108 protein-coding genes, 1 tRNA gene, 3 rRNA genes, 1 other RNA gene and 1 other annotated feature (2 of these 114 running past the window's edge) are annotated in these 113,659 nt (G+C 57.3%); of the genes, 59 read left to right on the plus strand and 54 right to left on the minus strand.

All coding sequences use genetic code 11. The features are described 5' to 3' along the window. The 4 genes from nrdE to DR88_RS07460 form a co-directional block, all read right to left on the minus strand. On the minus strand, positions 1-632 hold the beginning of the coding sequence (gene nrdE / locus DR88_RS07475) for a class 1b ribonucleoside-diphosphate reductase subunit alpha (RefSeq protein WP_025862143.1). The gene continues 1,510 nt to the left of window position 1, outside the view; the window shows 632 of its 2,142 coding nt (coding positions 1-632); it begins with the start codon at positions 630-632; its stop codon lies off the left edge, out of view. Next, positions 605-1,015, minus strand: coding sequence for a class Ib ribonucleoside-diphosphate reductase assembly flavoprotein NrdI (gene nrdI / locus DR88_RS07470; RefSeq protein WP_002914321.1), 411 nt, complete (start codon positions 1,013-1,015; stop codon positions 605-607). The genes nrdE and nrdI overlap by 28 nt, the downstream gene beginning before the upstream one ends. Next, a complete protein-coding gene (gene nrdH / locus DR88_RS07465; RefSeq protein ID WP_002914320.1) occupies positions 1,012-1,257 on the minus strand; it encodes a glutaredoxin-like protein NrdH in 246 nt (81 codons plus the stop codon). Before nrdH ends, nrdI begins: the two co-directional genes overlap by 4 nt. A gap of 183 nt (positions 1,258-1,440) precedes the next feature. Further along, positions 1,441-1,872: a carboxymuconolactone decarboxylase family protein gene (locus DR88_RS07460; RefSeq protein WP_021312379.1), complete on the minus strand. Its 432-nt coding sequence runs from the start codon at positions 1,870-1,872 to the stop codon at positions 1,441-1,443. Between the two features lie 88 nt (positions 1,873-1,960). Here DR88_RS07460 and pdxR point away from each other — a divergent pair, with 88 nt between their 5' ends. Beyond that, positions 1,961-3,313 carry a MocR-like pyridoxine biosynthesis transcription factor PdxR gene (gene pdxR / locus DR88_RS07455; protein ID WP_004149442.1) on the plus strand — a complete coding sequence of 451 codons (1,353 nt, stop codon included), beginning with the start codon at positions 1,961-1,963 and terminating at the stop codon, positions 3,311-3,313. A gap of 143 nt (positions 3,314-3,456) precedes the next feature. Here the strand turns inward: pdxR and DR88_RS07450 are convergent, their stop codons facing one another. Further along, positions 3,457-3,804: an ElaB/YgaM/YqjD family protein gene (locus tag DR88_RS07450; protein ID WP_002914293.1), complete on the minus strand. Its 348-nt coding sequence runs from the start codon at positions 3,802-3,804 to the stop codon at positions 3,457-3,459. Between the two features lie 149 nt (positions 3,805-3,953). Between DR88_RS07450 and DR88_RS07445 the strand changes: the two genes are divergently transcribed. Continuing rightward, positions 3,954-4,316 (plus strand): DUF2002 family protein, encoded by a 363-nt coding sequence (locus tag DR88_RS07445; RefSeq protein WP_002914291.1) that lies wholly within the window; start codon positions 3,954-3,956, stop codon positions 4,314-4,316. Positions 4,317-4,401: 85 nt separating this feature from the next. Here the strand turns inward: DR88_RS07445 and alaE are convergent, their stop codons facing one another. Then, positions 4,402-4,851: an L-alanine exporter AlaE gene (gene alaE / locus DR88_RS07440; RefSeq protein ID WP_002914289.1), complete on the minus strand. Its 450-nt coding sequence runs from the start codon at positions 4,849-4,851 to the stop codon at positions 4,402-4,404. A gap of 728 nt (positions 4,852-5,579) precedes the next feature. Between alaE and stpA the strand changes: the two genes are divergently transcribed. Then, the gene (gene stpA, locus DR88_RS07435) at positions 5,580-5,981 is read left to right on the plus strand and encodes a DNA-binding protein StpA (RefSeq protein WP_002914287.1); all 402 of its coding nucleotides are present in this window, start codon (positions 5,580-5,582) and stop codon (positions 5,979-5,981) included. Between the two features lie 72 nt (positions 5,982-6,053). On the opposite strand, the gene DR88_RS07430 is transcribed toward stpA, so the two are convergent. After that, entirely contained in the window at positions 6,054-6,233 is a 180-nt protein-coding gene (locus tag DR88_RS07430) for a GDFGVC terminal motif YodC-like protein (RefSeq protein ID WP_002914284.1), read from the minus strand. A 205-nt stretch (positions 6,234-6,438) separates the two neighbouring features. Here DR88_RS07430 and lpxO point away from each other — a divergent pair, with 205 nt between their 5' ends. Then, entirely contained in the window at positions 6,439-7,341 is a 903-nt protein-coding gene (lpxO, locus tag DR88_RS07425) for a lipid A hydroxylase LpxO (RefSeq protein ID WP_025862112.1), read from the plus strand. On the opposite strand, the gene DR88_RS07420 is transcribed toward lpxO, so the two are convergent. From DR88_RS07420 to DR88_RS07410, 3 genes are all read right to left on the minus strand, one after another. Further along, positions 7,322-7,867, minus strand: a complete 546-nt coding sequence (locus DR88_RS07420) for a rhodanese family protein (RefSeq protein WP_025367949.1) — start codon at positions 7,865-7,867, stop codon at positions 7,322-7,324. The two genes, lpxO and DR88_RS07420, sit on opposite strands and share 20 nt — an antisense overlap. Before the next feature lie 7 nt (positions 7,868-7,874). Continuing rightward, complete coding sequence (locus DR88_RS07415; protein WP_002914277.1) at positions 7,875-8,174, minus strand: ArsR/SmtB family transcription factor; 300 nt, start codon at positions 8,172-8,174, stop codon at positions 7,875-7,877. 75 nt (positions 8,175-8,249) lie between these two features. Next, a complete protein-coding gene (locus tag DR88_RS07410; protein ID WP_025862111.1) occupies positions 8,250-8,855 on the minus strand; it encodes an FMN-dependent NADH-azoreductase in 606 nt (201 codons plus the stop codon). A 103-nt stretch (positions 8,856-8,958) separates the two neighbouring features. On the opposite strand from DR88_RS07410, the gene DR88_RS07405 reads away from it, so the two are divergent. Continuing rightward, a complete protein-coding gene (locus tag DR88_RS07405) occupies positions 8,959-9,867 on the plus strand; it encodes a LysR family transcriptional regulator (RefSeq protein ID WP_004149434.1) in 909 nt (302 codons plus the stop codon). A gap of 82 nt (positions 9,868-9,949) precedes the next feature. Here the strand turns inward: DR88_RS07405 and DR88_RS07400 are convergent, their stop codons facing one another. Continuing rightward, positions 9,950-11,737: a sigma-54-dependent Fis family transcriptional regulator gene (locus DR88_RS07400; RefSeq protein WP_032443962.1), complete on the minus strand. Its 1,788-nt coding sequence runs from the start codon at positions 11,735-11,737 to the stop codon at positions 9,950-9,952. A 263-nt stretch (positions 11,738-12,000) separates the two neighbouring features. On the opposite strand from DR88_RS07400, the gene exaC reads away from it, so the two are divergent. From exaC to DR88_RS07375, 5 genes are all read left to right on the plus strand, one after another. After that, positions 12,001-13,521 (plus strand): acetaldehyde dehydrogenase ExaC, encoded by a 1,521-nt coding sequence (exaC, locus tag DR88_RS07395; RefSeq protein WP_025862110.1) that lies wholly within the window; start codon positions 12,001-12,003, stop codon positions 13,519-13,521. 701 nt (positions 13,522-14,222) lie between these two features. Next, on the plus strand, positions 14,223-14,804 hold the full coding sequence (locus DR88_RS07390) for a fimbrial protein (protein WP_004145710.1): 582 nt from the start codon (positions 14,223-14,225) through the stop codon (positions 14,802-14,804). Positions 14,805-14,998: 194 nt separating this feature from the next. Then, positions 14,999-15,661, plus strand: coding sequence for a fimbrial biogenesis chaperone (locus DR88_RS07385; RefSeq protein WP_004185341.1), 663 nt, complete (start codon positions 14,999-15,001; stop codon positions 15,659-15,661). Between the two features lie 36 nt (positions 15,662-15,697). Beyond that, on the plus strand, positions 15,698-18,253 hold the full coding sequence (locus DR88_RS07380; protein ID WP_050511152.1) for a fimbria/pilus outer membrane usher protein: 2,556 nt from the start codon (positions 15,698-15,700) through the stop codon (positions 18,251-18,253). Between the two features lie 7 nt (positions 18,254-18,260). Continuing rightward, positions 18,261-19,355 carry a fimbrial protein gene (locus DR88_RS07375; RefSeq protein ID WP_004149425.1) on the plus strand — a complete coding sequence of 365 codons (1,095 nt, stop codon included), beginning with the start codon at positions 18,261-18,263 and terminating at the stop codon, positions 19,353-19,355. Positions 19,356-19,367: 12 nt separating this feature from the next. Here DR88_RS07375 and DR88_RS07370 read toward each other — a convergent pair whose 3' ends face one another. The 5 genes from DR88_RS07370 to DR88_RS07350 all read right to left on the minus strand — a co-directional run bounded on the left by DR88_RS07370 (position 19,368) and on the right by DR88_RS07350 (position 24,945). Then, complete coding sequence (locus tag DR88_RS07370; RefSeq protein ID WP_002914263.1) at positions 19,368-20,396, minus strand: fimbrial protein; 1,029 nt, start codon at positions 20,394-20,396, stop codon at positions 19,368-19,370. 2 nt (positions 20,397-20,398) lie between these two features. Further along, positions 20,399-22,936, minus strand: coding sequence for a fimbria/pilus outer membrane usher protein (locus tag DR88_RS07365; RefSeq protein WP_004149424.1), 2,538 nt, complete (start codon positions 22,934-22,936; stop codon positions 20,399-20,401). Positions 22,937-22,965: 29 nt separating this feature from the next. Further along, a complete protein-coding gene (locus tag DR88_RS07360; protein WP_004174756.1) occupies positions 22,966-23,634 on the minus strand; it encodes a fimbrial biogenesis chaperone in 669 nt (222 codons plus the stop codon). 41 nt (positions 23,635-23,675) lie between these two features. Then, the gene (locus DR88_RS07355) at positions 23,676-24,224 is read right to left on the minus strand and encodes a fimbrial protein (RefSeq protein ID WP_025862109.1); all 549 of its coding nucleotides are present in this window, start codon (positions 24,222-24,224) and stop codon (positions 23,676-23,678) included. A gap of 103 nt (positions 24,225-24,327) precedes the next feature. Then, entirely contained in the window at positions 24,328-24,945 is a 618-nt protein-coding gene (locus tag DR88_RS07350; RefSeq protein ID WP_004218900.1) for a LuxR C-terminal-related transcriptional regulator, read from the minus strand. Between the two features lie 353 nt (positions 24,946-25,298). On the opposite strand from DR88_RS07350, the gene DR88_RS07345 reads away from it, so the two are divergent. Further along, entirely contained in the window at positions 25,299-26,147 is an 849-nt protein-coding gene (locus DR88_RS07345) for a transporter substrate-binding domain-containing protein (protein ID WP_004149417.1), read from the plus strand. 55 nt (positions 26,148-26,202) lie between these two features. Here DR88_RS07345 and DR88_RS07340 read toward each other — a convergent pair whose 3' ends face one another. The 9 genes from DR88_RS07340 to speB form a co-directional block, all read right to left on the minus strand. Further along, positions 26,203-26,823: a hypothetical protein gene (locus tag DR88_RS07340; protein WP_004145700.1), complete on the minus strand. Its 621-nt coding sequence runs from the start codon at positions 26,821-26,823 to the stop codon at positions 26,203-26,205. Between the two features lie 155 nt (positions 26,824-26,978). Beyond that, positions 26,979-27,773, minus strand: coding sequence for an SDR family NAD(P)-dependent oxidoreductase (locus DR88_RS07335; RefSeq protein ID WP_032443963.1), 795 nt, complete (start codon positions 27,771-27,773; stop codon positions 26,979-26,981). 60 nt (positions 27,774-27,833) lie between these two features. Next, positions 27,834-28,766, minus strand: coding sequence for a 2-hydroxyacid dehydrogenase (locus DR88_RS07330; RefSeq protein WP_004149414.1), 933 nt, complete (start codon positions 28,764-28,766; stop codon positions 27,834-27,836). A gap of 5 nt (positions 28,767-28,771) precedes the next feature. Then, a complete protein-coding gene (locus DR88_RS07325; protein ID WP_004180964.1) occupies positions 28,772-29,500 on the minus strand; it encodes a class II aldolase/adducin family protein in 729 nt (242 codons plus the stop codon). Continuing rightward, a complete protein-coding gene (locus tag DR88_RS07320; RefSeq protein WP_025861939.1) occupies positions 29,501-31,021 on the minus strand; it encodes an amino acid ABC transporter permease/ATP-binding protein in 1,521 nt (506 codons plus the stop codon). It lies immediately after the preceding gene. Between the two features lie 30 nt (positions 31,022-31,051). Further along, positions 31,052-31,855: an ABC transporter substrate-binding protein gene (locus DR88_RS07315; protein WP_004151025.1), complete on the minus strand. Its 804-nt coding sequence runs from the start codon at positions 31,853-31,855 to the stop codon at positions 31,052-31,054. A 19-nt stretch (positions 31,856-31,874) separates the two neighbouring features. Beyond that, complete coding sequence (locus DR88_RS07310) at positions 31,875-32,942, minus strand: isopenicillin N synthase family dioxygenase (RefSeq protein WP_004145695.1); 1,068 nt, start codon at positions 32,940-32,942, stop codon at positions 31,875-31,877. Beyond that, the gene (locus DR88_RS07305; protein ID WP_004174773.1) at positions 32,939-33,802 is read right to left on the minus strand and encodes a sugar phosphate isomerase/epimerase family protein; all 864 of its coding nucleotides are present in this window, start codon (positions 33,800-33,802) and stop codon (positions 32,939-32,941) included. Before DR88_RS07305 ends, DR88_RS07310 begins: the two co-directional genes overlap by 4 nt. Before the next feature lie 10 nt (positions 33,803-33,812). Next, a complete protein-coding gene (gene speB, locus DR88_RS07300) occupies positions 33,813-34,763 on the minus strand; it encodes an agmatinase (protein ID WP_004145693.1) in 951 nt (316 codons plus the stop codon). A gap of 115 nt (positions 34,764-34,878) precedes the next feature. Here speB and DR88_RS07295 point away from each other — a divergent pair, with 115 nt between their 5' ends. Then, positions 34,879-35,790 (plus strand): LysR family transcriptional regulator, encoded by a 912-nt coding sequence (locus DR88_RS07295; protein WP_002914199.1) that lies wholly within the window; start codon positions 34,879-34,881, stop codon positions 35,788-35,790. Between the two features lie 413 nt (positions 35,791-36,203). Next, entirely contained in the window at positions 36,204-36,683 is a 480-nt protein-coding gene (oqxR, locus tag DR88_RS07290) for an efflux pump transcriptional repressor OqxR (RefSeq protein ID WP_000888203.1), read from the plus strand. 69 nt (positions 36,684-36,752) lie between these two features. On the opposite strand, the gene DR88_RS07285 is transcribed toward oqxR, so the two are convergent. Both DR88_RS07285 and DR88_RS07280 read right to left on the minus strand, forming a co-directional pair. Further along, the gene (locus DR88_RS07285) at positions 36,753-39,905 is read right to left on the minus strand and encodes a multidrug efflux RND transporter permease subunit OqxB19 (RefSeq protein WP_004149399.1); all 3,153 of its coding nucleotides are present in this window, start codon (positions 39,903-39,905) and stop codon (positions 36,753-36,755) included. A 23-nt stretch (positions 39,906-39,928) separates the two neighbouring features. Continuing rightward, entirely contained in the window at positions 39,929-41,104 is a 1,176-nt protein-coding gene (locus DR88_RS07280) for a multidrug efflux RND transporter periplasmic adaptor subunit OqxA10 (RefSeq protein ID WP_004149398.1), read from the minus strand. Between the two features lie 333 nt (positions 41,105-41,437). Here DR88_RS07280 and rarA point away from each other — a divergent pair, with 333 nt between their 5' ends. Continuing rightward, complete coding sequence (gene rarA, locus DR88_RS07275; protein ID WP_024264608.1) at positions 41,438-41,800, plus strand: efflux pump transcriptional regulator RarA; 363 nt, start codon at positions 41,438-41,440, stop codon at positions 41,798-41,800. A gap of 10 nt (positions 41,801-41,810) precedes the next feature. Here rarA and DR88_RS07270 read toward each other — a convergent pair whose 3' ends face one another. Continuing rightward, on the minus strand, positions 41,811-42,383 hold the full coding sequence (locus DR88_RS07270; protein ID WP_025861941.1) for a flavin reductase family protein: 573 nt from the start codon (positions 42,381-42,383) through the stop codon (positions 41,811-41,813). A gap of 211 nt (positions 42,384-42,594) precedes the next feature. On the opposite strand from DR88_RS07270, the gene DR88_RS07265 reads away from it, so the two are divergent. Further along, the gene (locus DR88_RS07265) at positions 42,595-43,479 is read left to right on the plus strand and encodes a LysR family transcriptional regulator (RefSeq protein WP_004185288.1); all 885 of its coding nucleotides are present in this window, start codon (positions 42,595-42,597) and stop codon (positions 43,477-43,479) included. Between the two features lie 124 nt (positions 43,480-43,603). Then, positions 43,604-44,404, plus strand: a complete 801-nt coding sequence (locus tag DR88_RS07260; RefSeq protein WP_025861942.1) for a hypothetical protein — start codon at positions 43,604-43,606, stop codon at positions 44,402-44,404. Between the two features lie 270 nt (positions 44,405-44,674). Here the strand turns inward: DR88_RS07260 and ssrA are convergent. Together ssrA and smpB are read right to left on the minus strand one after the other, a co-directional pair. Further along, positions 44,675-45,037: a transfer-messenger RNA gene (ssrA, locus tag DR88_RS27425) on the minus strand. Between the two features lie 144 nt (positions 45,038-45,181). Further along, complete coding sequence (gene smpB, locus DR88_RS07255; protein ID WP_002914164.1) at positions 45,182-45,664, minus strand: SsrA-binding protein SmpB; 483 nt, start codon at positions 45,662-45,664, stop codon at positions 45,182-45,184. A gap of 149 nt (positions 45,665-45,813) precedes the next feature. Between smpB and DR88_RS07250 the strand changes: the two genes are divergently transcribed. Both DR88_RS07250 and DR88_RS07245 read left to right on the plus strand, forming a co-directional pair. Further along, positions 45,814-46,251, plus strand: coding sequence for a type II toxin-antitoxin system RatA family toxin (locus DR88_RS07250; RefSeq protein ID WP_004174798.1), 438 nt, complete (start codon positions 45,814-45,816; stop codon positions 46,249-46,251). Continuing rightward, positions 46,241-46,531, plus strand: coding sequence for an RnfH family protein (locus tag DR88_RS07245; RefSeq protein WP_004145682.1), 291 nt, complete (start codon positions 46,241-46,243; stop codon positions 46,529-46,531). The genes DR88_RS07250 and DR88_RS07245 overlap by 11 nt, the downstream gene beginning before the upstream one ends. Positions 46,532-46,597: 66 nt before the next feature. Here the strand turns inward: DR88_RS07245 and bamE are convergent, their stop codons facing one another. The 3 genes from bamE to nadK form a co-directional block, all read right to left on the minus strand. After that, positions 46,598-46,939 carry an outer membrane protein assembly factor BamE gene (gene bamE / locus DR88_RS07240; RefSeq protein ID WP_002914160.1) on the minus strand — a complete coding sequence of 114 codons (342 nt, stop codon included), beginning with the start codon at positions 46,937-46,939 and terminating at the stop codon, positions 46,598-46,600. Between the two features lie 147 nt (positions 46,940-47,086). Next, the gene (recN, locus tag DR88_RS07235) at positions 47,087-48,748 is read right to left on the minus strand and encodes a DNA repair protein RecN (protein ID WP_004149394.1); all 1,662 of its coding nucleotides are present in this window, start codon (positions 48,746-48,748) and stop codon (positions 47,087-47,089) included. A gap of 86 nt (positions 48,749-48,834) precedes the next feature. Beyond that, complete coding sequence (gene nadK, locus DR88_RS07230) at positions 48,835-49,713, minus strand: NAD(+) kinase (protein ID WP_025861943.1); 879 nt, start codon at positions 49,711-49,713, stop codon at positions 48,835-48,837. A gap of 124 nt (positions 49,714-49,837) precedes the next feature. Here nadK and grpE point away from each other — a divergent pair, with 124 nt between their 5' ends. Then, positions 49,838-50,428, plus strand: a complete 591-nt coding sequence (gene grpE, locus DR88_RS07225) for a nucleotide exchange factor GrpE (protein WP_004174800.1) — start codon at positions 49,838-49,840, stop codon at positions 50,426-50,428. A gap of 119 nt (positions 50,429-50,547) precedes the next feature. Here the strand turns inward: grpE and DR88_RS07220 are convergent, their stop codons facing one another. Together DR88_RS07220 and DR88_RS07215 are read right to left on the minus strand one after the other, a co-directional pair. Beyond that, on the minus strand, positions 50,548-51,834 hold the full coding sequence (locus tag DR88_RS07220) for an HlyC/CorC family transporter (RefSeq protein ID WP_004149392.1): 1,287 nt from the start codon (positions 51,832-51,834) through the stop codon (positions 50,548-50,550). 19 nt (positions 51,835-51,853) lie between these two features. Further along, positions 51,854-52,645 carry a cytochrome C assembly family protein gene (locus DR88_RS07215; RefSeq protein ID WP_002914153.1) on the minus strand — a complete coding sequence of 264 codons (792 nt, stop codon included), beginning with the start codon at positions 52,643-52,645 and terminating at the stop codon, positions 51,854-51,856. Between the two features lie 163 nt (positions 52,646-52,808). Here DR88_RS07215 and ffh point away from each other — a divergent pair, with 163 nt between their 5' ends. The 7 genes from ffh to DR88_RS07180 all read left to right on the plus strand — a co-directional run bounded on the left by ffh (position 52,809) and on the right by DR88_RS07180 (position 58,439). Further along, on the plus strand, positions 52,809-54,173 hold the full coding sequence (gene ffh / locus DR88_RS07210; protein WP_002914152.1) for a signal recognition particle protein: 1,365 nt from the start codon (positions 52,809-52,811) through the stop codon (positions 54,171-54,173). Between the two features lie 259 nt (positions 54,174-54,432). After that, entirely contained in the window at positions 54,433-54,681 is a 249-nt protein-coding gene (rpsP, locus tag DR88_RS07205; RefSeq protein ID WP_002914149.1) for a 30S ribosomal protein S16, read from the plus strand. 18 nt (positions 54,682-54,699) lie between these two features. Then, positions 54,700-55,248: a ribosome maturation factor RimM gene (gene rimM, locus DR88_RS07200; RefSeq protein ID WP_004150977.1), complete on the plus strand. Its 549-nt coding sequence runs from the start codon at positions 54,700-54,702 to the stop codon at positions 55,246-55,248. Positions 55,249-55,279: 31 nt separating this feature from the next. Next, positions 55,280-56,047 (plus strand): tRNA (guanosine(37)-N1)-methyltransferase TrmD, encoded by a 768-nt coding sequence (trmD, locus tag DR88_RS07195; protein WP_002914147.1) that lies wholly within the window; start codon positions 55,280-55,282, stop codon positions 56,045-56,047. A 39-nt stretch (positions 56,048-56,086) separates the two neighbouring features. Then, positions 56,087-56,434, plus strand: a complete 348-nt coding sequence (rplS, locus tag DR88_RS07190; protein ID WP_002914145.1) for a 50S ribosomal protein L19 — start codon at positions 56,087-56,089, stop codon at positions 56,432-56,434. Between the two features lie 119 nt (positions 56,435-56,553). Next, complete coding sequence (locus DR88_RS07185; protein ID WP_002914119.1) at positions 56,554-57,012, plus strand: DUF2946 domain-containing protein; 459 nt, start codon at positions 56,554-56,556, stop codon at positions 57,010-57,012. 56 nt (positions 57,013-57,068) lie between these two features. After that, a complete protein-coding gene (locus tag DR88_RS07180) occupies positions 57,069-58,439 on the plus strand; it encodes a PepSY-associated TM helix domain-containing protein (RefSeq protein ID WP_004149384.1) in 1,371 nt (456 codons plus the stop codon). Positions 58,440-58,447: 8 nt separating this feature from the next. On the opposite strand, the gene DR88_RS07175 is transcribed toward DR88_RS07180, so the two are convergent. The 3 genes from DR88_RS07175 to yfiR are packed head-to-tail and all read right to left on the minus strand — an operon-like array spanning position 58,448 to position 60,669. Continuing rightward, positions 58,448-58,930, minus strand: a complete 483-nt coding sequence (locus DR88_RS07175) for an OmpA family protein (RefSeq protein WP_004145671.1) — start codon at positions 58,928-58,930, stop codon at positions 58,448-58,450. A gap of 13 nt (positions 58,931-58,943) precedes the next feature. After that, positions 58,944-60,167, minus strand: a complete 1,224-nt coding sequence (gene dgcN, locus DR88_RS07170; RefSeq protein WP_002914116.1) for a diguanylate cyclase DgcN/YfiN — start codon at positions 60,165-60,167, stop codon at positions 58,944-58,946. After that, positions 60,160-60,669 (minus strand): regulatory sequestration protein YfiR, encoded by a 510-nt coding sequence (gene yfiR / locus DR88_RS07165; protein ID WP_004174804.1) that lies wholly within the window; start codon positions 60,667-60,669, stop codon positions 60,160-60,162. Before yfiR ends, dgcN begins: the two co-directional genes overlap by 8 nt. Before the next feature lie 342 nt (positions 60,670-61,011). Here yfiR and aroF point away from each other — a divergent pair, with 342 nt between their 5' ends. The 3 genes from aroF to DR88_RS07150 all read left to right on the plus strand — a co-directional run bounded on the left by aroF (position 61,012) and on the right by DR88_RS07150 (position 64,148). Then, complete coding sequence (gene aroF, locus DR88_RS07160) at positions 61,012-62,082, plus strand: 3-deoxy-7-phosphoheptulonate synthase AroF (protein WP_002914114.1); 1,071 nt, start codon at positions 61,012-61,014, stop codon at positions 62,080-62,082. Positions 62,083-62,091: 9 nt separating this feature from the next. Beyond that, positions 62,092-63,213, plus strand: coding sequence for a bifunctional chorismate mutase/prephenate dehydrogenase (tyrA, locus tag DR88_RS07155; protein ID WP_002914113.1), 1,122 nt, complete (start codon positions 62,092-62,094; stop codon positions 63,211-63,213). Positions 63,214-63,275: 62 nt separating this feature from the next. Beyond that, positions 63,276-64,148: an SMP-30/gluconolactonase/LRE family protein gene (locus DR88_RS07150; RefSeq protein WP_004174805.1), complete on the plus strand. Its 873-nt coding sequence runs from the start codon at positions 63,276-63,278 to the stop codon at positions 64,146-64,148. Here DR88_RS07150 and pheA read toward each other — a convergent pair. The 4 genes from pheA to bamD all read right to left on the minus strand — a co-directional run bounded on the left by pheA (position 64,145) and on the right by bamD (position 66,903). Next, positions 64,145-65,305, minus strand: a complete 1,161-nt coding sequence (gene pheA / locus DR88_RS07145) for a bifunctional chorismate mutase/prephenate dehydratase (protein WP_004150975.1) — start codon at positions 65,303-65,305, stop codon at positions 64,145-64,147. The two genes, DR88_RS07150 and pheA, sit on opposite strands and share 4 nt — an antisense overlap. A gap of 24 nt (positions 65,306-65,329) precedes the next feature. Next, positions 65,330-65,454 (minus strand) — a sequence feature (Phe leader region). Then, entirely contained in the window at positions 65,406-65,453 is a 48-nt protein-coding gene (pheL, locus tag DR88_RS29935; protein WP_100250063.1) for a pheA operon leader peptide PheL, read from the minus strand. Its footprint overlaps the feature before it by 48 nt. Positions 65,455-65,559: 105 nt before the next feature. After that, entirely contained in the window at positions 65,560-65,895 is a 336-nt protein-coding gene (gene raiA / locus DR88_RS07140) for a ribosome-associated translation inhibitor RaiA (RefSeq protein ID WP_002914111.1), read from the minus strand. Between the two features lie 270 nt (positions 65,896-66,165). Beyond that, positions 66,166-66,903, minus strand: a complete 738-nt coding sequence (bamD, locus tag DR88_RS07135) for an outer membrane protein assembly factor BamD (protein WP_004145664.1) — start codon at positions 66,901-66,903, stop codon at positions 66,166-66,168. Positions 66,904-67,034: 131 nt separating this feature from the next. Here bamD and rluD point away from each other — a divergent pair, with 131 nt between their 5' ends. The 8 genes from rluD (at position 67,035) to DR88_RS07095 (ending at position 78,749) form a co-directional block, all read left to right on the plus strand. After that, positions 67,035-68,015, plus strand: coding sequence for a 23S rRNA pseudouridine(1911/1915/1917) synthase RluD (gene rluD / locus DR88_RS07130; RefSeq protein WP_002914110.1), 981 nt, complete (start codon positions 67,035-67,037; stop codon positions 68,013-68,015). Further along, positions 68,012-68,743: a purine nucleoside phosphorylase YfiH gene (yfiH, locus tag DR88_RS07125; RefSeq protein WP_025861944.1), complete on the plus strand. Its 732-nt coding sequence runs from the start codon at positions 68,012-68,014 to the stop codon at positions 68,741-68,743. Before rluD ends, yfiH begins: the two co-directional genes overlap by 4 nt. A gap of 129 nt (positions 68,744-68,872) precedes the next feature. Then, positions 68,873-71,446 carry an ATP-dependent chaperone ClpB gene (gene clpB, locus DR88_RS07120; RefSeq protein ID WP_004150973.1) on the plus strand — a complete coding sequence of 858 codons (2,574 nt, stop codon included), beginning with the start codon at positions 68,873-68,875 and terminating at the stop codon, positions 71,444-71,446. Between the two features lie 465 nt (positions 71,447-71,911). Next, positions 71,912-73,450, plus strand: a 16S ribosomal RNA gene (locus DR88_RS07115). An 85-nt stretch (positions 73,451-73,535) separates the two neighbouring features. Further along, positions 73,536-73,611, plus strand: a tRNA-Glu gene (locus tag DR88_RS07110). Positions 73,612-73,793: 182 nt separating this feature from the next. After that, positions 73,794-76,695 (plus strand): 23S ribosomal RNA (locus DR88_RS07105). Positions 76,696-76,891: 196 nt separating this feature from the next. Next, positions 76,892-77,007, plus strand: a 5S ribosomal RNA gene (gene rrf, locus DR88_RS07100). The 16S, 23S and 5S rRNA genes sit together here with 1 tRNA gene alongside, the layout of an rRNA operon. A 443-nt stretch (positions 77,008-77,450) precedes the next feature. Continuing rightward, positions 77,451-78,749: an MFS transporter gene (locus DR88_RS07095; protein ID WP_004144368.1), complete on the plus strand. Its 1,299-nt coding sequence runs from the start codon at positions 77,451-77,453 to the stop codon at positions 78,747-78,749. 3 nt (positions 78,750-78,752) lie between these two features. On the opposite strand, the gene DR88_RS07090 is transcribed toward DR88_RS07095, so the two are convergent. The 5 genes from DR88_RS07090 to trxC all read right to left on the minus strand — a co-directional run bounded on the left by DR88_RS07090 (position 78,753) and on the right by trxC (position 84,473). After that, positions 78,753-79,076, minus strand: a complete 324-nt coding sequence (locus tag DR88_RS07090; RefSeq protein WP_002914095.1) for a YfiM family lipoprotein — start codon at positions 79,074-79,076, stop codon at positions 78,753-78,755. Positions 79,077-79,117: 41 nt separating this feature from the next. Continuing rightward, entirely contained in the window at positions 79,118-80,473 is a 1,356-nt protein-coding gene (pssA, locus tag DR88_RS07085; RefSeq protein WP_002914094.1) for a CDP-diacylglycerol--serine O-phosphatidyltransferase, read from the minus strand. A gap of 120 nt (positions 80,474-80,593) precedes the next feature. Next, entirely contained in the window at positions 80,594-83,245 is a 2,652-nt protein-coding gene (locus DR88_RS07080; protein WP_004149373.1) for a bifunctional acetate--CoA ligase family protein/GNAT family N-acetyltransferase, read from the minus strand. A gap of 34 nt (positions 83,246-83,279) precedes the next feature. After that, positions 83,280-83,978 carry a tRNA-uridine aminocarboxypropyltransferase gene (tapT, locus tag DR88_RS07075; protein WP_004899905.1) on the minus strand — a complete coding sequence of 233 codons (699 nt, stop codon included), beginning with the start codon at positions 83,976-83,978 and terminating at the stop codon, positions 83,280-83,282. Positions 83,979-84,047: 69 nt separating this feature from the next. After that, positions 84,048-84,473 carry a thioredoxin TrxC gene (gene trxC / locus DR88_RS07070; protein ID WP_002914091.1) on the minus strand — a complete coding sequence of 142 codons (426 nt, stop codon included), beginning with the start codon at positions 84,471-84,473 and terminating at the stop codon, positions 84,048-84,050. Between the two features lie 203 nt (positions 84,474-84,676). On the opposite strand from trxC, the gene DR88_RS07065 reads away from it, so the two are divergent. After that, a complete protein-coding gene (locus tag DR88_RS07065) occupies positions 84,677-85,762 on the plus strand; it encodes a tRNA/rRNA methyltransferase (RefSeq protein ID WP_002914089.1) in 1,086 nt (361 codons plus the stop codon). Positions 85,763-85,819: 57 nt separating this feature from the next. Here DR88_RS07065 and ung read toward each other — a convergent pair whose 3' ends face one another. Then, positions 85,820-86,509 carry a uracil-DNA glycosylase gene (ung, locus tag DR88_RS07060; RefSeq protein WP_002914088.1) on the minus strand — a complete coding sequence of 230 codons (690 nt, stop codon included), beginning with the start codon at positions 86,507-86,509 and terminating at the stop codon, positions 85,820-85,822. A 312-nt stretch (positions 86,510-86,821) separates the two neighbouring features. On the opposite strand from ung, the gene grcA reads away from it, so the two are divergent. Next, on the plus strand, positions 86,822-87,205 hold the full coding sequence (gene grcA, locus DR88_RS07055) for an autonomous glycyl radical cofactor GrcA (RefSeq protein WP_002914084.1): 384 nt from the start codon (positions 86,822-86,824) through the stop codon (positions 87,203-87,205). Positions 87,206-87,250: 45 nt separating this feature from the next. Here the strand turns inward: grcA and srmB are convergent, their stop codons facing one another. Then, positions 87,251-88,582 carry an ATP-dependent RNA helicase SrmB gene (srmB, locus tag DR88_RS07050; protein ID WP_002914082.1) on the minus strand — a complete coding sequence of 444 codons (1,332 nt, stop codon included), beginning with the start codon at positions 88,580-88,582 and terminating at the stop codon, positions 87,251-87,253. Between the two features lie 131 nt (positions 88,583-88,713). On the opposite strand from srmB, the gene trmN reads away from it, so the two are divergent. Then, positions 88,714-89,451: a tRNA(1)(Val) (adenine(37)-N(6))-methyltransferase TrmN gene (gene trmN / locus DR88_RS07045; RefSeq protein ID WP_002914079.1), complete on the plus strand. Its 738-nt coding sequence runs from the start codon at positions 88,714-88,716 to the stop codon at positions 89,449-89,451. Here trmN and nadB read toward each other — a convergent pair. Beyond that, positions 89,436-91,055, minus strand: a complete 1,620-nt coding sequence (nadB, locus tag DR88_RS07040; protein WP_004144357.1) for an L-aspartate oxidase — start codon at positions 91,053-91,055, stop codon at positions 89,436-89,438. The genes trmN and nadB overlap by 16 nt on opposite strands. A 328-nt stretch (positions 91,056-91,383) precedes the next feature. On the opposite strand from nadB, the gene rseD reads away from it, so the two are divergent. The 12 genes from rseD to acpS all read left to right on the plus strand — a co-directional run bounded on the left by rseD (position 91,384) and on the right by acpS (position 100,845). Continuing rightward, on the plus strand, positions 91,384-91,479 hold the full coding sequence (gene rseD, locus DR88_RS31760; protein WP_121980491.1) for a rpoE leader peptide RseD: 96 nt from the start codon (positions 91,384-91,386) through the stop codon (positions 91,477-91,479). Continuing rightward, positions 91,476-92,051 (plus strand): RNA polymerase sigma factor RpoE, encoded by a 576-nt coding sequence (rpoE, locus tag DR88_RS07035; protein ID WP_002914074.1) that lies wholly within the window; start codon positions 91,476-91,478, stop codon positions 92,049-92,051. The genes rseD and rpoE overlap by 4 nt, the downstream gene beginning before the upstream one ends. A gap of 32 nt (positions 92,052-92,083) precedes the next feature. After that, positions 92,084-92,734 (plus strand): anti-sigma-E factor RseA, encoded by a 651-nt coding sequence (gene rseA / locus DR88_RS07030; RefSeq protein ID WP_002914072.1) that lies wholly within the window; start codon positions 92,084-92,086, stop codon positions 92,732-92,734. After that, positions 92,734-93,690, plus strand: coding sequence for a sigma-E factor regulatory protein RseB (rseB, locus tag DR88_RS07025; protein WP_004149365.1), 957 nt, complete (start codon positions 92,734-92,736; stop codon positions 93,688-93,690). The genes rseA and rseB overlap by 1 nt, the downstream gene beginning before the upstream one ends. After that, positions 93,687-94,166, plus strand: coding sequence for a SoxR-reducing system protein RseC (gene rseC, locus DR88_RS07020; protein ID WP_004144354.1), 480 nt, complete (start codon positions 93,687-93,689; stop codon positions 94,164-94,166). The genes rseB and rseC overlap by 4 nt, the downstream gene beginning before the upstream one ends. 185 nt (positions 94,167-94,351) lie before the next feature. Continuing rightward, on the plus strand, positions 94,352-96,151 hold the full coding sequence (gene lepA, locus DR88_RS07015; protein ID WP_002914069.1) for a translation elongation factor 4: 1,800 nt from the start codon (positions 94,352-94,354) through the stop codon (positions 96,149-96,151). A gap of 15 nt (positions 96,152-96,166) precedes the next feature. Beyond that, entirely contained in the window at positions 96,167-97,141 is a 975-nt protein-coding gene (gene lepB, locus DR88_RS07010) for a signal peptidase I (RefSeq protein WP_002914067.1), read from the plus strand. Positions 97,142-97,390: 249 nt separating this feature from the next. Then, entirely contained in the window at positions 97,391-98,071 is a 681-nt protein-coding gene (gene rnc, locus DR88_RS07005) for a ribonuclease III (RefSeq protein WP_002914065.1), read from the plus strand. Then, entirely contained in the window at positions 98,068-98,973 is a 906-nt protein-coding gene (gene era, locus DR88_RS07000) for a GTPase Era (protein WP_002914063.1), read from the plus strand. The genes rnc and era overlap by 4 nt, the downstream gene beginning before the upstream one ends. Before the next feature lie 11 nt (positions 98,974-98,984). Continuing rightward, positions 98,985-99,722, plus strand: a complete 738-nt coding sequence (gene recO / locus DR88_RS06995) for a DNA repair protein RecO (RefSeq protein ID WP_002914062.1) — start codon at positions 98,985-98,987, stop codon at positions 99,720-99,722. Between the two features lie 11 nt (positions 99,723-99,733). After that, positions 99,734-100,465 carry a pyridoxine 5'-phosphate synthase gene (pdxJ, locus tag DR88_RS06990; RefSeq protein WP_004144352.1) on the plus strand — a complete coding sequence of 244 codons (732 nt, stop codon included), beginning with the start codon at positions 99,734-99,736 and terminating at the stop codon, positions 100,463-100,465. Then, positions 100,465-100,845 carry a holo-ACP synthase gene (gene acpS / locus DR88_RS06985; protein ID WP_004144351.1) on the plus strand — a complete coding sequence of 127 codons (381 nt, stop codon included), beginning with the start codon at positions 100,465-100,467 and terminating at the stop codon, positions 100,843-100,845. Before pdxJ ends, acpS begins: the two co-directional genes overlap by 1 nt. A gap of 12 nt (positions 100,846-100,857) precedes the next feature. Here acpS and DR88_RS06980 read toward each other — a convergent pair whose 3' ends face one another. Continuing rightward, on the minus strand, positions 100,858-101,118 hold the full coding sequence (locus DR88_RS06980) for a YfhL family 4Fe-4S dicluster ferredoxin (RefSeq protein ID WP_004888420.1): 261 nt from the start codon (positions 101,116-101,118) through the stop codon (positions 100,858-100,860). A 56-nt stretch (positions 101,119-101,174) separates the two neighbouring features. Beyond that, positions 101,175-102,023, minus strand: a complete 849-nt coding sequence (locus DR88_RS06975) for a MurR/RpiR family transcriptional regulator (protein WP_004144349.1) — start codon at positions 102,021-102,023, stop codon at positions 101,175-101,177. Between the two features lie 213 nt (positions 102,024-102,236). Between DR88_RS06975 and yfhb the strand changes: the two genes are divergently transcribed. Beyond that, complete coding sequence (gene yfhb / locus DR88_RS06970; RefSeq protein WP_002914050.1) at positions 102,237-102,872, plus strand: phosphatidylglycerophosphatase C; 636 nt, start codon at positions 102,237-102,239, stop codon at positions 102,870-102,872. Positions 102,873-102,934: 62 nt separating this feature from the next. Further along, entirely contained in the window at positions 102,935-103,444 is a 510-nt protein-coding gene (tadA, locus tag DR88_RS06965; RefSeq protein WP_004180920.1) for a tRNA adenosine(34) deaminase TadA, read from the plus strand. Here tadA and mltF read toward each other — a convergent pair. After that, positions 103,441-105,057, minus strand: a complete 1,617-nt coding sequence (mltF, locus tag DR88_RS06960; protein WP_025860523.1) for a membrane-bound lytic murein transglycosylase MltF — start codon at positions 105,055-105,057, stop codon at positions 103,441-103,443. The two genes, tadA and mltF, sit on opposite strands and share 4 nt — an antisense overlap. 175 nt (positions 105,058-105,232) lie before the next feature. Between mltF and purL the strand changes: the two genes are divergently transcribed. The 5 genes from purL (at position 105,233) to glnB (ending at position 113,576) form a co-directional block, all read left to right on the plus strand. Next, positions 105,233-109,120, plus strand: a complete 3,888-nt coding sequence (gene purL, locus DR88_RS06955) for a phosphoribosylformylglycinamidine synthase (protein WP_004149360.1) — start codon at positions 105,233-105,235, stop codon at positions 109,118-109,120. Positions 109,121-109,710: 590 nt separating this feature from the next. Beyond that, entirely contained in the window at positions 109,711-111,132 is a 1,422-nt protein-coding gene (locus tag DR88_RS06950) for a sensor histidine kinase (RefSeq protein ID WP_025860528.1), read from the plus strand. 29 nt (positions 111,133-111,161) lie between these two features. Beyond that, the gene (gene qseG, locus DR88_RS06945; RefSeq protein ID WP_002914033.1) at positions 111,162-111,848 is read left to right on the plus strand and encodes a two-component system QseEF-associated lipoprotein QseG; all 687 of its coding nucleotides are present in this window, start codon (positions 111,162-111,164) and stop codon (positions 111,846-111,848) included. Continuing rightward, positions 111,835-113,172 carry a two-component system response regulator GlrR gene (glrR, locus tag DR88_RS06940; RefSeq protein WP_004149357.1) on the plus strand — a complete coding sequence of 446 codons (1,338 nt, stop codon included), beginning with the start codon at positions 111,835-111,837 and terminating at the stop codon, positions 113,170-113,172. Before qseG ends, glrR begins: the two co-directional genes overlap by 14 nt. A gap of 65 nt (positions 113,173-113,237) precedes the next feature. Continuing rightward, positions 113,238-113,576: a nitrogen regulatory protein P-II gene (gene glnB / locus DR88_RS06935; protein ID WP_002914032.1), complete on the plus strand. Its 339-nt coding sequence runs from the start codon at positions 113,238-113,240 to the stop codon at positions 113,574-113,576. A gap of 74 nt (positions 113,577-113,650) precedes the next feature. Here glnB and hmpA read toward each other — a convergent pair whose 3' ends face one another. Then, positions 113,651-113,659 carry the final stretch of an NO-inducible flavohemoprotein gene (hmpA, locus tag DR88_RS06930; RefSeq protein ID WP_002914028.1) on the minus strand. The gene runs 1,182 nt beyond the window's last position, so only the last 9 of its 1,191 coding nucleotides appear in the window; its start codon lies beyond the right edge, outside the window; its stop codon occupies positions 113,651-113,653.

The raw sequence follows: 113,659 nt of genomic DNA on the forward strand, positions 1-113,659 counted from the left end.
GAGAGTAAAAAGGCCACCCCGCCGCCGCGCTTCGACAGCTGTAGCGCCGAGTTCACCGCCCGGCCGATGGACTCCATATTATCCTCAATACGCAGCAGGAAGCAGGAGATCAGCTCCCCGCGCTGCTGTTTGCCAGCGTTAAGGAAGGTCGGTGTGGCGGGCTGAAAGCGGCCGCTGAGTATCTCCTCCGTCAGCTGCCGCGCCTGCTGTTCATCGCCCCGGGCCAGCGTCAGGGCCACCATCACGCTGCGTTCGGCGAAATCCTCGAGGTAGTGCTTGCCGTCAAAGGTCTTCAGCGCATAGCTGGTATAGAACTTCCAGGCGCCGAGGAAGGTCTGAAAGCGAAACGGAGCGCGCCGGGCATGGGCGAACAACGCCAGCACAAACCCGCGGTCATAGCCGGCCAGCACCTGCGGATCGTAATAGCCCTCGCTGACGAGCCAGCTGAGCTTATCCTCCGGGCTGGGGAAGGTGAGGGCGTTGGGCTGAACCTGGGTCGCCATAAAGGCCTCAACCGCCTGGCGATCTTTCTCAAACGGGATGCGGCCCTCGCTGTCGTACAAATTCAGCATCGCGTTGAGGGCGTGAAAATCCACGGCGGCGGTTATACGTTCTGCGGTTGTCGTTGCCAAAATTCGCTGACTCCTTTACGCACGGTGTTGATATCGTCGGGGGTTCCCATCAGCTCGAAGCGGTAGAGATAGGGCACGGCGCATTTTTGCGCGATGACATCTCCGGCACGCCCCCAGCCGTCGCCAAAGTTGCGATTGCCGGCGGCAATCACTCCGCGGATCAGCTGGCGGTTATGCACGTCGTTTAAAAAGCGGATCGCCTGACGCGGTACCGCGCCGGCGGTGCCGCCGCCGCCATAGCTGGGAACGATGAGAATATAGGGCTCGTCTACCCGCAGATGTTCACGCTCGTTCAGCGGGATGCGCACCGCCGGCAGCCCCAGGCGCTGCACAAAGCGATGGGTATTCTCCGAACGGCTGGAGAAGTAGACGATGAGGCTCATGCGCTGGCCGCCGTAAAGGAGGGGCGCAGGCGATTGATCATATCCGGGCGGAAGCCGCTCCAGCGCAGCTCACCGGCGATCACCACCGGCAGCTGGCGAAATCCCTGCTCGCGCAGGGTGTCGGCGGCATCCGGCTGCTGGTCGACGTTGACCATTTCAAAGGCCAGTCCCCGGCTCTCCATGGCTCGCCGGGTGGCATGGCACTGCACGCAGTCATTTCGAGTGTAAATAATAATGCGCATGATTCGTATTTCCATTTAAGATAACAGCACGGCGCTAAACATAGCGTCGAACGTAGTGGGCCATTCGATAAGGAAATACTAGATGTAGTTATTTAAAACTTCAACCACTCAATATATAGCGTTTTTGGCAAGCGAGTCCCCCGCCGGGATAGATCGACGGAGGAGGTGGGAGGCTGTGCGGAACTACAGGCGCATGGCCACGGCGAGGCGGTTAAAGGCGTTCATCAGACTGACGGCGAAGGTCAGATCGCTTATCTGACGCGGGGTAAAATGTTCGCGCAGCGGCAGGTAAACCTCATCTTCCGCATGGCTGGCGGCAATGTCGGTGACCGACTCGGCCCATGCCAGCGCCGCGCGTTCGGCCGGAGTAAAGTGGGCGCTTACCCGCCAGCCCGCAAGGGCATCCAGTTTGCTTTGCGCCATGCCGCCTTTGCGCAGCGCCTGGCTATGTTTCTCAAGACAGAAGGCGCAGCCGTTGATCTGCGAGACGCGTAAATAAACCAGCTCTACCAGGGCGTTGCCCAGCTCGCTTTTCTCCAGCGCGATGCTGGCCTGTACCAGCCCTTTATAGACTTCCGGGCTCAGTTCACTGAATGGCTGACGTAATTGGTTCATGGTGTTCTCCTCTCTAAGACGGTAGCCAAAATAGCACTATAATGGACTGCAAAAGATAGCCATATTCTGATGAAAAAAGCAGACCATAATGGAAGCGATTAACCTCCCGCTTTATCAGCGTATCGCCCGCCAGTTGAAATCGGCGATTGAACGTGGCGAACTGACCCCGGGCAGCCGTTTGCCCGCCAGCCGGGTGTACGCTCAGGAGCAGGGCGTCTCCCGGGCGACCATCGAAAACGCCTGGGGAGAGCTGGTCGCCCAGGGATGGCTCGAGCGGCGTGGGCAGGCGGGGACCTTTGTCAGCGAGCGGCTCAGCCCGCGCCAGCTGGCGCCGGTACCGCCAGTGCAACCGGCCGCGCCGACGGAGCCGCTGCCGTTTCAGATGGGGCTGCCGGCGCTGGATCTCTTTCCGCGCGGGCAGTGGGCGCGGGTGATGGGGCGTCGGCTGCGGACGCAGTCGCGGTTCGATCTTGCACCCGGCGATCCCGGCGGCGATCCGCTTCTGCGCCAGGCTATCGTCGATTATCTACGCCTGTCGCGCAGTATCGACTGTCAGCCGGATCAGGTGTTGATCACCGGCAGCTATGCCGCCTCCATGAATCTTATCCTGCGTACCCTGGCGCAGCCGGGACAGCATATGTGGATGGAAGATCCGGGGTATCCCTTTATCCGGCCGGTCGTCGAGGCTGGGCAGCTGGCGGTGGATGCGATTCCCGTGGACGACGAAGGGATGGACGTCGGCTGGGGCCAGCGTCATCACCCGCAGGCGCGATTTGCCCTGCTCACACCAGCCCATCAGAGTCCGCTGGGGGTCGCGCTGTCGCTTCCCCGACGCCGCCAGCTGCTGGCGTGGGCCGCGGAGCGCGACGCGTGGATCATTGAGGACGATTACGATAGCGAGTTTCGCTATCACGGCAAACCGCTGCCGCCGCTGAAAAGCCTTGATGCGCCGCAGAGGGTCATCTACGCGGGCACCTTCAGTAAGTCGATGTTCCCGGCGCTGCGCACCGCCTGGCTGGTGGTGCCGACCCCGCTGGTGGCGCGTTTTCACCAGACCGCGGAGCGCCAATCCTGCACCGTTCCCACCCTGTGGCAGCAGACGCTGGCGGATTTTATCCAGCAGGGACATTTTTGGCGTCATTTGAAGAAAATGCGTGCCAGCTATAGCCAGCGTAGACAGTGGCTGGAGTCGGCTCTGCAGGCGCAGGGCTTTCAGGTCACGCCGCAGCTGGGGGGAATACAACTGGTTATGTCGGTCAGCGGCGACGATCGGCTGCTCGCGCGGCGGGCGGTTGTGGCCGGGCTGGCGGTGCAGGCGCTGAGCGACTGGCGGATTCGCCACGCGGGCGAGGGGGGATTATTGATGAGTTTTACCAATATACGTTCGCCGGCGATGGCTGACGGACTTGCCCGACGGCTGAGAGAGGCGATTGCGATTTGATGGCGCTTAAGTCGGGGAAGCAGAAAAACCCCTGCGGCCAGAGGCGCGCAGGGGCTGACGCGTATTTGTTATCTTCATTGCCTTCCGTAAAGCTCGCGGGCTACCGCGCGCCAATCGCGCGGCGGCAGCCGACGCTTAAGCTATTATCGACGTAAATTGAGCAATACGCCAATAAATACCCCGACGGCGGCGGCGGCGCCCACACTGTGCCACGGTTTATTGCGCACGTAGGTATCGGCACAGCCCAGCGCATCGCACGCTGCCTGGCGCGCATCCAGCGCCGCCTGCTGCACCCGGTTGTGGCCATTAAGGCGGGCACGAGTCTCTTTTAACAGCGACTGCGCTTTGACACGCGCCGCTTCCGCTTCCTCTTTGGCGTCACTGCCCCATGATTTCAGCACCTCTTCCAGCGTATCCGCTAATTGGCTGACATCGTTATGAATATCTTCGGCGTTCTCGTCAAAATTGTTGCGGTTCACATGGTTAGCCATCGTTATCTCCCTTAATTCCATCGAGTGAGTAAGTGTAGGACAAGATTTTGAATTATGCTTACTGTTGTGGTTTCTGGAATTTTCCGAAAGCACTGTCCTTAATGAATAAGGTAAGGTCAATGTGCGGTAAAAGATAACGAGGAATCAGTATGTATTTAAGACCCGATGAGGTGGCGCGTGTTCTTGAAAAAGCCGGCTTCACCATGGATGTTGTGACGCAAAAAGCGTACGGCTATCGCCGCGGCGATAATTATGTTTATGTGAACCGCGAAGCGCGCATGGGGCGAACAGCGTTAGTTATTCATCCGGCGTTAAAAGAGCGCAGCAATATGCTGGCCGAACCGGCTTCAGATATCAAAACCTGTGATCATTATGAACAGTTTCCGCTGTATTTAGCCGGGGATGCGCAACAACATTATGGTATTCCGCATGGATTTAGCTCACGCATGGCGCTTGAGCGTTTTCTGAATGGGCTATTTGGCGAAGCCCAGCCGGCAATGTCGACGAATTAATACGGCGATAGGCATTTAAGGATCCAGGCGAGGCGGGCTGGCGGGAAGAGGCGACTGGCAGAGCCAGTCGCTGCTAACGCGTTGGTCAGGCCTTCGCCTGCTGATAGGGCGCCACGCGGAACAGGCGGCGGCAATAGTCGAGGAAGTAGCCGTAGGCGGCGCCCATCATCATTGATACCGCCAGGTTCGAGCTCACCGCGGCGACAATCTGGTGCCAGTCAGCACCCACGCTCCACAGAATAGCGACATACACCGGCGACTGAAAGGTGACGTAGGCCAGCACGTCGGCCATATTTTTCATCCACCTGGCTGGGCTGATGCGCCGGGCCTGACGCATGGCGAAATCGCGATAAATCCCATAGGGTACGGCAATAATAATGTTGACCGGGATCGCCACCAGACGCGACGATAACGACTGCTCAAACGTCATACCAGAGAGAAAAATTTCGATCATCATGTTGACGACGGTGCAGTAAACCACCATCGCAAAGGTGTCTGCAACCGCATGCCGCAAGCGGGAGTGCGCAGAGAACATCGGAGTGCTCCTCGAAAATGAAGTCATTAACGCCGAAAAATGCGCGTTGGTATAGCGTTTTTGGGCTGCCTGTTTTGATGTGCGTAGAGTATATCTCTGCATTAAAAGTGGCAACTAGCTATAAATTTTTATTTATCGCCTTTTTGTCGATAAAATACTCTGCGCTGGTTTGTTTTTTGTTCGTTACGCTACTTTTATTCCTGTTTTTGAAAATATCAATATTTATCAATGAGTTAATCTTGATTGCGAAATCGAGACTGGCCGAGGGAACGGCGCCTGATAGCCAACCATGGCGCAACATCACGCGAGTGTGTGATTCCGCTCTCTTTTAGGATTTTTTATGCCGTAAGTCGCGTTTTTATGGTGAAAAATTCTGAATTGCGAATTGTTGTTTTATTCCCAATGTCTGATTAACTATTCACTGCGGCCAAAGGTATGTATCAGAGCGGCCACGTATGAACAGCAGGTAACCCGCTGACCATAAAGCTAATATTCCTGTCGAGAACGGTGGTTTTTCCCGTCATTCTGCCTTTTTTATTTATTCACTCTCTTTTTTGCCTGTGCTTATGAAAAAGGCTCGGGTATTTGCCAATATAGCTTCAGGGGATAACCGCTAATATCCACCTTATATATTTATCTGGACAACCGAAGGCTGGAAATAAATAAACGTTTCTATTACACTTGCCGCGTTGTATCTTTTAATTTGCTATTTGGAATTTTTTAATTTTATGTCTTCAATGTTACACAAACTGAATAATATCCGTTCACTGCGTGCCCTGTCCCGTGAATTCTCCATTGACGTGCTTGAAGAGATGCTGGAAAAGCTCAGGATCGTCACTGAAGAAAAACGTACGCAACAGCAGCAGGCAGCTCAGCAGCAGGCTGAATATCAGGAGAAAGTGAATACCTGGCTTGAACTGATGCGCGCCGACGGTATTTCTCCTGACGAGCTGGTGGCCGATATTCAGCCGCCAAAGGCGGGAGGCAAAAAGCGTCAACCGCGCCCGGCGAAATATCGTTATACCGATCATACTGGCGCAGAGAAAACCTGGACCGGACAGGGAAGAATGCCGAAGCCGATTGCCGAGGCTGTCGCCCAGGGTAAATCGCTGGATAGCTTTTTAATTTAACGCCTTCGGGCCAGCGCCAGCCCGGTGGTGAGAGACCCACCGGCCTGGCCTTACGACTTTAAGCGAGGGGCTTTAACAGACGCCGAAGTCTCCCTCTTCCTGATACGGCGTGACCTCGTCCGACTTCAGCGAATAGCGCTCTCCCTGCTCCTGTGCGGCCTGAACCACCACCAGTTGCTCCCCTTGCACTTCCACCACTTTCAGTTTTGGTCCGCCCGCTCGGGGTTGTACCAGATCGCCGACAGCAAACATAATTCACTCCTCACTGTTAACACCATGGATAAACCTAAACCATAGCTCAACGCCCGCTCACTGAACACCGGGCGTGCTGTTTTTTGTTAAAACAATTTGGAGTTATATGTATTAACATTGTTAATGTTTTGCTGGCGCCATACCGCTGCTGAGAAAGGGGGACGGCGAGGGTAGGGTTACCACCAATCAGGTCAGGAAAGACACCATGAAGTATATCATTCTGTTGATCATTGTTATTGCTGTACTGTATGTCCATTACCGCGGACGGGTGCGCTATCGTTTCTGGCGGCAGCTCTCCGACCATTCCACATTTACCGCGTCGCTGAATGGATTTATGTATTTATTTTCCCGCGTGCCGAATACGCCTTATCTGCGGCCGGAGATGTTTCCCGAGCTGGCGATATTGCAGCAAAACTGGCAGGTTATTCGCGACGAAGGTCTCCACCTTCAGCAGCTGGAGCAGATTAAAGCGGCCGATAAATATAACGATGCCGGGTTTAACTCATTTTTCAAAACCGGCTGGAAACGCTTTTATCTGAAATGGTATGAGGATGCCCATCCTTCCGCCAGCCAGCTCTGTCCGCAAACTACCGCGCTGCTGCGCGATATCCCGTCGGTGAAAGCGGCCATGTTTGCCACTCTGCCGGACGGTAGCCGTCTGCCGCGCCATCGCGACCCCTACGCCGGCTCGCTACGCTTTCATCTGGGCCTGGCAACGCCGAACGATGACCGCTGCTTTATCGAGGTGGATGGCCAGCGTTACAGCTGGCGCGATGGAGAAGGCGTGCTGTTTGATGAGACCTATATCCACTATGCGGAAAATACCAGTGGTGAGAATCGCCTGATTCTGTTCTGCGATATTGAACGGCCGATGCGCTACCGCTGGGCGCAGAAAGTTAACCACTGGCTGGGACGCCATCTGATGAGCGCCGCTTCGGCGCCCAACGATATCGGCGATCGCACCGGCGGGATTAACCGGGCGTTTCGCTATATTTACCAGATCCGTATTGTTGGTAAGCGGTTGAAAAAATGGAATAAGACGGTCTATTACATCGTCAAATGGCTGCTCTTCGGCGGCATTGCCTGGCTTATCTGGAGCGCGTTTTAACCCCCTGGCGCCGGTTCCACGGCATGGTCGCCAGCAGACGCGCCATGCCGCAAAAGCCGGTTACGCCGGCGAAGGTGAGCCCGGCGCCGACCGCGCCGCTGAGCAGGAAAAAGCCGCCGTTAACGGTATAGCCCAGCAGCACCCCCAGTAAAATCAGGACGCCAGCGGCAATTTGCACCTGGCGCATCAGCGGCAGCGGCTGCGATGAATCTTCCACTACCAGCAACCCCGCGGCTTTCCACGCCTGAATTCCTCCTGCCAGCAGGCAGGCCTGCGCCGGCGCGGCGGCCGCGGCCAGACGAATCGCATTATTCTGCGTCCGGGAACCCGTCTGGCAGTGAAAGATGACCGTCTCTCCGGCCCGGGCATTGAGGGGCGCACCGCTGGTCAGAGTGGCGAGCGGCACCAGCTCGGCATCGGGGATATGTTCGCGCGCATATTCATCCGCATCGCGGATATCAATCAGTCTGGCGCCCTGGGCAATTTGCGCCTGGGCCTCGGCGGGAGTTAAGGTGGCGATGGTCATAGGATCCTCACGGGCAATAGAGCGTTTTCAGCGTATTGATCACCTGCTGTACCGCAGGGTGGGTGATGAAATAGTGGATACGCTGGGCGTCGCGCTCGCTGTCGATCAGCCCCTCGTCACGCATCCGCGCGAGGTGTTGCGAGGTGGCGGAGGGGCTCAGCCCTGTAGCCCGGGCGAGTTCGCCGGCGCTGGCCCTGGGCGCATCGCACAGCATGCACAGGATCAGCAATCGGTGAGGATTGCTCATCGCTTTCATCAGCGCGGCGGCTTCTCCGGCGCGGGCCTGCAGGTCTTCAGGTGTGGTCATTTATTTTAGCTTTGTCTAAATTTAGATAACTCTAAAATAAAAAGGCCGCCAGCGCCAGCACAATTTCTCCACGACTCAGGCCGGAACGGCGAGCCGGGCAATCTGTGCCCGGGCGCTGGCGATCCCGGCGTCGCGACCATGCGGGCGATTGTCCAGCCCTTCGGCATAGATAAATTCCACCTCCTCGATCCCCATCAGCCCCAGTACCGCGCGCAGATAGGGCGTGACGGCATCGGTAGTTTCTCCCTGGTGAATACCGCCGCGGCTGCTGACGACCACCGCCCGGACGCCCTCCACCAGCCCCTGCGGCCAGCTCTCGGTGTAGCGAAAGGTTTCCCGTGCCCGTGCCACGAGGTCGAACCATTTTTTTAGATCGGTCGGGACGTTGAGGTTATACATCGGCGCGCCGATCACCAGCAGGTCGCTGGCCTTTAACTCGGCGATAAGCTGGTCGGAGAGGGCGACCGCCTTGCGGATAGCAGGCTGCGGATCCACTGCCCCGCGCAGGGCGGCGAACAGGGGGCGATCCAGCGTTGGCAGCGCCATGGCGCTGAGATCGTGTTCGATGAGCCGATCGCCGTGTCCCGCCGCCTGGCGCGCCGCGAGAAATTCGTTAATCAACTGATTGGTCAGGGATGTTTCGCCATTAATGCTGGATTTTAAAACCAGAACGTTAGCCATGATGAGTGCCTCAAATGAAAGATAGAAGCAAAGACTAACACTGTCTTTTTTGTCTCAGGAGTGACATTATTTTTCCCTATTGTATCCCATAAGGAACCAATCTGTGCGCGACGATCTGAATGCGATCCCGGTATTTGTCACCGTGGTCGAGAGCGGCAACTTTGCCAGCGCGGCGGCGATCCTCCATGTGACGCGTTCGGCGGTGGGAAAAACCATTGCCCGGCTGGAAGCGCGTCTCGGCGTGGCGTTATTCCAGCGTACCACCCGACGGCAACTGCTGACGGAAGAGGGGGAGCAATTCTATCTCCAGTGCCGGGAAGCGCTGGAGCGCATCCGCGAGGCCGAAGAGACGCTGCAGCGCGGCAAAGATGAGGTGCAGGGGCGGCTGCGGGTGTCGCTGCCGGTGCTGTTTGGCCAGCGCTGCGTGGCACCGCTGCTGTTCCGCCTCAGCCAGCGCTATCCGTTACTGAAGCTCGAGCTCCACTACAGCGACCGGCAGGTCAATCTGCTGGAGGAGGGGTTTGATCTTGCGGTGCGTATCGGGAGCCTGGCCGATACCGGGTCGCTGCGGGCCCGTGCGCTGGGAGAGCACGGCATGGTGCTGTGCGCGGCGGCGGAGTACCTGCGCCAGCAGCCAGCGCCGCAGACTATTGCCGGGTTGAACGAGCACCGTACCCTCGGCTATCTGCACAACGGCCAGCTGCAAAAATGGCAACTGTATGACCCGCAGCAGGGCGACGTGCGCTTCAGTCCGCAGACGTGGCTGATACAGGATGATTTTGCCGCCATCGCGGCGGCAGTGCAGCAGGGGATGGGCATCGCCTGGCTGCCGGACTGGCTGGTGGCGCAGGCGCTTGCCGATGGGACATTGCAGCAGGTGTTGGCGCCCAGCGCTCAGGTGCGTTTCGCCATCCACGCGGTATGGCCGGAGGGGCCGTGGCTGCCGCAAAAAACGCGGGCGGCGATCGATGCCCTGCGGGAAGGGCTACCTCTTACCGCAACACCTGGTTAGCGCAGAGAGATATAACCGCCATCTATGGCGGCGGAGGTTTTCCGACAGCGTGCAAGCTACCGGCGCGCTTTACGCCATAGCCTCAGCGACGAGGCCGTCCGGCACGGGCGGCACGGCGGTACAACGTGCTGCGGGCGATACCCAGTATCTGCGCCGCCCGGCTGACGTTGCCGTTGACCCTGGCCAGGGTATCGACAATCAACTGCTCATCATGGGCCTGCAATCCCCCGCGCGGCAACGGCGCAGGCGTGGCGCGATACGCCTCCGGCAGCGCGTCGGGCGTCAGCGTGTCGCCCTCATCGGCGAGAGCCAGCATTACCTTCAGGACGCTCTGCAGCTGGCGTACGTTTCCCGGCCACGGCAGCTGGCTGAGGTGAACCAGCAGCGCGTTTGAAAGCGTCACCCGGCGTGAAGCACCGCCCAGGTCGTGCCACAGGGTGGCGATAAAGGTTTCCAGCGCCGGCCACTCGCGCAGCGGAGGCAGCGCCAGGGCGTATTCCCGCAGGCGCCACAGCAGATCTTCACGGAATTCTCCGGCGCTGACCCGCTGGGTCAGGTTGCGGTGGGTGGCGCAGATCAAGGCGAAATTCACCGGCACGCTGCGACTGGCGCCCAGCGGAGCGACCTCTTTCTCCTGCAGGACGCGCAGGAGGCGGGTCTGCAGCGCCAGCGGCATATCGCCGATCTCATCAAGAAACAGCACCCCGCCGTCAGCCTCGCGGATTTTACCGATATAGCCATTTTTGCTGGCGCCGGTAAACGCCCCCGGCTGGTAGCCGAAGAGCTCGGATTCGATCAGCGATTCCGGAATGGCGGCGCAGTTAATGGCGACAAATTTACCGCTGCGCCAGCGGCTGTGCCGGTGCAACGTGCGGCTGACATACTCTTTGCCGCTGCCGGTTTCTCCTTCAATGCACAGGGCGATGCCGGCGTTGAGCAGCCGCAGCAGCTTTTCGCCTTCGCGCGGACTGGTAAAGGGGAGATGCATGGCCGGCGGGGCGCTTACCGCCACCCGGCGGCGGGTGGGCGCCCGCAGGCGATAGTGGTAGCGGTCCTGCGGCGTGGTCAGCGGCAGCGGGACGCTGACCGCCGTTTGCGTCAGCGTCGGAAAAAGCGAGGCAAAGGTGAGCTGGCCAAACTGCGCTGCGCTCAGGCCGAACTCGCGCATCGCCAGCCGGTTGCCGGCGGTGAGGACGTTGTCGGAAAAGACCAGCAGCAGCTCCTCGACGCTGTCGAGTTTGTCCACCTGCCGGTGCAGGCTCATCAGCCACTGCTCAGGATGCAGACTCTGTTTCACCCACAGATATTCAATTTGCTTTGCCGCCGCTTTTACCCAGCCAAAGGTGTGCTGGTGGGGAAAATTCGCCGGGCCGGAGATATCCAGCACCCCGGCGATGCTTCCGTCCGGTCGCTGGAGCGGCATCGCCGCGCAGTACAGATTCTGGTTGCGGGTAAGAAAGTGCTGGCGGCCATCGATCTCGCAGCCATCGTCAATCGCCAGCGCGGTGCCGATGGCGTTGGTCCCGCGCCCGCTTTCACTCCACAGATTGCCGGGAGCCAGCGCCACGCGCTGGGCCTTTTGCAGCGCCTGGGTATCGCCGAGAGTATGCAGCACCAGGCCGTCGGGGTCGGAAAGGATCACCACCGACTGCAGGTCTGCGACCTGGCGCGACAGGGCTTCCACCACCGGCTGCGCCAGCTGCTGCAGGCCGCGGTGGCTGGCGAGCCGGTCCGCCAGCTCGCCGGCGCCGAGGCGGGGAAAATCCTCGGTGGCGGGATCCAACCCGTAGCGCTGGCAGCGAGACCACGAATCGCTCAGCAGGGGATTCGCATTAACCTCTGGTGCGAGAAGAAAGGGATTGCCTGCCACAGGGCACCTCTGGGTCGATGTTGCTGTGTTGCAATATTGTAGCTATTTGGTGTATTTGGTGTTGCGATTTGCAACACATAAGTGGAAACCCGTGCGACAGTGGCTGACCATCTGCTCGGTTAGTGAAGGCAACGTATTAATAAATAAAAATATTTAAAGAAAATAAAAAACTGGCATAACCCTTGCAAAGTGAGAAGCGTTCGGCGGCAAACTTAAAAAATCAATATGCCGCTGCGTCTCAACCCTACAGAAGGAGATTTGCGATGCGTTATGCACATCCTGGCCAGCCCGGCGCCGTGGTTTCATTTAAATCGGCTTACGGCAACTTTATTGACGGTAGATTTGTCGAGCCGCTGAGCGGTGAATTCTTTATGAATACTTCGCCGGTCGACGGCAGCAACATTGCGCAGTTTCCCCGCTCGGATGCCAGAGACATTGACTTCACCCTCGACGCCGCCCATCGCGCGGCGCCGGCGTGGGGTAAAACCTCAGTGCAACAGCGCTCCAGGCTGCTGCTACAGGTCGCCGATCGTATTGAACAGCATCTGGAATATCTGGCGGTGGCGGAGAGCTGGGACAATGGGAAACCGATCCGCGAAACCCTGAATGCTGACCTGCCGCTGGCGGTGGATCATTTTCGCTACTTCGCCGGCTGCCTGCGCGCTCAGGAGGGAAGCACCGCCGAAATTGACGAAACCACGGTGGCCTATCATTTCCATGAACCGCTGGGGGTGGTCGGGCAGATTATCCCGTGGAACTTCCCGCTGCTGATGGCCGCGTGGAAGCTGGCCCCAGCCCTGGCGGCGGGGAACTGCGTGGTGCTCAAACCGGCGGAACAGACGCCGCTAAGCATTACCCTGCTGCTGGAGCTGATCGGCGATCTGTTCCCGGCCGGGGTGCTTAACGTGGTGCAGGGTTTCGGCAAAGAGGCGGGCGAGGCGCTGGCCACCAGCAAGCGTATCGCCAAGCTGGCGTTTACCGGCTCCACGCCGGTCGGGCGGCATATTCTCGCCTGCGCGGCGGAAAATATTATCCCCTGCACCGTCGAGCTGGGGGGGAAATCGCCCAACATCTACTTCGCCGACGTGATGGACGGAGAAGAGGAATTTATTGAGAAGGCGGTGGAGGGGCTGGTGCTCGGCTTCTTCAACCAGGGTGAGGTCTGTACCTGCCCGTCGCGGGCGCTGATCCATGAATCCATCTATGAGCCCTTTATGGCACGGGTCATGGAGAAGGTGGCGCAGATCCGCCGCGGCGATCCGTTAGATACCGACACCATGATCGGCGCTCAGGCTTCCCGCCAGCAGTTCGACAAGATCCTCTCCTATATTCAGATTGCCCGGGAAGAGGGTGGGCAAATTCTGACCGGCGGCGAGCGGGCGGCTATCGCACCGGCGCTGGATAATGGCTTTTATATTCAGCCTACGCTGATTAAAGGTCGCAACGATATGCGCTCCTTCCAGGAGGAGATCTTTGGGCCGGTGATCGGGGTGACCACCTTTAAGGACGAAGCGGAAGCGCTGGCTATTGCCAATGAGACCCAGTTTGGTCTCGGCGCCGGGGTGTGGACGCGGGATACCAACCTCGCCTATCGCATGGGTCGCGGCATTAAAGCCGGTCGCGTGTGGACCAACTGCTATCATGTCTACCCGGCGCATGCGGCGTTCGGCGGCTATAAACAGTCCGGCGTCGGGCGGGAAACGCACAAGATGGCGCTGGATGCCTATCAGCAAACCAAAAACCTGCTGGTGAGCTACGGCACCGCGCCGCTGGGCCTGTTCTGAAGTCCATCTCATTTCTGACCGATCCTCAGTCCGCAATCCATTCGGGTTGCGGATTTTTTTTAACTTCAAAATAACCATTCGAAGAGGGTGGTTATTTTGCCGGCGGCAGCGCCCATGTATTTATGTCACTTATGTATTGGCTTTCACTTGAAAATAAAAACACTTCCATAATAAGGGATTAGCGGGTGGAGGTGGCGCACCCTGGCGCCGTTTGTGTAGAAATTATGAATATTAATACCAGGAAAATTCCTAATTTTCGTGTACGCTCTGACGAGCGCACAATAAAACAAGACGAATTTTTGAACAATTGTCTTTAAATTTGTTAATTGAATTGCTCTGTTGTTGTTTAAAGGTATTTGAATTTCTTTTGTATAGATATGTAAATTAACATTGAAAAGCCATTTCAAAAATTAAATATATGGCGAGCATAGCTATTAACTTATAGTTAACATCTTCCCGGGTTGCCTTTTGATACTTCTGGTAATATATTTATTTCGCACATCAAAATAACTCTTTTTTCTTCTTTTTGTTATTCATGGCCATCTATTGGCGAAATAAGGCAGAGTAGAGGGGGATGTGCCTAATATCCTGCGGAAGGAACGCAACGTACATTTACAGGGAGGAGCTGACGAGCCGTTTCGTGATAGCTTTAGGGCTATTGTCGATGATGGAAAATATGTTCGTTAACGATGAGATAAATAATGAAAAAACAACCTCGCTTTATAACCATCCTCATAGGAGCGCTGCTTTCTGGCGTAGCCTTGCAGGCTACCGCGGCCAACACTATCAATCCTGACTCGGGCACCAGTTCGGAAGGCGCCGGCGGGCAGGTCATCTTCAATGGGTCAATCACCGACAGCTCTTGCAACGTCGATAGTAGTTCTAATGGCCAGAAGGTTGATCTGGGCAAATGGGCCAGCAACTATTTTACCGGCACTGGTTTTGAAACCACCAAAACCCCCTTCCATATCAAAGTGAAAGATTGCCCGGCCAGCGTGACTACGGTCGCCGTGCTGTTTGACGGCGCGCGCGATCAGTCTGATAACTCCCTGCTGGCCATCAACGGCGGCGCCAGCGGCGTAGCGATTAAGCTGTATGAGCACGATCGGTCGACGGCTGTCAGCCTCGGTAAAACGTCAGCCAAACAGACGGTCACTCCGGGTACCAGCGGCGGCACCGGCTCTGCCGACCTCGAGTTTTACGCCGACTATATCTCCACCGCGGCGACCGTGACGGCAGGTAAAGCCGACGGTACAGCTAATTTCAATATGATTTATAACTGATCTAATTGCGCGTTATTCAGAGTCAGCCCACTGCGTCTTGATTAATTACAGATAGCTAAAGTGTTAATTGTCATGAAGTCACGAAATATATTCGTGACGGTATAGTTGTTTTTGCTAATTATCCCGTCGAGTACTGGCTCTGTTATTCACTGCTTTATTTTGTTGTCTGTTCAACTTTTACCTGATGGTAAGTCATGATGAAGAAAATAATTGCCGTTGCGGCTTTTCTGCTGTGCACCACGGCAGCGCAGGCCGGTATTGTCATGGGTGGAACCCGTGTGATTTATCAGGAAGGGAAGCGTGAAGCCGCTATTTCAGTCACCAATGCCGATACCCATACGCCCTATCTGGTGCAGTCGTGGGTGGAAAATTACGCGGAAAACGATAAGGCCAGGGTGCCCTTCATTGTAACGCCGCCCTTGTTCCGTCTCGATCCGGAGCAAAATAACGTTCTGCGGATTAACTTTATTGGCGCCTCGCTGCCCCGCGACCGTGAATCGGTCTTCTGGCTGAACGTCAAAAGTATCGCCCCGACGCCTCAGGGCGAGGTGAATAAGCTGCAGGTGAATATTAAATCGAAATTCAAAATCTTCTATCGCCCCAACGACCTGGCGGGCGACCCGGCAAAGGCCTGGCAGCAGCTGAAGTTTAGCCAGTCCGGCGGTCGGCTGACGGTGATAAATCCCACTCCCTACTTCGTCTCTTTTTACGCCGTCGAAGTGGGCGGGCAAAGCATCGACGATCCCGGCATGGTGGCTCCCTTCGGCGAGAAAACGTGGCCGGTGAGCGGGCACGGCACCGTCAAATGGCGGGCGATTAACGACTACGGCGGCGTCAGCGATTTCGCCCAGCAGTAATTCCCCTTTTTGATGAGCTTACCGGACGGCGCCAGCATGAAAAGAATAACAACAGCCAGGGTGCGGGAGTATGCCTTGTTGCCCGTTACCGCCGGGCGGGCGGTGGCGCTGGCGACGGTGCCGACGATGATGTTTTGTCTCAGTCCGTTGAGCCGGGCGATGGCCGACGACTATTTTGACCCGGCGGCGCTGGAGTTTGCTGACCCGCAGCAGCAAACCTCCGATCTGCACTACTTCGCCAAACCCGGCGGCCAGCAGCCGGGGACTTACTCTGTCACCATGGTGGTTAATGACCAGGAGCTGGGTCAGGCTGATATCACGTTTGTTGACGATGGCGGGCAGCTGCGCCCGGTGCTGACGCCCGGTCAGCTGGCGGAGTATGGCGTCAACGTCAGCGCGTTTCCCGCCTTTCAAGCGCTGCATGAAGGCGAAACCTTCACCCGGATCGAGAAGTTTATTCCCGACGCCAGCAGTCGGTTCAGCTTCGCTAACCAGCGCCTGACGCTGAGTATTCCCCAGGCGGCGATGAACGTGCAAAGCCGCGGCTATGTCGATCCGTCGCGCTGGGACGATGGCGTGCCGGCCGCGTTTGTCGATTACTATTTTTCCGGCGCGCAAATAAAGAACGCCGACGAAGGGGAGAGCAGCCGCTCAAACTATCTCAATTTACGCAGCGGCCTCAACCTGGGCGCCTGGCGACTGCGCAACATCTCCTCAATGCAGTATGACCAGCAGCGCCGGCACTGGGATACCCAGAGCACCTGGCTGCAGCGCGATGTCCGCTCGCTGAAGAGCTTGCTGCGGATCGGCGATACCTACACCACCGGCGATGTGTTTGACAGCATACAGTTTCGCGGCGTCCAGCTGATGTCTGACGATGAAATGCTCCCGGACAGCCAGCGCGGCTTTGCCCCCACCATTCGTGGCGTGGCGCACAGCAATGCCAAAGTGACCGTCTCTCAGCACGGGTATGTGATCTACGAGACCTTTGTGTCGCCGGGGGCGTTCGCCATCAGCGATCTCTACCCCACCTCGCAGAGCGGCGATCTGGAGGTGAAGGTGACCGAGAGCAATGGCGCGGTGCGTACCTTTACCCAGCCCTATTCCGCGGTGCCATATATGCTGCGCGAAGGGCGCGGCAAATTCAGTCTCAGCGCCGGCCGCTACCACTCCGGGGGGGAGTCGGTGCGCTCGCCGGAATTTCTGCAGGGCACTTTGTTCTACGGTTTGACGGCGGGATTCACCCTCTACGGTGGTACGCAGCTGGCCCGGGACTATCAGGCGTGGGCGCTGGGCCTGGGCCGCGGTTTTGGCGAGTTCGGATCGCTGGGAGGGGATGTCACCCAGGCCGTCACCCGTACGCCGTCGGGCAAGCGCTATACGGGCCATTCGCTGCGCGCTCAGTATCAGAAAAATTTTGTCAGCTCGGGCACTGCGTTCAGCCTCGCCAGCTATCGCTACTCGTCAAGCGGCTATTACGATTTTGCCGAAGCCAGCGCCCTCGAAAGCGCCCAGGGGCAAGTAGACAACCGGCGTCGCCGGGAAGAGCTGTCGGTGTCGCAAAGCCTTGGTGGCCTGGGCAGTCTGGCGGTTTCCGCCTGGTCGCAGGAGTACTGGCATCGGCAGAGTCGGGATGAGACGGTGCACCTTGGGTTCTACAGCGCCTGGAAAGGGATCTCCTGGGGCGTGGGCTATTACTACACCCGCGCCAGCGGCCAGCAAAAAAATGACCGCTCCTGGTCATTCAATATCAATATTCCGCTGGGTGGTCCGCTGTCCGACAGCGCGGTGAGCTACAACACCACCTCGGACAGCAATGGCTATACCTCGCAGCAGATGTCGCTGTATGGCGCGGTGCCGACGCGGCCAAATCTGTTCTACTCGGTTCAGCAAGGTTATGGCAACCAGGGACGAGGCAGCAACAGCAGCGCCTCCCTGGACTACCACGGCGGCTTCGGCAACGCCCAGATCGGCTATCGCCATGACGCCGCCAGCAACCAGTTGACCTGGGGAGGCGCCGGCTCGGTGGTCGCGCATCCGCACGGCGTCACCTTCGGCCAGACGGTGGGTGAGAGCTTCGCCATCGTCCGGGCGCCGGGGGCCGCCGGCGTGGCGGTGCAAAACGGCAACAATGTGCACACCGACTGGCGCGGCTATGCCGTGGTGCCCTCCCTGACCGCCTACCGGAAAAATGTCATTACCCTCGATACGGAGTCGATGGCCGACGACACCGACGTCGACCAGCAGGGGCAGACCGTGATCCCCGGCGGCGGCGCGGTGGTGATGGCCAACTACCAGACCCACATTGGCAACCGGGTGCTGTTTACCCTGCGCAATGCCCAGGGGCCGCTACCGTTTGGCGCCAGTGCGCGGCTGGTCGAGGAGGAGGAGAGCGGCAATCCGCCGGGCGGCATGGTGGCCGACGGCGGCCAGGTGTATCTCAGCGGTGTGCCGCAGGAGGGAACCCTGGCGGTGAGTTGGATCGTCAACAACCAGTCGCAGAGCTGCACGCTGCATTTTCATCTTCCGGATAACCCACAGCAGAGTCTGAATACGGTGAAAACCGTCTCCGGACTGTGCCAGACACGCTGAGGCGGCTATGAAATCTGTTTTTCGTCAACTTCCTTTCCTCTTTCTGCTGGGGCTGAGCGCCTATCTTCCCGGCGTGCGGGCTGAAACCTGCCGCGCAAATATCGGCCAGACCACGGTCAATATTCCTAATATCAAGTATTTACCCACGCTGCCGGCCAATACCCAGATGACCAGCGCGATGGCGGATAACGGCAGCGGGATCCCTTTTTCCTGCGACCTGCAGCTGCCGACGGCGAGCGCCAAACGCATCGTCTATAAGCAGCTGAAAACCGGCGGCTCGCCGATGGTGATTAACGGACAGCATGTCTACCCCAGCGCTATCGACGGCATTGGTTACGCCCTCAGCTTCCAGTGCGCCGGCGGCCCGATGCGTGCCATCGATGGCAGCCACTCCGCCGGCGGCGAGTCGGTGGTGGTATGCGACAGTGCGACGCTCCCGGCGCTGATGACGCAGCAGCAAACCACGGTGAGGATTGCGGTAACCTTCTATAAAACCGGAACGGTGCAACTGGCGGACGGGACGCATACCAACTCGCCGCCGCTGCCGCAGGTGGGGGAGATGACCATTGAACAGCAGACCAGCGCAAGCGCCAGCTTTGTCGCCAGCGCGCCGGTCAGCATCGATATCGCCGCCCTGAATGTGGACATTGGCAGCAGCGGCAGCTGCCAGGTAGCGACATCGACGATCCAGGTCAGTCTGGGTACGGTTAACCGGGGGGAGTTTCATGGCAAAGGGACTACCGGCGGCCAGGCGAAGCGCTTTTCGATTCCGGTCTTCTGTCCGACGCCGACCGACGTGCGCATCGGCTTTTTCGGCGTCAGCGTGGAGAGCGATACCCTGGCCCTGAGCCAGGCCAGCAACAGCGCCAGCGGCGTCGGCGTGAAGCTGACCTACGGCAATAACCCCGGTGCGGCAGTGCCCGACGGCACCAGCGTTAAGATCAACGAGGCCAGCAACTTGCCGATCCTGAAAAGGGTGACCGGCGCCAGCGCCGGTACCGCCGAGGCGATCAATTTCAACGCCCAGTATGTGCAGACTGACGCCACGGTGGGAGCCGGTACGGCCAACAGCATGGTGACTTTCGCCCTGGAGTATAACTAGCCTGGGGCGGCGTTATTCAAAGGTCACGGTGATTTTGGCGGTCGCGGAAAAAGGCCCCAGCTTCGGCGTTCTCGACAACCAGAGCAGCCCCGCCGTATAGGTGCTCGCGAGGGTCGCGCCCGTTGCCAGCGTAAAGTGAATCGGAGCATTCATCTCAATAAGGGGATGCATGCTGGCGTTTGGCGAGATGGCAATGCCGAAGCCGCTGTCCGGCTGCGGCAAAATAATGGCGCTCTCCTGTATCGTATTAGTGGTGCTAAACGTAGCAAGCATAGGTTCGGTCCCGCAATCACTGCCGTTACCCTGCTTGACCAGACCATAGGTGACGGTAAAGGGGCGTGTTTTTTCATAGTAGCCCGGTCGGGCGTTACCGGCAGGAATATCGCCAAAGTTAATTTCGCTTGGCGAAATAGATACCGTGGGGACGCAGGCCATTGTTCTGATACGGTTCAGGCCGGTAATGAAAAGATTATAGTTGGCGCCAGCGGTGCCGTTGCGTAGACCGCCTTGGCCATCTACCTGAAAAAGCGACAATTTTAGGTTATCGTCTATTTTACCTTCCCCGGTCACTCTGCGGCCCGTCGAGATGATATAGACCTGGTAAACCAGGCTGAATGTCTGCCCAATGGCCGGGGACTTACAGGTATTCCCGCTTTTATCACACAGCGTCGCCGGGCCAATCTCCACCGATTTTTTATTTTGTAGCAGATAGTCGATGCCGTTGTAAGTAATGCCTACCTGGATAAAGTCGGGCAAGCTGCTGGCTTTATTTTCCGGATCCAGCCAGAAATAGGCGCTTTCACCGTTCGGAAAATTATCGGTATCTTCGCAACTGAAGGTGGCGGTAATAGGGCTGGAGACCCATATCTTTTTATTGGCAATAAGCTCGCTGCTGGAGACTTTAATGATGCTCTCGATATTCACGACTTCGCTGATCGTGGACGAGGTGGTCTTGCAGGTCAGCGCCTGCGCCGGGAAGGCGCTCAGCATGAACAGAACTGAAAGCCATGTCAGAAATAACGTATCGCTAAGTCGGCGCATAATTACCTCGAGGGGGTTACTGTGCAGATTAAGGATAATTCACGCCAGGCCGTCGCCTGCTGAGGCTCCTGGCGCAGTTCGGGCAGGGTGATTTCGCAGCTTTGCTGGTGCGTTTCGCCCCATTTCATCTGCAGCTTTTCGCCTGAATCGACTCCGCTGACGTAAACTTCTCCTCCCGGGCCGACCAGACCATTGCTGATCCCACTGGCGCGATAGAGCTCGGCGCCCAATGGTGGATAGCTGCCGTCGGCGAGGGTGGTGTGGATCAGCACGCTATATCCCCGGAACGTATCAAAGCGCACCCGGGTGATTGCCCCGCGGGTAGGCACGGTATCCGCCACTGCGTTAGGGACATCAAGAAAGGCATCGAAGTCCTGAGGGTTGAGCGCGACAGAATTGACCCGATAGGGAACGCTTTGTGGTACGACAGCGTAGCCGAAGGGATCGATGCGCACGCCGGTCTGATTCTCTATCCCTACCCCCTGAGCGTCTTTGGCCTCCACCAGCGCAAAGGTTGAGCCCAGCGGTTGCGAGAGGGTAACGCCGCCGCGGTGTGCCACCACGCCGCCGCTCAGATTCAGACTCGCCTGACGATGGCTTTTGCTGTAGGCGTAGCCGGTATACAGATTACCGTACTGGCCGAGATAACCCAGGCTGGCGCTGTTGGTGCTATGGCTGGTGTCATCATAGGCGCTGGTGACGGCCCAGCTCAGGCGATCATCATCGAGCAGCGTGCCGTTTACCCCAGCCTGCCCGGACGTGCCAGACGATTTACTGTGGGCGAGGGTAAATGCGGTATTGATCCGGCGGTTTTCTTGCAGAGTAAAAGGGATGGAAACGCGCAGTGTGATGCTATTGTCGTCATGGGTGAAGTGGCTACGCGTATTCTGATAGTACAGACCATAGTTCACGTTATGGATAGTGCTGTTAAAGCCCGCCTGCAGCGAGATATCGCTTCCTGAGCTATTCCAGTAATTTTGCTGGCTGAAGTTAAGGAAGAAAGCGCTGTTCTTACCGAGAGTTTGCCGGGCAGAAATATCAAAGCGATGCTTTTTATTATAAAACCAGGACGTGTAATAGTGTTGGGGAGCGCTTGCCTGCCAGCTTTCGTCTTCGTCAGAGGGCCAGTAATCATTTTCGTACAGGCCATTGTGCCAGCGTCGACGCTCGTTAACCGCATCGCTGAGGCTATAATAACCTGCCGTTGAGTAACGGTAACCCGCGATTTGAAAGTCGGTCTTGCTCGATAAAAAGGATTTAGCATACAGAAAACGCACGCTCCCTCCCTGCTTGCGCTGGCCACTCGCTAGCGTCGTTCCCGCCAGCGTATAGTCGGCTGAGAGGGCGCCAATCTCCCCCAGATTGCTACCGACGCCAAAGGCGCCGGCGCGATAGTTCTCCGCGGCAAGGGCGCCACCGTATAGTGTGAAGGTATTATTCAGGCCATAAGAGAGCGAGCTTTGCATCAGGGCGGGGGCATAGCCGTCAGCGCCGTCATGATACTTACCCGCCGACAGCTGATAATTCCATTGGCCTGCCCGCACCAGCTGTGGCAGGGTGGTGTAGGCGACAGTAAAGGTCGTCTGGCTACCGTCGGCTTCAATGACGGTTACGTAGAAATCACCGCTGCGGTTAACGGCGCTGATATCATTTAGCTCAAAGGGACCGGCTGGGACGTTCTCGCTGTAAATCAGATAGTTGTTCTGCCGAACTTCCACCCGGGCATTGCTGTTGGCCACACCGCGAATGACCGGCGCGAAGCCGGTCTGGCTGCTGGGGCGCATTTCGGCATCGGTGCCAAGCTGTACGCCGCGAAACTGGACGCTATCGAAGACGCTGTTGTCGGTACTGGTCTGGCCGACGACAAGCCGGCTGCGCCAGGGAATAATGTTCGTTTCCGCCCAACTGGCGATGCTTTGCCACTTATCCGCCTGGCCGCTGAACTTATTCCAGTAGGCATTATTGCGCAATCGCCACGATGCAATATTGATCCCGCTGTTTAGCGAAAGATATTGATACTGGTGGCTGCCCCCGTCGCCATTATTGGCATCGGTAGAATAGCTGTAGTTGACGAAAGCAGCGTTAATACCTTCATCAAAGCGCATGGGGGAAACATAGTCGCGAGGATAGTGCTCAATATATTGCTGAGGGATATGAATGATCAGCCGATGATTAGCGATATCCAGTTGTTGCTCTGCCTGGCGGATCGTCTGCGACAGCGCGAAACAGGGCTGGTGGTCATCGTCAATCTTTACTCCATAGCGGATATATTCCGCCGCGCTCAGGCAGGGGGCCAACCCGCCGTGTGCGCTATCCTCTGAGAAGCGAACGGGGCGACTGTCCACCAGCAGATCGTTAATGTAAATATTAACGTCATAGGTGCCCGGCATGACGTCGCCATCGCTGGCGACAAACTGATTAAAAGCCAGCGGGTCGATACCGTTCACAAACTGGGCATTATAGCGTTCCGCACTGTCTGCCGGTAACGTGATGGAGATTAACCATGCGCTGGCAAAATAGCGTAATTTACTATCGTCCATCACTCTATCTCCCTAAAGAGGTGCGACGTTTATTTTTTTATTGGAATATCAACAACGGCGCCGTAATCATTAATATATTTCATTTTATGCAAGCGCTGCATGCTGGCGATATTGACAGCGTGGTGACTGTACGGCAGCAACATAAAGTTTTTCAGAGGATAGATTTTGCCTTTGTTGTCGATCGCCTCGGCATTAATAACCGTAATATGCAGTGGACTGTTGTTAGTAAAAGATAACGTGTTAGCGCTTTGCTGCCACTGCAGATTTTCAACGGCTTTGGGCAGCGATGTGGCAATCCCCTGCGGGCGATAAAATAGTTTTAATCGGGTGCGAATCGCGAACTGCAGGATATTATTTCCCTCAGGCGCAGGAGGGACCTCCTGAATATTCACCCAAAACAGACTTTCCCTGTCGGCAGGAAGACCGGTTCCTGAGTAAATAAAGCGCAGTTGTGCCGATTGCTCGGGGCGTAATTTGACCAGGGGCGGCGTGGCCACAATGGGTAAGCCGCTGCTGGGGGTCTCCGGACCCGTATCAAGCCAGGTCTGGACGATATAGTTTTTGCTGCTTCGGTTGTTAATTTTCAGACTGGCCGATTTATCTTTGCCCGAATAAATAACCCGTGAGGCATCGATGGTAATGGCCGCCTGGGTCTGAAAAGCCAAAGCGCCTATGATCACTGCCAGCAGCGTTTTCATATGTTACCCCTTATCCGCGTCGTGCCGTCCCTGGCCAGGTGTTATTCCTGCATAATGGTAAACCTGGCGGTCGCATTGCCGTCGCCAGCTTCGGCGTTGTCTTTATCCCAGGTATAGTAGTAGGCTTTCAGGTTGAAGGTACCGGTGCCATCGGCATTGACCGTAATACGCGGGTCGACGTTGGGATCGAAAGGTTTATCGAGCGTGACCGGGGTATTATTGCGGTCGGTTAGCTTAATGCCGACTTTTTTAGCTGTAGGATTACCCGCATCGAGAGCCAGTACGTTAGTGATAGGCGCCTCGTTGGCTGAAGCACCGTCGAGCACAATATAGTACGTGCCCTCGTCACAATCTTTGACGCTAATATTGACCCCAACTTCTGGCCCGGTGCCATTGGTATCATTTTTTAATTTAGACAGCGGAACAGCGCCCATCTTAACTTCAATGAGACCCTTCTCATTGCCGCTTGCCAGTTTGCAACTTGAGTTGACAATTGTACCTGAAAAATACAGCGTACCGTCCGCCGCGGCGGCATAGTGTGAGGTCAAGCCGACGAGTGCCATTGCCAGGCAAAGTGATTTCATTTTCATAGCCAATTCCTTCTGTTGTGACCCAGGGAAGCTAATAGCCAGGCATACTCATTGACGCTGCATAAGCCGTTAGCTCTGTTGTTGTGATAGCCATAAAGCGAACTTATCCCCCCTCCAGGGAGTGCAGGAAATGATACAGGCCTGCAATATTGCGTACATTGAGTTTCTGGTAGATGTTTCTCCGATAGTGACTGATCATCATATTGCTAAGGTCGGTGGCCTGAGCAATTTTCTTATTATTTAAACCTGAGATGATATAGGGGAGAAGAGAGTCCTCCTGTTTCGTAAGTTTAATATTGACACAACTGTCCAGCGAGCTAATTGATTTTCTGAACACTTTAATACAGCGGTGATCAGACGCATTCTGTAAGTATTTCTGCAGCCGTTGGGTAACATCTATATAATCAAGCACGATCGTCGAAATAGAGTTTATAATAATGTTTTCGACTGGATCGGCAAGAATCTCACTTTTAACGACAAAAACGATATCGCCATGAATGATCTTTTTTTTACGATAGAGCAGTGCGGCTAGTTGTTGAATGTCCGGGTGGCTATAGTCCACGATAATGGTTCTGGCTATGGTTAGACTTTTATCATTCACGTCAGAAATATTATCCAGAAACAATGTTTGACTATACCGACGTTGAGCACTCATGGTCATGTTAACCAGAGACCGGATGCCGTTAATAAAAAATTTATTGGCGGAAATGATAATAATCATAATGTATTTCCTTATACACTGCTTCTGTAACCAAGTATTACTGCTGGAGAGGAGGGGAGTAAATAAGATGATAAGCAGGATCATTAGAAAAATCCTAACGAAAGTTGTTGCATGAAGTGTTTTTACTTATTAATCAGGAGGTTATAATTTAATATTCAACTATTAACGCATAAGAGGAAGGTAAAAAAAAAGATAATAAATAATATATTAAACGTATGGCCAGGAATAAAATATGAATGCGCTGCGGGGCATTTTACTGAAAGTCAAAACAACCAGCAAGCTCACAGCGAGAAAGAGGATTAATTAACGTTTTGCCCCACGTCGGGTTGTATGTCCCGGTGTTTAAAAATAGGATGAATGCCCTGGCTCGCGCGGCGGATACTGTGACTGATGCGGCCGGTCACTCTGGCATGAAAAACGATAACTTTAAGGATGGCGAAATGAGACTGACGGTGGGGCTGGCGCTGACGCTGGCGATAATGACCTGCGGCGCCCAGGCGCGCGATATGCAATCCATCGAGCACAGCGGTGAACTGAAGGTGGGCGTGCCGGGCGATTACGCGCCGCTGGCGTTTCGCAATGCCGCCGGCGAACTGCAGGGCTATGACGTGGACATGGCCCGCGATCTCGGGCGCACGCTCGGACTCAAGGTGAGCTTCGTCTACACCAGCTGGCCCGCGCTCGCCGCCGATCTGCAGGCGGACAAGTTTGATATTGCGATGGGTGGGGTTACCGAGACCCCGGCGCGGGCGCAAGCCTTCGCCCTCAGCCATCCGGTGGTGGCGAACGGAAAAATCGCCTTAGCCAACTGCCAGGCCGCCCCGCGGCTCGGTTCGCTGGAAAAAATTGACCGTCCGGACGTGAAAGTGATCGTCAACCCTGGCGGCACAAACCAGAGTTTTGTCGATGAACACATCAAGCAGGCGCAAATTATTCGCGTGCAGAACAATGTCGATAACCTGCAGGCGCTGCGGCAGAAAACGGCCGATATGATGGTGACCGATCTGATTGAAGGCGACTATTACCAGAGCAAAGAGCCCGGCGTGTTCTGCGTTGCCAACGAAACGCCATTCGCCGGCACCGCCAGCAACAAGGTGTATATGATGAGTAAAGATAACCCGGCGCTGCTGAAGAAAGTGAATCAGTGGCTGGATAGCCAGGACAAAGAGGTTCTCAAACGGAAGTGGAAAATTCGCGGTTAACCGTGGACGATAGCCACCGCCGGCAGATATGTCCGGCGGTGGCTATCGTCCACGGTTAGCGCTGCGGCGACAGCGCCTGTCGCGCCAGACCGCGAAAGTAGCAGGCGTAGCCCAGGGTGGCGGTCAGACACAGCATATAGCCAAACGACTCGCTGCCTTCCTCGACCGTATTTTTTACCACCCGGGCGTAGTTCTCTTCCAGCACGGCGTACCACAGGCCGTGCATGCCAAACAGCCGCGAGAAGACCAGAATCGCCAGCAGGCCGCTAATCATCATCCCGTAATACGGGGTGCGGGTATACTCCGCCAGCTGCGACAGGGTCTGACGCAGATGGCGCAACGGCAACAGCAGCGACCCCGCGGTGGCCAGCAGGGCAAACCACACCCAGCTGCCGTGGGAGAGTAAATCAAACAGGCCATCCAGTTCGCGGATCAGCATGGCGAGAAAGAAGCCGCCGATGAGGATATTGCTATAGCGCAAGTGGGCATATTTCCGCGCCAGCAGCAGATGAACCAGCACGATAACGGCCAGCACGCTCTCCTGGACCACTTCGGTGAGCGACACCTCCGGGATGTCGTTGCCAAACACCCGAATATCTACCCACAGGCAGAGTACCGCGAGGGCGGCCGCGACCGCCGCGCCGAAAAAGAAAAGCAAGCTTCGTAACAGAGACATTAACACCACAACTTATGCTTAAAACAAATATCATAAGTTCTGGGAATACATGTTCCTGTTCACTTTGTGCGACTTTGCGGCTGTTTTTTAACATTTTGCGCTTTTTAGCGCCCGGGAAGGCGGCAGGGGAGGGGGCTCCCCTGCATAAAGGGGATTCAGAGAATATCATCCACCACGCCGCCATCGACGCGCAGCGCGGCGCCGGAGGTGGCTGACGCCTGCGGCGAGCAGACGTAGACCACCATATTGGCGACCTCTGCCACCGAGGCCGCCCGCTGGATCACCGAGCTCGGACGATGGGTCATAACAAACGCTTTCGCCAGTTCCTCCAGCGACTGGCCGGTTTTCGCCACGTCGTCTTTCAGCATCTCGGCAAAGCCGTCGGAAATCGTCGGCCCCGGCAGTACGCTGTTAACGGTCACTCCGCTGCCGGCGACATATTTCGCCAGGCCGCGGGCCAGCGACAGCTGCGCGGTCTTGGTGACGCCATAATGGATCATGTCCGCCGGGATATTGCGCGCCGATTCTGAGGAGATAAACACCACCCGCCCCCAGCCTTTACTGACCATCGCCGGGAGCAGCCCCCGTGACAGGCGTACGCCGGACATGACGTTGGTCTGCCAGTAGTTGTCCCATGTCGCGTCGTCGGTGGCGTAGAAATCCTGCGGGCCATAGATCCCGGCGTTATTGACCAGAATATCGACGCCGTTCACCGCCCGCAGCAGCTGCGCTGCGCCGTCGGCGTCGCTGAGGTCGGCGATGGCGGGTCGCGCCTTCGCGCCCGACACCTCATTTTGCAGACGAGCGATGGCGGCGTTCACGCTCTGCTCACTGCGCCCGTTAAGGATGATCTCTGCGCCGCTCTCCGCCAGGCCTTTGGCGATGGCGAAGCCAATACCCGCCGTGGAGGCGGTGACCAGCGCGACTTTTCCCGCTAAATCAATTTTCATGTTCCTGCCTTCTGGTTGTGGATCTCCTATTAAGCGTAGCAGCGGCGATATAGCCGGGGATCAGTAACCGGCGTGCTTATTGACCAGGTTCTTCAGCGGCAGCCCGCGGCGCTGGCGCTGAATGTTCTCCAGCAGCTGGCGGGCGATCACCTCGGCAGAGGCCGCAGAGGCCATATGTGGGGTGATGACCACCTGCGGATGGCGCCACAGCGGATCGTCCGCCGGCAATGGCTCCTGCGGGAAGACGTCGAGCACCGCCCCGGCGAGCTGGCCGCTCTCCAGCGCCGCCAGCACATCCTCATTGACCATATGCTCCCCGCGGCCGCAATTGATCAACACCGCCCCGGCGGGTAGCCGGCTGAACAGCGGCGCGGCGAGGATACCCCGGGTCTGCGCGGTGAGCGGCAGGAGGTTAATCAGCCCGTCAAGCGACCCAAGAAAGTGGTCGAGCGCCTCCTCGCCGCGATAGCAGGTGACGCCAGCCAGCTGCTTTTCACTGCGCGACCAGCCGGAGACCCGATAGCCGAGGCGGGCCAGCTGGTCGGCGATATAGCCGCCAATTTCGCCGAGCCCCATAATGCCGATATGGAAGTCGGCGGCGGCGCGCTGGGGATAGAGCTTCCAGGTTTGGGTTCGCTGGTGGGCCAGCGCCCGGTCGAAATGGCGCTGAAACCACAGGACGCTCCACAGGGCATATTCGAACATGCCGTGGCGAAAATCTTCATCGATCACCCGGCACAGCGGGATCTCGCTGGCGAACAGCGCGGGCGGCAGATGATCGACCCCGGCGGACGCGGCCTGGATCAGCTTCAGCCCCGGCGAACGGGTCAACAGCTGCGGGTCCGGGAACCAGCAGCTGGCGTACTGGGCGTCGCGCGCCGCCTGGTTATGGGGCAGAAGCGCCGTGACGTCGGGAAACTGCTGCAGGGCGGCGCAGATATCGCGGGCGAAATCCGCGTCGTTACAATCCACCACGATAGTGATATCAGACATAGGCGTTAGTCTTTGTAAGAGGTATCGAGACGGTCAAGACGGCGCAGCCACGCCTGCCAGACCTGTTGACGTTCATGCTCCACGCCCATCAGCTGCTCGCAGGCGTGCTGGCTGAGGTGCGGAGCGATGGTGTGGATCGGGCTGAGGGCCGCCAGCTGGGCGGCGGCCATCTGGATCTCGCAGGCGCGGTTCAGGTAGTACATGATGTAAAACGCGTCAGCCACGGTGCGGCCCACCGACAGCAGGCCGTGGCTCTGCAGGATCATGGCGATATTATTCCCCAGCGAGCGCTGGATGCGCGCCCGTTCGTCGAGGTCAAAGGCCACCCCTTCATAGGGATGGTAGCCGACGCGCTGGTAAAATTCGGTGCTGATCTGGTTGAGCTGCAGCAGGCCGTCCTCGCAGGCGGCCACCGCCATTCCCGGCAGCGTATGGGTGTGGATCACGCAGTGGGCGTCTTCCCGGGCCATATGCACCGCGCTATGGATGGTAAAGCCCGCCGAGTTAGCCGGCGCGTCGCCCGCTACGACCTTGCCCTGCATATCCACTACGATCAGGTTGCTGGCGGTGACTTCGTCAAACATCATGCCGAAGGGATTAATTAAAAAACGCGGCTCGCCGTCGCCGGGCAGGCGCACGGAGAAGTGAGTGTAGAGGGTATCCTCCCAGCCGAACAGCGCCGCCAGCCGGTAGGCGGCGGCCAGCTGCTGGCGCAGGTGTTGCTCAGTTGCCATTTAGCGTACTCCCATAAATTCACGGATTCGTTGCAGAGAAGGCGCCTCCAGCGGGCTGCGGATCACCTGCGGGGCGATATCGGCCTGCACCACGCCGTTCTCCATCAGCACCACGCGGTCGGAAATCGACAGGGCGAAGTCCATCTCGTGAGTGACAATCAGCATGGTCATACCTTCGCGGGCCAGCGACTGAATGACCTTCAGCACTTCGCCTACCAGCTCGGGATCCAGCGCCGAGGTCGGTTCGTCAAACAGCATGATGTCCGGCTTCAGCGCCAGCGCCCGGGCGATCGCCACGCGCTGCTGCTGGCCGCCGGAGAGCTGTCCGGGGTACTTGTGGGCATGGGCCAGCAGGCCGACGCGGTCGAGCAGCGCCAGGGCCTGCTCGCGGGCGACCGGCTGGTCCAGCAGCTGGTGATAGCGCGGGGCCAGCATCACGTTGTCGAGCACCGTGCGGTGGGGGAACAGGTTGAAGCTCTGGAAGACCATGCCGATGCGCCGTACCCCGGCGCGCATCTGGCGTTTGTCGACGATGGCTCCGCCCTTAAGATAGTCCTCGCCGTAGAGAATGATCTCCCCGCCATCAAGGCTTTCGAGGGCGTTGATGGTGCGGATCAGGGTGGTTTTGCCGGAGCCGGACGGGCCGATGATGCTGATCACCTCCCCGTTCTCCACCTGCAGATCGATGCCTTTCAGCACCTCATGCTGCCCCCAGGATTTGCGAATGCCCCGCAGATCGAGCGCCGGCGGCGCGCCGTTGACGGCCGGGGTGTTGCTCTCTTCGCTCAGCGCCGGCAGGCTCTGGCGCAGCGCCTGGCATTCCGCCTCGCTGAGGGTTTGCGGACGCTTACGCTGAATATCGAGACGATTTTCCAGCGCCCGGAACAGCCAGGTGAAGACGGTAACCACCATCACGTAGTACACCGCTACCGCCAGCAGGGTCTCCATCACAAGGAAATTCTGCGCATACAAGCGCTGGCCGGTGAGCAGCAGCTCGGGTAAGGAGACCACCGACAGAATCGAGCTCAGCTTAATGATGGTGATGTATTCATTGATCAGCGTCGGTAGCGAGATGCGAAACGCCTGAGGGATCACAATCAGCCGCTGGATGCCGATAAAGCTGAAGCTCAGCGCATGGCCTGCCTCGCTCTGCCCCTTGGCCACCGACAGCAGCCCGCCGCGGTGGATCTCCGCCATATAGGCCGCCTCGGTGACGGTCATCGACACCAGCCCGGCGATAAACGGCACCCCGAGCAGCGGCTGGGTCACCGGAAACAACTGCGGCAGGTTGTAGACAAACACCAGCAGCACCATCAGCGGCACGCTGCGAAAAAACCAGATATAGAGTTCGACGGGGATCTTGACCCAGCGCGGCGCCGAGAGCTTCCCGCAGGCTAACAGAAAACCGACCACCAGGCCGATCCCCCAGGACAAGGTGCTGATTACGATGACGGTCACGCACGCCTGCCAGAATGCCCCAATGCTAAACAATGAAAAAAAGTATCCCCAATCGAACGCCATACTGACTCCTGTTGCGCAGTGCTTATTGTCTTAATCGATGCTTTCTAAGTTGTATTTTTTGATCAACGCGGCATATTGGCCGTTGGCCTTCAGCGTGGCCAGGGTGGCCTTGATCGCCTCCGCCAGCTCGGTGTTGCCTTTGGCTACGTAGATCCCCAGCGGCAGCGGGTAGACCAGGCGCGTAGAGCTTATCGCCAGGCGGCCGCGGCTCTTGTCGACAATGATCTGCGCTGCCGGGGCAATCTCAAGCTGAGCGCCGATGTTCTTCGACAGCAGCGCCTGGGAGGCTTCCGGCGCCGTCGGGAACTCCTGAATGGTGATGGCCGGTTTGCCGTTTTTCAGGCACCACTCATCGGAGTGTTTTTTCAGGCTGGTCACCCAGGTGGTGCCCGCCTGCAGACCGACCTTCACACCGCACAGCTCATCTTCGGTTTTCGGCTGCACCGCGCCGCCCTTCAGGGCGATGATCGACGCGCCGGAGAGGGCGTAAGGGATGGCGTCGGCCTGTTTCTGGCGCTCCGGCGTCACGTACATCCCGGAGATCACCGCGTCATATTTCTTGCCGATGCCGAGGATCAGGCTGGTGAACTTGGTGTCGATCAGCTGCGGTTTGGCCTGCAGATGTTGGGCGATCAGCGCGGCAAACTCCGGGTCGAGACCGACGATATTGTTATTGCTGTCATAGGACTCAAACGGCGGGTAGGTGACCTCCATTCCCACCTTAAAGACGCCCTCGGTCAGCAGTTCCGCCGCCTGGGTGACAGGGGAGAAACAGGCGCTGACGGCAAGGGTAAGCGCGACATGGCGCGAGATTTTTTTCAGGGTGCTAGTCATCATGGATCCTCACGGGTGGTTAGGGGTTTTTTTGCTGAGCCTGTTTTTTCAAATGGCCAAACGTATTGGTGCCGCGCGCGCGCTCCGGTAGCTGAAGTTCACCGCGATTGACCTTTTCGCGCAGGTAGCGATAGGTTTGCAGGGCCTGGCTCCACATATGCTCCCCGATGCTGAGCTCCTGATATTCACCGGCTTCGCCGGCGGCGAGAAAGGTCGGCAGCGGGCGGATCAGCGTGTGGTAATCGCAGGCGAAAAACAGCGGGAAGGAGTACCGCTCCTGCGGCACTTTGCGCACCCGGTGGGCTGTAGCAACAAATGTGCCAGCGCTGAGCACTTCCAACATGTCGCCGATATTGATCACGAACGCCTCTTCTCCTGCGGCGTTTTTGACGGGAGGTGCATCGATCCACACGCTTTCTTCATTGAGAACTTCAAGGCCGGGCTGGTCAGCGAGCAGCAGGGTGAAGCACTCATAGTCGGTGTGTGCACCAATTCCGGGAACATCTTCGACGCTGGCGTCGAACGGGTAATGGATCAGCCGCAGCTTAGCCGGCGGGCAGGTCACCATCGGTTTGAAATACCCTTCCGGCAGGCCGAGCGCGAGGGCGAAAGCGTCGAACAGACGGTGGCCGAGGGCGAAAACCGCGTCGTAGTAGGCCAGCACCCGCGCGCGGAAATCCGGCAGATCGGGCCACTCGTTGGCGCCGATCAGCGGCGTACCGGCGAGCACCAGCGGATGGTCATCCGCTGCCTGGAAGCCGATATCGAAAGCCTCTTTATGGTCCGGCTTGCCGGAGCCGTAGATCTCTTCTCCTTCCGGAACGTAGCCCTTATGGCTTTTGGAGTGGCCGATGTAATAGTTCATCTTCTCCTCCATCGGCAGGGCGAAGATCTGCTTCGCCGCCTCGCGGACGCCGGCGATCAGCGCCGGGTCGATGCCGTGGCCGGTGATGTAGAAAAAGCCCACCTCGCGCGCCGCGCGGCCGATGGCGTCGGCCACCGCCTGACGCCTGGCGAGGTCATCGCCGGCCAGATCGCGGATATCGATGGTCGGGAGTTCAGTAAAAGCGTGCTTCACGGCGGTCATGGCTGCGGTTCCTGTTCAGTGAGCGATAAAAACTGCTGAAAGTGGGCCTGCTGGCGCGTAGCCATCCAGGCGTTGAGCGACCAGAGATCGGCCACCGGAACGTTGGTGAACGGCAGATGGTGCAGATAGCCGTCGGCGCCAAACTCCGGGGTCAGCGTGGTCTGCGGGTAGCCGCGCTGGCGCTGCGAACGCCAGATTTGTTGCCAGAAGCGCTCGGCAAAAGCCAGCGCCGGCTGATACTCAGGCGCCGCCGGGTGCGGCACCTGCGGCCCCTGGTCGTAGCCCACCCGAGCCTGCACGTGATGCACGCGGTCGATAAAGGCGCTGAAGTCATCGCTGGGGTCATCCAGCAGGCGCTCGCTGACCACCACCCAGTGGCTGATGTCGGCGGTAAAGCGCAGCTGGGGGAGCTGCTGAATGATCTCCAGGGTGAGCCACGGGCTGTACAGCGAGGTGGCGCGATGGGTTTCAAAGCTGCAGGTCAAACCAAACCCGGCGGCCAGCTCGTGCGCCTTGCCGAGAAAATCGACCTGCTGCGCCAGCGGCCAGCGATCGTTGCCCGCCAGCAGATTGACAAAGCGCGGGTTGAGGCCGCTGGCCTCGGCGAAGCGGGTCTGCAGGCGCGCCAGATGCTGCTCGGGCGTTTCATGCTGGGCGGGGAGCACCCCGCCGCCACTGAAAAGAATGGCGATATACTCCAGCCCCGACGCCTGCAGGCGGTCGGCGAGCTGCCGCCGCTCGGCCACCGTTAACGGCACGCGGGCTTCGATACCGCAGCAGCCGACGCGCTGCAGTTCATCCAGCGTTTGCGGCCAGGGGGTCGTCACTCCCCAGAGGGTGCGAAAGCATTTCAGCTCCATGGCGGCTTCCTCAGGCGTACTTCACGCCGGGCAGGACGCAGAGCATCTCGTACAGCAGGTTGGCCGCCAGCTGGGAGGTATTACCGCTCACGTCGTAGGGGGGCGAGACCTCGACCAGATCGGCGCCAATCAGGTTCAGGCCGCGGCAGCCGCGGACGATCTCCAGCGCCTGAATGGAGGTCAGACCGCCAACTTCCGGCGTCCCGGTTCCCGGAGCCCAAATGGGATCGAGGCTATCGATATCAAAGCTGAGATACACCGGCCCGTCGCCCATCTGCTGGCGGACTTCGGCCATCAGCGGCGCCAGCGAGGTATGCCAGCACTGCTCCGCCTGCACCAGGCGAAAGCCCTGGTCAACGCCCCACTGGAAGTCGCCGGCGGCATAGCCCTGGGCGCGCTGGCCAATCTGCACCACCCGTTTGAGGTCGAGCAGTCCCTCCTCTACGGCGCGGCGGAAGGTGGTGCCGTGGGCGATTTTCTCTCCGAACATCTCATCATTGGTGTCGGTATGGGCATCGACGTGGATGAGCCCCACCGGACCATGTTTTTTGGTCAGCGCCCGCAGGATCGGCAGGGTAATGGTGTGGTCCCCGCCGAGGGTCAGCGGGATCAGCGGATAACTATTCAAACCGGTGTAGTAATCTTCGATAATTTGCACCGATTTGAGCAGGCTGTAGGTATTGATCGGCACATCGCCGATGTCGGCCACCGACAGCGAGTCGAACGGCGCGGCGCCGGTCGCCATATTGTACGGACGGATCATCACCGATTCGGCGCGAATATAGCGTGGTCCGTAGCGCGTGCCCGAGCGCTGCGAGGTGCCGATATCCAGCGGAATGCCGACAAACGCCGCGTCAAGTCCCTGTAAATCTTCGATAAACGGCAGGCGCATCATTGTGGCACGGCCGGCGAAGCGTGGCATCTCATTGCCACCCTGCGGTTGGTGAAAGAGGTTATCCATGTCTGCTCCTGAATCTGACGGATGAAACGTAACAGGAGAGATAGTGCGCAACCCGCGCTGGACTTTACATCGTCTGGCGTAAATACTCAGTTCATTTATTGGTGAACTAAACACGATGCATCACGACGCCAGCCTCAATATTCGCCAGCTGCAGGTTTTCGAGGCGGTGGCCCGCCTGGAGAGCTATAGCCGGGCCCAGCAGGAGCTGGGCATTTCGGTCTCCGCCATCAGTAATGCGATGTCGCAGCTGGAGGGACAGCTCGGCTTCACCCTCTGCCAGCGTGGGCGCGGCGGCTTTTCTCTGACCGAGAAAGGCCAGCAGTTTTTACAGCAGGCGATCCGCGTGCTGAGCGAACTCAATGAGCTGGAGCGGCAGTCGGCGCTGCTCAAAGGGGAGCACAGCGGCACCCTGTGCATCTCGACGCTCGACTCCATCGAGACCGAAACGGCGCTCTCGCTGCCGGTGGTTCTGCGCAGCTTCAGCGACAAATTTCCCCATGTGCATATCAAACTGATTATCCGCACCCCGGCGGAGCAACTGAACGGCGTGCTGAACAACCATATCGACCTGGCCATCGGCAGCTACAACTCGCAGGTGCATAACATCATCAGCGAGCCGCTGTACCGTGAACAGCACTGGCTCTACTGCAGCGATCTGCACCCGATGTTCTTCAGCCGCCAGCTCGATAAAGAGCAGATCAGCCAGTGCCCGCTGGTGACCCGCAGCTACTGGAACACCAGCGATCTCCGCCGTCGGGGCTTCAGCAAAGGGAGCGCCACCGTCGAGACCGTCGACGCCCAGCTGCTGCTGATCCTCTCGGGGAAATATATTGGCTATCTGCCGGAGCATTACGCCTGGCCGTGGATCAAAGAGAACCGCCTGCGGGTGCTGCTGCCCAACGAGTTTGGCTTTCAGTCGCCGTTCTCGGCCATCTGTAAGCGCGGGCGCAGCAATGAGCCCTATCTGAAAGCGTTCCGCGACCTGCTGAAGAAAAATACGGTGGCGCGGCCGAAGTGGAATTATTAAGCGGGGTAGGGGCTTCCCTCCGCCGGGGTGGTGATTTTCGCGCTTAGCGCGCTGCCCGGCGGGGGCATGTCCCCTGTTCAAAAAACGAACGGCCGCCGGTAGCCCGCCCGGGCTGCGGCTGCCAGGCAACTGCCTCCAGGTTATCCACAGGGTTAGGCGCCGCTGGTGTGGACAGGTCGCGGGGCGACAGGGCGCGGCTAGCGGAACAAAGGATGCCGTTTGCGTTAAATAAAACGGTACGAAGGGGAATCTGTGTTTGCCCCGCCTTTGCCCGTGAAATCAGAAAATTTACTTCGCAGGCTAACCGCAGATTGCTTCAAAAAAATTCCCGTATTTGTTATATTGTTGTTCATTGATTATTCACCTCTGCGGTGCCAAAAAGAACAAGATTCACCGCAACCCAGGACACTGCCATGTTAGATTACCGCTTCCCGACAGCTTTGCAGATGGTTCTCAGCGTAGCAATGGCGGAGCAGATGGGTGAACGTTCGACGAGTGCGATTCTGGCCTACGGCCTGGAAGCGAACCCGAGCTTTATCCGTAAACTAATGGTTCCGCTAACTCGTGACGGCATTATCGTCTCCACGCTTGGCCGCAACGGCTCAATTCATCTTGGCCGTCCGGCGGACAAGATCACCCTGCGTGATATCTATCTTTCGGTTATCGAAGATAAAAAACTGTGGGCGTCGCGTCCTGACGTCCCGGCCCGCTGCGTGGTCAGCGCCAACGCCTGCTGGTACTTCAAATCGGTTGCCGATGAAGCAGAGCAGGCTTCGTTAAACGTCCTCGCTCGCCATACCGTGGCCAGCGCGCTGGAGGCGGTCAAAAACGCCGATACCAGCGGCTGCGACCCGGTGCCGGAAATGATCGCCCGCTTTAAAAAAGCGCATTAATCATTTTCTGGTGACGAAAAAAAACCGCCTTTAACTTGTGAAGGCGGTTTTTTTGTTAACTGCTGCAGGCTAGGCGGGCAGATCCTCCTGGACCGGCTTCCTGCGGGTCACCAGTTTCCGCAGCGTCACGTAAAACACCGGCGTCAGGAACAGACCGAAGAGCGTCACGCCCAGCATCCCGGAGAACACCGTGATCCCGGTGACGCCGCGGACTTCCGCCCCCGCGCCGTGGCCGAGGATCAGCGGAATGGTCCCGGCGATAAAGGCGATGGAGGTCATCACGATCGGGCGCAGACGCAGGCGGCACGCCTCCAGCGCGGCTTCCATGATGCCTTTCCCCTGGATCTCCAACTCGCGGGCAAACTCGACGATCAGAATGGCGTTTTTACAGGCCAGGCCCATCAGGACCACCAGACCCACCTGCACGAAGACGTTGTTATCGCCCCCGGTCAGCCAGACGCCAAACAGCGCGGAGAGCATCGTCATCGGTACGATAAGGATCACCGCCAGCGGCAGTGTCCAGCTTTCATACAGCGCGGCCAGCACGAGGAACGCCAGCAGCACCGCCACCGGGAAGACGATCAGCGCCGTGTTGCCCTGGGTGGCCTGCTGGAAGCTGAGATCCGTCCACTCAATATTCATCCCATTCGGCAGGATCTGCTTCGACAGCTCCTCCAGATGCGTCATCGCCTGCGAAGAAGAGAGGACCCGCGGATCGGCATCGCCAATCAGGTCCGCCGCCGGATAACCGTTGTAGCGGATCACCGGATCCGGCCCGTAGGTGGTACTGATATTCACCATACTGCCGATCGGTACCATTTCGCCCTGATTATTGCGGGTGCGCAGGTTGGCGATATCTTCCACGCTCTCGCGGTATGGTCCGTCAGCCTGGGCCATCACGCGCCAGGTACGCCCGAACTGGTTAAAGTCATTGACATAAGACGAGCCGAGATAGGTCTGCAGCGTACCGAATAGCTCGGTTAGCGATACCCCCTGCGCTTTCGCCTTATCGCGATCGACCTGCACGTCCAGCTGCGGCACGTTAGCCTGGTAAGTCGAGATCGGGAAGTGCATCCCCGGCGTCTGCATAATCGCCCCGGACATCGCATTCACCGCGCTTTGCAGCGCGCCATAGCCCAGCCCTCCGCGATCCTGGATGTACAGGGAGTAGCCGGAACCCTGACCCAGTCCTAAAATCGGCGGCGGCAGGATGGAGAAGCCAAAGCCCTGCTGGATTTGCGCGATTTTGGCGTTGATCTCCGCGTTAATTTCCGCCGCCGTGTGTTTGCGCTGGTCGAACGGTTTCAGGCCAAAAAAGACCGTCCCGGTATTCGGCGTGTTGGTGAACTGCAGCGCGTTAAGCCCCGGGAAAGCGACCGCATAGTCGACCCCTTCGGTATTCATCCCGATCTCGCTCATTTTGCGGATCACCGCGTCGGTGCGCGCCAGCGACGACCCTTCCGGCATCTTCACGCCGCCAATGAGATACAGCTTATCCTGGGTGGGAATAAACCCGCCGGGGACGACTTTAAACATCACCCCAGCGGCGCAGAGCAGCAGCAGATACACCGCAAACACCGCGCCACGGCGTCCGAGGGTTTTGCTCACCAGCCCCTGATAGCCGTTCGAGCTGCGCAGGAAAAAGCGGTTAAACGGACGGAAAATCCAGCCAAACAGACGATCGATCAGCCGGGTAGGGAGGTCTTTCTTCGCGCCGTGAGGCTTTAACAGCAGGGCCGCCAGCGCCGGGGAGAGCGTCAGCGAGTTGATGGCCGAGATCACCGTCGAGATGGCGATGGTCACCGCGAACTGTTTGTAGAACTGGCCGGTGACCCCGGAGAGAAACGCCATCGGCACGAACACCGCACACAGCACCAGCGCAATGGCGATAATCGGCCCGGAGACCTCACGCATCGCCTGATGCGCCGCGGCAAGCGGCGCAAGCCCCTCTTCGATATTACGCTCGACGTTCTCCACCACCACGATGGCGTCGTCCACCACGATACCGATAGCCAGTACCAGCCCGAACAGGCTCAGGGTATTCAGCGAGAAGCCCAGCAGATAGAGAATGCTGAAGGTACCCACCACCGATACCGGCACCGCGATCAGCGGGATAATCGACGCGCGCCAGGTCTGCAGGAACAGGATCACTACCAGCACCACCAGCACTACCGCCTCCAGCAGCGTCTGCACCACCGCGCGGATGGAGTCGCGGACGAAAACCGTCGGGTCGTACGGCGCCGCCCATTGCATATCTTCCGGGAAGCGGGTGGCCAGCTCGGCCATTTTGGCGCGTACCGCGTTCGACAGATCGATGGCGTTAGCGCCTGGTGACTGGAAGATACCGATCCCGACCGCATCCTTATTGTTGAGCTGGGAGCGCAGCGCATAGCTACCGGAACCCATCTCGATGCGCGCCACGTCGCGCAGGCGGACCAGCGAGCCGTCCTGCGCCGTTTTCAGAATGATATTGCCAAACTCTTCTTCGGTATGCAGACGGCCCTGGGCGTTAATGGAGATCAGGAAATCGCTCTCCTGCGGCAGCGGCTCGGCGCCAAGCTGTCCGGCAGACACCTGAACGTTTTGCTCCTGCATCGCCGTCACCACATCCGAAGCCGTCAGACCGCGGGCCGCGACCTTATTGGGATCCAGCCAGACGCGCATCGCATATTCACCGGAGCCAAAAATCTGGATCTGGCCGACGCCGGGCAGGCGCGCCAGCTCATCCTTCACTTTCAGCGTGGCGTAGTTGCGCATATACAGCGAGTCGTACTTCCCGTTTGGCGAAAACAGATGCACCACCAGGGTCAGCGTCGGAGACTGCTTCTGGGTGGTGATCCCCAGACGGCGTACATCCTCCGGCAGACGCGCTTCGGCCTGCGCGACGCGGTTCTGCACCTGAACCTGCGCCTGATCCGGGTCGGTACCCGGGCGGAAGGTGACGGTGGTGACCAGCACGCCGTCGGAGCCGGCGACCGATTTCATGTACATCATGTTTTCAACGCCGTTGATCGCTTCCTCCAGCGGCGTCGCCACGGTCTCGGCAATCACTTTCGGGTTGGCGCCGGGATACTCCGCGCGCACCTGGACGCTCGGCGGGACGACGTCCGGATATTCGCTCACCGGCAGCAGTGGGATAGCGATTAACCCGGTGATAAAAATTAAAATCGACAGCACCGCGGCGAAAATCGGCCTGTCGATAAAAAAGCGGGAAAAGTCCATGTCTTGGATTCTCTGATTAGGGATCAGTTAAGGGTGGCGCTGGAGGTCATGGCAACGGTTTTGGCGTTAACCGGCATACCCGGCATAAACACTTTTTGTAAGCCGTCGACGATGACGCTATCCCCAGGATTCAACCCCTTCTGAACGATGCGTAAACCGTCTGCCAGCCGCCCTGGGATAATGTCGCGGCGCTGTGCTTTACCATCTTTATCAACGATATAGACGTATTTACGATCCTGATCGGTCAGTACCGCTTTGTCGTCGATCAGCGTGGCTTTGAACTCTGCGCTGCCCGGCAGACGCACGCGGGCAAACAGCCCCGGTGTGAACAGACGCTGCGAGTTATCCAGCAGCGCACGCATGCGGATGGTGCCGGTACTCGGCGTTAACTGATTATCGAGAAAATCCACTTTGCCCTGGTGGGGGTAACCTTCCTCGCCAACCAGGCCAATCTCCACCGGGAGCGCCTGATTATCGCTGGACGCGCCTTGCCCGCGGCGGGCGAGGTTTTGATAGTGGAGGTAGGTTGACTCGTCGACGTCAAAGTAGACGTACACCGTCTTCTGCGAGACCAGGGTGGTGAGCACGCTGGCGGTGTCGCCCGCGGTGACCAGGTTACCGCTGGTGATCAGCGCCCGGCTGGCGCGGCCATCAATAGGGGCGGTCACTTTGGTGAAGTCGAGGTTAAGCTGCGCGGCATCCACCGCCGCCTGCGCGGCGCGAATGTCGGCCTGCGCCTGAACCGCGGCTGACCGGCGCTGCTCCCACTCTTCACGGGAGACGAGGTTGGTATGGACTAATTTATCGGTGCGGTTCGCCTCGCTTTGCGCCAGGCTGGCCTGCGTTTTGGCTCTTGCCAACGCCGCCTGCGCCTGCTCCAGCGCGGCGCGATAGGTTCTGTCATCTATCGTGAACAGCACCTGGCCCTTTTTCACCTCCTGGCCGTCGGTGTAATTCACTTTATCAATGTATCCCGAGACGCGAGGGCGAAGCTGAACGCTCTCCACCGCTTCAATGCGACCGTTAAAACTATCCCACTGACTGATCGACTTCACCAGCACCTTAGCGGCGCTGACCGTCGGGGCGGGAGGCGCAGCGTTTTGCGCGACGCTGTCGTCGCAGCCGACGAGCAGAAAGGAGAGCATCATCGCGCCGAGCGCGGTCAGGTGAATGTTTCCCCAGGTTTTTTGCAGGCTCATTATTTTTATTCCGGTAAATGTAGCCGCCGGGCAAGACGCAGCGTGAGAAGCCGCGCCACTTCCTTTGTCCGGGCTGGCTTAAGGCCATTTGTGTCGATCATCGCCACAAAACTGTAACAATTTCGAATACACTATCGCGGCGATTGTAGGAAGGCGCTTAACTAAGTGCAAGAATAATTGTTGCACTTTATGTGCGGTCCAGGGGGAGATAAAAAACCGCGATCCCGGCGTGGATTTAAATGTAACAATAAAACTTGCATTTTGTGTAAAAACAGGCCACCTTTAAATGCAACTGACAAAGATGCTTTTAACCGGCCGCGAGGGGGTAACATGATGAACACTGGCGCCATCATTCAGGATCTGATCGACTGGATCGACAACCATCTTGATAGCCGTCTGGATATTGACACCGTTGCCCGACGAGCCGGCTATTCGAAGTGGCACCTGCAGCGGATCTTCAAAGAACATACCGGGCAGCCCCTCGGAGAATATATTCGGGCGCAAAAGCTGCAAAAGTCGATCGAACGCTTAGCCCACAGCAACGAGCCGATCCTGAACGTGGCGATTGCCCTCGGCTTTGACTCCCAGCAGTCCTTCAACCGCAGCTTCAAGCGCCAGTACGGCCAGGCGCCCGGCGTCTGGCGCCGGAGTATCAGCCGCTCTGTTGCGCAGACATCTCGTCAGCGATCCGCATGACCGGGGAGGGTCAGTCCTGACCCGGCCCATGATCGAATTTGCTGCCTTTGCCGATGGCATAGAACTGCCCGCCTGCGACATAGTGAACGGTCCGTAGCTCGTCCGGCGCATCATCAAAGATCCAGTGTCCGTTGCGGAATACCCGGTTATCGCTCCAGGCGGCGACGATATCGCCCATAAACAGATTGTGTTGCTGCTGAATGTCCGGGTAGGGCATCACTTTGCACACCAGCCAGCCCGCACAGCCTGCCACAAGAGGAAGATCAAATTCCGGCTGATAAAAGAAGGGGATGGTGTCATTTTTATCCGGCGCGTCGGCATAGCTGCGCCCGCCAGCGTAGAGGACGGTTGCCATCTGGCTGACTACGGGGATCTGCACCACGAAATAGCCGCTCTTTTCCACCAGCTGACGAGTGAAAGCCTGGGTGCCAATATAGGCCACCACTTTTCGCTCGCCTGCCAGCCCAACCCAGGCGGCTGACATGACATTTTCGACGCCATCATATTTTGCGGAAATCATGGTGGTGGACCCGACCTGCAATAAACGATAGGCCTTACTTATTTCGACAGGCTGAACGGACATGGTTTTTCCTTTGTGCATGCTATTTAACGTAATGATTATCTGGATATTTATTGAGGGCATGTTCATTTTCGGGCCCCCTTTCGTAATCCACCGTGCAACGATACGCCAGGCGATTAAGCGTAAAAAGGTGCGTAAATTGTTTTCATTATTCATAATCCACGAATAATCATGCCGTCTGTCGGTAAGCTGCTCGCTACAGGAGAGAAAGTAGGTGGATCGTATTCAGGCTATGCAGATGTTTATGCGCGTCGCGGAGGCAGGAAGCTTCGTGCGTGCCGCGGAAACCCTTTCCCTGCCGGCCTCCACTGTCACCAGTACCATTAAAAACCTTGAAAAATACCTGAAGGTACGGCTGCTGAACCGGACCACAAGGCGGGTGAGCCTTACCCCGGAAGGGATGCAGTATCTGGCGCAGTGCCGGGAAATTCTCGCCCTCATCGAACATAGTGAATCCACCCTGAGCGAGTCTGTCGCGCGGCCTCAGGGGCGCCTGCGGGTTGATATGCCCGCGGGCATCGCGCATTTCATCGTCATGCCGCATCTGCCGGACTTTTACCGGCGCTATCCCGATATCTACCTGATGATCGGCGTCAGCGATCGCCAGGTCGATCTCATTCAGGAAGGCGTCGACTGCGTGATACGAACGGGAGAGCTGAACAACTCCAGCCTGGTGGCCCGCCCTCTGGGCCGCTTTCGCTGGGTGACCTGCGCGTCACCGGACTATCTTCGGGAATATGGTGTGCCGCCGTCACCGGAGGCGCTCACTCAGCACCGGGCTGTGCATTATTTCTCCGGTCAGGCGAGGCGGGCCGATGAGTTCCGCTTCGTCCGCCATGGCGAGACCTTTTCTGTACCCGTCAGCGGCAACGCCGCGGTGAATGAAACGGGGCTCTATATAAAAATGTGCCTGGCAGGATTTGGGCTGGCGCAGCTGGCGGAGAATATCGTTGCTGACCACCTGCAGGAGGGGAGACTGGTGGAAGTGCTGACGGACTGGCAGCCGCCCCCGGTACCCGTCACATTGCTCTATCCGCACCAGCGCTTTCTCTCTCCCGCCGTGCGGGCGTTTGCTGAGTGGATGAGCGAGGTGGTTTGAGGGGAGTATTGCTTGCATTTAGCGCTTCACGATGGAGGGTAGGGTTCCAGCAGAAATATCTGGTCTGCTGATGAATCACTCGATATTCTGTATTGCTTTGTCTTTTTTGTGAACAGGAAAAAGTATGCTTAATACGCTACCCGATTTACACAGAAGTTTTGCAGAGCAACTGAAGCTTAAATTACAGTCTGATTCGCGGATCCACTCCCTTCTCGCCGGCGGCTCGTTTATCCATGGCGGGTTTGATCAATACTCCGATCTGGATTTCGTGGTGGTGATCGACCCTCTCTATTATGACGAAATCATGGCTCAGCGTATGGCGTTCGCCGGAACGCTCGGCCATCTGCTACATGCTTTCACCGGGGAACACGTCGGTGAGCCTCGCCTGCTGATCTGCCTGTTTGGCCCGGAACTTCTGCATGTCGATCTGAAATTTATCACCCTGGACATGCTCACTCAGCGCGTTGAGGAGCCTGCCGTGATATTTACCCGTGATAACGATGCTCTCAAGCGACAGCTGGCAAAATTTAGCGCGCACTGGCCGAACATGACGCCGGAGTGGTTTGAGTCCCGGGCCTGGATCTGGCTGCATTATGCCGTGGTTAAACTGGGCAGGGGGGAACTCTTCGAAGCGCTGGGGATGCTGTCTTTCTTCCGGGAACAAGTGCTGGGACCGATGCTGTTTCGTCGCGCCAATCTACCGCAACGCGGCGTTCGTCGAATAGAAGCCCTCGGCATTGATCCCGATGGCCTTCTGACTTCCACTCTGGCAACACACGATCGTCACTCCGTCGGGATTGCCATTCGAGGGGCTGCTGACGCTTATGTCAACCTGCGGGCTGATGCGCTGCCTAACAATATCGCAGACGATGCGGCGCGTCGGGCGGTCCTTGCCATGCTGGACGCGTATTCTCACAAGGGGTAAATCTATCCCTCCGGCCGCGGACGCGGCCGGAGGGTGAAAGGTGTCGTTGGTGGTCTAATTCTGAGAGGGATGGGTTGCCGGGTAATTGGTAACGCGAAAACAACAGAGCTTTTCGTTGGGCCTATCAATGGGCCTAAAAGGTTCGGATTTCATGAGTTCTCTTCAGACGTCGTGGGGCAAATTGCAGGCACAAAAAAGCCCGCAGGGCTTGCGCCGTGCGGGCTTTCAGGACTTCATCGGATGACTCTGGTAATCACCGATGGAGAATTTTGGTGGAGCTGGCGGGAGTTGAACCCGCGTCCGAAATTCCTACATCCTCGGCACTACATGCTTAGTCAGTCTTTACATTCGCTTGCCAGCTGCGGACAGACACGCCACTAACAAACTAGCCTGATTAGATTTAACGCTTCAACCCCAGGCAGGGCATCCACGCGATCTCTTTTGGGTTTGACCTCTCTTTGATCCCCGTCTTAAGAGCGGAAGCTAGGGAGAGAGGGCTCAGAGCAGGTTATTAAGCTGCTAAAGCGTAGTTTTCGTCGTTTGCGACTATTTTTTGCGGCTTTTTACGAGGCCAACCGCCCCTCGGCATGCACCTTGGGTTTCGCAAATCCCGTCGAATCCAGAATCAGCCCCAATGTGTAGGTCAAGTATAACAGATTTGTGAATGTCGTTACCAGCCCCATAACGAAGGATTCTTTCAGCAGGGGTGGACGAAAAAGCAGCATCAACAAGGATATAGCGTAAGGGCCAGCGAGAGCTGGCCCTCAGGGGAGGGGGTTAGCGTCCGGCGTGCTTCATAATACGCGCCTTATCCAGCGCCCATTCACGATCTTTCAGATCGGTACGCTTGTCATGCTGTTTCTTACCTTTGGCGACGCCGATTTTCACTTTGCACCAGGCATTCTTCCAGTACAGCGACAGGGCGACGACGGTGTAACCTTCGCGGTTAATGCGGCCGTACAGCGTGTCCAGCTCACGCTGGTTGAGCAGCAGCTTACGGGTGCGCGTCGGGTCGCAGACATAGTGGGTGGAAGCCACGGCCATGGGCGTAAAGTTGGCGCCGAACAGGAAGGCCTCGCCATCCTTCAGGATGACATAGCTATCGCCGATGTTGGCTTTACCTGCACGCAGGGATTTGACCTCCCAGCCCTGCAGGGCGAGACCAGCCTCGTATTCATCTTCGATAAAGTATTCGTGACGGGCGCGTTTATTCAGCGCAATGGTGGCTGATCCAGGTTTGTGGGCTTTTTTCTTAGTCATAATGTCCTGAAGTCATCGTCTTATACACAGTTACCTCGATCGCATCCTGCGAGGTGTACTGCGCATCTTAGCACGAGTTGCGGCACAGCGTTTTTTTTAGCAGCAGATAAATGATATTATTTGCACTGTGTTTAAATGTGGAACCTGCTATGCCTCAGATTAGCCGTACTGCGCTGGTGCCTTTCAGCGCGGAACAGATGTATCAACTGGTAAACGATGTGAAGTCCTATCCTGATTTTCTGCCAGGCTGCACCGGTAGCCGCGTGCTGGAATTGGGGCCGACGCAAATGACGGCGGCGGTTGATGTGTCCAAAGCCGGCATCAGTAAGACCTTCACCACACGCAATACACTGACCAGCAACCAGAGCATTTTGATGAGCCTGGTGGATGGCCCGTTCAAGAAGCTGATTGGCGGCTGGAAGTTTATTCCGCTGAGCCCCGAGGCCTGCAAAATAGAATTCCATCTCGATTTTGAGTTTACCAATAAACTGATTGAGATGGCTTTTGGCCGGATCTTCAAAGAGCTGGCCGCTAACATGGTGCAGGCGTTCACTTCGCGCGCCAAAGAGGTTTACAGTGCCGGCTAATATTCGTGTTGAAGTCGCCTACGCGCTGCCTGAAAAGCAGTATCTGCAGCGGGTCACGCTGGACGAGGGGGCGACGGTCGAGCAGGCGATTATCGCCAGCGGTCTGCTGGCGCTGCGTGATGACATTGATCTGGCGAAAAACAAGCTGGGTATCTACAGTCGTCCGGTAAAGCTGCATGACGAAGTTCACGACGGCGACCGGGTCGAAATCTATCGACCGCTGATCGCAGACCCGAAAGAGCTGCGTCGCCAGCGGGCAGAGAAAAGCGCCGCAAAGTAACCTGCAGCAGACCGGCTATCAGCCATAAAAAAAGCGCTCACCGAGCGCTTTTTGCTTTTCCGGGCCTTACTGACTGGTCAGCGCAGGCTTGTTATCAATGTTAGTCAACACACCGCCGCTGTTGAAGGTCAGGGTCAGGGTCTGCTGAGTCACTTTCTGGTGGCCCGGCTCCTGACGGAAGACATAGAACCAGGTATTGGTGCCGAACGGATCCGTCATCATTGGCGTCCCCAGAGCATAAGCTACCTGCTGTTGCGTCATACCGACACGAATTTTTGCTACATCGTTTGGTGCCAGATAGTTACCCTGGTTGATGTCAGGACGGTAAACCACTCGTTCCAGAGTGGAACAGCCTGCGGTCAACATAAGAAGAACCGCTGCGGCAGCAGTCAGCGTTTTACAGCGCATAGTGATTTGATTCCTTTTTGGGCCCGAGCAGTACGTGGCTCATCTGTAATATGCCGATAATAATAGACCTTCGCGCCGTTGGAAACCTCCGGCTGCAGGTCAGCAGGCAATTTGCTGTTCACTATGACCCTGTGAAAATCAAAAAGTTTACGCCGCAAGCAACTCTTTCGCGTTCGCCAGGGTGTTGCGCGTGACTTCGCTGCCGCCCAGCAGACGGGCCAGCTCCTGCAAGCGAGCACGTTTATCCAGCGGCTGCATATGGGTTTCGGTCATCTCGCCATCGGTCTCTTTGCAGACAAAGAAATGATGGTGGCCGCAGCCTGCGACCTGCGGCAGGTGGGTCACGCACATCACCTGCGTGGACTCGCCCAGCTGGCGCAGCAGCTTGCCGACCACGGCGGCGGTCGGGCCGCTGATGCCGACGTCCACTTCGTCGAAGATGAGCGCCGGGGTTTCCATTTTACGCGCGGTGATCACCTGAATCGCCAGCGCAATGCGCGACAGTTCGCCGCCGGAGGCCACTTTGGCGATTGGCTGCAGCGGCTGACCGGGGTTAGTGGTGACGCGGAACTCAATATGGTCGGCGCCGTCGGCGGTGAGATGGCGTTCATCGAACGCGACCTCAATCGCGAAGACCCCGTGCGGCATCGAAAGTGAGTGCATACTTTCGGTGATAAGCTGGGTCAGCTCGTCGGCGCTGGCCTGGCGCAGGGCATGCAGCTGGCATGCGGTCTCCAGCGCCAGCTGATGATGTTCGACCACCTGCTGGCTGAGGGATTCCAGCGAGCCGGCGCTGTCGTCCAGCAGGCGCTGCTCTTCCAGCATCGCCTGATAAACCGCCGGCAGCTCTTCCGGCATCACCTGATGTTTACGCGCCAGCGCGATTTGTCGGGAAATCCGTTGCTCAAGTTCAAACAGACGGTTCGGATCGAGATCCAGACGGTCATGGTAGTGGCGCAACTCGTCGCTGGCCTCGCTGAGCTGAATGGCCGCCTCTTCCAGCATATCCAGGACGCCGGAAAGCTTGCTGTCCATGCCCACCAGCTCGCTGACCAGCTGCTTCGCGGTATAAAGCTGGCTCTGCAGATTGGCCTCTTCGCCGTCCGCCAGTACCGTAAGGGCGTGCTGGCAGGTGCTGAGCAGCTGGCCGCTGTTGGCCAGGCGCTTGTACTCTTCGTCAATCTGCTCGAATTCTCCCGGCAGCGGGTTAAATTCGTTCAGCTCTTTAAGCTGATACTGCAGCAGATCGGCGCGGGCGGCGCGCTCCTGGCTCTGCTGCTGATGCTGGGCCAACTCGCGGCAGCTCTGGTGCCACTGGCGATAGTGCTCGGCCATACGCTGAGTAAGCGCATACTCACCGGTATAGCCGTCGAGCAGCGTTTTTTGGTGTTCGGGTTTGGTCAGCAGCTGGTGGGCATGCTGGCCGTGGATCTGGATCAGCAGCTGGCCCAGCTCGCGCAGCTGCGAGAGCGGGACGGCGGTGCCGTTGATGAAGCCGCGCGAGCGGCCGTCGGCGCTGATCACCCGGCGAAGTAAACACTCACGCCCGCTCTCCAGCTGATTCTCTTCCAGCCAGCGCTGGGCGGCAGGGGTATCTTTCAGCGCGAAGCGCGCGCACAGGTCGGCACGGGTGGCGCCGCGACGCACCATGTCGGCTTCCGCTCTGCCGCCGAGGCACAGCCCCAGCGCGTCGATGGCAATGGATTTCCCGGCGCCGGTTTCCCCGGTGATGGCGGTCATGCCGCTGTGGAAATCAATTTCCAGTTCACGAACGATAGCAAAATTACTGATGGTGAGTTGCGCCAACATAGCTGCCTTCCTGTATGAAAAACCAATACTGTGTTTTCGTACAGTATAGACTGGTTTTTTATCCAGTAAAGAGGCAGCCGTGAAAATCAGAACAATTTTTTCGACCAGCCGAGCTTGGTGCTTAATGTATTGAAATAGCTGTAATCTTTAGGGTGAATCAGATTGAGGTGATAATCACAGCGGCGAATGAGGACATCTTCGCCATCCTGGATCGGCAGGGCAATCTGGCTGTCGCAGCTGATCTCCAGATCGCTGCAGCGGTGAGAGAAGCGCAGGCGGATGGTGCTGTCGCCGTTGATCACCAGCGGTCGCGCTGAAAGGGTGTGCGGGAACATCGGCACCAGGGTGACGGCGTCCAGCGACGGCGTAAGGATTGGGCCGCCGGCCGACAGCGAATAGGCGGTGGAGCCGGTCGGAGTGGAGATAATCAGGCCATCGGATCGCTGAGAGAACGCAAAGACTTCGTCGATATAGACTTCGAACTCAATCATATGCGCCACTTTGCCGGGGTGCAGCACCACTTCGTTGATGGCGGTGCTGATACGTTTCTGGCAATCCTGCTGACACACCTGGGCCTCCAGCAGAAAGCGTTTCTCGGCGATGTAGTGGCCTTCCAGCACGTCGGCGAGCTGCTGCAGGGCGTTGTCCGGGTCAAGGTCGGTGAGAAAGCCGAGGTTGCCGCGGTTAATGCCGATGACGTTAATGTCGTAACGGGCCAGGGTCCGCGCCGCGCCGAGCATATTGCCGTCGCCGCCCACCACCACCGCGAGATCGGCCTGTTGGCCAATCTCCGCCAGCGTGCCGGTTTTCACGTTGCTGAGCTGAAGTTCATGGGCGATCTGCTGTTCAACCAGCACTTCATACCCTTTGCTGCACAGCCAGCGCCAGAGCATTTCATGTGTGGTCAGGGCGGTGGGGTGACGAGGATGTCCCACAATGCCGATACACTTGAAATGGTTCTTCATGATCTGGATGTCCTTGCGTTAAATGAAATAGTGACAATCTGTCCGCTTCCCTTGAAACCCGGAAACTGATCCCCATAATAAGCGAAGTTAGCGAGATGAATGCGAAAAAAACGCGGAGAAATTCATGAGTAGTAAAGAACAGAAAACGCCTGAGGGGCAAGCCCCGGAAGAAATTATCACGGAGCAGCACGACGACGTTGAGGCGGTAGAGCCTGAAGTTTCGGCTGAGCAGGTGGATCCGCGCGATGAAAAAATTGCGAATCTGGAAGCCCAGCTGGCTGAAGCGCAGAAACGTGAACGTGAAGTGATGCTGCGTGCCAAAGCCGACGAAGATAACCTGCGTCGTCGTACCGAGCAGGATATCGAGAAAGCGCACAAATTCGCGCTGGAAAAATTCGTCAATGAACTGCTGCCGGTGATCGACAGCCTGGACCGCGCGCTGGAAGTGGCTGACAAGGCTAACCCGGAGCTGGCGCCGATGGTGGAGGGGATCGAACTGACCCTGAAATCTATGCTGGACGTAGTGCGTAAGTTCGGCGTGGAAGTGATCGCCGACACCAACGTTCCGCTGGATCCGAACGTCCACCAGGCCATTGCGATGGTCGAGTCTGAAGATGTGGCGGCGGGCAACGTGCTGGCCGTGATGCAGAAAGGTTATACCCTGAACGGCCGTACTATTCGCGCCGCGATGGTGACGGTAGCGAAAGCGAAATAACGCTTGCTGCCTTGCTCAACGGCTGCCTGCGGGCGGCCGTTTTTTGTGTCATCGCTCCCGGCGCGAGATAAAAAAACGGCGGGCCGCAGCCCACCGTGATGTTAATTCCTTCGCTCGCGCTACTCCGCGACGCTCTCGCGTAATGATTTCACCGGCATCACTTTCACCTGTTTGATCATGTTGTCCTGCACGTCGAGGATATCTATATCGTACTGCTCAATGCGCACGCGGGTGCCTGGGACCGGGATCTCTTCCAGCGCTTCGAGGATAATACCGTTGACGGTGCGCGCTTCATCTTCCGGCAGGTGCCAGTTAAACGCTTTGTTGATTTCGCGAACGTTGGCGCTGCCGTCGATAATCACCGTGCCGTCGTTAAGCGGGGTCACTTCCTCCGCCAGGGTGGGTGACATGGAGGTGGTGAAGTCGCCGACAATCTCTTCAAGAATATCTTCGACGGTGACCAGCCCCTGAATATCGCCGTATTCATCGACCACCAGACCGACTTTCTTTTTATTGCGCTGAAATTTCACCAGCTGGGTGCTGAGCGGCGTGCCTTCCGGCACAAAGTAGATCTCATCTGCCGCCCGCAGCATGATCTCTTTTGTGAACTCTTTCTTCTCCGTCATCAGACGGTAGGCTTCACGAACGCGCAGCATGCTGATGGCATCGTCCAGCGAATCGCGGTAGAGCACGATGCGGCCATGCGGGGAGTGGGTCAGCTGGCGGACGATAGATTTCCAGTCATCATTGATGTCGATGCCGACAATCTCATTGCGCGGCACCATGATGTCGTTAACGCTGACCTTCTCCAGGTCCAGCACCGACAGCAGCATATCCTGATTGCGTCGTGAGATTTGTGAACGGGATTCATTCACAATCGTGCGCAGTTCATCTTTGCTCAGGGCGCTGCTGATGACGGTATCGGTGCGGATGCCCATCATGCGCATCAGTATGCGGGTGATGGTATTCAGCAGCCACACCAGCGGCATCATCAGCACCTGCAGGGGCGCCAACAGGAAGCTGCTGGGGTAGGCGACCTTTTCCGGATAGAGGGCGGCGATGGTCTTCGGCAGCACTTCGGCAAATACCAGCACCACAAAGGTAAGTACGCCGGTGGCGATCGCGACGCCGGCGTCGCCGTACAGGCGCATGCCGACGATGGTGCCCAGCGCCGAGGCGAGAATGTTGACAAGGTTATTGCCGATCAGCACAAGGCTAATCAGGCGGTCCGGCTTGCGCAGCAGCTTCTCCACGCGCTTGGCGGGGCGGTTGCCTTGTTTCGCCATGTGGCGCAACCGGTAGCGGTTCAGCGTCATCATGCCGGTTTCGGAACCGGAGAAATAGGCAGAGATAATCACCATGACGATCAGCGTTATGATCAACGTGGTGGTGGAGATATGTTCCACGTAGGATTCCTTAAAAGACTTAGCTCACGAACTGCTGCAGCACGCGGCTACCAAAATAGGCCAGCGTCAGCAGACCGGCGCCAGCGACGCTGAACCAGACCACACGACGTCCGCGCCACCCTTCATGATAGTGCCCCCACAGCAGGACGATATAGACGAACCACGCAATAATCGACAGCACCGCTTTATCGATATTTTCGCTGCTGAACAGATTGTGCATGTAGAACAGGCCGCTGCACAGCGTCAGGGTCAGCAGCACCACGCCGACCTGGGTGATGTGGAACATTTTGCGCTCAATGCTCATCAGCGGCGGCATTTCGCTGCTGAAGGCCAGCTTTTTATTCTTTAGCTGGTAGTCGATCCACGCCAGCTGCAGCGCATACAGCGCGGCGATGATCAACGTGGCGTACGAGAAGAGCGACAGGCCGATATGCACCAGCATCCCCGGGGTGGTTTCCAGGTGGGTGATATATTCGTTAGGCACGAATGTGGCGAAGGCCAGGTTGATCAGCGCGAAGGCATAGACGATAGGCAGCAGCAGCCAGCCGCGATTGCGAGAGGCCACGATAGTCATCACCGTACAGATCATCAGGCTGACCAGCGACCCGACGTTCAGTAAGCTGAGATTTTGCCCGCTCTCGCCGCCGGGGAATATCCGTGCTTCCAGCGCAAAAGCATGGCAGATTAAGGCGATAGTCGCAGATAAAATCGCCATTCGCCGCCAGCTGCTGTTTTTTTGCAGCAAGCCGGGGATAATCAGCGCGAGGCTGACGGAGTAGGCGACAAGGGCGAGTAGAGCAAAAACAGGCATAGGTGTCGGCTGTTGGCTAAATAAGAAAGAGAAGCAGTATAACGTTAGCAGGCCTCTGCTCCAACCGTTGCAGCACATTCAGATTGATGTCGTGTTATACTCCGCCACATTCGTTTTGTGTGTCGCTGCGGCGACCGACCGTTTCCACCTCAGGCGAGAGACAATGTTTGATAATTTAACCGATCGTTTGTCGCGTACGCTGCGCAACATTAGCGGCCGCGGACGCCTTACAGAAGACAATATTAAAGACACCCTGCGCGAAGTGCGCATGGCGCTGCTGGAAGCGGACGTTGCGCTTCCGGTGGTCCGTGATTTCATCAGCCGCGTCAAAGAGAGCGCGGTCGGCCATGAAGTCAATAAAAGCCTGACCCCGGGTCAGGAGTTCGTCAAAATCGTCCGCAACGAGCTGGTGGCGGCGATGGGCGAAGAGAACCAGACGCTCGACCTGGCCGCGCAGCCGCCGGCCGTGGTGCTGATGGCTGGCCTGCAAGGTGCTGGTAAAACCACCAGCGTCGGTAAGCTGGGGAAATTCCTGCGCGAGAAGCACAAGAAGAAAGTGCTGGTCGTTTCCGCGGACGTTTACCGCCCGGCGGCGATCAAACAGCTGGAAACCCTGGCCGAGCAGGTCGGCGTCGATTTCTTCCCGTCTGATGTCGGGCAGAAGCCGGTTGATATCGTCAACGCGGCGCTGAAAGAAGCGAAACTCAAATTCTACGACGTGCTGCTGGTGGATACCGCCGGTCGTCTGCACGTTGACGAAGCGATGATGGACGAAATCAAGCACGTCCACGCCGCCATTAACCCGGTTGAAACCCTGTTCGTCGTCGATGCGATGACCGGTCAGGATGCGGCGAATACCGCGAAGGCCTTTAACGAAGCGCTGCCGCTGACCGGCGTGGTGCTGACCAAAGTGGACGGCGACGCCCGCGGCGGCGCGGCGCTGTCGATTCGCCATATTACCGGCAAGCCGATTAAATTCCTCGGCGTCGGCGAGAAAACCGAAGCGCTGGAGCCGTTCCATCCGGACCGCGTCGCTTCCCGTATCCTCGGCATGGGCGACGTGCTGTCGCTGATCGAAGATATCGAGAGCAAGGTTGACCGCGCGCAGGCCGAGAAGCTGGCCTCCAAGCTGAAGAAAGGCGACGGTTTCGACCTCACCGACTTCCTTGAGCAGCTGCGCCAGATGAAAAACATGGGCGGCATGGCCAGCCTGATGGGCAAGCTGCCGGGCATGGGGCAGATCCCGGACAACGTGAAAGCGCAGATGGACGACAAAGTGCTGGTGCGTATGGAAGCGATCATCAACTCGATGACCCTGAAAGAGCGCGCTAAGCCGGAAATCATCAAAGGTTCGCGTAAGCGCCGTATCGCCGCCGGCTGCGGCATGCAGGTGCAGGATGTGAACCGTCTGCTCAAGCAGTTCGACGACATGCAGCGCATGATGAAGAAGATGAAATCGAAAGGCGGCATGATGAAGATGATGCGCGGGATGAAAGGGATGATGCCGCCAGGCTTCCCGGGTCGTTAAAAACAAGGGCATAAGGCTATCTTGTTTGCCATTTTAGCGCCGGGGTGTGCTCGCCATCCTCACGTACTACCTGTACGTTCCAGTGGTTGCGCACACGCTGGTACTAAACTGGCTGCACCGCCGACGGCCTTTTACAGCAGACTTATCAACTGCTGATTGCATTTTCCCCAGAAATCAGTAAAATTTTCGGGCTTTTAATATGACACCGGGCTCCGTTCCTCGATGGGGCCCGGTTGTTTTATTCACACAAGAGGATGTTATGGTAACTATTCGTTTAGCACGTCACGGCGCTAAAAAGCGTCCGTTCTACCAGGTTGTTGTCACCGACAGCCGTAATGCACGCAACGGTCGCTTCATCGAGCGCGTTGGTTTCTTCAACCCGATCGCTAACGGTGCGGAAGAAGAAACTCGCCTGGATCTGGATCGTATCGCTCACTGGGTTGGCCAGGGCGCTACTGTTTCCGATCGCGTTGCCGCGCTGATCAAAGCCGCTAACAAAGCAGCTTAATCTGTCACGGTGGTCATGATGAGCAAGCAACACACCGCGCAAGCACCTGTTGATCCGATCGTATTGGGGAAAATGGGTTCTTCCTACGGTATCCGTGGTTGGCTCAGAGTGTTTTCCTCCACCGAAGACGCCGAAAGCATTTTTGACTATCAGCCCTGGTTAATCCAGAAGGCGGGTCAGTGGCAGGTCGTTGAGCTGGAAAGCTGGCGCCACCACAATCAGGACATCATCATCAAGCTGAAAGGCGTTGACGATCGTGATGCCGCGAATCTACTGACTAATTGCGAAATTATCGTGGATTCATCGCAGTTGCCGGAGCTGGAAGAGGGTGACTACTACTGGAAAGACCTGATGGGCTGCCAGGTAGTTACGACGGAAGGCTATAGCCTCGGTAAAGTCATCGATATGATGGAAACCGGGTCGAATGACGTGCTCGTCATCAAGGCAAACCTGAAAGATGCATTTGGTATCAAGGAGCGGTTGGTTCCGTTCCTCGATGGGCAGGTTATCAAGAAAGTCGATCTCACTACGCGTACTATCGAAGTAGATTGGGATCCTGGTTTTTAAATTCTCCGGATAAACGGTAAAAGACGGCGCTATGTGGATTGGCATAATTAGCCTGTTTCCTGAAATGTTCCGCGCAATTACCGATTACGGGGTAACTGGCCGGGCAGTAAAAAATGGCCTGCTGAGCATCGAAAGCTGGAGTCCTCGCGACTTCACGCATGACCGGCACCGTACCGTGGACGATCGTCCTTACGGCGGCGGACCGGGGATGCTAATGATGGTGCAACCCTTACGGGATGCCATTCATGCAGCAAAAGCCGCGGCAGGTGAAGGCGCGAAGGTGATTTATCTGTCACCTCAGGGACGCAAGCTTGATCAAGCGGGCGTCAGCGAACTGGCAACGAATCAGAAACTGATTCTGGTGTGCGGTCGCTACGAAGGGATAGACGAGCGCGTAATCCAAACCGAAATTGACGAAGAATGGTCAATCGGCGATTACGTTCTCAGCGGTGGTGAGTTACCGGCAATGACGCTAATTGACTCCGTTTCCCGGTTCATTCCGGGAGTACTGGGCCATGAAGCATCGGCAACGGAAGATTCCTTTGCTGATGGGTTGCTGGATTGCCCCCACTATACCCGTCCTGAAGTGTTAGAGGAGATGGAAGTACCGCCAGTATTGCTGTCGGGAAACCATGCTGAGATACGTCGCTGGCGTCTGAAGCAGTCGCTGGGCCGCACCTGGCTTAGAAGACCTGAACTTCTGGAAAACCTGGCTCTGACTGAAGAGCAAGCAAAGCTGCTGGCGGAGTTCAAAACTGAACACGCGCAACAGCAGCATAAACATGATGGGCAGGCGTGAGCCCCCAATATCAGTTTACCCAGGATAAGAGATTAAATTATGAGCAACATTATTAAGCAACTTGAACAAGAACAGATGAAGCAGGACGTACCTTCCTTCCGTCCGGGTGATACCGTGGAAGTGAAAGTATGGGTTGTTGAAGGTTCCAAAAAACGTCTGCAGGCATTCGAGGGCGTGGTTATCGCTATTCGTAACCGCGGTCTGCACTCTGCATTCACTGTTCGCAAAATTTCCAACGGCGAAGGCGTTGAGCGTGTCTTCCAGACTCACTCTCCGGTAGTTGACAGCATTGCTGTTAAACGTCGTGGTGCTGTACGTAAAGCTAAACTGTACTACCTGCGTGAGCGCACTGGTAAGTCTGCTCGTATCAAAGAGCGTCTTAACTAAGATTCGCTTTCGCGACATCCTGACAAAAAGGGCTGGCCTCAGGGCCGGCCCTTTTTTTATCTTTGTTGTAACCATCGTGATGTAAATCATTTACAATACGCCCTCTATACGGAGGGGCGGTGGTCAGCAACAGTTTTCAGCAAACGACACCTAAACGGCGAGCCGCCTGGCTGGCGCTGTTGGCGATCCTGCTGATCGTGGTGGCCCCCCTGATCTCCGTCTCCCTGCAAAAAGACCCCATGAGCGCCATGCCCGGCATGCACCACGCCATGATGATGGATAGCTCGTCCGCGAGCATGGCGCAGATGCCCGGGCACAAGATGGCAATGATGCACAGCACAGACGGCGCTACGCATACCGGACACGAAATGCCGCTGGACCATGCCGAAGCGTGTGGCTATTGCGTGCTGTTAGCCCATGTCCCGGGGCTCCTTTTCGCGCTGGCGCTGTTCGTCGCCATGCTCCTGCGGCGCATTCGCCTGCCGGTTTCTCGCCCGGTATTAAAGCACTGGCACTACTTTCCCTGGCTCTACCCCGAAACCCGCGCCCCGCCGCGGTTGTCTGCTTTTTCCCTTTAATAAAAATCAATCTGCGCACCGCGCAACGACCTCTTTTGCTTTAAAAAAGGAAAAGTATGACAACCTGCACCTCGCGCGCGGCATGGCTGAACCTGCTGCGTCGCCTCCATTTCTATATTGGTCTGTTTATCGGACCGTTTATCTTTGTCGCTGCCCTGACCGGCACGCTGTACGTGGCGACGCCGCAGCTGGAAAACTGGCTCTATCACGACGCGCTGCATGGCCTTGCCGAGGGGACTCCGCAGCCGCTCAGCGCCCAGATTGCGGTGGCCGAAGAAGCGACCCAGGGCAATCTGCGGCTGCTGGCGGTGCGTCCGGCGCCTGCGTTGGGCGAGACCACGCGCATTATGTTTGCCGATCTGGGTCTCGGAGAGTCGGAATCCCGGGCTATTTTTGTCGATCCGATCGCGCTGCGGGTGAAGGGCGATATGACGGTCTACGGCACCAGCGGCATCCTGCCGCTGCGCCAGTGGATTGATTATGCGCATCGCTCTCTGCTGCTGGGCGACAGCGGGAGGTTATACAGCGAACTGGCCGCCTCCTGGATGTGGGTGGCCGCGCTCGGAGGCATTGCCCTGTGGGCGATGACGCGTCCAAAACGGCGGCTGAATAACGCCCTGCAGAACCATCGTCGGCTGCACGTGACGCTGGGCTGGGGCTTACTGGTGGGTATGCTGCTCTTCTCCGCCACCGGCCTGACCTGGTCGCAATGGGCCGGCGGCAATGTGGACAAAATGCGGGCAGCGTTCGGCTGGCTGACGCCGCAGGTCAATACCCAGCTGCATGGCGAGATGCCGATGACGCACGATCCCCACGCCGGACATCATATTGATACGATGGCCATGGCCCAGCATCAGCCGGCGCTGCAGCTGGCCCAGTTTGACCAGGCGCTGGCGGCGGCCCGTCAGGCGGGGCTGAACGCCAGCCGGCTGGAGATCCGTCCGCCAGTGTCAGACGACCGCGCCTGGACGGTGAATGAGATCGACCGTCGCTGGCCGACGCAGGTGGACGCGGTGGCGATCGATGGCGCCACAATGCAGGTGGTGGATCGCACGCGTTTTGCCGACTTTCCGCTGATGGCGAAGCTCACCCGCTGGGGCGTCGATTTCCATATGGGGATCCTCTTTGGTCTGGCGAATCAGCTGCTGCTGGTGGGATTTGGCTGCGCGCTGTGCGTTACCATCGGGGTGGGGTACCGGTTATGGTGGATCCGCCGTCCGCCTCAGGCGGCCTGGGATCCGGCGCATTCGCTGCTGCAGGCGTGGCTGTCGCTCGCCTGGCCTGCCCGAAGCCTGGTGCTTGGGCTGGCGTTTGCCCTTGGATTGGCCATGCCGTTAATGGGAGCCAGCCTGCTGCTGTTCATTGCCGTTGACTACCTGCGCTGGCGCGCGGCAACGGCAATGAGGATGATGAAGTCCAGCGACTAAGCGAAGACTTACGGCGTGCTGATGACCACCGTTACCCGGCGGTTTTCGGCGCGCCCGGCCGCCGTGTCGTTGCTGGCGATCGGGTATTTTTTGCCAAGGCCGCGGGTGACTAAATTACTGCGTGGGACATGAGCGCCTTCCGCCCAGGCATCGGCCACGCTGTTGGCCCGCTTAAGCGACAGGGCTTCATTGTAGCTATCTTCACCATAATTATCGGTATGGCCTTCAAGGCGGCTATGGGTGATCCCGGTAGCCGCCAGCCGCGAGGCCATCGTGGTGATCTGCTGGCGGCTGTCGGGACGTAGTCGGTAGTCATTCTTGTCAAACAGGATGCTATCGGATAAGCCCAGGGACCAATCGCCATTGCTTTCAGTAAAGCCGTAAGATTTCATCGCCGCCACCTGCTCGGGGGTAAATTTTCCCTGAGGAGCCTGGCAACCTGTCAAAAGCGCCGCCGCCATCAGGGCGGGGACGAAATATTTTCTGATCATAATGAGTCCTTTATTATTTCAGCGTCTGCTGGATACGTTGGTTTTTCATCCGATACATATTCTGATCGGCAAGTTCTTGCAGTGATTCCGCGGTGGCGTGCTCCCACGCCAGGGCATAACCGACGCTCAGCGAGAGCGTGGCGCTATGACCGTTGTGCAGGTTGAATGGCGGAAGAAATTGTTCCGTTAGCGCCTGGCACAGGGCCTGCACTTCTGCTTCCGAGCGCACCTCGCGCAGCAGAACGGCAAACTCATCGCCGCCAAGACGCCACGCCAGATGGCGTTTACCGGCAAAAGTCATCAGGCGGCTGGCGACCTCCATCAGCACTTTATCGCCCGCCGCATGCCCCCAGTTGTCGTTAATCAGTTTGAAATTATCGCCATCAAGAAACAGCAATGCCGAGGTTTGATGATCGACTTCATTCTGCATCAGCTCGGCGAGCGCGTTACGAAAGGCGGCGCGGTTAGCCAGGCCGGTCAACGGATCGTGTAACGAACTGCGCAACAGCTGCGCGTTTTTGGCCTGCAGCTGGCGCTGCCAGTCCTCCATTTCCCCCAGCAGGCTGTTAAAGTCCTGGGCGAAAAGATGGAACTCCTCGATACGCTCCTCCGGCACCCGCCGGGAGAAGTGGCGGTTTTCACGTATATCATGCACGACCTCAGTGATGCTCTGCAGGGCGGCGACGATCCCCCGGTGTAGGGAGTGGGTCAGCAGCAGGGCGATGAACGAGGCGAGCAGAATGCTGCCGGTCAGCACCAGAATCGAGATACCGAGAAAGTGGCTAATCAGTTCATCAAGCGCGGTCAATCTCAGCTCGCCGATTTGTTTGCCCTGGTGCCAGATGGGCTGCACCGTGGGCTCCGGAAACAGCCATTTACTGATAAGCCCGCTCACTTGCTCTTTATTGGCCAGCGGTTCATGGCGCCACGCGGCGAAGTGCTGCATCTGGCCGTTTAGCACGATTGCCTGGGAGATCTGCCCTTGCTTGCCCAACGACGCGAGGGTCTCCTCTGCCGCCGCGCTGTCGCCAAACACCAGGGCGGCTTCGAGGCTGCGCCCCATGGTCGCGGCAGTGAGCTCAAGATTTTTCTGCGCGTACTGCTTGAGCGTGAAGATTGAGGCTGTACTTAGCAGCAGCCAGACCAGCGTCATGGAGATCACCACGCTTATCACGCTAATGCGACGGAGCGCGCGTTTGAAAGTCGGGCGCGGAGTCTGTGAAAAGTCCTTATTCATGTGGTTTCTTCCGGGCAAGCATCAGGACGTCCGGGTTAACCCGAACCCCGCTGTGCGTCAGAACGTCCAGATTAACGGAGAAGCGGACCCGGTCGTCATTGATGATCAGGCAAAACGCGCTACCAATTGAACAATCCGTATTTTGTTCTGCGATGAGTAACAGCGGCCTCGGGCCATAGCGGCGAGTGAGTTCTGACTGTTCAGTCGGCGATTCGCTGCCAAAATAAAAACCATCGCAGGTCGTTTTTAACGCTTCTTCACGATTACGTACTATCACCGGTTGATAGGGTAATGCATCCGGATCTTCATGAGCCAGGCTATGGGTGAAGCGTGATGAGGCAAAAATGCACAGCTTTGGCGCTCCTGTTAATGACGGCCAACGGGTGTAGGTCACGATCCCGGAAACAATAGCGCGAACATGTTCTGAAGGTCCGGCAGCAAAAACAGGAGATACCGCGATGAGAAAAAATACAGTCAATAAAAGACGGTGTAATACTGTCATTAACGCTTCCGTCAAAGTCGCCATAGCGCGGGAAAAGCCGCTGCCGATGCCCGGCGAAGAATACCACTGTTAATAAAACCCGTCATTAGATGCGCCCTTTGCTTTGGGACAATTCTCACCAGGATTTTTCGTACTACCGATACCGTGGGTGCGCAAGTTTGGCTTGTTTTTCCTATGTGTAAATATTGTTATACGCATCGCGCCATTGTGAGTGGCAATTAATTCGTTGGTGTAAATTAAAATTTACGTAATATGGATTGAATTCTTTACTTTGTGTGGTATCGTTACGTCATGCCCTCTGAGGCAACCCTTATCGCAAACGAGCTACACAGGATCGCAATCATGCAAAAAGACGCGCTGAACAACGTACATATTACCGACGAACATGTATTAATGACCCCGGAGCAACTGAAGGCGGAATTCCCGCTGAGCGTCGAGCAGGAAGCGCAGATCGCTCACGCCCGTCAGACCATTTCGGATATCATCGCCGGTCGCGATCCGCGCCTGCTGGTGGTATGTGGTCCTTGCTCCATTCACGATCCGGAAGCTGCGATTGAATATGCTCGTCGGTTTAAAGCCCTTGCCGCAGAGGTCAGCGATAGCCTCTACCTGGTGATGCGCGTCTATTTTGAAAAACCCCGTACCACCGTCGGCTGGAAGGGGCTGATTAACGATCCGCACATGGATGGTTCGTTTGATGTTGAAGGCGGCCTGAAGATTGCGCGTCGTCTGCTGGTCGAGCTCGTCAATATGGGACTGCCGCTGGCGACGGAAGCGCTGGATCCCAACAGCCCGCAGTACCTCGGGGATCTGTTCAGCTGGTCCGCTATCGGCGCGCGTACCACGGAATCACAAACGCACCGCGAAATGGCCTCTGGCCTGTCGATGCCGGTCGGCTTTAAAAACGGTACCGATGGTAGCCTGGCCACGGCCATCAACGCCATGCGCGCCGCGGCGATGCCGCACCGTTTCGTCGGCATCAATCAGGCCGGGCAGGTCTGCCTGCTGCAAACGCAGGGTAATCCGAACGGCCATGTGATCCTCCGCGGCGGCAAGGCGCCGAACTACGGTCCGGAAGATGTGGCGAAATGCGAAAAAGAGATGGCGCAGGCGGGACTGAAGCCGTCGCTGATGGTAGATTGCAGTCATGGGAACTCCAATAAAGATTTCCGCCGCCAGCCGGCCGTGGCTGAATCCGTGGTCGCGCAGATCAAAGATGGCAACCGCTCCATTATCGGCCTGATGATCGAAAGTAATATCCACGAAGGCAATCAGTCCTCTGAACAGCCGCGTGAGGCGATGAAATACGGCGTCTCGGTGACGGATGCCTGCATCAGCTGGGAGACTACCGAGGCGCTGCTGCGTGAACTGGATAAGGATCTCCGCGGCCACCTGGCGGCCCGTTTGGTTTAAGAGGAAAGTATGGTTGCTGAACTGACCGCGTTACGTGATCAAATTGATGAAGTGGATAAAGCGTTGCTTAGCCTGCTGGCTAAGCGTCTGGAGCTGGTGGCCGAAGTCGGCGAGGTGAAGAGCCAGTATGGCCTGCCGATTTACGTCCCGGAGCGCGAGTCGGCGATGCTCGCCTCCCGACGTGAAGAGGCGGCTGCGCTCGGCGTACCACCGGATCTGATCGAGGACGTTCTGCGTCGCGTGATGCGGGAATCCTATTCCAGCGAAAACGACAAAGGCTTCAAAACCCTGCAGCCGAATCTGCGGCCGGTGGTCATCGTCGGCGGCGGTGGGCAGATGGGCCGTCTGTTTGAGAAGATGTTAACGCTGTCCGGCTACCAGGTGCGTATTCTGGAAAAAAACGATTGGGCCCGGGCGGCGGATATCGTCGCCGATGCCGGCATGGTTATCGTCAGCGTACCGATTCACACCACCGTGGAGACGATCGGCAGGCTGCCGCCCCTTCCGGCGGATTGCATTCTGGTTGACCTTGCCTCGGTGAAAGCGGAGCCGCTGCAGGCGATGCTGGCGGCGCATCAGGGCCCGGTTCTTGGCCTGCACCCGATGTTCGGTCCGGACAGCGGCAGCCTGGCGAAGCAGGTGGTGGTCTATTGTGATGGCCGCCAGCCGGAGGCCTATCAGTGGTTCCTCGAACAAATCCAGGTTTGGGGCGCGCGGCTGCACCGCATCAGCGCCGTTGAGCACGATCAGAACATGGCCTTTATTCAGGCGCTGCGCCACTTTGCCACCTTCGCCTATGGCCTGCACCTGGCGGAAGAGAATGTACGTCTTGAGCAACTGCTGGCGCTCTCGTCACCCATTTACCGACTGGAGCTGGCGATGGTAGGCCGTCTGTTTGCCCAGGATCCGCAGCTGTACGCCGATATTATTATGTCATCGGAAAACAACCTGGCGCTGATTAAGCGCTACTACCAGCGTTTCGGCGAAGCGATCGGCCTGCTGGAGCAGGGCGATAAGCAGGCGTTTATCGACAGCTTCCGTAAAGTCGAACACTGGTTTGGCGATTACGCTCAGCGTTTCCAGAGCGAGAGCCGCACGCTGCTGCGTCAGGCGAACGATAATCGGCAGTAAAGCGAAAAAGATGTATACAATAAAGCCAGCGACCGCTGGCTTTTTTTATAGGGATGACAACGATGGCTGAACCACAACCGCTGTTTGACTACACCGGATACCTGCCGGAATGCCCGACCTGGAGCGAGGCAGAACAGGCCCTCTACTGGGCTGATATCATGGAATGTGAAATTCACCGCTACGATATCCGCAGCGGAGAACACCAGGTGCTGCAGTTTCCAGAGGAGGTCGGCTGTTTTGCCCTGCGCGAGAAGGGCGGGTTTATCGTTGCATTGCGCAGCGGCATCTGGCTGACCGACGCCCACGGCCTGCTGCGGCGGAAAGTCTGCGATAACCCGAGCAACCCGGAGCTGGCGCGGTTTAACGACGGCGGGACCGATCGCGATGGGCGCTTTTATGCCGGTACCTTCTGGGGGCCAGGGGATTACAACGGCGCGCTGCTGATGCGAGTGGATAACGACCTGCAGCCGAAAGTGATCCAGTGTGACATCCATGGCGCCAATGGCCTGGCCTTTAGCGCCGACCGGCGCTGGATGTATACCTCTGATACGCCGAACGCCGTGATCTACCGTACGCCGCTGGATGAGCAGGGTGAGCCTGGCCGACGCGAAGTCTTTCGCCGTTTTCAGCCTGGCGAAGGGATCCCTGACGGGGCGGCGATCGACGTGGAGGGATGTTACTGGAGCGCAATGTTTGACGGCTGGCGGATCGCCCGTTTCTCGCCGCAGGGCGAGGAGCTGGAATCCTACCCGATGCCGGTTCGTTGCCCGACGATGGTCTGCTTCGGCGGGGCGGATATGAAAACGCTCTATATCACCACCACCCGGGAAAACATGGAGGACGATGAGCTGGCGCAGTATCCGCTGTCAGGCGCCATCTTCACCCTGCCGGTAGCGGTGGCAGGGATGAAGAAATTACCGTTCCGCGAATGTTAAACCGGATCCACCGGGACCACGTTTTCGCTAGGGTAGCAGCCGAGGACCTTCATGGAGCGGGTGATATCCGCCAGCTCCTTCAGCGCCTTGCGCATGGGCAGCGAATCCAGGTTGGCCTGAATATCGAGATAAAACATCTCTTCCCAGGGATTGCCGTGGATCGGGCGGGATTCCAGTTTGGTCATGATCAGATTGTGGTTGCGCAACACCAGCAGGGCTTCCACCAGGGCGCCCGCCTGCTGACCGGTCGCCATTAACAGCGTGGTCTTGGCCGGCACCTGGTCGGAGACGTTCACCGCTTTGCGCGCCAGGACGAGGAAGCGCGTGATGTTCTGCGTCTGGTTGGCCTGGCAGTGCTCCAGCACCTGCAGGCCATACAGAGCGCCGCCCGCTTCGCTACCCAGGGCCGCGACGGCCGGGGAGTTCGCCTGCGCCACTTTTTCCATTGCCGCCGAGGTGCTCTCGGTATACTCAATCTTCCAGTGCGGGTAGCGGCTCAGGTACTGGCTGCACTGCTGGAACGGCTGCGGATGGCTGTAAACGGTCTGAATTTTATCGGCATCCGTCGAGGTGCTCACCAGTACGCAATGATCGATAGGGATCGTCAGCTCGCCAACGATCGACAGGCTGGTGTGCTGCAGCAGATCGTAGACGTCGTTGATCCCGCCGGAGCTGGTGTTTTCAATCGGCACCACCGCGTAATCGGCCTGGCCGGTTTCTACCTGATTAAAAATATCGGCGAACTTCGCGCAGCCGCTCTCAATAAACTGCTCAAAGTGGCGAGCGGCGTACTGACGCGCCGCCAGATGCGAGTAAGAGCCCTTGGGACCGAGGAACGCCACGCGGGCCGAATGCGGGTTAATTTTATTCAGATGCTGCTGCAGCAGGGTTTGCTGGGTAAGAACAGAGTCTTCGATAATCAGCTGGAACAGGCGGGTGATATAGTGCGCATCCAGATTATGGCGCTTGCCGATAGTCATCAGGCGCTCCAGCAGATCGCGTTCGCGGTCAATATCACGCACCGGACGATGGGAGGCCAGTTTGGCTTTTCCAACCTCAACAGCCAGTCCGCGGCGCTCCGCCAGCAAAGCAAGCAGCTTCTCGTCCAGGGCGCTTATCTTATCGCGCAGCGCCAGTAATGGGTTTTCCTCGGTCATAGATGTTGCCTTTGTTGTTATCAAATAAAAAAGGCCTCCCGGGTGGGAGGCCTTATTGTTCGTCTTCGCATTCTTTCTTATACGACGAATTGCCTCCCGGTCAGGGGAAGGTAAAAAAGAATGCGAAGAAGAACGGGACAAGTTTCATGGTAAATTCCTTTAGGTAGTGGGGATTACAGTACCTGTACTGTTTTCACTCTGTCAATAAAAAACGCGCCCGAAGGCGCGTGGCATGACACAACTTAAGTTAAGGATTACTCTTCTTCTTCCACAAAGCCTGCCTCTTTCACCGACGTCGCGGCGCGGCGGGCTTCCCCTTTGTGTTGCACTTTATTGAGCTGCCGTTCCAGCTTGTTGATCAATTCGTTAATGGCGGCGTACATATCTTCATGACGCGCACTGGCAACCAGATGGCCGTTTGGCGTGTTGATGGTTGCATCAGCGATAAAACCCTGCGGCTCCTTAGATAGAATGATGTGCGGGTTGATTAAATGAGTTTGCCACTTATCCAGTTTGGCGAGACGGTCTGCGACATGCTGGCGGATTGCCGGAGTAATTTCCATTTGTTTACTGGTAATGTTCATTGTCATAAATTTTACCTCTTGTCTTTCCCGTCTTGGTGAATCCAGCATACCTTTCCCAATGTCAAAATGTGTGATCTAAATCACATTTTATTGTCACTTTTTGTCAACAAATTCATTTTGTGAGACAGGGCAGGAAGAAGTGAGATTTTACTTGTCGAACCCGATAAAGCAGGCCATATTTGATGAGTTAACCCGGCGCTAAACCGCTTCAGCTCGTCGGGAAACGTATAAAAAAACGGCAGCCAGTGGCTGCCGTTTGCGATCGATGAGTCAGGCTCAGGTGTTCTTGCTGTTCGCGGCGATAATCTTCGCGACTTTGTCCGCCTGAGCGTTCATTTGCATCTGACGATAGGCGTTTTCCATCTTCGGCAGGGCATCGCGGGTGGCCTGGGTATCCGGATAATTACGCATCATCCCTTCCACACGGTTAACCACGGCAACCCATGCGCCACGATCGGTGTAGTAATCCACGACCGACAGCTCATATTTGGCCAGACGATCTTTCAGGAACACCATGCGTTTATAGGCGTCAGTGGCGTACTGGCTGTTCGGATAACCACGCACCAGTTTGGAGAAGTCATTGAAGGCATCGCGCGCGTGCTGCGGATCGCGGTCGGAGCGATCAACGCCGAAGAAGCCCTGCAGGGCGCTGTCATCCAGGGCCATGTTGGTCAGGCCGCGCATATAGATGACATAGTCGATGTTCGGATGGGTGGGGTTCAAACGCATGAAGCGATCGATAGCCGCCTGAGCCAGAGGAAGATCGGCGTTTTTATAATACGCATAAATCAGATCCAGCTGTACCTGTTGGGAATAAGGGCCGAATGGATAACGATTATCCAACGCTTCCAGTTGCGTTATCGCCTGTTTCCAGTTACCGTCCTGCAGTTTTTGCTGGGCGGTCGCGTAGATTTCATTCGGCGGATTATCAGGCACCTCTTCCTTAGAGCCGGAGCAACCCACCAAAGCCAGGCTCAGTGTGGCGGCTGCCACCAGGTATTTCATGCGCGTCATGACGTTTTGACTTCCTCAAAATGTTTATGCGGGAGAATCTCTGTTCCTGCTCCCGATTAAGACCAGCTACAATAGCACACTATATTAAACGGCAAAGCCGTAAAACCCAACGTTAAACGAAGAAGCTGTATATGGCACAACGAGTACAACTCACCGCAACGGTGACCGAAAATCAACTCGGTCAACGCTTAGATCAGGCTTTGGCCGAATTGTTCCCTGATTATTCGCGATCGCGGATAAAAGAATGGATCCTCGACCAACGCGTATTAGTCAATGGCACCATTGGCGATAAACCGAAAGAAAAAGTGCTGGGGGGAGAACGCATCGCTATCGATGTGGAAATCGAAGAAGAGGCGCGCTTCCAGCCGCAGGATATTCCGCTCAATATCGTTTACGAAGATGATGACATCATCGTGATCAATAAACCGCGCGATCTGGTTGTACATCCTGGCGCGGGCAACCCTGACGGTACTGTGCTGAATGCGCTGCTGCACTACTATCCGCCTATTGCCGATGTGCCGCGCGCGGGTATTGTTCATCGTCTGGATAAAGACACCACCGGTCTGATGGTGGTGGCGAAAACCATTCCGGCGCAAACCCGGCTGGTGGAGTCGCTGCAGCTGCGCGAGATCACCCGTGAATACGAAGCGGTGGCGATCGGTCATATGACCGCCGGTGGCACAGTGGAAGAGCCGATCAGCCGTCACCCGACCAAGCGTACCCATATGGCGGTGCATCCGATGGGCAAACCGGCGGTGACCCACTACCGCATTATGGAACATTTCCGCATCCATACCCGCCTGCGTCTGCGTCTGGAAACCGGTCGTACGCATCAGATCCGCGTGCATATGTCGCATATCACCCATCCGCTGGTGGGTGACCAGGTCTATGGCGGCCGGCCGCGTCCGCCGAAGGGCGCGTCGGAGGAATTCATTACCGCGCTGCGTAAATTCGACCGCCAGGCGCTGCACGCCACCATGCTGCGCCTGTATCACCCGATCTCCGGCATTGAAATGGAGTGGCACGCGCCCATCCCACAGGATATGGTCGAGCTCATCGAGGCGATGCGCGCCGATTTTGAAGCCCATAAGGACGATATTGACTGGTTATGACGAAACTGATTGTACCGCAGTGGCCAATGCCCGGCAGCGTGGCGGCCTGTAGTTCTACCCGCATCGGCGGCGTGAGTCTGCCGCCCTATGACTCGCTCAACCTGGGCGCCCATTGCGGCGACAATCTGCAGGATGTCGAAGAAAACCGGCGGCGGATGTTTGCCGCCGGCGGCTTGCCGTCTTACCCGGTTTGGCTGGAGCAAGTCCATGGCACCGAGGTTCTGACGCTGGACGGCGGACCCTATCCGTCGAAACGCGCGGATGCCTCTTATAGTCGTACGCCAGGGACCGTCTGCGCAGTGATGACCGCTGACTGCCTGCCGGTGCTGTTCTGTAACCGCGACGGCACCGAAGTCGCCGCGGCGCACGCGGGATGGCGCGGCTTATGCGAAGGGGTTCTGGAAGCGACGATTGCTCGTTTCGCCGATAAAGCCGAAAATATTATGGCGTGGCTGGGGCCCGCCATCGGTCCGCAGGCGTTTGAGGTGGGACCGGAAGTCCGGGATGCCTTTATGGCGAAGGACGAGGATGCGCACCGGGCTTTTCGTCCGGCAGGCGAAAAATATTTTGCTGATATCTACCAACTGGCGCGGCAGCGTCTGGCAAACGTCGGCGTTGAGCAGATTTTCGGCGGCGATCGCTGTACGCTAAGCGAAAAGGATGATTTTTTCTCTTACCGGCGCGACAAGACCACCGGTCGTATGGCAAGTTTCATTTGGCTGATATAACCTAGAGAATCAAGACGATCCAGAAGGCAAACTTATTTTTCACATAGTTCGGGTCTTTAACCTTGAATAATTGAGGGATGACCTCATTTAATCTCCAGTAGCAAATTTGACCTGTTTATGGGAGGAGTTATGCGTCTGGATCGTCTTACCAATAAATTCCAGCTTGCTCTTGCCGATGCCCAGTCGCTCGCACTCGGGCACGACAACCAATTCATCGAACCTCTTCATTTAATGAGCGCCTTGCTGAATCAGGAAGGGGGATCGGTACGTCCTTTATTAACCTCGGCGGGCGTGAATGCCGGGAAACTGCGCACTGACATCGAACAGGCCTTGAGCCGTTTACCGCAGGTGGAAGGCACCGGCGGCGATGTGCAACCTTCTCAGGATTTAGTGCGGATCCTCAACCTTTGCGACAAGCTGGCGCAAAAGAAAAAGGACAACTTTATTTCGTCGGAACTGTTCGTTCTGGCGGCGCTTGAATCGCGCGGTACGCTGACCGACCTTTTAAAATCCGCCGGAGCAACAACCGCCAACGTGACTCAGGCGATTGAACAAATGCGCGGAGGTGAAAGCGTGAACGATCAGGGTGCCGAAGACCAACGTCAGGCATTGAAGAAATTTACCGTCGATCTGACCGAGCGAGCCGAGCAGGGCAAGCTGGATCCGGTGATCGGCCGTGATGAAGAGATTCGCCGTACCATTCAGGTACTGCAGCGTCGTACCAAAAACAACCCGGTGCTGATCGGTGAACCCGGGGTGGGTAAAACGGCAATCGTCGAAGGCCTGGCGCAGCGTATCGTCAACGGCGAAGTACCAGAAGGGCTGAAAGGCCGTCGGGTATTGGCGCTGGATATGGGGGCGCTGGTGGCCGGGGCGAAATACCGCGGTGAGTTTGAAGAGCGTCTGAAAGGCGTGCTGACCGACCTGTCCAAACAGGAAGGCAACGTCATTCTGTTTATCGACGAACTGCATACCATGGTTGGCGCTGGTAAAGCCGACGGCGCGATGGATGCGGGTAACATGCTGAAGCCGGCGCTGGCGCGTGGTGAACTGCACTGCGTCGGGGCGACGACGCTTGATGAATACCGTCAGTACATCGAAAAAGACGCCGCGCTGGAACGTCGCTTCCAGAAAGTGTTCGTCGCCGAGCCTTCGGTAGAAGATACCATCGCGATTCTGCGCGGTCTGAAAGAACGTTATGAGCTGCACCACCACGTGCAGATCACTGACCCGGCTATCGTGGCGGCGGCGACCTTATCGCATCGCTATATTGCCGACCGTCAGCTGCCGGATAAAGCCATCGACCTCATCGATGAGGCGGCATCCAGCATCCGTATGCAGATTGACTCCAAACCGGAAGAGCTGGACCGCCTCGATCGGCGTATTATCCAGCTGAAACTGGAACAGCAGGCGCTGAAGAAAGAGTCTGATGAGGCGAGCCTGAAGCGTCTCGATATGCTCAACGAGGAGCTGGCGGATAAAGAACGGCAGTACTCGGTGCTGGAAGAAGAGTGGAAAGCGGAAAAAGCGTCGCTCTCCGGCACCCAGACCATCAAAGCTGAGCTGGAGCAGGCGAAAATCGCCATCGAACAGGCGCGTCGCGTCGGCGATCTGGCGCGGATGTCCGAGCTGCAGTATGGCAAAATTCCGGAACTGGAGAAACAGCTGGCGGCTGCCACTCAGTCCGAAGGGAAAACCATGCGTCTGCTGCGTAATAAAGTGACGGATGCTGAAATCGCCGAAGTGCTGGCCCGCTGGACCGGTATCCCGGTCTCCCGCATGATGGAAAGCGAGCGCGACAAACTGCTGCGTATGGAGCAGGAGCTGCATCATCGGGTGATTGGCCAGGATGAGGCGGTTGAAGCGGTATCCAACGCCATTCGCCGCAGCCGCGCCGGGCTGTCCGATCCGAACCGGCCGATTGGTTCGTTCCTGTTCCTCGGTCCAACCGGGGTCGGTAAAACCGAGCTGTGTAAAACGCTGGCTAACTTTATGTTCGACAGCGACGACGCAATGGTGCGTATCGATATGTCCGAGTTTATGGAGAAACACTCCGTCTCGCGTCTGGTCGGTGCGCCTCCGGGATACGTCGGCTATGAAGAGGGCGGTTACCTGACCGAGGCGGTGCGCCGTCGTCCTTATTCCGTCATCCTGCTGGATGAAGTGGAAAAAGCGCACCCGGATGTGTTCAACATTCTGCTGCAGGTACTCGACGACGGGCGTCTCACCGACGGGCAGGGGAGAACGGTCGACTTCCGTAATACGGTAGTCATCATGACCTCGAACCTCGGTTCCGATCTGATTCAGGAACGGTTCGGCGAGCTGGACTACGGACATATGAAGGACCTGGTGCTGGGGGTAGTCAGCCAGAACTTCCGTCCGGAGTTCATCAACCGTATCGACGAAGTGGTGGTCTTCCATCCGCTGGGCGAGAAACATATTGCCTCTATTGCCCAGATCCAGCTGCAGCGTCTGTATAAACGTCTGGAAGAGCGCGGATATGAAGTGCAGATGTCCGATGAGGCGCTGAAGCTGCTGAGCGCCAACGGTTACGATCCGGTATACGGCGCGCGGCCATTGAAACGTGCTATTCAGCAGCAGATTGAGAACCCGTTAGCCCAGCAGATCCTTTCCGGTGAGCTGGTTCCGGGTAAAACCATCGAGCTGGTAGTAAAAGACGACCGCATTGTGGCAGTGCAGTAAATCACAAAACGACAAAAACGAGCCCAGCGGGCTCGTTTTTGTTTAAAAACCAGGCAAGAATTAAAACTTAATACCTGATTTGGTTGAAAAGTGAGCGGTTGAATTCTTTTTTTGAATTTATCCTTGTCACTTCAGAATTACCCCCTATAATGCGCCTCCACTGACACGGAACAACGGCAAACAAGCCGCCGGGCCAGGAGGATTCAGCGACGGAAATCGACGTTGAAAGCCGACAGAGAAAAGCAAAATAAGCGCTTGACTCTGAATGAGGAAAACGTATTATACGGGACCTCGCGACAGAGCGCTAAAGCGCGTCGCAACTGCTCTTTAACAATTTATCAGACAATCTGTGTGGGCACTCAAAGTGACATGGATTCTTAACGTCCTCGGACGAAAGATGAATACCAAGTCTCAAGAGTGAACACGTAATTCATTACGAAGTTTAATTCTTTGAGCATCAAACTTAAATTGAAGAGTTTGATCATGGCTCAGATTGAACGCTGGCGGCAGGCCTAACACATGCAAGTCGAGCGGTAGCACAGAGAGCTTGCTCTCGGGTGACGAGCGGCGGACGGGTGAGTAATGTCTGGGAAACTGCCTGATGGAGGGGGATAACTACTGGAAACGGTAGCTAATACCGCATAACGTCGCAAGACCAAAGTGGGGGACCTTCGGGCCTCATGCCATCAGATGTGCCCAGATGGGATTAGCTAGTAGGTGGGGTAACGGCTCACCTAGGCGACGATCCCTAGCTGGTCTGAGAGGATGACCAGCCACACTGGAACTGAGACACGGTCCAGACTCCTACGGGAGGCAGCAGTGGGGAATATTGCACAATGGGCGCAAGCCTGATGCAGCCATGCCGCGTGTGTGAAGAAGGCCTTCGGGTTGTAAAGCACTTTCAGCGGGGAGGAAGGCGTTAAGGTTAATAACCTTGGCGATTGACGTTACCCGCAGAAGAAGCACCGGCTAACTCCGTGCCAGCAGCCGCGGTAATACGGAGGGTGCAAGCGTTAATCGGAATTACTGGGCGTAAAGCGCACGCAGGCGGTCTGTCAAGTCGGATGTGAAATCCCCGGGCTCAACCTGGGAACTGCATTCGAAACTGGCAGGCTAGAGTCTTGTAGAGGGGGGTAGAATTCCAGGTGTAGCGGTGAAATGCGTAGAGATCTGGAGGAATACCGGTGGCGAAGGCGGCCCCCTGGACAAAGACTGACGCTCAGGTGCGAAAGCGTGGGGAGCAAACAGGATTAGATACCCTGGTAGTCCACGCCGTAAACGATGTCGATTTGGAGGTTGTGCCCTTGAGGCGTGGCTTCCGGAGCTAACGCGTTAAATCGACCGCCTGGGGAGTACGGCCGCAAGGTTAAAACTCAAATGAATTGACGGGGGCCCGCACAAGCGGTGGAGCATGTGGTTTAATTCGATGCAACGCGAAGAACCTTACCTGGTCTTGACATCCACAGAACTTTCCAGAGATGGATTGGTGCCTTCGGGAACTGTGAGACAGGTGCTGCATGGCTGTCGTCAGCTCGTGTTGTGAAATGTTGGGTTAAGTCCCGCAACGAGCGCAACCCTTATCCTTTGTTGCCAGCGGTTAGCCGGGAACTCAAAGGAGACTGCCAGTGATAAACTGGAGGAAGGTGGGGATGACGTCAAGTCATCATGGCCCTTATGACCAGGGCTACACACGTGCTACAATGGCATATACAAAGAGAAGCGACCTCGCGAGAGCAAGCGGACCTCATAAAGTATGTCGTAGTCCGGATTGGAGTCTGCAACTCGACTCCATGAAGTCGGAATCGCTAGTAATCGTAGATCAGAATGCTACGGTGAATACGTTCCCGGGCCTTGTACACACCGCCCGTCACACCATGGGAGTGGGTTGCAAAAGAAGTAGGTAGCTTAACCTTCGGGAGGGCGCTTACCACTTTGTGATTCATGACTGGGGTGAAGTCGTAACAAGGTAACCGTAGGGGAACCTGCGGTTGGATCACCTCCTTACCTTAAAGAACCTGCCTTTGTAGTGCTCACACAGATTGTCTGATGAAAGTAGAGAAGCAAGGCGTCTTGCGATTGAGACTTCAGTGTCCCCTTCGTCTAGAGGCCCAGGACACCGCCCTTTCACGGCGGTAACAGGGGTTCGAATCCCCTAGGGGACGCCACTTGCTGGTTCGTGAGTGAAAGACGCGTGCCGAACTATCTCAAAACTCATCTTCGGGTGACGTTTGAGATATTTGCTCTTTAAAAATCTGGATCAAGCTGAAAATTGAAACGACACACAGTTAATGTGTGTTCGAGTCTCTCAAATTTTCGCAATCAGAAGTGAAACATCTTCGGGTTGTGAGGTTAAGCGACTAAGCGTACACGGTGGATGCCCTGGCAGTCAGAGGCGATGAAGGACGTGCTAATCTGCGAAAAGCGTCGGTAAGGTGATATGAACCGTTATAACCGGCGATGTCCGAATGGGGAAACCCAGTGCAATTCGTTGCACTATCGTTAACTGAATACATAGGTTAACGAGGCGAACCGGGGGAACTGAAACATCTAAGTACCCCGAGGAAAAGAAATCAACCGAGATTCCCCCAGTAGCGGCGAGCGAACGGGGAGCAGCCCAGAGTCTGAATCAGCTTGTGTGTTAGTGGAACGGTCTGGAAAGTCCGACGGTACAGGGTGATAGTCCCGTACACCAAAATGCACAGGCTGTGAACTCGAAGAGTAGGGCGGGACACGTGGTATCCTGTCTGAATATGGGGGGACCATCCTCCAAGGCTAAATACTCCTGACTGACCGATAGTGAACCAGTACCGTGAGGGAAAGGCGAAAAGAACCCCGGCGAGGGGAGTGAAAAAGAACCTGAAACCGTGTACGTACAAGCAGTGGGAGCACCTTCGGGTGTGACTGCGTACCTTTTGTATAATGGGTCAGCGACTTATATTCTGTAGCAAGGTTAACCGTATAGGGGAGCCGCAGGGAAACCGAGTCTTAACTGGGCGTTAAGTTGCAGGGTATAGACCCGAAACCCGGTGATCTAGCCATGGGCAGGTTGAAGGTTGGGTAACACTAACTGGAGGACCGAACCGACTAATGTTGAAAAATTAGCGGATGACTTGTGGCTGGGGGTGAAAGGCCAATCAAACCGGGAGATAGCTGGTTCTCCCCGAAAGCTATTTAGGTAGCGCCTCGTGAATTCATCTTCGGGGGTAGAGCACTGTTTCGGCTAGGGGGTCATCCCGACTTACCAACCCGATGCAAACTACGAATACCGAAGAATGTTATCACGGGAGACACACGGCGGGTGCTAACGTCCGTCGTGAAGAGGGAAACAACCCAGACCGCCAGCTAAGGTCCCAAAGTCATGGTTAAGTGGGAAACGATGTGGGAAGGCACAGACAGCCAGGATGTTGGCTTAGAAGCAGCCATCATTTAAAGAAAGCGTAATAGCTCACTGGTCGAGTCGGCCTGCGCGGAAGATGTAACGGGGCTAAACCATGCACCGAAGCTGCGGCAGCGACACTATGTGTTGTTGGGTAGGGGAGCGTTCTGTAAGCCTGCGAAGGTGTGCTGTGAGGCATGCTGGAGGTATCAGAAGTGCGAATGCTGACATAAGTAACGATAAAGCGGGTGAAAAGCCCGCTCGCCGGAAGACCAAGGGTTCCTGTCCAACGTTAATCGGGGCAGGGTGAGTCGACCCCTAAGGCGAGGCCGAAAGGCGTAGTCGATGGGAAACAGGTTAATATTCCTGTACTTGGTGTTACTGCGAAGGGGGGACGGAGAAGGCTATGTTAGCCGGGCGACGGTTGTCCCGGTTTAAGCATGTAGGCTGGTTGTCCAGGCAAATCCGGATAATCAAGGCTGAGGTGTGATGACGAGGCACTACGGTGCTGAAGTAACAAATGCCCTGCTTCCAGGAAAAGCCTCTAAGCATCAGGTAACATCAAATCGTACCCCAAACCGACACAGGTGGTCAGGTAGAGAATACCAAGGCGCTTGAGAGAACTCGGGTGAAGGAACTAGGCAAAATGGTGCCGTAACTTCGGGAGAAGGCACGCTGGTGTGTAGGTGAAGCCCCTGCGGGTGGAGCTGAGACCAGTCGAAGATACCAGCTGGCTGCAACTGTTTATTAAAAACACAGCACTGTGCAAACACGAAAGTGGACGTATACGGTGTGACGCCTGCCCGGTGCCGGAAGGTTAATTGATGGGGTTATCCGTAAGGAGAAGCTCTTGATCGAAGCCCCGGTAAACGGCGGCCGTAACTATAACGGTCCTAAGGTAGCGAAATTCCTTGTCGGGTAAGTTCCGACCTGCACGAATGGCGTAATGATGGCCAGGCTGTCTCCACCCGAGACTCAGTGAAATTGAACTCGCTGTGAAGATGCAGTGTACCCGCGGCAAGACGGAAAGACCCCGTGAACCTTTACTATAGCTTGACACTGAACATTGAGCCTTGATGTGTAGGATAGGTGGGAGGCTTTGAAGCGTGGACGCCAGTCTGCGTGGAGCCAACCTTGAAATACCACCCTTTAATGTTTGATGTTCTAACGTTGGCCCCTCACCGGGGTTGCGGACAGTGTCTGGTGGGTAGTTTGACTGGGGCGGTCTCCTCCCAAAGCGTAACGGAGGAGCACGAAGGTTAGCTAATCCTGGTCGGACATCAGGAGGTTAGTGCAATGGCATAAGCTAGCTTGACTGCGAGCGTGACGGCGCGAGCAGGTGCGAAAGCAGGTCATAGTGATCCGGTGGTTCTGAATGGAAGGGCCATCGCTCAACGGATAAAAGGTACTCCGGGGATAACAGGCTGATACCGCCCAAGAGTTCATATCGACGGCGGTGTTTGGCACCTCGATGTCGGCTCATCACATCCTGGGGCTGAAGTAGGTCCCAAGGGTATGGCTGTTCGCCATTTAAAGTGGTACGCGAGCTGGGTTTAGAACGTCGTGAGACAGTTCGGTCCCTATCTGCCGTGGGCGCTGGAGAATTGAGGGGGGCTGCTCCTAGTACGAGAGGACCGGAGTGGACGCATCACTGGTGTTCGGGTTGTCATGCCAATGGCACTGCCCGGTAGCTAAATGCGGAAGAGATAAGTGCTGAAAGCATCTAAGCACGAAACTTGCCCCGAGATGAGTTCTCCCTGAGACTTTAAGTCTCCTGAAGGAACGTTGAAGACGACGACGTTGATAGGCCGGGTGTGTAAGCGCAGCGATGCGTTGAGCTAACCGGTACTAATGAACCGTGAGGCTTAACCTTACAACGCCGAAGATGTTTTGGCGGATTTGAGAGAATTTTCAGCTTAGATTCAGAGTTGAGTACGCAATAATTTGCGCAGCAGCAAGGCGACAAGCGGCGGAAAGGAAGGAGCATACTGAAGTATGTGACTGACTTTACGAGCGCAGGCAACGCGGCTGATGCGATAAAGAATTGCGTACTGAGCACAAAGAATTTGCCTGGCGGCACTAGCGCGGTGGTCCCACCTGACCCCATGCCGAACTCAGAAGTGAAACGCCGTAGCGCCGATGGTAGTGTGGGGTCTCCCCATGTGAGAGTAGGGAACTGCCAGGCATCAAATAAAGCAGAAAGCCCGGTCGAAAGACCGGGCTTTTTGTTTTTGCGTTTAAAAAGAACCCCGTCCCGAAAGGTGCGGGGTTTTTTGCTGTGTGGGGTATATCTCCCCCGGTGGCGCTGCGCTTGCCGGGGCTACAAAACCGTACCCCGGACAAAGTGCGCAGCACCGCCTCCGGCGAAAATTACGCCATGCCCGCTCCATTATCTCCTTTCAACGCAAAATAAAACCCCGTCATGGCAATCCCTTCGCCATAATCCACTTTTTCCCTGCCCCTGCGCTGGCGATGATCGCGAAAACCGTGCTTGCGAAAAAAAAATGTGAATCCAATCACATATAAAAATATAACAATTATATAACATTCAGTTTACTAATTAATTTGTCTGCGTGACGTGGTACGCCCGACAAGACAGATTGCAGTCTTTGCTGGAGCAATATAACAATGACAGAAAGTAGCATTACCGAACGGGGCGCGCCGGAACTGGCCGATACCCGTCGTCGTATTTGGGCAATTGTTGGCGCTTCCTCGGGGAATCTGGTTGAATGGTTTGATTTTTACGTTTACTCATTCTGCTCGCTCTATTTCGCGCACATCTTCTTTCCATCCGGAAATACCACCACCCAACTGCTGCAAACGGCAGGCGTATTTGCCGCCGGATTTCTGATGCGTCCTATCGGTGGATGGCTGTTTGGTCGGATCGCTGACCGCCGGGGACGTAAAACGTCCATGCTTATCTCGGTCTGCATGATGTGCTTTGGCTCACTGGTGATTGCCTGTCTGCCGGGTTATGCGGTGATCGGCACCTGGGCCCCGGCGCTGCTGCTGCTGGCGCGTCTGTTCCAGGGGCTGTCTGTTGGCGGAGAATACGGCACCAGTGCGACCTATATGAGTGAAGTCGCGGTGGAGGGTAAGAAAGGCTTCTATGCCTCCTTCCAGTACGTTACGCTGATTGGTGGTCAACTGCTGGCTGTATTAGTGGTTGTGGCGCTCCAGCAGGTGCTTAGCGATGAAGATCTCCATGCCTGGGGATGGCGTATTCCTTTTGCCCTCGGGGCGGTACTGGCTATCGTCGCGCTGTGGCTGCGTCGCCAGCTGGACGAAACCTCGAAGCAGGAGACCCGGGCGCTGAAAGAGGCTGGCTCATTTAAAGGGTTGTGGCGCAATCGCCGGGCCTTTGCGATGGTGTTAGGCTTTACCGCCGCCGGATCGCTGACCTTCTACACCTTCACCACCTATATGCAAAAGTATCTGGTCAACACGGCGGGCATGACGGCCAGCACCGCCAGCGTGATCATGACCGCGGCGCTGTTCGTTTATATGCTGGTTCAGCCGCTATTCGGCGCCTTCTCGGATAAAGTTGGCCGCCGGACCTCCATGCTGTGCTTTGGCGTGCTGGCGACGTTATTTACCGTGCCTATTCTCAGCGCCTTGCAAAAAGTGAGCTCACCCTATGCCGCCTTCGGCCTGGTGATCTGCGCCTTACTGATTGTCAGTTTCTATACCTCGATCAGCGGCATCCTGAAAGCAGAGATGTTCCCGGCTCAGGTTCGCGCGCTTGGGGTCGGGTTGTCCTATGCCGTCGCGAACGCATTGTTCGGCGGCTCTGCGGAGTACGTCGCGCTGTCGCTTAAGTCGGCAGGGATAGAGCACGCGTTCTACTGGTATGTGACGGTGATGGCCGCCATTGCCTTCCTTGTCTCCCTGATGTTGCATCGCAAAGGGAAGGGGTTGCGTCTGTAACGCTTACTGATGAGCCAACTGCCATACAGCGTAGCCGGTGGTCGCGCCGGCGACATCCCAGGCAAAATCCTTCCAGCTCCAGCCGCTCCCAGCCGGGCGGCTGTCCCAAAGCTCTTTTGAGGCGCCAAGGCTGACGGAAAACATCAGGCCGATAGCCGCGCTGCGGTCCCGGCTGTAACCCTGATGTTGCGCATATTCATTGCCAGCGGCAGAGAGCATCGCTGAGGCCAGAAAATGCTGGGCTTTGTCCTGACCGGACCATGCATCATTTGCCATGTGGCTGCAGCCGGTTAACAGCAGCGAAGCAATCACTATTATCGTACGCATAGCGCTTCCAGAAAAAAGCCCCGTCGAGGCGGGGCTGATAGTCAGAGAATACGGCTGATCAGCCGGTCAATGCGGATCCGCCGCAGGCGGCGGATCAGTTTTCGCACTTTCACCGGATAGTCGGCGATACTTTGCAGATCCCGATAATGTTTCACTACCGTGGTGTGGGTGCGGATGAGCTTCAGCTCTTTCTCCCGCATGGCCCCCAGCTGCCGCTTTGGATCGTGGATCAGAATGGCGTTTTCCAGATCGAGCCGCCAGGCGCGCGGGTTCAGGTTGTTGCCAGTGAGCAGCATCCACTCATCGTCAACCCACATGCCTTTCAGGTGGTAGCTGTTATCGTCATCCTTCCACAGGCGGACGATCAGCTGATCGGTATTGACATAATACTGCAGCCGGCTGAGGAAACGCCGCAGGTTGATCTCATACAGATAGGGAAGGGCGCCGATGATTTTAAACGGCTGATCTTCAGGAATGTAGAAATCGTTAGCCGTTTTATCGCCGACAATAATCTCCACCTGTTTACCGTCGCGCAGCAGCTGGATGATATTTCTTACCAGTACGGCAGGGAGGTTGAAGTAGGGGGTGCAGATCGTCAGCTTGTGTTCGGCACAGGGCATCAGGTGAAAGATGGTTTTATTCAGCAGGCTCGATTTACCCAGGCCTACCAGCGGGGTGACGGAGAGTTCTTCGTCACCAGCGGTGCCGACAAAATGGTAGCTGCGGTCGCGGAGCTCCTGACGGTACTGGCGAATGTCGTTTTTGATTTCCGGGCTTCTTGGCCGATCCGGTCTGTCGAGACGGTTAACGCCGCGCCCCTGAACCAGATTGTTGTCGACCCAGTCGAACATGATGTCCGCCATTTTGCCGTTACGGATGCACTGATAGCGATCATAGCGATACTTATCATGCTGATGCAGATAAACATCATTCAGGCTGGCGCCGCTGTAGAGGACGCAGTCATCAATAATAAAGCCTTTGAAATGGAGAACGCCGAGCGCCTCCCGGGTGTTAATCGGCACGCCGTAAACGGGGATATCTACCCCTGGATTTTCATTGGCCATCCGACAATACCAGTCGGCATTGGTATTAGAGGCGGCGGCGCCGATACGGCCACGCTGAGCGCGGTGCCAGTCCACCAGAACGCGGACATCCAGTTCCGGACGCTGGCGTTTGGCGTCATAAAGGGCCTGCAAAATTCCTTTTCCGCCATCATCTTGCTCCAGATAGAGCGCAATAATGCATATACGCTGAGTGGCGTGGGCAATCCGGGTCAGTAACGCTTCCCTGAATTCCGCAGGGGCGTAAAAGAACTCTACATCATCAACTGACTGAGAAAGCTTAGGGAGTTGGGCAAGGTGTTGTTGATGTTTATTACGCTTAAATTTTGACAACATCACAGTGCGTTTCTTCTCTGTTTATTGAAGGGTCTTCTGTACCATGCAGACGACGTAAGCGGGCAATAATACCATTACTACCCGCTAATGTGGTCAACAATTGCGGTCAGCGTCGCGCGATTATCCCTGATTCAGGGGCAGCGACAGGCTGACAATCCCATCTTCCAGCTGAATATCGACGGTGAATCCCAGCTTTCTGGCGAGGCCTATCATGCCTCGGTTATTTGGCATCGTAATACCATTAAGGCGCTGCAGGCCATGGCTTTGCGTATAGGCGATCAGCTTTTCCAGCAACCTTCGCCCCAGGCCTAACCCTTTTAAATCTGAACGGACCAGAACGGCAAACTCGGCGTCAATATTATCGGGATCGGAGATCGCCCGCGTCACGCCGAGGATCTCGCTCTTCTCTGCGCTGGTCCTGACGGCAACGAACGCCATTTCTCGATCGTAGTCGATCTGGGTCATATTGGCTAAGTCGTCATGGGTAAATTCGTTGATCTCACTAAAATAGCGATAATAGAGATCTTCTTTGGTGACCTGGGCGATAAATGCGAGCAACTGTGGCTCATCTTCCGGGAGGATCGGCCGGAACAGACAGCGATCGCCATTTTTCATCACCACCCACTCCTCCAGTTGGTGCGGATAGGGACGAATAGCGAGACGGCTTTCACTGTCGCCGCTGAAGGGAGCAAGCCCCAGGGTAACGTCCAGCGCCGTAAACTCGTTGCCGGAGGCGAGCAGGGGATGAATATCCAGGCGCTGGATCTCCGGGCAGTCGACGATCAGGTTCGAGACCTGAACCAGCAGCTGGCTTAAGCCAGCGATATCCAGCGGGCGCAAGGCGCTGCGGCCGCGGATCTTCTTATTTTTGATCGCCTGGATCACCAGATAACGCGCCAGGTTCATATTCAGCGGCGGCAGCGCCACGGCGGCCTGGTCCTCGGCCCGCCACTCCACGCCGCCCTCGCCCAGCATAATCAACGGGCCGAAGACGGGATCGTGCTCAACCACTACTCTTAGCTCCTGGGCGCCAGCGCGATTGGCCATGCTTTGCACCAGCAATCCATGGATGCGCGCCTGGGGCCAGGCCAGTTTGACGCGATCGATCATCGCATCTGCAGCCTGCTGCACCTCGGCGGCGGTACGCAAATAGAGCATGACCCCCTGTACTTCCGATTTGTGCGGGATATCCGGAGAACGCAGCTTCAGCGCAACCGGATAGCCTATCTGCTCAGCGATATGCACCGCTTCCGCGCTGTCAGCGGCAATCCAGGTTGGCAGCGTGTGGATGCCATAGGCCCGAAGCACCGGGCTGACCTCGTGAGTATCCAGCGTGGTGGCGCCGTCTTCTATCGCTTGCTGCAGCAGAGCATGCGCCTCGCTGGTATTGGCGGTTAAGGAGTCTGGTAGCACCGGCGTCTCGCGCAGTTGTTTCTGGTTGCGACGGTATTCCACCATATGCATAAAAGCGGTGATCGTGCCCTCCGGCGTACGGTAGGTAGGGAGGCCGGCATCGCTGAATAAACGTCGCGCTTCCTGCGAGGAAAATTCGCCGCACCAGTTGGTCAGCACGGTGACATATTTACCGCGCGGGTGATGCTTCAGAGCGTCAATCAGGGCCAGGGCACTCTCGGTGCCCGGCGCGGCGGCGCTGGGAGAGTGGATCACCAGCAGCGCGTCATAGTCCTGACTGTTGAGCAAAACATTCACCGCCCGCTGATAGTGTTCGCTACTGGCGTCATCGCGTAGATCCAGCGGGTTGGCGATCTCCACGCCAACCGGCAACGCCTGGCGCAGGGCGTCGCGCGTCTCCTCGCTGAGAGTCGCCAGCTTACCGTTTCGCAACCAAAGCTCATCCAGCGCCAGCGCCGCCGGCGCCGCACCGTTGCTGACGATCATCAGTTTTTCACCGCGCAGCGGGCGCATGTGGCTGAGGGTTTCCACCGCAGAGAACAGCTCATGGGTATCCTGCACCCGCAGCAGACCAGCGCGCTGAATGGCCGCATCCCATGCCGGGTCCATCCCGGAATTGGCGTGCAATAGCTTCTGCGCCGCCGGACTACGGCCGCTTTTAATCACCAGGATAGGTTTGTTTCGCGAAGCGCTGCGCGCGGCGGAGACAAAGCGGCGCGCGTCGCTGAGATGCTCGAGGTACAGCAAAATGGCGCTGGTCTTGCTGTCGCGGGCCAGAAAGTCCAGCAGGTCATCGACATCAATATCCAGGCTATCGCCCAGGGCGATGAAGTAGGAAAAACCCATCTCGCGCTGTTGCGCCCAGTCAAGGATAGTATTGGAGACGGCGGCCGACTGCGAGATAAAGGCCAGTTTACCGCGATGGATCGGCACCGGTGAAAAGCTGGCGTTCAGCCCTTGCCATGGGGCCAGCAGTCCGAGACTGTTGGGGCCGAGCAGACGCATCTGATAGCGCGCGGCGCATTCGAGCAGCGCCGGGTACTGTTCCGGCTGCGAAGAGAGGATGATGCAGGTCTTGCAGCCTTTTTGCCCTAAGGCTTCGAGCAATTCGAGATTACGCCTGGCGTTAGTACAGAGCACCGCCAGATCCGGCGTAAACGGCAGGCTCTCGATGGTAGGCCATGCCAGTACCCCAAGAACCGCCTTCCAGGCGGGGGTGACCGGCATCACCGGGCCATTGAAGCCGCCGGCTAACAGGTTGCGCATCATGAGATAGCCAGCTCGCTGCGGCTTCATTGATGCGCCAATAACGGCGATGGACTTTGGTCGCAGCAGCGCTTCCAGGCCTCGTTGGCTCATACCGGTCTCCTTTCATCCCAGTGACCGAATGATTTTAAACGTTTTCCACCTGGCCCGCTGTGATACTGCCCTTATGCTGGGTTTTTCCCGCCAGATAGCGGGTCCGGAAGCGGGTGAAGTGCTCGCCAAGCGCAGCGGCGGCCGGGGCATCGCCCGCCAGATCCAGCAGGGCGATGGCCACTTCCGCGGTACAATATTGTCCCTGGGCGTGCGCCTCGCGCAGATGGTAGGCAGAGATGCGCGACAGATCGACGGAGATAATCGGCAGCGCGTCGAGATAAGGACTCTTACGGAACATTTTGCGCGCTTCGGTCCAGGTGCCGTCGAGCATGATAAACAGCGGCGGTTTACCGGACGGCGGCGCGCTCAGGACCTGGCGCTCCGGCCCGGCATAGGAGGCCGGAAATACGACCATGGGCTGATAATCAGGATGGGCGACCAGATCGAGCAGCGCCTGCGGCGGTTCGGTACGCGACCACTGAAACGCTTCGGTATCTGGCAGAATATCGGCGATGAGCCGGCCAGTGTTGCTGGGCTTCATCGGTTCCGTATCAAACATCACCAGGCAGAAGCGGCTGGCGGCCTGCGCCGAGGTTAACGTGGCGCACAGGCACTGCTTGAGCGGCAGCAGACAGCGCTGGCAGCGGCGGATGCGATTGCCGCGCGCAAGGAAAGGGCGGGTAGCTCGCGCGAGACGTTCGGCGCGCAGGCGAAGGACAGCGTTATCAGTCATGGGAGTCGCTAGTGAAAAACGCTATTGTCGCAGAGGTGAAAACGGGGCACAAGCGGTGCCCCGGAAGGGTTATTGTTGGCCGGCTTCGTTAAGCCAGCTATCGAATGGCGCTTTTGGCACTGCGCCATTGAGCATGTCGATCACTTCGCCATTTTTGAACATCATAATGGTCGGGATGCTGCGGATACGAAACCGGGCGCTAAGCTCACGTTCCGCTTCGGTGTTGACTTTCACAAAACGCATCTTCCCGCTACGCTCTTCCGCGACGTCTTCAAAGATCGGCGCGAAGCTACGGCAGGGTCCGCACCATGGCGCCCAGAAATCGACAACGACCGGCAGATCGTCCTTCAAGAGTTTATCCAGCGTTGCCCCGGTCGCGTTGATGACGTCGCCGTCAAAAAGATCGTGACCGCAGCGTCCGCACTTTGCGCCATCCGCGCTACGATCGTCCGGGAGGCGGTTCAGAGCCTGACAACTGGCACAAACGGTATTCATAACTAACCTCTGGTTATGGGTTGCAACGTGGCACGTGGCCGATATGTTTCTGTGATGTTACATATTATCGATGAAGTGTTATTTGAGGACAATGCGTTTTGTTCGATGAGTGCAATAGAGGCCGGCTTTTAAACGAAATCATGGCGAAGCGATGGCACATCGGGTAATCTGCGCGCTTCGCGCAGCGCAGGTGGAGAAAATTGATGAGCGACGAACTGAAAAATAAAAGCGGCAAGGTCAAAGTGATGTATGTCCGCAGTGATGATGATTCTGACAAACGCACCCATAACCCACGTACCGGGAAAGGGGGAGGTCGTCCAGGAAAATCTCGTGTTGACGGCCGCAGCCGCCCTGCGCGTGACGAACGAAACAGCCGCGGCGACGATCGCAAACGTGACGACCGTAAGCGTGACGATCGCAAACGCGATGATTTTCATCGCGACGATGCGTCTCCGTGGCGTACCGTTTCCCGCGCTCCTGGCGATGAGACGCCGGTAAAAGAAGATCACGGCGGGATCAGCGGGAAGAGCTTTATCGATCCGGAAGTGCTGCGTCGTCAGCGTGCGGAAGAGACCCGCGTATATGGCGAAAACGCCTGCCAGGCGCTGTTCCAGAGCCGTCCGGAAGCTATCGTTCGCGCCTGGTTTATTCAGAGCGTGACGCCGCGCTTTAAAGAGGCGCTGCGCTGGATGGCGGCCAACCGTAAGGCCTATCACGTGGTGGACGAAGCCGAGCTGGCGAAAGCCTCCGGCACCGAGCACCACGGCGGCGTCTGCTTCCTGATCAAAAAACGCCACGGCACTTCTGTTGCTCAATGGGTCGCGAAGGCCGGGGAAGAAGATTGCGTTCTGGCGCTGGAAGATGTGGGTAACCCACATAATCTCGGGGCGATCATGCGCAGCTGCGCGCACTTTGGCGTGAAGGGCGTGGTGGTTCAGGATGCTGGCGTGCTGGAGTCCGGGGCGGCGATCCGTACGGCGGAGGGCGGTGCGGAGCATGTTGAACCGATCACTGGCGACAGCTTTATCGATACCCTCGATCAGTTCCGCAAAGCGGGCTACGCGATTGTCTCAACGTCCAGCCATAATGGTACCCCGCTGTTTAAAGCCGAGCTGCCGAAGAAAATGGTGCTGGCGTTAGGCCAGGAACGTGATGGTCTGTCCGATGCGGCGATTTCCAGCGCCGATCTCAGCGTTGCCATCGACGGTACCGGCAACGTTGAAAGCCTGAACGTCTCTGTGGCGACCGGCGTCCTGCTGGCGGAATGGTGGCGTCAGAACAAGGCGTGATTCGCCTGCCTGAATGCAAAAAAGCCAGCTGATGCTGGCTTTTTTTATGGCTGTCAATCACTCGCTTTCAGCGGGAAGGACCGGCATCCAGTCGATCGGCGTTTCGCCGCGGTCAACCAGCCACTGGTTGGTCTGTACGAAATGGTTGCAGCCAAAGAAGCCGCGATGCGCAGAGAGCGGTGATGGATGCGGCGCCTTCAGCACGCAGTGGCGCTGACGATCGATAATCGCGCCTTTCTTCTGCGCATGGGAGCCCCACAGCAGAAAAACTACTCCCTCGCAATGCTCATTGATTAAAGCGATAACCTTATCGGTAAAGGTCTCCCAGCCCAGACTGGCGTGCGAGTGCGCCTGTCCGGCGCGGACGGTCAGGACCGTATTCAGCAGCAGCACGCCCTGTCGTGCCCAGCTTTCGAGATAACCGTGGGTGGGGCGGGTAAAGCCGGGGATCGTGGCCTCCAGCTCTTTATACATATTCAGCAACGAAGGCGGGATCGCGACGCCCGGACGAACTGAGAACGCCAGACCATGGGCCTGACCCGGGCCGTGATAGGGGTCCTGGCCGAGAATGACGACTTTGACATCGCCCAGTTCAGTAAAGCGAAACGCATTGAAGACGTCTTTTTGCGGTGGATAGATGGTGATCCCGGACTGGCGCTCTTCGGCGACGGTCTTCAGAGTATTGAGAAAATAGGGTTGTTGCTTTTCATCCGCCAGCACGTCATGCCAGGTTAAAGGGGTGGTCATCTTGCTCTCCTGCAAAAGGGTCATCGCTATAGCTTAACGGCTTCTTTCTATAGAACAAAATCGGCACGGCCTGATGCCGGCTTTTATGCAAAAAAAATTGAAAATTTACAAAATTATTTATAGCTCACAATGGCGTAACTTGATGTAAAACAATAAAAACCTCCTATACCCACGTTGGGTGAGTGGTTTTTATTGATTTATATCAAGGAATGCCGAGGGGGCGGCTGATATATATACACTCATACAACAATGGTTTTACCAATTGGCCGCGAAGAGGCCAAAATCGAATAAACACTGCCTGGGAGGCATCAAATGATTACTGGTATCCAAATTACTAAAGCGGCAAACGACGACCTGCTCAACTCTTTCTGGCTGCTGGATAGCGAAAAAGGCGAAGCGCGCTGCCTGTGCGCCAAAGGTGGTTTTGCGGAAGATGATGTGGTTGCGGTAAGCAAACTGGGTGAAATCGAATACCGTGAAATCCCGGTGGACGTGAAACCGGAAGTGCGCGTCGAAGGCGGTCAGCACCTGAACGTTAACGTGCTGCGTCGCGAAACCCTGCTGGACGCGGTTGAGCATCCGGAAAAATATCCGCAGCTGACCATTCGTGTTTCCGGCTACGCGGTACGCTTCAACTCTCTGACGCCGGAACAGCAGCGCGACGTTATCGCCCGTACCTTTACCGAAAGCCTGTAAGGCTAACGCCAGATGTGAAAACGCCGGGATATCCCGGCGTTTTTTTTACTCATCGCTGGACGCTGATGGCGTCCCGGCCGCGCTTGGCTTCCGGCGCTTACCGATATTTTTCGTATCGCGGTGGCGCTTCTTCACCCGCGGTTTCTCTTTTTCATCTTTTTTCTTCTGCGCACGCTTCGCCAGCACTTTCTTCGATGGCTTACCCGTCAGCTTCTCGCTCGGCGCACGGGTCGTCGGGCGCAGTTCATCGATAACTCTGGCTTTCAACGGCTCTTCAATATAGCGACCAATCTTACCCAGCAGCAGGTGGTCATGAGCCTCGACCAGAGAAATGGCGGTCCCTTTTTTACCGGCGCGGCCGGTACGACCGATACGGTGCAGGTAGGTATCCGCGGTACGCGGCATATCGAAGTTAAAGACGTGGCTGACGTCCGGAATATCGATACCGCGGGCAGCGACGTCGGTGGCGATCAGCACGTTGACGCGGCCGTCGGTCAGGCGCTTGATAGCTTCGTTTCGCTTGGCCTGCACCATCTCGCCTTCCAGCCAGCAGGTGTTAATCCCGGCCTCACGCAGCCAGTTAGCCAGCTCATGCACGCGCTCGCGCTTACGCACAAACACGATAGCGCGGGTGGCTTCCGGCTGTTGCAACAGATTCACCAGCAGTTTGGTTTTATGTTCGATATCGTCGGCGCGGTAGTACCACTGATGGATTTTCTTACGCTCGCGGGTTGACGGATTGGCGGAAACTTCAACCGGCTCCTCCAGCAGACGCTCAGCGAAGTCTTTGATCGCATCGCCTTCCAGCGTCGCGGAGAACAGCATAGTCTGCTTGCGCCAGCGAGTTTCACCGGCGATGGTTTCGATATCCTGGGCAAAACCCATATCCAGCATGCGGTCGGCTTCATCGAGGATTAGGGTCTCGACGGCGCGGCAGTCGAAATTCTCTTCTTTAATATATTGCAGCAGGCGACCGGTGGTGGCGACTACGATGTCCTGGTTTTCGCTGAACACTTCCGCGTGGTTCATGTACGCCACGCCGCCGGTAATGGTAGCAATGTCCAGATGGGTATGCTTCGCCAGCTCGCGGGCGTGGTCGGCCACCTGCATCGCCAGCTCACGGGTCGGCGTCAGGATAAGAATGCGCGGCGGGCCGGATTTCTTACGCGGGAAATCGAGCAGGTGCTGCAACGCTGGCAGCAGATACGCCGCCGTTTTACCGGTGCCGGTCGGCGCTGAACCGAGAATGTCACGGCCATCGAGCGCAGGCGGAATAGCGGCGGCCTGAATGGCTGTCGGGCGAGTGAAACCTTTATCCTGGAGGGCCTCCAGCAGGTTTTCGTCGAGTTCAAGTTCGGAAAAAGTCGTTACAGTCATGTTCTACCTCTGAGTGGGCCGCCGATTATAGACGTTACTGACGTAATGTTCATCTGTTTGTAAGGCTATCTGTTCTCCGGTATTGTGCATAGCCTTAGGTTCAGGAGTTTTTGTCGGCAAGGTTATTGAGGATGTCTCAGTCGAAGTTTGCGCTGCCGCGCAATGGTTTTACCTTCAAACGGTTCTTTGTCGCTCACGATCGCTGCGCCATGAAGGTGGGTACCGACGGCATTTTGCTGGGCGCCTGGGCGCCGATTGCCGGAGTGAAGCATGTGCTGGATATTGGCGCGGGCAGCGGCCTGCTGGCGCTGATGCTCGCGCAGCGTACCGGAGATGATGTGCATGTCGAGGCGGTAGAACTGGACGAAGAGGCCGCCGCTCAGGCGCGGGAAAACGCCCTCGCGTCGCCGTGGGCTTCGCGGATTGAGGTCTGGCAGGCCGATATTCATCAGTGGCAGCCGTCGCAAACTCGACGCTATGAACTGATAATCAGTAATCCGCCCTTTTTTGCCGAAGGCGTGCCATGCGCGACCTCGCAGCGAGAGCAGGCGCGGTACACCACGACGCTCGATCACGCCTCCCTGCTGACCTGTGCCGCAGAGCATATTACCGAAGAAGGTTTTTTTTGCGTGGTGTTGCCGGTGGATATTGGTAATGCGTTCATCGAACGGGCAAGGGCGATGGGCTGGCATCTGCGACTGCGTACTGACGTGGCGGAGACCGAGCTGCGACCGCCGCATCGGGTGCTGCTGGCTTTCTCCCCGACGGCAGGGGAGTGTTTCAGCGACAGGCTGGCGATCCGCGGGCCAGAGCAGCAATATTCGGAAGGCTTTACCGCTCTGACCGAGGACTTTTATCTCTTTATGTGAGCCAGGGGCGAGAGTATCGACGGGCCGCTGTCAGGCAGCGGCTGCGGATAGTCGAGGGTATAATGCAGACCGCGGCTCTCCTTACGCAACATCGCGCAGCGTACGATAAGCTCCGCCACCTGCACCAGATTGCGCAGTTCCAGCAAATTATTCGAGACGCGGAAGCGGGCGTAATACTCATCCAGCTCCTGCTGGAGCATGGTAATGCGCCGCAGGGCGCGCTCCAGCCTGCGGGTGGTGCGCACAATCCCCACGTAATCCCACATCAGCAGGCGCAGTTCGTGCCAGTTGTGCTGGATAACCACCAGTTCATCCGGGATCTCCACCTGACTTTCATCCCATGCTGGCAGCGTGGCGACCTTCTGAGCGAGCGGCAGGCGCCGGGTAATATCCTCCGCGGCGGACCAGCCATAGACCAGGCACTCCAGCAACGAGTTCGACGCCATACGATTCGCGCCGTGCAGCCCGGTGTAGCTGACTTCGCCGATGGCGTATAAACCATCGACGTCGGTGCGGCCATTATCATCCACCATCACGCCGCCGCAGGTGTAATGCGCGGCGGGGACGACCGGCACCGGATCTTTGGTTAAATCAATTCCCAGGCCGAGCAGCTTTTCATAAATCATCGGGAAATGCTGGCGAACAAACGCCTCGGGTTTATGGCTGATATCAAGGAACATACAGTCTACGCCCAGTCGCTTCATTTCATGGTCGATGGCGCGGGCGACGATATCGCGCGGGGCCAGCTCGCCGCGCTCGTCAAAGTCCGGCATAAAGCGGGTGCCATCCGGGCGTTTAAGGTGGGCGCCTTCGCCGCGCAGCGCTTCAGTAAGCAGGAAATTACGCGCCTGGGGGTGATATAGCGCGGTGGGGTGGAACTGGTTAAACTCCAGATTCGCCACCCGACATCCCGCCCGCCAGGCCATCGCAATCCCGTCTCCGGAAGAGACGTCGGGGTTAGTGGTATATTGATAAACCTTCGCGGCCCCGCCGGTAGCGAGTACTACGGCTTTCGCGCTGCAGGTTTCCACCCGCTCTTTATTACGATTCCAGATCCATGCCCCGACCACCCGGCGGGTGCCCGGCAGGCCAATCTTATCCGATACGATCAAATCGACGGCATTGCTGCGCTCAAGGATGCGGATATTAGGATGGGCAAGCGCTTTATCGACCAGCGTCGTCTCTACCGCTTTGCCGGTGGCGTCGGCGGCGTGAAGAATGCGCCGATGGCTGTGCCCCCCTTCGCGCGTGAGATGATAGCTCTCTTCGCCATTGGCCTGGACCTGGGTGTCAAACAGCACTCCCTGATCGATAAGCCACTGGACGCATGATCGGGCGTTGCTGGCGACGAAGGTGACCGCATGACGATCGCAGAGCCCCGCGCCGGCGATGAGGGTATCTTCGACATGGGATTCAATACTGTCCGTCTCATCGAAGACGGCGGCAATCCCACCCTGGGCGTAGAACGTCGAACCTTCGCTGATCGGCCCTTTACTCAGCACTGTCACCGAACTGTGCTCAGCCAGGCGCAGGGCAAGGGAAAGACCGGCAGCGCCGCTGCCGATAATCAACACATCACAAGAGAAGTCAGGAGTGGTATTCATTGTCTTTGTTTAATTTACTAAACGCATTTAGCTCACAATAGCACCGGTCCGTGAGGAATCGTACAATTTTTTTGTCTGCTGTTGTGACGGCTAAACAAAAGGCGAACGGAAACGGCGTCTTGCGCGCTGAAAATGAGACGCGGGGAAGGTTGATGGCATTGGATTTTATAGTGAAATAAACGGCGTGTTACGATACCCTTCAGACGGGCCTGCGCTTTTTCTTATTGACTTACCTATCGTTTAGCAACCTGGGCATATAATGATTGATAACGATCTGCCGCCGTTGCCAGACAAAAAACAAAAAGCGTAACGGAACTTTATTGTTTTCATGCACTCCAACAGTCAGCTTGCTCATAATGCAGATTTTGGGTGGTGTTTTGAAGACGCATGGGAATTGGGTTTGGGGAGACATTACCTCGGATGAGCGAGCAGTTAACGGATCAGGTCCTTGTTGAACGGGTCCAGAAAGGAGATCAGAAAGCGTTTAATTTGCTGGTAGTGCGCTATCAGCATAAGGTCGCGAGCCTGGTTTCCCGCTATGTACCGCCGGGCGATATCGCTGACGTTGTTCAGGAATCGTTCGTTAAGGCATGGCGTGCGCTGGACTCTTTCCGGGGAGATAGCGCTTTTTACACCTGGTTATACCGTATCGCCGTCAACACGGCGAAGAATTATCTGGTTGCTCAGGGGCGCCGTCCGCCGTCCAGCGATGTTGACGCCAACGAGGCGGAAAACTTCGAAAGCGGCGGGGCGTTGAAAGAAATTTCGAACCCTGAGAACTTAATGTTGTCAGAAGAACTGAGACAAATAGTTTTTCGTACCATTGAATCGCTCCCGGAAGATTTACGCATGGCAATTACGTTACGGGAGCTGGATGGCCTGAGCTATGAAGAGATAGCCGCTATCATGGATTGTCCGGTTGGGACGGTGCGTTCGCGTATCTTCCGGGCGCGAGAAGCTATTGATAATAAAGTTCAACCGCTTATCAGGCGTTGACGATAGCGGAATACTGGAAAAGGGTATCAGGCATGCAGAAAGAAAAACTTTCGGCTTTAATGGATGGTGAAACGCTGGATAACGAACTGCTCAACGAGCTGAGTCGTTCTTCTGAGATGCAAAAAACCTGGGAGAGTTATCACCTTATCCGCGATACGCTGCGTGGCGATACCGCTGAGGTGCTGCAATTTGATATCTCCGCCCGGGTGATGGCCGCCATTGAAAATGAGCCCGTTCGTCAGACGGCTCCGCTTATTCCTGAATCTCAGCCCGCACCGCATCAGTGGCGGCAGATGCCGTTCTGGAACAAGGTGCGTCCGTGGGCCAGCTCCCTGACTCAAATGGGCGTTGCCGCCTGCGTATCGCTTGCGGTTATCGTCGGCGTCCAGCACTATAATGGTCAGTCTGATTCCGCTCAGCAGCCAGAAGCGCCGGTGTTCAATACGCTGCCCATGATGGGTAAAGCAAGCCCGGTAAGTCTTGGCGTGCCGGCTGACGCGTCAGCGGGAAGCGGCCAGCAGGCGCAGGTCCAGGAACAGCGCCGCCGAATTAACGCCATGCTGCAGGACTACGAACTGCAGCGCCGCCTGCACGCTGAGCAGCTTCAGTTTGGCCAGGCCCAGACTCAGCAGGCCGCAGTCCAGGTACCGGGCTATCAAACTTTAGGAACGCAATCGCAGTAATGAAGCAACTTTGGTGTGCCATGTCGCTCATGGCAGGCAGCCTGTTGTTCTCTGTCAACGCCTCGGCTGATGCATCGTCCGGGGCGTTGTTGCAGCAGATGAACCTGGCCAGCCAGTCTCTCAATTATGAGCTGTCTTTTGTTAGCATCAGCAAACAAGGCGTTGAGTCGCTGCGCTATCGTCACGCGCGACTGAACAACCAACCGCTGGCGCAGTTGCTGCAGCTGGACGGTCCGCGCCGGGAAGTGGTCCTGCGCGGCACGGAAATCAGCTATTTTGAACCCGGTCTCGATCCGTTCACCCTGAACGGCGACTATATCGTCGATTCGCTGCCATCGCTGGTATATAGCGATTTCAAACGCCTCTCCGCGGCGTATGATTTTATTTCCGTGGGCCGTACCCGTATCGCTGACCGCCTCTGCGACGTGATCCGCGTCGTGGCTCGCGACGGCACGCGCTACAGCTTTATCGCCTGGCTGGATGCTGAAACTAAGCTGCCGCTGCGCGTCGATTTGCTCGACCGCGACGGGGAAACGCTGGAGCAGTTCCGGGTCGTCTCCTTCAACGTTGGCGATAACGTCAGCGCCAGCATGGAGACGCTGGCAAAAGCGAATTTGCCGCCGCAGCTGTCGGTGCCTGAAGGAGGCGACAAAGCCAACTTCAACTGGGCGCCGACGTGGCTCCCGCAGGGCGTGACTGAGGTTTCCAGCAGCCAGCGCCGTCTTCCCACCTTTGACGGTCCGGTAGAATCACGTCTCTATTCCGACGGCTTGTTCAGCTTCTCGATCAATATCAACCGCGCCACGGCGGCCAGCAGCGACCAGCTGTTGCGCACCGGCCGACGCACCGTCAGCACGACGGTGCGCGATAACGCGGAGATAACCGTAGTGGGCGAGCTGCCGCCGCAGACGGCGAAGCGTATCTCTGACAGTATTAAATTCAAGGCAGTACAATGATTAAAGAGTGGGCTACCGTGGTTTCCTGGCATAACGGCGTGGCGCAGGTGCACTGCGACGTTAAAGCCTCCTGCAGCAGCTGCGCCTCCCGTGCCGGCTGCGGTAGCCGGGTGCTAAACAAGCTGGGGCCGCAGACCAGCCATACCATTAGCGTGCCCTGCGAGCAGCCGTTGGCCGCGGGGCAAAAAGTGGAGCTGGGGATCGCTGAAAGCAGCCTGCTGGGCTCAGCGATGCTGGTGTATATGGCGCCGCTGGCGGGGCTGTTTGTAATGGCGTCTATTTTTCAGGTGCTGTTTGCCAGCGATATTGCGTCACTTTGCGGCGCGCTGCTGGGCGGCGTCGGCGGCTTCCTGGTGGCGCGCGGTCTGTCGCCGCGACTGGCGGCACGTCAGTCCTGGCAGCCGGTGATTTTGAACGTCGCACTGCCGCCGGATCTGCTGCGTGTTGATACGCCTTCCTCCGACATGGGCCAGTGATTTCACTGGCCCTTATCTTTATTTACCTTTCCTGTTACAACGCCACAATTTCTGCGGGTATGCTGGATCTAACAGCATTTCCTGGTTTCGCGGATGTAGTGTAGAATGCGGCGTTTTCGGATTAAAAAACGTCAGGCACAGTACAGCGGCCTCATGATACTCGTAAGGCATAATTAACTCTAAATATGAAGAATATACGTAACTTTTCGATCATCGCTCACATCGACCACGGTAAGTCGACGCTGTCTGACCGTATCATCCAGATTTGCGGTGGCCTTTCTGATCGTGAAATGGAAGCCCAGGTTCTGGACTCCATGGATCTTGAGCGCGAACGCGGGATCACCATCAAGGCGCAGAGCGTCACCCTGGACTATAAGGCCAGCGACGGTGAGACCTACCAGCTGAACTTTATCGACACCCCGGGCCACGTAGACTTCTCTTATGAAGTTTCCCGTTCTCTTGCCGCGTGCGAAGGCGCGCTGCTGGTGGTAGACGCCGGGCAGGGGGTAGAAGCCCAGACCCTGGCCAACTGCTACACCGCCATGGAGATGGATCTCGAAGTGGTTCCGGTACTCAACAAGATCGACCTGCCTGCGGCCGACCCTGAGCGCGTAGCGGACGAGATTGAAGATATCGTCGGGATCGACGCCCACGACGCGGTGCGCTGCTCAGCGAAAACCGGCGTCGGCGTGACCGACGTGCTGGAGCGTCTGGTGCGCGATATCCCGCCGCCGGAAGGCGATCCGGACGCGCCGCTGCAGGCGCTGATTATCGACTCCTGGTTCGATAACTACCTCGGCGTGGTGTCGCTGGTGCGGATTAAAAACGGCACCATGCGCAAGGGCGACAAGATCAAGGTCATGAGCACCGGCCAGGTCTATAACGCTGATCGTCTGGGCATCTTCACCCCGAAACAGGTTGACCGTACCGAGCTGAAATGCGGCGAGGTAGGCTGGCTGGTCTGCGCGATCAAAGACATCCTCGGCGCGCCGGTGGGCGATACCCTGACCGCCGCCCGCAACCCGGCAGACAAAGCGCTGCCTGGCTTTAAGAAGGTGAAACCGCAGGTGTATGCCGGCCTGTTCCCGGTGAGCTCCGATGATTATGAAGCTTTCCGCGACGCGCTGGGCAAACTGAGCCTTAACGATGCCTCTCTGTTCTACGAGCCGGAAAGCTCTACCGCGCTGGGCTTCGGCTTCCGCTGCGGCTTCCTCGGCCTGCTGCACATGGAGATCATTCAGGAGCGTCTGGAGCGTGAATACGATCTCGACCTGATCACCACCGCGCCGACGGTAGTCTACGAAGTAGAGACCACCTCCAAAGAAGTTATCTACGTCGACAGCCCGTCCAAGCTGCCGCCGCTGAATAATATTCAGGAGCTGCGCGAGCCGATCGCCGAGTGTCACATGCTGCTGCCGCAGGAGTTCCTCGGCAACGTGATTACCTTGTGTGTCGAGAAGCGTGGGGTGCAGACCAACATGGTTTACCACGGTAAACAGGTGGCGCTGACCTATGAAATTCCGATGGCGGAAGTGGTTCTCGACTTCTTTGACCGCCTGAAGTCCACCTCCCGCGGCTATGCGTCGCTGGACTACAACTTCAAACGCTTCCAGGCGTCGAACATGGTACGCGTCGATGTGCTGATCAACGGTGAGCGCGTCGATGCGCTGGCGCTGATCACCCACAACGATAACGCGCCGTATCGCGGCCGCGAGCTGGTGGAAAAGATGAAAGATCTGATTCCGCGTCAGCAGTTCGATATCGCGATTCAGGCGGCCATCGGTAACCACATTATCGCGCGCTCTACGGTGAAACAGCTGCGTAAAAACGTCCTGGCGAAATGCTACGGCGGCGACGTCAGCCGTAAGAAAAAGCTGCTGCAGAAGCAGAAAGAAGGTAAGAAGCGTATGAAGCAGGTCGGTAACGTTGAGCTGCCGCAGGAAGCGTTCCTCGCCATTCTGCACGTTGGTAAAGACGGCAAATAACCCTAAGGAGTTGGCATGGCGAACATGTTTGCCCTGATCCTGGTGATTGCAACCCTGGTGACGGGCGTTTTATGGTGCCTGGACAAGTTCATTTTTGCACCGAAACGTCGTGAACGTCAGGCCGCTGCTCAGGCAGCGACCGGCGAGCAACTGGACAAGAAGACGCTGAAGAAAGTCGGCCCGAAACCGGGCTGGCTGGAAACCGGCGCATCGGTTTTCCCGGTGCTGGCGATCGTTCTGGTGGTACGTTCATTTATTTATGAGCCTTTCCAGATCCCTTCAGGTTCGATGATGCCAACGCTGCTCATCGGCGATTTTATTCTGGTGGAGAAATTTGCCTACGGCATTAAAGATCCTATCTACCAGAAAACGCTGATCGAGACCGGCCATCCGAAGCGCGGCGACATCGTGGTGTTTAAATATCCGGAAGACCCGCGTCTGGACTACATTAAGCGCGCGGTGGGGTTACCGGGTGATAAGGTCACCTACGATCCGGTTGCCAAACAGGTCACTATTCAGCCGGGCTGCAGTTCCGGACAGGCCTGCGGCAACGCGCTGCCGGTGACCTATTCCAACGTGGAGCCGAGCGATTTTGTTCAGACCTTCTCCCGCAGCAACGGCGGCGAAGCGAGCAGCGGTTTCTGGCAGTTGCCGAAGGGCGAAACCAAAGCCGACGGCATTCGTCTTACCGAGCGTCAGGAGACATTGGGCGACGTGACGCACCGAATTCTGATGGTGCCGATTGCCCAAGATCAGGTTGGGATGTACTACCATCAGTCCGGTCTGCCGCTGGCCACCTGGATTGTGCCGCCCGGTCAGTACTTCATGATGGGCGACAACCGGGATAACAGCGCCGACAGCCGGTACTGGGGCTTTGTGCCGGAAGCCAACCTGGTCGGAAAAGCAACCGCTATCTGGATGAGTTTTGAAAAGCAGGAAGGTGAATGGCCGACCGGCGTGCGGTTATCGCGCATTGGTGGAATTCATTAATTTCCTCTGCTGAATTCACGTCGCTGCTGTTATCGCAGCGGCGTGAATTATTTAGTATTTAAATCCATTCAAACTAACGACATCCCGTGTCGTTGCGTATAGAATATCCCCCCGAAGTTTTTGGTTGTCGCTCTGCCGGGTGACACTGCACACGAAAGCGTATTGGTCTGTTTCAAATTACTGTTTGAAGCGAATGCTCAGGTCGGTTTCGTGTGCTGCATCTTTGACGCATTCATTTATTGGTAACGCATGAACCCCATCGTAATTAATCGGCTTCAACGAAAGCTGGGCTACACTTTTCATCATCAGGAGCTGTTGCAACAGGCATTAACTCACCGCAGTGCCAGCAGCAAACATAATGAGCGCCTGGAATTTTTAGGTGACTCCATTTTAAGTTTCGTGATCGCGAATGCGCTGTATCATCGCTTTCCTCGTGTCGATGAAGGCGATATGAGCCGTATGCGCGCGACGCTGGTGCGCGGCAACACGCTGGCGGAGATCGCCCGCGAGTTTGAGCTGGGCGAGTGTCTGCGCCTCGGGCCGGGAGAGCTGAAAAGCGGCGGTTTCCGTCGCGAATCGATTCTCGCGGATACCGTTGAAGCGTTAATTGGCGGGGTTTTCCTCGACAGCGATATTCAGAACGTTGAACGCTTAATCCTCTCCTGGTACCAGACCCGTCTGGACGAAATCAGTCCGGGCGATAAGCAAAAGGATCCGAAGACGCGTCTGCAGGAGTATCTGCAGGGACGTCATCTGCCGCTGCCGTCTTACCTGGTGGTCCAGGTTCGCGGCGAAGCGCACGATCAGGAATTTACTATCCACTGCCAGGTCAGTGGCCTGAGTGAACCGGTGGTTGGCACAGGTTCCAGCCGTCGTAAGGCGGAGCAGGCTGCCGCCGAACAGGCGCTGAAAAAGCTGGAGCTGGAATGAGCGAAGAAAAAAGTTATTGTGGGTTTGTCGCCATCGTGGGTCGTCCAAACGTTGGCAAATCCACGCTGTTGAACAAGCTGCTTGGGCAGAAGATCTCGATCACCTCCCGTAAAGCGCAGACCACCCGTCACCGCATCGTCGGTATCCATACCGAAGGGCCGTATCAGGCGATTTACGTTGATACTCCGGGCCTGCATATGGAAGAGAAGCGTGCCATTAACCGCTTAATGAACAAAGCAGCCAGCAGTTCGATTGGCGACGTGGAACTGGTCATCTTCGTGGTGGAAGGCACCCGCTGGACGCAGGACGACGAGATGGTGCTCAACAAGCTGCGCGACGCGAAAGCGCCGGTGATCCTCGCGGTCAACAAGGTGGATAACGTGCAGGAAAAAGCGGATCTGTTACCGCACCTGCAGTTCCTCGCTAGCCAGATGAATTTCCTCGATATCGTACCGATCTCAGCGGAAACCGGCACCAACGTTGATACCATCGCGGCGATCGTGCGTAAGCATCTGCCGGAAGCGATCCATCACTTCCCGGAAGATTATATTACCGATCGCTCACAACGCTTTATGGCCTCCGAAATCATCCGTGAAAAACTGATGCGTTTCCTCGGCGCTGAGCTGCCGTACTCCGTCACCGTGGAAATCGAACGTTTCGTCAGCAACGAGCGCGGCGGTTACGATATCAACGGCCTGATCCTCGTCGAGCGCGAAGGGCAGAAAAAGATGGTGATTGGCAACAAAGGCGCCAAAATTAAAACCATCGGTATCGAAGCGCGTAAGGACATGCAGGAGATGTTTGAAGCGCCGGTGCACCTCGAGCTGTGGGTGAAAGTGAAATCCGGCTGGGCCGATGACGAGCGCGCCCTGCGCAGTCTCGGTTACGTTGACGACCTCTGAGTTAACGCAACGTGGATGGATGGCAGCGCGCCTTTGTCCTGCATAGCCGTCCGTGGAGCGAAACCAGCCTGATGCTGGACGTCTTCACGGAAGAATCCGGTCGCGTGCGCCTGGTTGCCAAGGGCGCACGCTCCAAACGCTCTAATCTCAAAGGCGCTTTACAGCCCTTTACCCCCTTGTTGGTTCGCTTCGGCGGGCGCGGCGAAGTCAAAACCCTGCGCAGCGCGGAAGCCGTTTCGCTGGCGCTGCCGCTCAGCGGCATCACCCTCTACAGCGGTCTCTACGTTAACGAGCTTATCTCCCGCGTGCTGGAGCACGAAACACGCTTCTCCGAACTCTTTTTCGACTACCTGCACTGCATTCAGGCGCTCGCCGGGGCCAGCGGCTCGCCGGAGCCCGCGCTGCGGCGTTTTGAGCTGGCGCTGCTCGGGCACCTGGGGTATGGCGTGGATTTTCTCCACTGCGCCGGGAGCGGCGAGCCGGTAGACGACACCATGACCTACCGCTATCGTGAAGAAAAAGGCTTTATTGCCAGCCTGGTGATTGATAACAACACGTTTACCGGGCACCATTTGAAAGCATTGGCGAGTCGCGAGTTTCCTGATGTTGATACGCTGCGCGCCGCGAAGCGCTTTACCCGTATCGCCCTGAAGCCCTATCTCGGCGGCAAACCGCTCAAGAGCCGGGAGTTGTTTCGCCAGTTTATGCCCGCGCGAAAGGCGCGAGCCGATAATACGAATAATGATTAACGAGGATTGTCATGGCTGAATTATTGTTAGGGGTCAATATTGACCATATCGCGACCTTGCGTAACGCTCGCGGCACCGCTTACCCGGATCCGGTTCAGGCGGCTTTCATTGCCGAACAGGCCGGCGCCGACGGCATTACCGTGCATCTGCGCGAAGACCGTCGCCATATTACCGATCGCGATGTGCGTATCCTGCGCCAGACGCTGCACACCCGCATGAATCTTGAAATGGCGGTCACCGAAGAGATGCTGACGATCGCCTGCGAAACCAAACCGCACTTCTGCTGCCTGGTGCCGGAGAAGCGTCAGGAAGTGACCACCGAAGGCGGGCTGGACGTCGCCGGCCAGCGCGACAAGATGCGCGATGCCTGTCAACGCCTGGCGGATGCCGGCATCCTGGTCTCCCTGTTTATCGATGCGGATCAAGCGCAGATCAAAGCGGCGGCAGACGTTGGCGCGCCCTATATCGAAATCCACACCGGCTGCTATGCCGATGCCAAAACCGACGCCGAGCAGGCCAGGGAGCTGGAACGTATTGCCAAAGCGGCCACCTACGCCGCCAGCCTCGGCCTGAAGGTGAATGCCGGCCACGGTCTGACCTACCACAACGTGAAAGCGATTGCTGCGCTGCCGGAAATGCATGAGCTGAATATCGGTCACGCGATTATTGGCCGTGCGGTGATGAGCGGCCTGAAAGAGGCGGTGGCGGAAATGAAGCGTCTGATGCTGGAAGCGCGCGGCTAATGGCCATTCTCGGGTTGGGTACCGACATCGTCGAGATCGCCCGCATCGAAGCAGTGATCGCCCGCAGCGGCGATCGCCTTGCCCGCCGGGTGCTGAGCGACCATGAATGGAGCATCTGGGAGCAGCACCAGCAGCCGGTGCGTTTCCTGGCGAAACGCTTTGCGGTCAAGGAAGCGGCGGCGAAAGCGCTGGGAACCGGGATCCGTAACGGGCTGGCGTTTAACCAGTTCGAGGTTTACAACGACGAGCTGGGCAAGCCGAAGCTGCGGCTATGGGGTGAAGCAAACCTTTTAGCTGAACGCATGGGAGTAAGCGCTATTCACGTTACTCTCGCTGATGAACGCCACTACGCCTGCGCCACGGTGATTGTCGAAAGCTAGCCAGGAGGGCGGTTAAATTTTATCCGCGTGGTGCATCAGCACGAATTTATCCCACAGCTGTTCTTCACTCTCGACGTGTGCCGGATCTTTCAGGATCGTATTCGGGATCGGGCACACTTTCTGGCAGGTTGGCGTGTCGTAATGACCCACGCACTCGGTGCAGCGGTCGCTGTTAATCTCATAAATGCTCTCACCCATCGAAATGGCCTCATTCGGGCACTCCGGCTCGCACATATCGCAGTTGATGCATTTTTTGGTAATTAACAGCGCCATCAGGAAAGTCTCAGAAACAACACAAACAGGGCGGGCATTATACGCCCATTTTCTGCTCAGACCAGCTTTTTCACCAGCGCTTCGCTATGGCGAATGCGCTCCGGCGCCCGCTCCAGATCCTGCTGCACCAGCCCCATAAACAGCAGATCGGTGAGCATCATTTGCGCGCTGGTGGAGGAGATGGCCGCGCTGCGCGTCGCCTGCTCTTCAGCGATAGTATACAGGCAGTGGGTCGCCTGCTGTTGCAGGGCGTTCGGGCTAAACCCGGTGATCGCCAGGATCTTACAGCCGACGCGCAGCGCTTCACCGGCCGCCATATTGATCTCCCGGCGCTCGCCGGAGTAAGAGATCGCCAGCAGAAGATCGTCGCTGGACATGGCCTGCACCGTTGCCAGCAGGGCATGCATATCCTGCTCAGAAACAGCGTTGATGCCGATCTTCATCAGCTTCCAGCTAAAGTTACGCGCCACCAGGCCGGAGGCGCCAATCCCGGTGACGATCACTCGCCGGGCGTTGCGCAGCAGCGTGACGGCTTCCCGTAGCGTCTCTTCAGTGTTGACGTCCAGCGAGGCATGCATGGCGGCGACATTGTCTTTAATGAGTTTCTCGCCGACCAGACGCAGCGGATCGTCACCGCGAATGTGGTTATGCACCGGGACGGAGTGCGGATCCGGGCTACTCGCCAGCGCTTCACTAAGGGCCAGCTTCAGCGCCGGAAAGCCTTTGAATCCCAGCTTCTGGGCAAACTTAACCACGCTGGACTGACTCACACCGGCTTCCGCCGCCAGCTGCTGCGAGCTGAGGTGCCGGGTCTCATCGGGCTGGCTTAGAATATAATCGGCCAACTTTTTGTCGCTCGCCGCCAGGGTGGGATAGCGCTGACGAATACGCGTTAAACAGTTCATTGGAGCTCCGCTGGAGCCGTCCGGCTCGTGACTGACAGAATTTTTATTCGATTATAAGGGGTATACCATGAATTAAAAATTCTTAAGCCACAATTTTTCCTTCGCCTGCTACTTTAATTCTTTCTTAACGGCAGGGGATGTTTTCCCTCGACATGGCGTCAGGCTGTTAAGCTTACCCTAACGAGAAGCGAGTTCTGAGATAAAGGAGGCAGTTTGCAGCACACTGAACGGAGAGTGGTGTTTTTCGATCTGGACGGAACCTTACACCAACAGGATATGTTCGGCAGTTTTCTGCGCTATCTGCTGCGCCATTTGCCGCTGAACCTGTTGCTGGTGGTGCCGATGGGGCCGGTGATCCTTGCCGGACTGGCAGTGAGCGGACGGGCGGCGCGCTGGCCGATGAGCCTCCTGCTGTGGGCGACAACCTTTGGCCGCCGCGAGGCGGTGCTGAAGCGGCTGGAAGCGGAGTTTGTCGGCTGGTTTCGCCATCATGTGACGGCGTTTCCGGTAGTTCATGCGCGGCTTACCGCCTACCTGACCAGCACCGATGCCGACGTCTGGTTGATCACCGGCTCGCCGCAGTCGCTGGTGGAGCAGGTCTATCGCGATACCCTCTGGTTGCCGCGGGTGAATCTGATAGCCAGCCGCACCGCGCGCCGCTGGGGCGGCTGGGTATTGACCCTGCGCTGCCTGGGGCATGAAAAGGTGGTACAGCTGGAGAAAAAGATTGGCGCCCCGCTGCGGCTGTATAGCGGCTATAGCGATAGTGAGCAGGATAATCCATTGCTCGGCTTTTGCCAGCATCGCTGGCGGGTAACCCCTCAGGGAGAGCTTCAGCAGCTGGAGTAATAGTGTGTAATTGATAGCGCCCATGTATAATGCGCCCCGCTTTTTCTGCTGGAGTGGCCGCTGTGTCTGACCTCGAACTCAATGATGAATACTGGATGCGTCATGCCCTGACGCTGGCGAAACGCGCCTGGGAAGAGGGCGAGGTGCCGGTGGGCGCGGTGCTGGTGCATAACAATCAGGTCATTGGCGAGGGCTGGAACCGGCCGATAGGCCGTCACGACCCCACCGCCCATGCGGAGATTATGGCCTTACGCCAGGGCGGACTGGTGCTGCAAAACTACCGCCTGATCGACGCCACGCTGTACGTGACCCTCGAGCCCTGCGTCATGTGCGCGGGCGCGATGGTGCACAGCCGTATCGCCCGCCTGGTGTTTGGCGCCAGGGATGCCAAGACCGGCGCCGCCGGCTCGCTGATGGATGTTCTGCACCACCCGGGAATGAACCATCGGGTTGAGATTAGCGAAGGCGTGCTGGCAGAGTCCTGCTCTGCCATGCTGAGCGACTTCTTCCGCTGGCGGCGGGAAGAGAAAAAAGCGCTGAAGAAAGCCCGGGAGCAGACTGGGGAAAGTTAATACAGGTGGCCGGGGAGTTTCATCCGGGCATTATCCATCTGCTTATCGGCGCGAAACTTGAAAAAGGGCAGGGTGGTCTCCTGCGGCTGTTCGAGCTCATTGGGGAGCACGGCCGGGTAATCCTCCGCCAGGGCCAGCGTTTGCTGCTGCTGGCGCTCCTTCTCTGACAAATAGCCGACAAGGCTTATCTGATATTTGCGGATGTTTTCCACATAGGCGTAGGCCTCATGGCCGCGGGCATAGCCGTATTTTAGTTTGCTGTAATAGGGTTTCTGGCTCAGCAACGGTAAACGCAGCTTAACGTCCGCCCAGCTGTTAGGATTGCCTTTCTGTTTGCGGGTGAGCGCCATGGCGTCCAGCATATGGGCATAGCCCATATTATAAGCGGCCAGCGCAAACCAGATGCGTTCATCTTTCGGGATCGAATCCGGCACTTTATCCATCATATCCTGCAGGTAGCGCATGCCGCCGTCGATACTCTGCGCCGCATCGGTGCGGTCGGTTAGACCCAGGCTTTGCGCCGTATTGCGTGTGAGCATCATCATACCGCGCACGCCGGTGGGGGAGGTGGCCTGCGGATCCCAGTGGGATTCCTGCCAGGCGATGGCGGCCAGCAGGCGCCAGTCAATCTCGCGGGCGTATTTTTCAAACAGCGGCTGCACCTCCGGAAGAATATTTTCCACCGCGCGCAGGAAGGTGCGGGTATCGACATAATCGAAATCGTTGCCGTGGCCGAGGTATTTCTCCTCGAGGCGCGCCAGGGTGCCGTCTTCATTGATGTTGTTGAAGAAATCAAGCATTGCCGCCGACAGCGAATTATCGTCGTCCCGGGCGCTAAACCAGGTGACCGGCTGTTCGTCGGTGATATCGAGGGCCACCGCCAGCTCCGGATGGACGCGCTGAAACAGGCTGACGGCCACCGAGTCAGCGATGGTGTAATCAAGTTTACCGTCAATCACCGCCTGCATCAGCGCCGTGGTACCGCGTTTTTCGTCCACGCGCCAGGCAAGATCCGGGTATTTCTCGGCTTTTAAGGTCTGCAGGTCGTTGATCGCCACGTGGCCCGGAGCGATAGTGAGCTGCTCGGCGGTCAGCGCCGCGAGGGTGCGCGGCCGGGTATTGCCGACGCGGTAGACCAGCTGTTGCGAAACAGAATAGTAGGTGGGGCCGGCCTGATAGTTTTTCACTCGCTCCTGGTTATAGACCAGTCCGGCGGCCAGCATATCGGCCTGACCGTCGTCGAGGTCGTCAAACAGCTGGCTGATGTTTTGCCGGACGGTTATCTTAAGCGTTACGCCAAGGTAGTCGGCAAACTGCTTCGCCAGTTCATAATCCAGACCGAACGCTTTATTGTTCATGGTGGCGAAGGTCATTAGCGAGTTGATAGTGCTGATGCGCAGCTCGCCGCGAGCGATAATGCCCGCCACCCGGTTCTCGGGTTTACCAGACCAGGGGATCGACGGCCACAGGGCCGCCGCCAGCAAAAGGGTGACAATGCCGATCAGCAGATAATTAATCTTTAATTTTTTCAGAGAGTTAATCTTCTGCAGCTTCAGGTTCCTCAGCAGGCGATGTCCGGAAAAAACGCAAGGTTGTCGTCGAATGTGCGGCATTCTGCTTAATAATGCGCCAGTTGGCAACTTATTCGCGATGGTCGTCACATTTATTGATAAACAGCATCAATGATTTTATTTCTACGCAAACGGTTTCGTCGGGGCGCAGGATTCACTATAATGACGCCCGTTTCCCCCCCTGGCTCACCCTGAAAGCTTCGAAGACGAGAGACTTATGATGGAAATTTTGCGTGGTTCACCTGCACTGTCGGCATTCCGTATTAATAAACTGCTGGCACGATTTCAGGCGGCCAACCTTCCGGTAAGCGCCATATATGCCGAATATATTCATTTTGCCGATCTGAATGCCCCGCTGAGCGCTGACGATCGCGAGCGCCTGGCGCGACTGCTTCAGTATGGCCCGAGCTTAAGCAGCCATACCCCGACCGGTAAATTACTGCTCGTGACCCCTCGCCCTGGCACCATCTCTCCCTGGTCTTCTAAAGCTACCGATATCGCTCACAACTGCGGTCTGGCGCAGGTTGTGCGTCTTGAGCGCGGCGTGGCGTATTACGTTGAAGCCTCAACCCTGACCGAAGCGCAGTGGGCCGCGGTGGCGGCGGAGCTGCACGACCGCATGATGGAGAGCGTCTTCGACGAGCTGGAAGCGGGCGAGAAGCTGTTTGCTCACCATCAGCCGACGCCGGTCACCAGCGTCGACCTGCTGGGCGAAGGGCGTCAGGCGCTGATTGACGCCAACCTCCGTCTGGGTCTGGCGCTGGCCGACGACGAAATTGACTACCTGCAGGATGCGTTTACCCGCCTGGGACGCAACCCGAACGATATCGAGCTGTATATGTTCGCCCAGGCGAACTCAGAGCACTGTCGCCACAAGATTTTCAACGCCGACTGGATCATCGACGGCGAACAGCAGCCGAAGTCGCTGTTCAAAATGATCAAAAACACCTTTGAAAAAACGCCGGACTACGTGCTGTCGGCCTATAAAGATAATGCCGCGGTGATGGAAGGGTCTGAAGTCGGGCGCTATTTCGCCGACCATCAGACCGGGCGCTACGACTTCCATCAGGAGCCGGCGCACATTCTGATGAAGGTGGAAACCCATAACCACCCGACGGCCATCTCTCCATGGCCGGGCGCGGCAACTGGCTCCGGCGGCGAAATCCGCGATGAAGGCGCCACCGGCCGCGGCGCGAAGCCGAAAGCGGGCCTGGTGGGCTTCTCGGTTTCCAACCTGCGTATCCCGGGCTTCGAACAGCCGTGGGAAGAAGATTTCGGTAAACCGGATCGCATTGTCACCGCCCTGGACATCATGACCGAAGGCCCGCAGGGCGGCGCGGCGTTTAACAACGAATTTGGTCGTCCGGCGCTGAACGGCTACTTCCGCACCTATGAAGAGAAAGTCACCAGCCACAATGGCGAAGAGCTGCGTGGCTACCACAAACCGATCATGCTGGCCGGCGGTATCGGCAACATCCGCGGTGAGCACGTGCAGAAGGGCGAGATTACCGTCGGCGCGAAGCTGATCGTGCTGGGCGGCCCGGCGATGAACATCGGCCTCGGCGGCGGCGCAGCGTCTTCTATGGCCTCCGGCCAGTCCGATGCCGATCTCGATTTCGCCTCCGTACAGCGTGACAACCCGGAAATGGAGCGCCGCTGTCAGGAAGTGATCGACCGCTGCTGGCAGTTGGGCGACGCCAACCCGATCCTCTTTATCCACGACGTTGGCGCCGGCGGTCTCTCCAACGCTATGCCGGAGCTGGTGAGCGACGGCGGCCGCGGCGGTAAATTCCAGCTGCGCGATATTCTCAGCGATGAGCCAGGGATGAGTCCGCTGGAGATCTGGTGTAACGAATCGCAGGAACGTTATGTTCTGGCGGTCGCCCCGGAGCAGCTGCCGCTGTTCGACGAACTGTGCCGCCGCGAGCGCGCGCCTTATGCCGTTATCGGCGAAGCTACCGCTGAGCAGCATCTGAGCCTGAGCGACAGCCACTTTAACGATCAGCCGATCGACTTGCCGCTGGACGTCCTGCTCGGCAAAACGCCGAAAATGACCCGCGACGTGCAGACTCTGAAAGCTCAGGGTAGCGCGCTGGATCGCCAACCGATTACCCTTGCCGATGCGGTTAACCGCGTTCTGCATCTGCCGACGGTGGCCGAGAAAACCTTCCTCGTGACCATCGGCGACCGCACCGTGACCGGTATGGTCGCCCGCGACCAGATGGTCGGCCCGTGGCAGATCCCGGTGGCCAACTGCGCGGTGACCACCGCCAGCCTCGACAGCTACTACGGCGAAGCGATGGCGATGGGCGAGCGCGCTCCGGTCGCCCTGCTGGACTTCGCGGCCTCTGGCCGTCTGGCGGTCGGCGAAGCGCTGACCAACATCGCCGCCACGCAGATTGGCGAGCTGAACCGCGTGAAGCTGTCGGCTAACTGGATGGCCGCCGCCGGCCACCCGGGTGAAGACGCTGGCCTGTATGAGGCGGTGAAAGCGGTGGGCGAAGAGCTGTGCCCGGCGCTGGGCCTGACCATTCCGGTCGGTAAAGACTCGATGTCGATGAAAACCCGCTGGCAGGAAGGCAGCGAGCAGCGCGAGATGACCTCTCCGCTGTCGCTGGTCATCTCTGCCTTCGCCCGTGTCGAAGATGTCCGTCATACCGTCACGCCGCAGCTTTCGACGGAAGATAACGCCCTGCTGCTGATCGACCTCGGTAAAGGGCACAACGCGCTGGGCGCGACGGCGCTGGCGCAGGTCTATCGCCAGCTCGGCGACAAGCCGGCTGACGTGCGCGATGTCGCGCAACTGAAAGGCTTCTGGAATGCGATGCAGGCCCTGGTGGCGCAGCGTAAACTGCTGGCCTACCACGACCGCTCCGACGGCGGTCTGCTTGTCACCCTGGCGGAAATGGCCTTTACCGGCCACTGCGGCGTGGAAGCGGATATCGCCGCGCTGGGCGACGACCATCTGGCCGCGCTGTTCAACGAAGAGCTGGGGGCGGTGATTCAGGTCCGCGCCGCAGACCGTGAGGCGGTGGAAGCCATTCTGGCGGTTAACGGCCTGGCGGACTGCGTGCATTACCTCGGTAAAGCGGTTGAGGGCGATCGCTTCGTGCTGACCGCCGGCGGTCAGACGGTGTTCAGCGAAAGCCGCACCACGCTGCGCATGTGGTGGGCGGAAACCACCTGGCAGATGCAGCGTCTGCGCGACAACCCGGCCTGCGCCGATCAGGAGCATGAGGCGAAAGCCAATGATGCCGACCCGGGCCTCAATGTGAAGCTCTCGTTTGATATTAACGACGACGTCGCCGCCCCGTACATTGCCACCGGCGCGCGGCCGAAAGTGGCCGTCCTGCGCGAGCAGGGGGTGAACTCCCACGTTGAAATGGCGGCCGCCTTCCATCGTGCCGGCTTTGACGCCATCGACGTGCATATGAGCGACCTGCTGGCCGGCCGGACCGGTCTGGGCGATTTCCATGCCCTGGTAGCCTGCGGCGGCTTCTCCTACGGCGACGTGCTGGGCGCGGGCGAGGGCTGGGCGAAGTCGATTCTGTTCAACGAGCGCGTGCGCGATGAGTTCGCGACCTTCTTCCATCGTCCGCAGACGCTGGCGCTCGGCGTGTGCAACGGCTGTCAGATGATGTCCAACCTGCGCGAGCTGATCCCGGGCAGCGACCTGTGGCCGCGCTTTGTGCGCAACCAGTCTGACCGCTTTGAAGCGCGCTTTAGCCTGGTGGAAGTGACGCAAAGCCCATCCCTGCTGCTGGAAGGCATGGTTGGCTCACGGATGCCGATTGCGGTCTCCCACGGCGAAGGTCAGGTGGAAGTGCGCGACAGCGCGCATCTGGCTCAGCTTGAGAGCAAAGGTCTGGTGGCGCTGCGCTTCGTGGATAACTTCGGCAAAGTGACCGAAACCTATCCGGCGAACCCGAACGGTTCCCCGAACGGTATCACCGCGGTGACCAGCGAAAGCGGGCGCGCGACCATCATGATGCCTCACCCGGAACGCGTCTTCCGCACCGTAAGCAACTCTTGGCACCCGGAGAACTGGGGCGAGGATAGCCCGTGGATGCGTATCTTCCGTAACGCGCGTAAACAGCTGGGTTAATCTTCCCGCCGCGCTTCACGCGAACGTATCAGCCCCCTGCCTGACAGGGGGCTTTTTTTTATCTGTGATGGTCGGCACGCCAGGGTGTCGGGAATTGCCGACAACTGCGACATTGCAGTGTCGTCAATAGGCGACACTTAAGTTATTGATTTAAATGATGAGTAATCGGTAGCCTATTTGGTGTCGCTAAATAGCGACAACGCGGGTGAAAAATAAACAGAGGTAGTTCGACTGTTCTTGCGGTTAATGTCATATATATCAGTATGTTAATAAAATGTTTTGAGAGCTGGCATAGTTCATGCATAATATTAACCAGTGGCTCATTCACCTTCTTATGTCAGCCCCTTCGGGACGCGCTACATAAACTTCGAATGACGCACAAACAGGTGCCTGCCGTCCAACTCCTGATAACAGCCTGGCTTTATCAGACATCGGGCGAAACGTCGAGTAAGGCACCGCCTCATTCCTGAACAAAGCCAGGCCTTGCGCCTGGCTTTGTTGTTTCTGCGGCGCAGTAACCAGCGGTAGCGCTTTTCTCCGGCGCGCTCCTCAGTTAGCATCGACCAGAGCTAATGATTGAGACAACATCCTTGAAGCGACTCTCTCTTTTCCCCCGTTCGCTGCGTCAGCTGGTGACGCTCTCCTTTGTGCTGATCCTGCTGCCATTGCTGGTGCTGGCCTGGCAGGCCTGGCAGAGCCTGAACGCCCTCAGCGCCCAGGCGGCGCATATTAACCGTACCACCCTGGTCGACGCCCGACGCAGCGAGGCGATGATCAATGCCGCACTGGAGATGGAGCGCAGCTATCGCCAGTACTGCGTGCTGGACGATCCGACGCTGGCGCGCGTCTATCAAAACCAGCGGCAGCGCTACAGCCAGATGCTGGACGCCCACGCCGGCGTGCTGCCGGACGAGAAGCTCTGGCAGGCGCTGCGTCAGGATGTCAGCGATCTGGCGCAGCTGCAGTGTAAAAATAGCGGACCCGATGCCCAGGCAGCCGCCAGACTGGAAGTTTTCGCCAGTAATAACAGCGATATGGTGCAGGCGACCCGGGCGGTCGTCTATTCTCGTGGCCAACAGCTGCAGCAGGAGATAGCCGAACGCGGCCAGTTTTTCGGCTGGCAGGCGCTGGTGCTGTTTCTGCTGAGCCTGGCGCTGGTGCTACTCTTCACCCGCATGATTATCGGCCCGGTGAAAGGCATCGAAAGAATGATCAATCAGCTGGGGGCAGGAAAGTCGCTGGACGACGCCGCATTGTTTACCGGCCCGCGCGAGCTGCGATCGGTGGGCAAGCGCATCATCTGGCTCAGCGAGCGCCTGGCGTGGCTGGAGTCGCAGCGGCATCAATTTCTTCGCCATCTGTCGCATGAGCTGAAAACCCCGTTGGCCAGTATGCGTGAAGGTACCGAGCTGTTGGCCGACCGGGTCGCGGGGCCCCTGACCCCTGAGCAGCAGGAGATTGTCGAGATCCTCGACAGCAGTAGCCGTAACCTGCAAAAGCTGATTGAACAGCTGCTGGACTATAACCGAAAACAGGCCGACGGCCCGGTGGCTCGCGAAGCGGTGGACCTGGTGGAACTGGTGGAAAACGTCGTGGCGGCGCACAGCCTGCCCGCGCGGGCTAAACTGATGCATACCGAACTGACGCTGCAGGCGCGGCGTTGCCTGGCAGAGCCTGCGCTATTGATAAGCGTAATGGATAATCTCTACTCCAATGCGGTGCACTATGGTTCTGAATCCGGTAACATCCGTATCCATAGCTACCGGCACGGAGATCAGGTGCGTATTGATGTCGCCAACAGCGGCGAACCGATCCCGGCCGCGGAAAAAAACATGATATTCGAGCCTTTTTACCAGGGGAGTCACCAGCGTAAAGGGGCCGTTAAGGGCAGTGGACTGGGGTTGAGTATCGCCCGCGACTGCGTCCGGCAGATGCAAGGGGAGCTCAGCTTAGTTGATGCGCCCGCCGGGCAGGTCTGTTTTCGCATTACGCTTCCCTCAGCGCCGGAATAATCCAACTTATGAATCGATATCGGGGAACTATGTCCCAATTCCTGGCCTGGCGCCGTTCCCTCAGCGGATGGCTGCTTTCAGGCATTGCTTGTCTGACGCTGGCGGGGTGTTCCGCCGGCTTTTCACCGCATACCGCGGAAGGTACCGCCGCCCCCGGGCAGGCGCAGCATCAGGTGGCCGATTTTGTCGCGGTAGACTGCGCGGATATCTGGGCGCACAGTAGCGATGCCAGCGACAAAAATCCCCTCTACTGGCTGCGGGGCATTGACTGTGCCGATCGCCTCGCGCCGGCGCAGGCGCGGGCGGAGGCGAAACGCCATACCGACGACAGCTGGCAGGACGCGTTCCGTCGCGGCATCCTGCTTGCTGATGCTAAAATTACCCCTGAGGAGCGCCGCGACCTGGTGGCGCGTCTCGATACCTTCAGCCCGCAAATCGCCGTTCAGGTCCGCCCGCTGTATCAGCTCTGGCGCGACGGCCAGACCCGTCAGCTGCAGCTGGTGGAAGAGCGTGCCCGTTACGCGAAGCTTCAGCAGTCCAGCGATAGCGAACTGGAGACACTGCGTCAGCAGGAGCTGGCGCTGCGCGAGCAGCTGGAGCTGACCACCCGCAAGCTGGAGAACCTGACGGATATCGAACGCCAGCTCTCCAGCCGCAAGCCGGGCGGCAATTTCGGCAGCGAAAAAGTGCCGGAGGTGATCCATGACGATCCGTAAACCGGCGCGTTTACTGCTGGTGGATGACGATCCGGGACTGTTGAAGCTACTGGGCATGCGCCTGGTCAGCGAAGGCTACAGCGTGGTCACCGCCGAGAGCGGGCCGGAAGCGCTGCGCGTGCTGGGGCGTGAGAAAGTGGATCTGGTGATTAGCGATCTGCGGATGGATGAAATGGACGGCCTGCAGCTGTTTAGCGAGATCCAGAAGGGCCACCCCGGCATGCCGGTGATCATTCTCACCGCTCACGGTTCGATTCCCGACGCCGTGGCGGCTACCCAGCAGGGGGTGTTCAGCTTCCTGACCAAGCCGGTCGATAAAGATGCCTTATATAAAGCCATTGATGAGGCGCTGGAGCAGCGCTCGCCGGCCACCGACGAAGCCTGGCGCCAGGCGATTGTAACCCGCAGCCCGCTGATGCTGCGCCTGCTTGAGCAGGCCGGAATGGTGGCGCAATCGGATGTCAGCGTACTGATTAATGGCCAGAGCGGGACCGGGAAGGAGATCGTCGCCCAGGCGATCCACAACGCCAGCCCGCGTCATGATAAGCCGTTCGTGGCGATCAACTGCGGCGCGCTGCCGGAACAGCTGCTCGAATCCGAACTGTTTGGCCATGCGCGGGGCGCTTTTACCGGCGCGGTCAGTAACCGTGAAGGATTATTCCAGGCCGCTGAGGGTGGTACGCTGTTTCTCGACGAGATCGGTGATATGCCTGTCGCCCTGCAGGTGAAGCTGCTGCGCGTCCTGCAGGAGCGCAAGGTGCGCCCGCTGGGCAGCAACCGCGATATCGAAATCAACGTGCGGATTATCTCCGCCACCCACCGCGACCTGCCGAAGGCGATGGCCCGCGGCGAGTTTCGTGAAGACCTATTCTACCGCCTCAACGTAGTGAACCTGAAAATACCGCCGCTCTCCGAACGCACGGAAGATATTCCGCTGTTGGCCAACCATCTGCTGCGTCAGTCCGCCGATCGCCATAAGCCGTTCGTGCGGGCATTTTCCAGCGATGCAATGAAGCGGCTGATGGCCGCCAAATGGCCGGGCAACGTGCGCCAGCTGGTGAATGTGATCGAGCAGTGCGTGGCCCTGACTTCGTCGCCAGTGATCGGCGACGCGCTGGTTGAGCAAGCGCTGGAGGGCGAGAACACGGCGCTGCCGACCTTCGTGGAGGCGCGCAATCAGTTTGAGCTGAACTACCTGCGCAAGCTGCTGCAAATTACCAAGGGCAACGTCACTCACGCCGCGCGGATGGCGGGGCGCAACCGCACCGAATTCTATAAGCTGCTGTCGCGCCATGAGCTCGACGCCAACGACTTTAAAGAGTAGCTCCGCACTATAGCGCAAGTTATGATACGGTAAGCAACCGGTTACGCGATTAAGACAGGAACCCCATGAAAAAGATTGATGCGATTATTAAACCTTTCAAACTGGATGACGTGCGTGAAGCGCTGGCCGAAGTCGGCATCACCGGGATGACGGTAACGGAAGTGAAAGGCTTTGGCCGCCAGAAAGGGCACACCGAACTGTACCGTGGTGCCGAGTATATGGTCGATTTTCTGCCGAAAGTAAAAATTGAAATTGTGGTGACCGACGATATCGTCGATACCTGTGTGGATACCATCATCCGTACCGCACAGACCGGTAAAATCGGCGACGGTAAAATCTTTGTCTTCGATGTGGCGCGGGTCATTCGTATTCGTACCGGCGAAGAAGACGACGCGGCGATTTAACGCTCGCCGCTCGCTGCAGTATTGCCGGGTGGCGCTGTGCTTACCCGGCCTACAGATCCCCGCATCGTCGGGGCTTACAGCAC

Source organism: Klebsiella pneumoniae (assembly GCF_000742135.1).
Classification (GTDB): Bacteria; Pseudomonadota; Gammaproteobacteria; order Enterobacterales; family Enterobacteriaceae; genus Klebsiella; species Klebsiella pneumoniae.

Coding starts and splice junctions, on each gene's coding strand:
- lpxO (WP_025862112.1), top strand. CDS start 6,439: ATGAAGTATATCATTCTGTTGATCATTGTTATTGCTGTACTGTATGTC.
- era (WP_002914063.1), top strand. CDS start 98,068: ATGAGCGAAGAAAAAAGTTATTGTGGGTTTGTCGCCATCGTGGGTCGT.
- clpB (WP_004150973.1), top strand. CDS start 68,873: ATGCGTCTGGATCGTCTTACCAATAAATTCCAGCTTGCTCTTGCCGAT.
- rseC (WP_004144354.1), top strand. CDS start 93,687: ATGATTAAAGAGTGGGCTACCGTGGTTTCCTGGCATAACGGCGTGGCG.
- stpA (WP_002914287.1), top strand. CDS start 5,580: ATGTCTTCAATGTTACACAAACTGAATAATATCCGTTCACTGCGTGCC.
- srmB (WP_002914082.1), bottom strand. CDS start 88,582: ATGACTGTAACGACTTTTTCCGAACTTGAACTCGACGAAAACCTGCTG.
- DR88_RS07360 (WP_004174756.1), bottom strand. CDS start 23,634: ATGAAAACGCTGCTGGCAGTGATCATAGGCGCTTTGGCTTTTCAGACC.
- purL (WP_004149360.1), top strand. CDS start 105,233: ATGATGGAAATTTTGCGTGGTTCACCTGCACTGTCGGCATTCCGTATT.
- pssA (WP_002914094.1), bottom strand. CDS start 80,473: ATGTTGTCAAAATTTAAGCGTAATAAACATCAACAACACCTTGCCCAA.
- dgcN (WP_002914116.1), bottom strand. CDS start 60,167: ATGAATAAGGACTTTTCACAGACTCCGCGCCCGACTTTCAAACGCGCG.
- raiA (WP_002914111.1), bottom strand. CDS start 65,895: ATGACAATGAACATTACCAGTAAACAAATGGAAATTACTCCGGCAATC.
- DR88_RS07215 (WP_002914153.1), bottom strand. CDS start 52,645: ATGCCTGTTTTTGCTCTACTCGCCCTTGTCGCCTACTCCGTCAGCCTC.
- rseA (WP_002914072.1), top strand. CDS start 92,084: ATGCAGAAAGAAAAACTTTCGGCTTTAATGGATGGTGAAACGCTGGAT.
- tapT (WP_004899905.1), bottom strand. CDS start 83,978: ATGACTGATAACGCTGTCCTTCGCCTGCGCGCCGAACGTCTCGCGCGA.
- trmN (WP_002914079.1), top strand. CDS start 88,714: ATGTCTCAGTCGAAGTTTGCGCTGCCGCGCAATGGTTTTACCTTCAAA.
- DR88_RS07365 (WP_004149424.1), bottom strand. CDS start 22,936: ATGGACGATAGTAAATTACGCTATTTTGCCAGCGCATGGTTAATCTCC.
- ung (WP_002914088.1), bottom strand. CDS start 86,509: ATGACCACCCCTTTAACCTGGCATGACGTGCTGGCGGATGAAAAGCAA.
- mltF (WP_025860523.1), bottom strand. CDS start 105,057: ATGCCGCACATTCGACGACAACCTTGCGTTTTTTCCGGACATCGCCTG.
- DR88_RS07180 (WP_004149384.1), top strand. CDS start 57,069: ATGACAACCTGCACCTCGCGCGCGGCATGGCTGAACCTGCTGCGTCGC.
- DR88_RS07315 (WP_004151025.1), bottom strand. CDS start 31,855: ATGACTAGCACCCTGAAAAAAATCTCGCGCCATGTCGCGCTTACCCTT.
- yfiR (WP_004174804.1), bottom strand. CDS start 60,669: ATGACAGTATTACACCGTCTTTTATTGACTGTATTTTTTCTCATCGCG.
- DR88_RS06980 (WP_004888420.1), bottom strand. CDS start 101,118: ATGGCGCTGTTAATTACCAAAAAATGCATCAACTGCGATATGTGCGAG.
- acpS (WP_004144351.1), top strand. CDS start 100,465: ATGGCCATTCTCGGGTTGGGTACCGACATCGTCGAGATCGCCCGCATC.
- DR88_RS07305 (WP_004174773.1), bottom strand. CDS start 33,802: ATGGAGCTGAAATGCTTTCGCACCCTCTGGGGAGTGACGACCCCCTGG.
- DR88_RS07270 (WP_025861941.1), bottom strand. CDS start 42,383: ATGTCCGTTCAGCCTGTCGAAATAAGTAAGGCCTATCGTTTATTGCAG.
- rpoE (WP_002914074.1), top strand. CDS start 91,476: ATGAGCGAGCAGTTAACGGATCAGGTCCTTGTTGAACGGGTCCAGAAA.
- DR88_RS07295 (WP_002914199.1), top strand. CDS start 34,879: ATGCATCACGACGCCAGCCTCAATATTCGCCAGCTGCAGGTTTTCGAG.
- DR88_RS07310 (WP_004145695.1), bottom strand. CDS start 32,942: ATGACCGCCGTGAAGCACGCTTTTACTGAACTCCCGACCATCGATATC.
- exaC (WP_025862110.1), top strand. CDS start 12,001: ATGCGTTATGCACATCCTGGCCAGCCCGGCGCCGTGGTTTCATTTAAA.
- aroF (WP_002914114.1), top strand. CDS start 61,012: ATGCAAAAAGACGCGCTGAACAACGTACATATTACCGACGAACATGTA.
- rnc (WP_002914065.1), top strand. CDS start 97,391: ATGAACCCCATCGTAATTAATCGGCTTCAACGAAAGCTGGGCTACACT.
- recN (WP_004149394.1), bottom strand. CDS start 48,748: ATGTTGGCGCAACTCACCATCAGTAATTTTGCTATCGTTCGTGAACTG.
- DR88_RS07445 (WP_002914291.1), top strand. CDS start 3,954: ATGTATTTAAGACCCGATGAGGTGGCGCGTGTTCTTGAAAAAGCCGGC.
- smpB (WP_002914164.1), bottom strand. CDS start 45,664: ATGACTAAGAAAAAAGCCCACAAACCTGGATCAGCCACCATTGCGCTG.
- rseD (WP_121980491.1), top strand. CDS start 91,384: ATGCACTCCAACAGTCAGCTTGCTCATAATGCAGATTTTGGGTGGTGT.
- DR88_RS07420 (WP_025367949.1), bottom strand. CDS start 7,867: ATGACCATCGCCACCTTAACTCCCGCCGAGGCCCAGGCGCAAATTGCC.
- rpsP (WP_002914149.1), top strand. CDS start 54,433: ATGGTAACTATTCGTTTAGCACGTCACGGCGCTAAAAAGCGTCCGTTC.
- DR88_RS07355 (WP_025862109.1), bottom strand. CDS start 24,224: ATGAAAATGAAATCACTTTGCCTGGCAATGGCACTCGTCGGCTTGACC.
- DR88_RS07250 (WP_004174798.1), top strand. CDS start 45,814: ATGCCTCAGATTAGCCGTACTGCGCTGGTGCCTTTCAGCGCGGAACAG.
- grcA (WP_002914084.1), top strand. CDS start 86,822: ATGATTACTGGTATCCAAATTACTAAAGCGGCAAACGACGACCTGCTC.
- DR88_RS07095 (WP_004144368.1), top strand. CDS start 77,451: ATGACAGAAAGTAGCATTACCGAACGGGGCGCGCCGGAACTGGCCGAT.
- nrdH (WP_002914320.1), bottom strand. CDS start 1,257: ATGCGCATTATTATTTACACTCGAAATGACTGCGTGCAGTGCCATGCC.
- rimM (WP_004150977.1), top strand. CDS start 54,700: ATGAGCAAGCAACACACCGCGCAAGCACCTGTTGATCCGATCGTATTG.
- DR88_RS07380 (WP_050511152.1), top strand. CDS start 15,698: ATGAAAAGAATAACAACAGCCAGGGTGCGGGAGTATGCCTTGTTGCCC.
- grpE (WP_004174800.1), top strand. CDS start 49,838: ATGAGTAGTAAAGAACAGAAAACGCCTGAGGGGCAAGCCCCGGAAGAA.
- glnB (WP_002914032.1), top strand. CDS start 113,238: ATGAAAAAGATTGATGCGATTATTAAACCTTTCAAACTGGATGACGTG.
- pheA (WP_004150975.1), bottom strand. CDS start 65,305: ATGACCGAGGAAAACCCATTACTGGCGCTGCGCGATAAGATAAGCGCC.
- DR88_RS07370 (WP_002914263.1), bottom strand. CDS start 20,396: ATGCGCCGACTTAGCGATACGTTATTTCTGACATGGCTTTCAGTTCTG.
- DR88_RS07415 (WP_002914277.1), bottom strand. CDS start 8,174: ATGACCACACCTGAAGACCTGCAGGCCCGCGCCGGAGAAGCCGCCGCG.
- nadK (WP_025861943.1), bottom strand. CDS start 49,713: ATGAAGAACCATTTCAAGTGTATCGGCATTGTGGGACATCCTCGTCAC.
- ffh (WP_002914152.1), top strand. CDS start 52,809: ATGTTTGATAATTTAACCGATCGTTTGTCGCGTACGCTGCGCAACATT.
- DR88_RS07350 (WP_004218900.1), bottom strand. CDS start 24,945: ATGATTATTATCATTTCCGCCAATAAATTTTTTATTAACGGCATCCGG.
- lepB (WP_002914067.1), top strand. CDS start 96,167: ATGGCGAACATGTTTGCCCTGATCCTGGTGATTGCAACCCTGGTGACG.
- DR88_RS07065 (WP_002914089.1), top strand. CDS start 84,677: ATGAGCGACGAACTGAAAAATAAAAGCGGCAAGGTCAAAGTGATGTAT.
- DR88_RS07340 (WP_004145700.1), bottom strand. CDS start 26,823: ATGTCTCTGTTACGAAGCTTGCTTTTCTTTTTCGGCGCGGCGGTCGCG.
- bamE (WP_002914160.1), bottom strand. CDS start 46,939: ATGCGCTGTAAAACGCTGACTGCTGCCGCAGCGGTTCTTCTTATGTTG.
- DR88_RS07335 (WP_032443963.1), bottom strand. CDS start 27,773: ATGAAAATTGATTTAGCGGGAAAAGTCGCGCTGGTCACCGCCTCCACG.
- glrR (WP_004149357.1), top strand. CDS start 111,835: ATGACGATCCGTAAACCGGCGCGTTTACTGCTGGTGGATGACGATCCG.
- pdxR (WP_004149442.1), top strand. CDS start 1,961: ATGGAAGCGATTAACCTCCCGCTTTATCAGCGTATCGCCCGCCAGTTG.
- rarA (WP_024264608.1), top strand. CDS start 41,438: ATGAACACTGGCGCCATCATTCAGGATCTGATCGACTGGATCGACAAC.
- DR88_RS07320 (WP_025861939.1), bottom strand. CDS start 31,021: ATGGCGTTCGATTGGGGATACTTTTTTTCATTGTTTAGCATTGGGGCA.
- DR88_RS07175 (WP_004145671.1), bottom strand. CDS start 58,930: ATGATCAGAAAATATTTCGTCCCCGCCCTGATGGCGGCGGCGCTTTTG.
- qseG (WP_002914033.1), top strand. CDS start 111,162: ATGTCCCAATTCCTGGCCTGGCGCCGTTCCCTCAGCGGATGGCTGCTT.
- DR88_RS07430 (WP_002914284.1), bottom strand. CDS start 6,233: ATGTTTGCTGTCGGCGATCTGGTACAACCCCGAGCGGGCGGACCAAAA.
- DR88_RS07280 (WP_004149398.1), bottom strand. CDS start 41,104: ATGAGCCTGCAAAAAACCTGGGGAAACATTCACCTGACCGCGCTCGGC.
- DR88_RS07080 (WP_004149373.1), bottom strand. CDS start 83,245: ATGAGCCAACGAGGCCTGGAAGCGCTGCTGCGACCAAAGTCCATCGCC.
- tyrA (WP_002914113.1), top strand. CDS start 62,092: ATGGTTGCTGAACTGACCGCGTTACGTGATCAAATTGATGAAGTGGAT.
- DR88_RS07390 (WP_004145710.1), top strand. CDS start 14,223: ATGAAAAAACAACCTCGCTTTATAACCATCCTCATAGGAGCGCTGCTT.
- nadB (WP_004144357.1), bottom strand. CDS start 91,055: ATGAATACCACTCCTGACTTCTCTTGTGATGTGTTGATTATCGGCAGC.
- DR88_RS07330 (WP_004149414.1), bottom strand. CDS start 28,766: ATGTCTGATATCACTATCGTGGTGGATTGTAACGACGCGGATTTCGCC.
- DR88_RS06975 (WP_004144349.1), bottom strand. CDS start 102,023: ATGAACTGTTTAACGCGTATTCGTCAGCGCTATCCCACCCTGGCGGCG.
- oqxR (WP_000888203.1), top strand. CDS start 36,204: ATGTTAGATTACCGCTTCCCGACAGCTTTGCAGATGGTTCTCAGCGTA.
- DR88_RS07385 (WP_004185341.1), top strand. CDS start 14,999: ATGATGAAGAAAATAATTGCCGTTGCGGCTTTTCTGCTGTGCACCACG.
- trxC (WP_002914091.1), bottom strand. CDS start 84,473: ATGAATACCGTTTGTGCCAGTTGTCAGGCTCTGAACCGCCTCCCGGAC.
- DR88_RS07150 (WP_004174805.1), top strand. CDS start 63,276: ATGGCTGAACCACAACCGCTGTTTGACTACACCGGATACCTGCCGGAA.
- DR88_RS07260 (WP_025861942.1), top strand. CDS start 43,604: ATGCTTAATACGCTACCCGATTTACACAGAAGTTTTGCAGAGCAACTG.
- yfiH (WP_025861944.1), top strand. CDS start 68,012: ATGACGAAACTGATTGTACCGCAGTGGCCAATGCCCGGCAGCGTGGCG.
- DR88_RS07285 (WP_004149399.1), bottom strand. CDS start 39,905: ATGGACTTTTCCCGCTTTTTTATCGACAGGCCGATTTTCGCCGCGGTG.
- bamD (WP_004145664.1), bottom strand. CDS start 66,903: ATGACGCGCATGAAATACCTGGTGGCAGCCGCCACACTGAGCCTGGCT.
- DR88_RS07325 (WP_004180964.1), bottom strand. CDS start 29,500: ATGGCAACTGAGCAACACCTGCGCCAGCAGCTGGCCGCCGCCTACCGG.
- DR88_RS07090 (WP_002914095.1), bottom strand. CDS start 79,076: ATGCGTACGATAATAGTGATTGCTTCGCTGCTGTTAACCGGCTGCAGC.
- pdxJ (WP_004144352.1), top strand. CDS start 99,734: ATGGCTGAATTATTGTTAGGGGTCAATATTGACCATATCGCGACCTTG.
- DR88_RS07410 (WP_025862111.1), bottom strand. CDS start 8,855: ATGGCTAACGTTCTGGTTTTAAAATCCAGCATTAATGGCGAAACATCC.
- rluD (WP_002914110.1), top strand. CDS start 67,035: ATGGCACAACGAGTACAACTCACCGCAACGGTGACCGAAAATCAACTC.
- trmD (WP_002914147.1), top strand. CDS start 55,280: ATGTGGATTGGCATAATTAGCCTGTTTCCTGAAATGTTCCGCGCAATT.
- DR88_RS07450 (WP_002914293.1), bottom strand. CDS start 3,804: ATGGCTAACCATGTGAACCGCAACAATTTTGACGAGAACGCCGAAGAT.
- DR88_RS07345 (WP_004149417.1), top strand. CDS start 25,299: ATGAATGCCCTGGCTCGCGCGGCGGATACTGTGACTGATGCGGCCGGT.
- rseB (WP_004149365.1), top strand. CDS start 92,734: ATGAAGCAACTTTGGTGTGCCATGTCGCTCATGGCAGGCAGCCTGTTG.
- speB (WP_004145693.1), bottom strand. CDS start 34,763: ATGGATAACCTCTTTCACCAACCGCAGGGTGGCAATGAGATGCCACGC.
- alaE (WP_002914289.1), bottom strand. CDS start 4,851: ATGTTCTCTGCGCACTCCCGCTTGCGGCATGCGGTTGCAGACACCTTT.
- lepA (WP_002914069.1), top strand. CDS start 94,352: ATGAAGAATATACGTAACTTTTCGATCATCGCTCACATCGACCACGGT.
- DR88_RS07460 (WP_021312379.1), bottom strand. CDS start 1,872: ATGAACCAATTACGTCAGCCATTCAGTGAACTGAGCCCGGAAGTCTAT.
- nrdI (WP_002914321.1), bottom strand. CDS start 1,015: ATGAGCCTCATCGTCTACTTCTCCAGCCGTTCGGAGAATACCCATCGC.
- DR88_RS07375 (WP_004149425.1), top strand. CDS start 18,261: ATGAAATCTGTTTTTCGTCAACTTCCTTTCCTCTTTCTGCTGGGGCTG.
- rplS (WP_002914145.1), top strand. CDS start 56,087: ATGAGCAACATTATTAAGCAACTTGAACAAGAACAGATGAAGCAGGAC.